This is a genomic window from Paracoccus sp. J39 (genome assembly GCF_000518925.1).
Classification (GTDB): domain Bacteria; phylum Pseudomonadota; class Alphaproteobacteria; order Rhodobacterales; family Rhodobacteraceae; genus Paracoccus.
Genome location: NZ_JAEN01000013.1, coordinates 1 through 114,566, shown reverse-complemented (window position 1 = coordinate 114,566; position 114,566 = coordinate 1). Strand labels below are relative to the sequence as shown.

The 114,566-nt window shown below is 67.7% G+C and carries 97 protein-coding genes and 3 pseudogenes (1 of these 100 running past the window's edge); 63 read left to right on the top strand and 37 right to left on the bottom strand.

Going from position 1 to position 114,566, the window contains the following annotated elements; genetic code table 11:
* Positions 1 to 321, top strand: the final stretch of a protein-coding gene (locus tag L632_RS0114090; protein WP_028713625.1) for a cation-transporting P-type ATPase. The gene continues 2,379 nt to the left of window position 1, outside the view; 321 of the gene's 2,700 nt are visible here — the last part of the coding sequence; the start codon falls outside the window, past its left edge; it ends in the stop codon at positions 319 to 321.
* A 53-nt stretch (positions 322 to 374) separates the two neighbouring features.
* On the opposite strand, the gene L632_RS0114085 is transcribed toward L632_RS0114090, so the two are convergent.
* From L632_RS0114085 to L632_RS0114075, 3 genes are all read right to left on the bottom strand, one after another.
* Complete coding sequence (locus tag L632_RS0114085) at positions 375 to 1,022, bottom strand: phosphoribosyltransferase (protein WP_036698346.1); 648 nt, start codon at positions 1,020 to 1,022, stop codon at positions 375 to 377.
* 455 nt (positions 1,023 to 1,477) lie between these two features.
* On the bottom strand, positions 1,478 to 2,449 hold the full coding sequence (locus L632_RS0114080; protein ID WP_028717016.1) for a ParB/RepB/Spo0J family partition protein: 972 nt from the start codon (positions 2,447 to 2,449) through the stop codon (positions 1,478 to 1,480).
* Positions 2,446 to 3,645 carry an AAA family ATPase gene (locus L632_RS0114075; RefSeq protein WP_028713622.1) on the bottom strand — a complete coding sequence of 400 codons (1,200 nt, stop codon included), beginning with the start codon at positions 3,643 to 3,645 and terminating at the stop codon, positions 2,446 to 2,448. The genes L632_RS0114080 and L632_RS0114075 overlap by 4 nt, the downstream gene beginning before the upstream one ends.
* A gap of 591 nt (positions 3,646 to 4,236) precedes the next feature.
* Here L632_RS0114075 and L632_RS0114070 point away from each other — a divergent pair.
* Entirely contained in the window at positions 4,237 to 5,259 is a 1,023-nt protein-coding gene (locus tag L632_RS0114070) for a replication initiation protein (RefSeq protein ID WP_028713621.1), read from the top strand.
* A 116-nt stretch (positions 5,260 to 5,375) separates the two neighbouring features.
* Here L632_RS0114070 and L632_RS0114065 read toward each other — a convergent pair whose 3' ends face one another.
* The gene (locus L632_RS0114065) at positions 5,376 to 5,831 is read right to left on the bottom strand and encodes a cupin domain-containing protein (protein WP_028717015.1); all 456 of its coding nucleotides are present in this window, start codon (positions 5,829 to 5,831) and stop codon (positions 5,376 to 5,378) included.
* Between the two features lie 73 nt (positions 5,832 to 5,904).
* Here L632_RS0114065 and L632_RS0114060 point away from each other — a divergent pair, with 73 nt between their 5' ends.
* Positions 5,905 to 6,513 (top strand): TetR/AcrR family transcriptional regulator, encoded by a 609-nt coding sequence (locus L632_RS0114060; RefSeq protein ID WP_028717014.1) that lies wholly within the window; start codon positions 5,905 to 5,907, stop codon positions 6,511 to 6,513.
* Between the two features lie 279 nt (positions 6,514 to 6,792).
* On the opposite strand, the gene L632_RS0114055 is transcribed toward L632_RS0114060, so the two are convergent.
* Positions 6,793 to 8,061, bottom strand: a complete 1,269-nt coding sequence (locus tag L632_RS0114055) for an MgtC/SapB family protein (RefSeq protein ID WP_028717013.1) — start codon at positions 8,059 to 8,061, stop codon at positions 6,793 to 6,795.
* 151 nt (positions 8,062 to 8,212) lie between these two features.
* On the opposite strand from L632_RS0114055, the gene L632_RS0114050 reads away from it, so the two are divergent.
* The gene (locus tag L632_RS0114050; RefSeq protein WP_028713617.1) at positions 8,213 to 9,709 is read left to right on the top strand and encodes a phosphomannomutase; all 1,497 of its coding nucleotides are present in this window, start codon (positions 8,213 to 8,215) and stop codon (positions 9,707 to 9,709) included.
* A gap of 207 nt (positions 9,710 to 9,916) precedes the next feature.
* Entirely contained in the window at positions 9,917 to 10,687 is a 771-nt protein-coding gene (locus tag L632_RS0114045; RefSeq protein WP_028717012.1) for a hydroxypyruvate isomerase family protein, read from the top strand.
* A 23-nt stretch (positions 10,688 to 10,710) separates the two neighbouring features.
* Here L632_RS0114045 and L632_RS0114040 read toward each other — a convergent pair whose 3' ends face one another.
* The 5 genes from L632_RS0114040 to napE are packed head-to-tail and all read right to left on the bottom strand — an operon-like array spanning position 10,711 to position 14,894.
* Positions 10,711 to 11,424: a cytochrome c3 family protein gene (locus tag L632_RS0114040; RefSeq protein WP_028713615.1), complete on the bottom strand. Its 714-nt coding sequence runs from the start codon at positions 11,422 to 11,424 to the stop codon at positions 10,711 to 10,713.
* A gap of 1 nt (position 11,425) precedes the next feature.
* A complete protein-coding gene (locus L632_RS0114035; protein WP_028713614.1) occupies positions 11,426 to 11,911 on the bottom strand; it encodes a nitrate reductase cytochrome c-type subunit in 486 nt (161 codons plus the stop codon).
* Positions 11,884 to 14,379 carry a periplasmic nitrate reductase subunit alpha gene (gene napA / locus L632_RS0114030; RefSeq protein WP_028717011.1) on the bottom strand — a complete coding sequence of 832 codons (2,496 nt, stop codon included), beginning with the start codon at positions 14,377 to 14,379 and terminating at the stop codon, positions 11,884 to 11,886. The genes L632_RS0114035 and napA overlap by 28 nt, the downstream gene beginning before the upstream one ends.
* Complete coding sequence (locus L632_RS0114025) at positions 14,376 to 14,705, bottom strand: chaperone NapD (RefSeq protein ID WP_028713612.1); 330 nt, start codon at positions 14,703 to 14,705, stop codon at positions 14,376 to 14,378. The genes napA and L632_RS0114025 overlap by 4 nt, the downstream gene beginning before the upstream one ends.
* Before the next feature lie 9 nt (positions 14,706 to 14,714).
* Complete coding sequence (gene napE, locus L632_RS0114020) at positions 14,715 to 14,894, bottom strand: periplasmic nitrate reductase, NapE protein (RefSeq protein ID WP_028713611.1); 180 nt, start codon at positions 14,892 to 14,894, stop codon at positions 14,715 to 14,717.
* Positions 14,895 to 16,014: 1,120 nt separating this feature from the next.
* Here napE and L632_RS0114015 point away from each other — a divergent pair.
* The 9 genes from L632_RS0114015 to L632_RS0113975 all read left to right on the top strand — a co-directional run bounded on the left by L632_RS0114015 (position 16,015) and on the right by L632_RS0113975 (position 33,138).
* A complete protein-coding gene (locus L632_RS0114015; RefSeq protein ID WP_156933665.1) occupies positions 16,015 to 17,673 on the top strand; it encodes a S8 family serine peptidase in 1,659 nt (552 codons plus the stop codon).
* A 10-nt stretch (positions 17,674 to 17,683) separates the two neighbouring features.
* Positions 17,684 to 19,558: a serine protease gene (locus L632_RS0114010; protein WP_028717009.1), complete on the top strand. Its 1,875-nt coding sequence runs from the start codon at positions 17,684 to 17,686 to the stop codon at positions 19,556 to 19,558.
* The gene (locus tag L632_RS0114005; RefSeq protein WP_028717008.1) at positions 19,558 to 22,809 is read left to right on the top strand and encodes an AAA family ATPase; all 3,252 of its coding nucleotides are present in this window, start codon (positions 19,558 to 19,560) and stop codon (positions 22,807 to 22,809) included. The genes L632_RS0114010 and L632_RS0114005 overlap by 1 nt, the downstream gene beginning before the upstream one ends.
* Positions 22,806 to 24,761 (top strand): trypsin-like peptidase domain-containing protein, encoded by a 1,956-nt coding sequence (locus L632_RS22735; RefSeq protein ID WP_051416278.1) that lies wholly within the window; start codon positions 22,806 to 22,808, stop codon positions 24,759 to 24,761. Before L632_RS0114005 ends, L632_RS22735 begins: the two co-directional genes overlap by 4 nt.
* Positions 24,762 to 24,937: 176 nt before the next feature.
* Positions 24,938 to 26,767 carry a sigma-54-dependent Fis family transcriptional regulator gene (locus L632_RS0113995; RefSeq protein WP_028717007.1) on the top strand — a complete coding sequence of 610 codons (1,830 nt, stop codon included), beginning with the start codon at positions 24,938 to 24,940 and terminating at the stop codon, positions 26,765 to 26,767.
* Positions 26,768 to 26,914: 147 nt separating this feature from the next.
* Positions 26,915 to 29,062 (top strand): hydantoinase/oxoprolinase family protein, encoded by a 2,148-nt coding sequence (locus L632_RS0113990; RefSeq protein ID WP_028713606.1) that lies wholly within the window; start codon positions 26,915 to 26,917, stop codon positions 29,060 to 29,062.
* Between the two features lie 20 nt (positions 29,063 to 29,082).
* Positions 29,083 to 31,398: a hydantoinase B/oxoprolinase family protein gene (locus L632_RS0113985; RefSeq protein WP_028713605.1), complete on the top strand. Its 2,316-nt coding sequence runs from the start codon at positions 29,083 to 29,085 to the stop codon at positions 31,396 to 31,398.
* A gap of 66 nt (positions 31,399 to 31,464) precedes the next feature.
* Complete coding sequence (locus L632_RS0113980; protein ID WP_028713604.1) at positions 31,465 to 31,965, top strand: acetone carboxylase subunit gamma; 501 nt, start codon at positions 31,465 to 31,467, stop codon at positions 31,963 to 31,965.
* Positions 31,966 to 32,100: 135 nt separating this feature from the next.
* Positions 32,101 to 33,138 carry a zinc-dependent alcohol dehydrogenase family protein gene (locus L632_RS0113975; RefSeq protein ID WP_028713603.1) on the top strand — a complete coding sequence of 346 codons (1,038 nt, stop codon included), beginning with the start codon at positions 32,101 to 32,103 and terminating at the stop codon, positions 33,136 to 33,138.
* A 106-nt stretch (positions 33,139 to 33,244) separates the two neighbouring features.
* On the opposite strand, the gene L632_RS0113970 is transcribed toward L632_RS0113975, so the two are convergent.
* From L632_RS0113970 to L632_RS0113950, 5 genes are all read right to left on the bottom strand, one after another.
* On the bottom strand, positions 33,245 to 34,384 hold the full coding sequence (locus L632_RS0113970) for an ABC transporter permease (RefSeq protein WP_028713602.1): 1,140 nt from the start codon (positions 34,382 to 34,384) through the stop codon (positions 33,245 to 33,247).
* The gene (locus tag L632_RS0113965) at positions 34,381 to 35,289 is read right to left on the bottom strand and encodes an ABC transporter ATP-binding protein (RefSeq protein WP_028717006.1); all 909 of its coding nucleotides are present in this window, start codon (positions 35,287 to 35,289) and stop codon (positions 34,381 to 34,383) included. Before L632_RS0113965 ends, L632_RS0113970 begins: the two co-directional genes overlap by 4 nt.
* A complete protein-coding gene (locus L632_RS0113960; RefSeq protein ID WP_028713600.1) occupies positions 35,286 to 36,227 on the bottom strand; it encodes an HlyD family secretion protein in 942 nt (313 codons plus the stop codon). The genes L632_RS0113965 and L632_RS0113960 overlap by 4 nt, the downstream gene beginning before the upstream one ends.
* Positions 36,220 to 36,870 (bottom strand): CerR family C-terminal domain-containing protein, encoded by a 651-nt coding sequence (locus tag L632_RS22730; protein WP_036698307.1) that lies wholly within the window; start codon positions 36,868 to 36,870, stop codon positions 36,220 to 36,222. Before L632_RS22730 ends, L632_RS0113960 begins: the two co-directional genes overlap by 8 nt.
* Positions 36,871 to 37,079: 209 nt before the next feature.
* A complete protein-coding gene (locus tag L632_RS0113950; RefSeq protein WP_028713599.1) occupies positions 37,080 to 37,958 on the bottom strand; it encodes a LysR family transcriptional regulator in 879 nt (292 codons plus the stop codon).
* 120 nt (positions 37,959 to 38,078) lie between these two features.
* Here L632_RS0113950 and L632_RS0113945 point away from each other — a divergent pair, with 120 nt between their 5' ends.
* Both L632_RS0113945 and L632_RS0113940 read left to right on the top strand, forming a co-directional pair.
* Entirely contained in the window at positions 38,079 to 39,317 is a 1,239-nt protein-coding gene (locus L632_RS0113945) for an aromatic ring-hydroxylating dioxygenase subunit alpha (protein WP_028717005.1), read from the top strand.
* Between the two features lie 241 nt (positions 39,318 to 39,558).
* The gene (locus L632_RS0113940) at positions 39,559 to 40,542 is read left to right on the top strand and encodes a LysR substrate-binding domain-containing protein (RefSeq protein WP_028713597.1); all 984 of its coding nucleotides are present in this window, start codon (positions 39,559 to 39,561) and stop codon (positions 40,540 to 40,542) included.
* A gap of 45 nt (positions 40,543 to 40,587) precedes the next feature.
* Here the strand turns inward: L632_RS0113940 and L632_RS0113935 are convergent, their stop codons facing one another.
* The 7 genes from L632_RS0113935 to L632_RS0113905 form a co-directional block, all read right to left on the bottom strand.
* Positions 40,588 to 41,844 carry a TRAP transporter large permease gene (locus tag L632_RS0113935; protein ID WP_028713596.1) on the bottom strand — a complete coding sequence of 419 codons (1,257 nt, stop codon included), beginning with the start codon at positions 41,842 to 41,844 and terminating at the stop codon, positions 40,588 to 40,590.
* Positions 41,845 to 41,856: 12 nt separating this feature from the next.
* On the bottom strand, positions 41,857 to 42,420 hold the full coding sequence (locus tag L632_RS0113930) for a TRAP transporter small permease (protein ID WP_028713595.1): 564 nt from the start codon (positions 42,418 to 42,420) through the stop codon (positions 41,857 to 41,859).
* Positions 42,417 to 43,385: a TRAP transporter substrate-binding protein gene (locus L632_RS0113925; protein ID WP_028713594.1), complete on the bottom strand. Its 969-nt coding sequence runs from the start codon at positions 43,383 to 43,385 to the stop codon at positions 42,417 to 42,419. Before L632_RS0113925 ends, L632_RS0113930 begins: the two co-directional genes overlap by 4 nt.
* A gap of 60 nt (positions 43,386 to 43,445) precedes the next feature.
* Entirely contained in the window at positions 43,446 to 44,198 is a 753-nt protein-coding gene (locus L632_RS0113920) for an SDR family NAD(P)-dependent oxidoreductase (protein WP_028713593.1), read from the bottom strand.
* A gap of 38 nt (positions 44,199 to 44,236) precedes the next feature.
* Complete coding sequence (locus L632_RS0113915; RefSeq protein ID WP_028713592.1) at positions 44,237 to 45,271, bottom strand: transketolase family protein; 1,035 nt, start codon at positions 45,269 to 45,271, stop codon at positions 44,237 to 44,239.
* Positions 45,268 to 46,122, bottom strand: coding sequence for a transketolase (locus L632_RS0113910; protein WP_028713591.1), 855 nt, complete (start codon positions 46,120 to 46,122; stop codon positions 45,268 to 45,270). Before L632_RS0113910 ends, L632_RS0113915 begins: the two co-directional genes overlap by 4 nt.
* Positions 46,123 to 46,313: 191 nt before the next feature.
* The gene (locus tag L632_RS0113905; protein ID WP_028713590.1) at positions 46,314 to 47,219 is read right to left on the bottom strand and encodes a LysR family transcriptional regulator; all 906 of its coding nucleotides are present in this window, start codon (positions 47,217 to 47,219) and stop codon (positions 46,314 to 46,316) included.
* A gap of 144 nt (positions 47,220 to 47,363) precedes the next feature.
* Between L632_RS0113905 and L632_RS0113900 the strand changes: the two genes are divergently transcribed.
* The 9 genes from L632_RS0113900 (at position 47,364) to L632_RS0113860 (ending at position 56,113) form a co-directional block, all read left to right on the top strand.
* Positions 47,364 to 48,398 carry an ABC transporter substrate-binding protein gene (locus L632_RS0113900; protein ID WP_028713589.1) on the top strand — a complete coding sequence of 345 codons (1,035 nt, stop codon included), beginning with the start codon at positions 47,364 to 47,366 and terminating at the stop codon, positions 48,396 to 48,398.
* A 17-nt stretch (positions 48,399 to 48,415) separates the two neighbouring features.
* Entirely contained in the window at positions 48,416 to 49,219 is an 804-nt protein-coding gene (locus L632_RS0113895) for an ABC transporter ATP-binding protein (RefSeq protein ID WP_028713588.1), read from the top strand.
* A complete protein-coding gene (locus tag L632_RS0113890; protein WP_028713587.1) occupies positions 49,219 to 50,022 on the top strand; it encodes an ABC transporter permease in 804 nt (267 codons plus the stop codon). Before L632_RS0113895 ends, L632_RS0113890 begins: the two co-directional genes overlap by 1 nt.
* Before the next feature lie 80 nt (positions 50,023 to 50,102).
* Entirely contained in the window at positions 50,103 to 51,467 is a 1,365-nt protein-coding gene (locus L632_RS0113885; RefSeq protein WP_028713586.1) for an FAD-dependent oxidoreductase, read from the top strand.
* Between the two features lie 14 nt (positions 51,468 to 51,481).
* Positions 51,482 to 52,651, top strand: coding sequence for a CaiB/BaiF CoA-transferase family protein (locus L632_RS0113880; protein WP_028713585.1), 1,170 nt, complete (start codon positions 51,482 to 51,484; stop codon positions 52,649 to 52,651).
* Positions 52,648 to 53,424, top strand: a complete 777-nt coding sequence (locus L632_RS0113875; protein ID WP_028713584.1) for an enoyl-CoA hydratase-related protein — start codon at positions 52,648 to 52,650, stop codon at positions 53,422 to 53,424. The genes L632_RS0113880 and L632_RS0113875 overlap by 4 nt, the downstream gene beginning before the upstream one ends.
* Before the next feature lie 5 nt (positions 53,425 to 53,429).
* Positions 53,430 to 53,771, top strand: coding sequence for a ferredoxin family protein (locus L632_RS0113870; protein WP_028713583.1), 342 nt, complete (start codon positions 53,430 to 53,432; stop codon positions 53,769 to 53,771).
* An 11-nt stretch (positions 53,772 to 53,782) separates the two neighbouring features.
* On the top strand, positions 53,783 to 54,649 hold the full coding sequence (locus L632_RS0113865; protein WP_036698303.1) for a dihydrodipicolinate synthase family protein: 867 nt from the start codon (positions 53,783 to 53,785) through the stop codon (positions 54,647 to 54,649).
* An 18-nt stretch (positions 54,650 to 54,667) separates the two neighbouring features.
* On the top strand, positions 54,668 to 56,113 hold the full coding sequence (locus tag L632_RS0113860) for an aldehyde dehydrogenase family protein (RefSeq protein WP_036698300.1): 1,446 nt from the start codon (positions 54,668 to 54,670) through the stop codon (positions 56,111 to 56,113).
* Between the two features lie 706 nt (positions 56,114 to 56,819).
* Here L632_RS0113860 and L632_RS0113855 read toward each other — a convergent pair.
* The 7 genes from L632_RS0113855 to L632_RS0113825 all read right to left on the bottom strand — a co-directional run bounded on the left by L632_RS0113855 (position 56,820) and on the right by L632_RS0113825 (position 66,915).
* On the bottom strand, positions 56,820 to 58,196 hold the full coding sequence (locus L632_RS0113855; protein WP_051476456.1) for an efflux transporter outer membrane subunit: 1,377 nt from the start codon (positions 58,194 to 58,196) through the stop codon (positions 56,820 to 56,822).
* Positions 58,193 to 61,297 (bottom strand): efflux RND transporter permease subunit, encoded by a 3,105-nt coding sequence (locus L632_RS0113850; protein ID WP_028713579.1) that lies wholly within the window; start codon positions 61,295 to 61,297, stop codon positions 58,193 to 58,195. Before L632_RS0113850 ends, L632_RS0113855 begins: the two co-directional genes overlap by 4 nt.
* Positions 61,298 to 61,301: 4 nt before the next feature.
* On the bottom strand, positions 61,302 to 62,459 hold the full coding sequence (locus L632_RS0113845) for an efflux RND transporter periplasmic adaptor subunit (protein WP_028717002.1): 1,158 nt from the start codon (positions 62,457 to 62,459) through the stop codon (positions 61,302 to 61,304).
* Positions 62,460 to 62,536: 77 nt separating this feature from the next.
* Positions 62,537 to 62,743, bottom strand: coding sequence for a hypothetical protein (locus L632_RS0113840; RefSeq protein ID WP_028713577.1), 207 nt, complete (start codon positions 62,741 to 62,743; stop codon positions 62,537 to 62,539).
* Positions 62,740 to 62,994, bottom strand: coding sequence for a hypothetical protein (locus L632_RS0113835; RefSeq protein ID WP_028713576.1), 255 nt, complete (start codon positions 62,992 to 62,994; stop codon positions 62,740 to 62,742). Before L632_RS0113835 ends, L632_RS0113840 begins: the two co-directional genes overlap by 4 nt.
* A 538-nt stretch (positions 62,995 to 63,532) precedes the next feature.
* On the bottom strand, positions 63,533 to 64,807 hold the full coding sequence (gene rhaI / locus L632_RS0113830) for an L-rhamnose catabolism isomerase (RefSeq protein ID WP_156933664.1): 1,275 nt from the start codon (positions 64,805 to 64,807) through the stop codon (positions 63,533 to 63,535).
* Positions 64,808 to 64,812: 5 nt separating this feature from the next.
* The gene (locus L632_RS0113825) at positions 64,813 to 66,915 is read right to left on the bottom strand and encodes a bifunctional rhamnulose-1-phosphate aldolase/short-chain dehydrogenase (RefSeq protein ID WP_028716999.1); all 2,103 of its coding nucleotides are present in this window, start codon (positions 66,913 to 66,915) and stop codon (positions 64,813 to 64,815) included.
* 186 nt (positions 66,916 to 67,101) lie between these two features.
* On the opposite strand from L632_RS0113825, the gene L632_RS0113820 reads away from it, so the two are divergent.
* The 7 genes from L632_RS0113820 to L632_RS0113790 all read left to right on the top strand — a co-directional run bounded on the left by L632_RS0113820 (position 67,102) and on the right by L632_RS0113790 (position 74,172).
* A complete protein-coding gene (locus tag L632_RS0113820) occupies positions 67,102 to 67,908 on the top strand; it encodes a DeoR/GlpR family DNA-binding transcription regulator (protein ID WP_028716998.1) in 807 nt (268 codons plus the stop codon).
* Between the two features lie 39 nt (positions 67,909 to 67,947).
* On the top strand, positions 67,948 to 68,934 hold the full coding sequence (gene rhaS, locus L632_RS0113815; RefSeq protein WP_371255992.1) for a rhamnose ABC transporter substrate-binding protein: 987 nt from the start codon (positions 67,948 to 67,950) through the stop codon (positions 68,932 to 68,934).
* Between the two features lie 61 nt (positions 68,935 to 68,995).
* Positions 68,996 to 70,549 carry a sugar ABC transporter ATP-binding protein gene (locus L632_RS22725; protein ID WP_051476455.1) on the top strand — a complete coding sequence of 518 codons (1,554 nt, stop codon included), beginning with the start codon at positions 68,996 to 68,998 and terminating at the stop codon, positions 70,547 to 70,549.
* On the top strand, positions 70,546 to 71,517 hold the full coding sequence (locus L632_RS0113805; protein ID WP_028716996.1) for an ABC transporter permease: 972 nt from the start codon (positions 70,546 to 70,548) through the stop codon (positions 71,515 to 71,517). Before L632_RS22725 ends, L632_RS0113805 begins: the two co-directional genes overlap by 4 nt.
* Positions 71,514 to 72,506 (top strand): ABC transporter permease, encoded by a 993-nt coding sequence (locus L632_RS0113800; protein WP_028716995.1) that lies wholly within the window; start codon positions 71,514 to 71,516, stop codon positions 72,504 to 72,506. The genes L632_RS0113805 and L632_RS0113800 overlap by 4 nt, the downstream gene beginning before the upstream one ends.
* Positions 72,506 to 72,820, top strand: a complete 315-nt coding sequence (gene rhaM, locus L632_RS0113795) for an L-rhamnose mutarotase (protein ID WP_028716994.1) — start codon at positions 72,506 to 72,508, stop codon at positions 72,818 to 72,820. Before L632_RS0113800 ends, rhaM begins: the two co-directional genes overlap by 1 nt.
* Entirely contained in the window at positions 72,817 to 74,172 is a 1,356-nt protein-coding gene (locus L632_RS0113790) for an FGGY-family carbohydrate kinase (RefSeq protein WP_028716993.1), read from the top strand. Before rhaM ends, L632_RS0113790 begins: the two co-directional genes overlap by 4 nt.
* A gap of 6 nt (positions 74,173 to 74,178) precedes the next feature.
* Here L632_RS0113790 and L632_RS22720 read toward each other — a convergent pair whose 3' ends face one another.
* Positions 74,179 to 74,565: an IclR family transcriptional regulator C-terminal domain-containing protein gene (locus L632_RS22720; protein ID WP_084648109.1), complete on the bottom strand. Its 387-nt coding sequence runs from the start codon at positions 74,563 to 74,565 to the stop codon at positions 74,179 to 74,181.
* Positions 74,566 to 75,025: 460 nt separating this feature from the next.
* On the opposite strand from L632_RS22720, the gene L632_RS0113775 reads away from it, so the two are divergent.
* From L632_RS0113775 to L632_RS0113765, 3 genes are read left to right on the top strand one after another with little or no spacing between them, the layout of a single operon-like run.
* Positions 75,026 to 76,039 (top strand): ABC transporter substrate-binding protein, encoded by a 1,014-nt coding sequence (locus tag L632_RS0113775; protein WP_084648106.1) that lies wholly within the window; start codon positions 75,026 to 75,028, stop codon positions 76,037 to 76,039.
* Positions 76,039 to 76,845, top strand: a complete 807-nt coding sequence (locus L632_RS0113770; RefSeq protein ID WP_028716991.1) for an ABC transporter ATP-binding protein — start codon at positions 76,039 to 76,041, stop codon at positions 76,843 to 76,845. Before L632_RS0113775 ends, L632_RS0113770 begins: the two co-directional genes overlap by 1 nt.
* A complete protein-coding gene (locus L632_RS0113765; RefSeq protein ID WP_028716990.1) occupies positions 76,842 to 77,609 on the top strand; it encodes an ABC transporter permease in 768 nt (255 codons plus the stop codon). The genes L632_RS0113770 and L632_RS0113765 overlap by 4 nt, the downstream gene beginning before the upstream one ends.
* A gap of 19 nt (positions 77,610 to 77,628) precedes the next feature.
* On the opposite strand, the gene L632_RS0113760 is transcribed toward L632_RS0113765, so the two are convergent.
* Positions 77,629 to 78,591: an IclR family transcriptional regulator gene (locus L632_RS0113760; protein ID WP_156933663.1), complete on the bottom strand. Its 963-nt coding sequence runs from the start codon at positions 78,589 to 78,591 to the stop codon at positions 77,629 to 77,631.
* A 187-nt stretch (positions 78,592 to 78,778) separates the two neighbouring features.
* Between L632_RS0113760 and L632_RS0113755 the strand changes: the two genes are divergently transcribed.
* The 16 genes from L632_RS0113755 (at position 78,779) to L632_RS0113680 (ending at position 93,492) form a co-directional block, all read left to right on the top strand.
* Complete coding sequence (locus L632_RS0113755) at positions 78,779 to 79,081, top strand: recombinase-like helix-turn-helix domain-containing protein (RefSeq protein WP_028716988.1); 303 nt, start codon at positions 78,779 to 78,781, stop codon at positions 79,079 to 79,081.
* Entirely contained in the window at positions 79,071 to 79,844 is a 774-nt protein-coding gene (locus L632_RS0113750) for an ABC transporter ATP-binding protein (RefSeq protein WP_036698299.1), read from the top strand. The genes L632_RS0113755 and L632_RS0113750 overlap by 11 nt, the downstream gene beginning before the upstream one ends.
* Positions 79,845 to 79,858: 14 nt before the next feature.
* Positions 79,859 to 80,833 (top strand): ABC transporter substrate-binding protein, encoded by a 975-nt coding sequence (locus tag L632_RS0113745; RefSeq protein ID WP_028716986.1) that lies wholly within the window; start codon positions 79,859 to 79,861, stop codon positions 80,831 to 80,833.
* A complete protein-coding gene (locus tag L632_RS0113740) occupies positions 80,830 to 81,669 on the top strand; it encodes an ABC transporter permease (RefSeq protein WP_084648105.1) in 840 nt (279 codons plus the stop codon). The genes L632_RS0113745 and L632_RS0113740 overlap by 4 nt, the downstream gene beginning before the upstream one ends.
* 45 nt (positions 81,670 to 81,714) lie before the next feature.
* The gene (locus L632_RS0113735; RefSeq protein WP_036698298.1) at positions 81,715 to 82,746 is read left to right on the top strand and encodes an aromatic ring-hydroxylating dioxygenase subunit alpha; all 1,032 of its coding nucleotides are present in this window, start codon (positions 81,715 to 81,717) and stop codon (positions 82,744 to 82,746) included.
* Positions 82,743 to 83,483: an SDR family oxidoreductase gene (locus L632_RS0113730; protein ID WP_198021833.1), complete on the top strand. Its 741-nt coding sequence runs from the start codon at positions 82,743 to 82,745 to the stop codon at positions 83,481 to 83,483. The genes L632_RS0113735 and L632_RS0113730 overlap by 4 nt, the downstream gene beginning before the upstream one ends.
* A gap of 11 nt (positions 83,484 to 83,494) precedes the next feature.
* Positions 83,495 to 84,337: an alpha/beta fold hydrolase gene (locus tag L632_RS0113725; RefSeq protein ID WP_198021832.1), complete on the top strand. Its 843-nt coding sequence runs from the start codon at positions 83,495 to 83,497 to the stop codon at positions 84,335 to 84,337.
* Positions 84,334 to 85,278: a VOC family protein gene (locus L632_RS0113720; RefSeq protein ID WP_028716981.1), complete on the top strand. Its 945-nt coding sequence runs from the start codon at positions 84,334 to 84,336 to the stop codon at positions 85,276 to 85,278. The genes L632_RS0113725 and L632_RS0113720 overlap by 4 nt, the downstream gene beginning before the upstream one ends.
* The gene (locus L632_RS0113715) at positions 85,275 to 86,066 is read left to right on the top strand and encodes an SDR family oxidoreductase (RefSeq protein WP_028716980.1); all 792 of its coding nucleotides are present in this window, start codon (positions 85,275 to 85,277) and stop codon (positions 86,064 to 86,066) included. Before L632_RS0113720 ends, L632_RS0113715 begins: the two co-directional genes overlap by 4 nt.
* A gap of 13 nt (positions 86,067 to 86,079) precedes the next feature.
* Positions 86,080 to 87,753: a thiamine pyrophosphate-binding protein gene (locus L632_RS0113710; RefSeq protein WP_028716979.1), complete on the top strand. Its 1,674-nt coding sequence runs from the start codon at positions 86,080 to 86,082 to the stop codon at positions 87,751 to 87,753.
* Between the two features lie 3 nt (positions 87,754 to 87,756).
* Complete coding sequence (locus L632_RS0113705; protein WP_028716978.1) at positions 87,757 to 88,569, top strand: aspartate dehydrogenase; 813 nt, start codon at positions 87,757 to 87,759, stop codon at positions 88,567 to 88,569.
* Positions 88,570 to 88,574: 5 nt separating this feature from the next.
* Positions 88,575 to 90,071 carry an aldehyde dehydrogenase gene (locus L632_RS0113700; protein ID WP_232220980.1) on the top strand — a complete coding sequence of 499 codons (1,497 nt, stop codon included), beginning with the start codon at positions 88,575 to 88,577 and terminating at the stop codon, positions 90,069 to 90,071.
* 1 nt (position 90,072) lies between these two features.
* Positions 90,073 to 91,299 carry an FAD-dependent oxidoreductase gene (locus L632_RS0113695; protein WP_028716976.1) on the top strand — a complete coding sequence of 409 codons (1,227 nt, stop codon included), beginning with the start codon at positions 90,073 to 90,075 and terminating at the stop codon, positions 91,297 to 91,299.
* Positions 91,299 to 91,763, top strand: a complete 465-nt coding sequence (locus L632_RS0113690; RefSeq protein ID WP_028716975.1) for a flavodoxin domain-containing protein — start codon at positions 91,299 to 91,301, stop codon at positions 91,761 to 91,763. The genes L632_RS0113695 and L632_RS0113690 overlap by 1 nt, the downstream gene beginning before the upstream one ends.
* The gene (locus L632_RS0113685; RefSeq protein WP_028716974.1) at positions 91,763 to 92,356 is read left to right on the top strand and encodes a pentapeptide repeat-containing protein; all 594 of its coding nucleotides are present in this window, start codon (positions 91,763 to 91,765) and stop codon (positions 92,354 to 92,356) included. The genes L632_RS0113690 and L632_RS0113685 overlap by 1 nt, the downstream gene beginning before the upstream one ends.
* Before the next feature lie 188 nt (positions 92,357 to 92,544).
* Positions 92,545 to 93,492, top strand: coding sequence for a cupin domain-containing protein (locus L632_RS0113680; protein ID WP_028716973.1), 948 nt, complete (start codon positions 92,545 to 92,547; stop codon positions 93,490 to 93,492).
* 39 nt (positions 93,493 to 93,531) lie between these two features.
* Here L632_RS0113680 and L632_RS22715 read toward each other — a convergent pair whose 3' ends face one another.
* On the bottom strand, positions 93,532 to 94,359 hold the full coding sequence (locus tag L632_RS22715) for an IclR family transcriptional regulator (protein ID WP_051476453.1): 828 nt from the start codon (positions 94,357 to 94,359) through the stop codon (positions 93,532 to 93,534).
* A gap of 531 nt (positions 94,360 to 94,890) precedes the next feature.
* On the opposite strand from L632_RS22715, the gene L632_RS0113665 reads away from it, so the two are divergent.
* Both L632_RS0113665 and L632_RS24685 read left to right on the top strand, forming a co-directional pair.
* Positions 94,891 to 96,369 carry a nucleobase:cation symporter-2 family protein gene (locus L632_RS0113665; protein WP_036698296.1) on the top strand — a complete coding sequence of 493 codons (1,479 nt, stop codon included), beginning with the start codon at positions 94,891 to 94,893 and terminating at the stop codon, positions 96,367 to 96,369.
* A gap of 329 nt (positions 96,370 to 96,698) precedes the next feature.
* Complete coding sequence (locus L632_RS24685; protein WP_198021831.1) at positions 96,699 to 96,968, top strand: hypothetical protein; 270 nt, start codon at positions 96,699 to 96,701, stop codon at positions 96,966 to 96,968.
* Positions 96,969 to 96,995: 27 nt separating this feature from the next.
* Here L632_RS24685 and L632_RS24930 read toward each other — a convergent pair.
* A pseudogene (locus L632_RS24930) lies at positions 96,996 to 97,241 on the bottom strand (IS481 family transposase); the annotation flags it as partial.
* A 289-nt stretch (positions 97,242 to 97,530) separates the two neighbouring features.
* Between L632_RS24930 and L632_RS24925 the strand changes: the two are divergent.
* The 8 genes and pseudogenes from L632_RS24925 (at position 97,531) to L632_RS22700 (ending at position 104,770) form a co-directional block, all read left to right on the top strand.
* Positions 97,531 to 97,770: a hypothetical protein gene (locus tag L632_RS24925; RefSeq protein ID WP_028716971.1), complete on the top strand. Its 240-nt coding sequence runs from the start codon at positions 97,531 to 97,533 to the stop codon at positions 97,768 to 97,770.
* Entirely contained in the window at positions 97,767 to 98,072 is a 306-nt protein-coding gene (locus L632_RS23555) for a hypothetical protein (protein WP_156933661.1), read from the top strand. The genes L632_RS24925 and L632_RS23555 overlap by 4 nt, the downstream gene beginning before the upstream one ends.
* A 354-nt stretch (positions 98,073 to 98,426) precedes the next feature.
* Positions 98,427 to 100,691: an FdhF/YdeP family oxidoreductase gene (locus L632_RS0113650; protein WP_028716969.1), complete on the top strand. Its 2,265-nt coding sequence runs from the start codon at positions 98,427 to 98,429 to the stop codon at positions 100,689 to 100,691.
* An 18-nt stretch (positions 100,692 to 100,709) separates the two neighbouring features.
* Positions 100,710 to 101,547 (top strand): annotated as a pseudogene (locus L632_RS22705) (cytochrome ubiquinol oxidase subunit I); the annotation flags it as partial.
* Between the two features lie 6 nt (positions 101,548 to 101,553).
* A pseudogene (locus L632_RS25170) lies at positions 101,554 to 101,938 on the top strand (Clp protease ClpC); the annotation flags it as partial.
* 88 nt (positions 101,939 to 102,026) lie between these two features.
* Positions 102,027 to 103,058, top strand: a complete 1,032-nt coding sequence (locus L632_RS0113635) for a Dyp-type peroxidase (RefSeq protein ID WP_028716967.1) — start codon at positions 102,027 to 102,029, stop codon at positions 103,056 to 103,058.
* Position 103,059: 1 nt separating this feature from the next.
* Positions 103,060 to 103,857, top strand: a complete 798-nt coding sequence (locus tag L632_RS0113630; protein WP_028716966.1) for a family 1 encapsulin nanocompartment shell protein — start codon at positions 103,060 to 103,062, stop codon at positions 103,855 to 103,857.
* 7 nt (positions 103,858 to 103,864) lie between these two features.
* Positions 103,865 to 104,770: a bestrophin family protein gene (locus L632_RS22700; protein WP_051476452.1), complete on the top strand. Its 906-nt coding sequence runs from the start codon at positions 103,865 to 103,867 to the stop codon at positions 104,768 to 104,770.
* 253 nt (positions 104,771 to 105,023) lie between these two features.
* Here the strand turns inward: L632_RS22700 and L632_RS0113620 are convergent, their stop codons facing one another.
* Positions 105,024 to 106,685 (bottom strand): OFA family MFS transporter, encoded by a 1,662-nt coding sequence (locus L632_RS0113620; RefSeq protein ID WP_028716965.1) that lies wholly within the window; start codon positions 106,683 to 106,685, stop codon positions 105,024 to 105,026.
* 319 nt (positions 106,686 to 107,004) lie between these two features.
* Between L632_RS0113620 and L632_RS0113615 the strand changes: the two genes are divergently transcribed.
* Positions 107,005 to 108,375: a sigma-54 dependent transcriptional regulator gene (locus tag L632_RS0113615; protein ID WP_028716964.1), complete on the top strand. Its 1,371-nt coding sequence runs from the start codon at positions 107,005 to 107,007 to the stop codon at positions 108,373 to 108,375.
* Entirely contained in the window at positions 108,368 to 110,338 is a 1,971-nt protein-coding gene (locus L632_RS0113610; protein WP_028716963.1) for an ATP-binding protein, read from the top strand. The genes L632_RS0113615 and L632_RS0113610 overlap by 8 nt, the downstream gene beginning before the upstream one ends.
* Positions 110,339 to 110,356: 18 nt before the next feature.
* Here L632_RS0113610 and L632_RS0113605 read toward each other — a convergent pair whose 3' ends face one another.
* The 3 genes from L632_RS0113605 to L632_RS0113595 form a co-directional block, all read right to left on the bottom strand.
* A complete protein-coding gene (locus tag L632_RS0113605; RefSeq protein ID WP_051476457.1) occupies positions 110,357 to 111,661 on the bottom strand; it encodes a sigma-54 dependent transcriptional regulator in 1,305 nt (434 codons plus the stop codon).
* Positions 111,662 to 111,850: 189 nt separating this feature from the next.
* On the bottom strand, positions 111,851 to 113,293 hold the full coding sequence (locus L632_RS0113600) for an NAD(P)(+) transhydrogenase (Re/Si-specific) subunit beta (protein ID WP_028711200.1): 1,443 nt from the start codon (positions 113,291 to 113,293) through the stop codon (positions 111,851 to 111,853).
* Between the two features lie 13 nt (positions 113,294 to 113,306).
* On the bottom strand, positions 113,307 to 114,566 hold a 1,260-nt coding region (locus L632_RS0113595; protein WP_028716961.1), incomplete at its 5' end, for a Re/Si-specific NAD(P)(+) transhydrogenase subunit alpha.

Sequence of the window (114,566 nt, the reverse complement as noted above, 5' to 3'; positions counted from 1 at the left end):
CGCGGCTATGGGATCGAAGGAGCCCGCGCCATGGTCGTCAACACGGTGGTGGTGATGGAGATCTTCTACCTGTTCAACGTGCGCTACCTGCACCGCAGCTCGTTCAGCCTGATCGGCGCCATGGGCACGCCGGCGGTTCTGGGGGCGATCGCGGTGGTGGTCGCGGCGCAGCTGCTGTTCACCTATGCGCCCTTCATGCACGAGCTGTTCGACAGCGCCCCGGTGGCGCCGGCCGACGGGCTGGTGATCCTGCTGATCGGCTTTGCCACGATGGTGATCCTGGAGGTCGAGAAGGCGCTGACGCGGCGGGCCATGCTCTGAGGGACCGGGCCGGCGGACCAAGACGCCGGCCGGCTCCGAGATTGCGGGCGCGCTCAGCCGTTGCCGGCATTGGCACGCGCCAGGATCCGCGTCACCTCGGCATCGCTGACCTGCTCGAAGTCGCGGTAATACAGCCCGACGGCGTGGAACGGCTCGGGGGTGCCAAGGCAGACCACCGCATCGGCCTCGGCCCGGATGTCCCGCAGCGCATCCGCCGGGGCCACCGGAACGGCCACGATCACCCGCGTGGCGCCGGATCGCGCCAGCGCCCGCAGCGCGACGCGCATCGTCGCCCCCGTGGCGACGCCGTCATCGACCACGATGACGGTGCGGCCGTTGATCTCGGGCGGCGGACGGTCGCCACGGTAAAGCTGCCGCCGCCGGGCGATTTCGCGGATCTGCCGGGCCTCCTCCGCCGCGACATGTTCAGGCGTCGCGCCGGTCGCGGCAACGAGCCGGTCGTTGAGCAGCAGCTGCGGGGGCGAGCCGTCCACCACCGCCCCGATGGCGAGCTCCGGCTGGCCCGGTGCGCCGATCTTGCGCACCAGGATCACATCCAGCGGGGCGCCAAGCGCCCGCGCGACCTCATAGCCGACGGGCACTCCGCCGCGCGGCAAGGCCAGGACCAGCAGCGGCTCGTCCCGTTGCCCGGCCAAGGCGGCGGCAAGCTGCCGGCCCGCATCAACGCGATCTGCGAACATCCCCGCCCCTTTCCCGGTGATCCGCAGCAGAAAACCCGCCATCCGCGGGAATGTTCCTTCGGCCGCCACAGGCTGGCCCGGCCAGAATGCGGCATGAGCGCACCCGGCTATGCCATCGCGGCTCCGCCGTGCCCGTCTAGTGGCCCGCTGGCGGCAGGCTTGCAGCCGCGGCCCTTCCGGTGTGGAGCAGGCTTTTCGCCTGAAATCGGCTGAAACGCGCCAATGCCAAGGTGCAAAGCTGTAAACCGCATTATGCAGGTATTATGCGGATTATACCTGGCTTATAGTTGTATTTCCTTTAAATTATCGACCAGCTGAAAATACCTTGAAAAGGGTGCTGAACGCCGGCCGGCAGCCGATGGCGGGTCAGCCAGAGAGGGGCGTGCCGGTCATTCGGCAAGCCTCGCTTACGGGTTTCTTGCATGCGCCCGCCGGGAAATTGCCAGTTGGCAATTTCAGCCGCCGAATTGGCGCTGCAGGAATTCGTGAAACGCCGCCTGCAGCTCCTCGTGGCCAATGTCCTGGCGGAACTCCAGCCGGATCTTGCGGCCGCGCCGGGTGACGGTCAGTCCGCCCTTGGGGCCGCCGGTTCCGATCACCTCGCCCTCGGCCTGCGGCTTCGGGCCGAGCGCCGCGGCCTTCAGCCGCGCCAGCACCTGCGGCACCGCAAGGAATGCCCCCTGCCCTGCCCGGGCGGCGGCCTGCTCGGCGCCGATGGCCGTCGCCTCGGCCAGCACCTTGTCCTCGGCATCCTGCAGCAGGGGCCGCAAGCTGCGCGCATGCAGCTCTTTCAGGTCGGTGATCTGCGGCCAAGCATCGACCACCACACGCGGCAAGCGCGCGAGATAGAGATAGCGCGAGAGCCACGCCTCCGAGACCTCAAGCCGGGCCGCCATCGCCTTCTGCTTGCCGCCGTAATAAAGTTCGAGCGCCTGCAGATAGTCCCGCGCCCGCTCGTAATCGCTCAGATCGGCGCGGTCGCGGTTCTCGATATCGGCCAGGCGAAAGGCCTCTTCATCGGTCAGGTCGCGGATCTCGATGAGATAGCGGAATTGCGGATAGTTGTTGGCGCGCAGCCAGCTGACGGCGAAATGCCGGCGGGCGCCGCAGATCACCTCGTATTCCGCCCCCTGCCCCGGCGGCAGCTTGCGCACGACGGCGGGAAATTCCTGCTGGCCCTGGGCCTTGAGGCTGTCGATCAGGTCCCGGCAGTTCTCCTCGGTCAGCAGCTCATAGGCGCGGTTGTGGCGCGCCCACATCACGCAGCTGTCCGGATCCACCCAGCGCAGCACCTTTTCCTCGCGCTCGCCGCTCTCCGACAGCGCATTCTGCCGTTTGAGGAACCGCGCGCCGCCGCGGTCGGGCGATTCCGGGACCGAGAGATCCTTCAGCACGTCGTCGAAGATCGCATCATGGCGCTTGCTCACAGCAGGCCCTCCTTGCGCAGTTGGCGGTGATGGCTGGGCCAGGTCTTGCGGATCAGCAGCTCGACCTCGCGCCCGACCGCGTCCAGATAGGCGCGGCAACGCTTGTGGGTCTCGGTCCGCGTCGCCGGGCCGGTCAGCTCATAGACGGTCATCAGGTTGGCGGTGGCATTGTCGATTTCTGCCGAATCCTTCAGCGAGGCGTTCAGCATGTCCTGCGGAAAGACGGCATCCATCATGCGCTTGATCGCCTGATGGGCCGATTTCTGGTCGTTCATCTTCGAGGTCAGGATCTTCACGAAGCTGTATTCCCTGGCCCCGCCGTGACGCGCCAGCTCGACCAGGGTGGATTCCATCATCTTCAGGAAATGCGCGGTCGAGGCGAAGTCGATATTGTTCGGCGGCGCCGGGATCAGCAGCGCATTGGCCGCCCGCAGCACCGATAGCGACAGCATGCCAAGCGCCGGCGGCGGATCCAGCAGGATGATGTCGAACTGATCGGCGATCGAGGCCACGCCTTCGCGCAGCCGGTCCAGAATGAAGGCCGGATCCCGCGCCATGCGGGCGGCAAACTCATATTCGGCGTCGTAAAGGCCCAGATTCGCCGGAATCAGCGCGATGCCGGGCCAATAGGTCGCCCGCAGCGCGTAATGCAGCGTCCGGGGGCCGCCATGCTGGAGGAACGGATAAAGCGTATCCTCGTCCTCATCGACATCCACATCGGGGTTGAGGCCGAAGACAGCCGTGGTCGAGGCCTGCGAGTCGCAATCGACGACACAGACCCGATAGCCCTTGAGCGCGAAATATTGCGCCAGATGCACCACAAGGGTGGATTTCCCGACCCCGCCCTTGAAGTTCTGCACCGCCATGACCAGCGGCGGGTCTTCGGGCGCGCGATGCGGCAGCGTGCCGAAGACCTCGCGCATCCGGTTCACTTCGGCCAGGGTATACCCGTTGCGGCGATTGGTGGTCGCATCCTTCACGGGTTCGGGCAGCCGGCCATCGGCTTCGGCGTCGCGGATCGCCTTTTCCGAGCGACCGACCATTTCGGCCGCGGTTCGGACATTGAACAGCAGCTCCAGCTGCTTGCGGGTGCCGGGCGCGAAGACGCGTTCGCGCAGGCGTTCGATGACGGTCGAGGCGCGGCGGCTAAGCACCGCGAGCTCTTCCAGGGTGACGGGAGGAAAGGCTGGGGTCATGGCTATCTTTTCTGCTCGTTTTCGTCACTATGTCCAAAACGGCGCCAACCGTAAAGTTCGGATTTATGGGCTTTGCAGGTGAAAAAGCGGAAGTTCGCGCGGTTGCGTCCAGGCACCGGAAATTCCTTTATCTCTGCCCGGGTGACGCTGCTTTTCAGGCTGCAATCATCCCGATTTGTAAGGGTTGCGCCGTTCGCTGGCAGATTGCTCCCATGAATCCTGTGGATAAACAACCATCCGCTTCATTCTGATTCTTGGATTCTAGATTCGGATGCGCCATCCACCTGAAAAAACGGCAAGAATTCCTCCAACGCTTACAGATCGGGATGATTCCCCCTACCTTACGGGATGGCTGGCCTTACGGATCGGGCAGCCTGTTCTTACATGCCGGGTGCGCTCCAAACCTTACGAATCGGGTGGAGTCGGCGGCAGGAAAAAACGCCCGGAATTTCCCAGCGAAAGCAAGGGGCTGCGAATCACCTTCTCGGACGGGTTCCCGCCGTTGCTTACATTTTGGGTGCAACCTTCGCTGCTCGCTTGAAAACTTACATTTCATCCGATACAAAAGTAAGAACGGCAGGGTAGGGGAACATGGCCGAGTCGGCGATTCGAACAGTAGAGGCGCGTCCGAATGCGGACAGTCTGATCAAGCCGGGAGAGCTTGTCGATCTGATCGAGGTCACGCCGCTGACCCTGAACGACCGGCGAATCTATAACCAGCTGCTGGAGAATGCCTGGGATGCCATCGACAAGCCGGTGACGCATGTCATCGCCAAGTCGACCTTGCGGGGCAGCCATAATTCCAATGATCGCGTGGGGGAAAGCCTGGAACGGCTCATGTCGGCCATCGTGAAGGTTGCCGTGATCTGGGACGGGGAACCGGCTATCGAGCGGGTGCAGCTGCTGGGCGGCAACCTGGAAAGCGGCCGGGCCGATGGGCTGCTGGAATACGAGATCCCCGCGCGTCTGCGCAAGATCATCCGCAACAGCCAGGTCTTTGCCCGGCTTCAACGCGAGGTGATGTTCGCCCTGTCGTCGAAATACGCGCTCACGCTTTACGAGATGGTGCAGAAGCGCGGCAACCTGCGCTGGAAGGCTTCGGAACGGTTCACCCTCGAGGCCTTGCGCGGGATCATGGGGGTCCCAAAAGGTAAGCTTTCGTCCTGGTCGAACCTGAAACTGCGCGCGATCGACCCTGCCGTGGCCGAGGTGAACGCGCTTTCGGACTACATGGTCGAGATCTCGCCGATCAAGACCGGCCGGGCCGTGACCCATGTCGAGATGCGCTGGTGGCGCAAGGATGGCGATGCCAGCGGCGCGGCCGACCGGGCGCTGCAGTTTTCCAAGGTCGGCCGGCGCGTAAAGGCCGAGGGCCGCACCGAGCAGGTGTCGGCGGGGCAGGCGCCCCGCCCGCGCCCCGCCTGGCTGCAATCGCGTGGCCCGGCGCTGCAGACCGCGACCTATGAGACGGCGCGCCTGCGCCATCCCGGCTACGACATCTATTTCGTGGAGGGGGAATGGAGGAGTTGGAGCGCGGGAAAGGAGCCGGCCAAGGACCCGGACCGCGCCTTCCTGGCCTTCTTCCGCAGCTATGCCGAGAAGAACCCGCTTTAGGAAATTGCCAATTGGCAATTTCCACGGCGCTCAGCGTGCGATGGCCCGGGTGTCGCGCCCAAGCCATGGCCGGTTCGTTCCATGCATCCGGCAGAAAGCCCGGTGAAGCGCGCCGATCAGTTCGGCGGCAGGATAGTCATTCCGGCCGCGGCGGCGCTCGCCAGTATGGCAGGCAGGTCGGGTTCTTTCGGAGCCGGCAGGCCGATGAAATCCTCGGGCAGTGCCTCACCGATACTGGTGAAGAATTGCTGATGCATGCGGCCCGGTGCGTTCAGGATCAGCAAGCGTGCCGGTGCGGCCCCAACCGCCTTGAAGGCGTGAACAGCGCCGTCCGGGATCGGCACGAAATCCCCGCTGCGGGCCAGGCGCTCTTTCCCGTCGATCAGGAATGCGACCTCTCCGTCGAGGATATAGAAAGCCTCGGTTTCGCCGGCGTGGTGGTTGGGCGGTGCTCCGGCCCCGACCGGGACGATACATTCCACCAGGCAATATTTGCCCTGCACCTCGTCGGGGAAAGCGTGAAACGACATGAGGATATTGAGAACATTGTATTTCCGCGCCGTGCTGGTCATGGCTGACAATCCTAGTTGAGCCGAGTCGGTATTGATGATACTAGAGTCTCATAATAAGACAACGGTATCGATAATGACCACCGCAAAGGGCCGCACGGCCCAGAAACAACGCACCCGCCGCGCCATCCTCGAGGGCGCGCGCCAGCTGATGCGCGAGGGGCGGCCGGTCACGGTGACGGCCGCCGCCGCTTTGCACGGCATTTCGAAGGCGACGGCCTACCGCTATTTCTCGGACCCGGCGATGCTGGCGGCCGAGGCGGGGCTGGACGTGGCGGTCGAACCCTATGAACAGATCGTGTCGGGCGCTGGCGATCTGCGGCAAAGGCTCAAGGCAATCAGCCTTTATATCTTCGACCTTTCGGTCAGCCACGAGGCCGGGTTTCGCCGCTTTGTCGGCATGACGCTGGCGGCCTGGACGCCCGAGGCGAAGGCGGGGTCGCCGCAGATGCGCGGCGCCCGCCGGGTGGCGCTGTATGAGCAGGCCTTGCAAGAGGACGGCGGCGGGCTGGCGCCGGCTCGGGCCCAGGCGCTGATCCGGGCGCTGTCGCTGGCGACCGGCACCGAGGCGATGATCGCGCTTTACGATATCGTCGGCGCCGATCCCGTCACGGCGCGGCGGACGGTCGGGGATGTCGCAGATGCCATCCTCGACCGCTATCTGGGGCCAAATCCGCCGGCCTAGGAGCGGCGGGGCATGGGAAGGGGGCGAGGCCGGCGCTTCGGCCTGTTCGTGACCCCGGCCGGGCAGGCCGTGCGCGACCGCGCCGACCTGATGCCCAACCGCGCGCTGGCGGCGATGTTCCGGCCGCTCTCGCCGGACAAGGTGCGGGCCTTTATCGCCACCATGGACAAGCGGGCCGCCCGGCTGGACAGTCCGGAATATGCGCAGCGCATCGCCGGGAGCTTCGACAACCACGATTTCGGCAGCGGTGACGAGGCAGCCCGATGCGGGGCAGGGGCCTCATGCCCCTTGCAGCGCCGCCTGAAGCCGGATCGCCGCCAGCCCGGCGGCGATGGCCAGCCCGCTGGCCACGATCACCACGGTGCCGATCCTCCGGCCGCCGACCAGCGCGGCCATCGTCGCCTTCGAGGCGGTGTTGACCCCGACCGCCACCAGGATCGCCTGTGCTGCCGTGGCGATGGCCAGATCGCCGCCGCCCAGCCGCGCCATCGAAATCGACACCGCATCCACATCGCCGATCCCCGAGATCGCGGCGACGATCAGCACCCCGACATCGCCGTATTGCCGGCGCAGGATCTCGGCGGCCAGAAGCACCGCGGCGATGAAGCCGGCGATCTTCAGCGCCGTCCCCACCGCCAGCGGATTGTTGATCGGCAGCGCCGGGCCGTGCTGCGCCCGGCTCTGCCGCAGCAGCAGCGCGGCGGCGCAGGCCATGACCAGCGCCGCCGCGGCCAGCGGCAGGGCCAGATGCGGCAGCAGCGCCCGGTTCAGCCCGACGGCCACCGCCCCGACGCGGAGCAGCATCACGATGCCGGAAATCAGCACCCCCGCGCCCAGCAGCCGGGCGGCGCCCGGCTCGGCCCTGCCCAGCCTAGCGAAGGCCAGCGTGGTCGCGGTGGATGAGGCCAGCCCTCCGGCCGCCGCCATCACCACGATTCCCAGCCGGTCGCCGAAGGCCCTGACCGCGACATAGCCGGAAAAGGAGATCCCCGCGATCAGGATGGCCAGCAGCCAGATCTCGCGCAGGTTCACCGCATCCCAGGGATCGATGCTGCGGTCGGGGATCACCGGCAGCAGCAGGAAGGACATCGCCGCCAGCGTCAGGATCGCCCGGATCTCGGCCCAGCTCAGCGCCGCGACCCAGCGGTGCAGGTGCTCGCGCGCCGCCAGCAGCAGCGTCATCGCCACGGCGGCGGCGATGGCGGGGATCAGCGGCCCGGTCACGGCCAGCGCCCCCAGCAGGAACACCAGCATCCCCGCCACCGCCGAGGTGGCGCTGACATCCTGGTCAAGCCGCGATTCCAGCCATTGGAAGGCGGCAAAGACCAGCGCGAAGCCGCAGAACACGATGCCGATGACCAGGCCGCCGAATTCCAGCGCCAGCACCCCGGTGGCGCCGCCGGTCAGTCCGGCCAGCGCAAAGGTCCGCAGGCCGGCGGCGCGCTGGTGGTCGCGCTCGGCCCGGGTGCGCCAGCCGCGCTCCAGTCCGACCAGCAGACCGATGGCCAGCGACACGGCAAGACGGCTAAGAACCTGATCCTGTTGCATCGCCGCATTCTGCCACCGCCTTCGGCGGCTGGCCAGCCGCGAAGGACCGGCATGATCGCCGCGGCGCGGCATGGGAATTTCGCCACGCCGGCACTGGACGAATGCCTTGCCGCGCCTGCATGATCACCTTTCCAAACAGCGAGCTTCGACCATGACCGAGACAGGACCCTTCACCGTCAGCGATCTCATCGAGGAAAGCGGCGTCGCCTTCGGCACCAGCGGCGCGCGCGGTCTGGTCACCGCCATGACGGACCGGGTGGCCTATGGCTATACGCAGGGCTTCCTGCGCTACCTGCGCGAGATCGGCGAATTCGCCCCCGGGACCGAGGTCGCGCTGGCGGGCGACCTGCGCCCCTCGACCCCGCGCATCCTGCGGGCCTGCGCCCAGGCCATCCGCGACGCGGGCGGGCAGGTGGCGTTCTGCGGGCATGTGCCGACCCCGGCGCTGGCGCATCATGCCTTCGCGCGGCACATGCCCTCGCTGATGGTCACCGGCAGCCATATCCCCGACGACCGCAACGGCATCAAGTTCCACCGCGCCCGGGCCGAGGTGCTGAAGCCCGACGAGGCCGGCATCGCCCGGCAGGCGCTGGTGCTGGACCCCGCCCGTTTCGGCCGCGACGGCGGTCTGGCGGATGCCGCGCCGCTGCCCGAGCCGCGCGACATCGAACAGGACTATCTGCGCCGCTATCTCGACTTCTTCGGTCCGGATGCGCTTTCGGGGCTGGTGCTGGGGCTCTATCAGCATTCCGCGGTCGGCCGCGACCTGCTGGCCCGCATCCTGCGCGCGCTTGGCGCCGAGGTGCTGCCGCTGGGCCGCTCGGACCGCTTCATCCCCGTCGATACCGAGGCGCTGCGGCCCGAGGATGTCGCACTGGCGCGGGGCTGGGCGGCCGAGCACCGGCTGGACGCCATCATCTCGACCGACGGCGATTCCGACCGGCCGCTTCTGGCCGATCACCGGGGCGAATGGCTGCGCGGCGATATCCTGGGCCTGCTTTGCGCCCGCGAGCTGGGCGCCGAATGCGTGGTCACGCCGGTCAGCAGCAACACCGCGCTGGAGCTGAGCGGCGCCTTCGCCCGCACCATCCGCACCCGCATCGGCTCGCCCTATGTCATCGCCGCCATGGAGGAGGCGGCGCGCGAGACCCTCGGTCCCGTCTGCGGCTACGAGGCGAATGGCGGCTTCCTGCTGGGCAGCGAGATCCGGCGCGAGGGGCGGCGGCTCGCCGCCCTGCCGACGCGCGATGCGGTGCTGCCGGTGGTCGCCGTGCTGGCCGCGGCCCGCACCCGGCCGCTGGCCGAGCTTTGCGCCGGGCTGCCGCAGCGGGCGACCTTCAGCGAGCGGCTGAAGGATTTCCCGACCAGCCGGTCCAGGGCGATCCTGGCCTGGCTGAGCTCGGGCGACGAGGCCGAGCGGAGCGCGCGGATCGAGGCGCAATTCCCCTTTGCCGGCCGGTTGCAGCGGATCGACCAGACCGACGGGCTGCGGATGGGATTCGCAAGCGGCGCGATCATCCACCTGCGCCCCTCGGGCAATGCGCCGGAACTGCGCTGCTATACCGAGGCCGAGACCGAGGACCGCGCCCGCGCCCTGAACGCCGAGGCGCTGGAGCGCATCCCCCGGATTCCCGTCCCCGCCGCCTGAATCCCGCGGGCAGAGGCTTGCCGGGCTTGCGCGCCGAAACCGAACGCTGCGACGATCCGGTCGTGCCGGGCCCCTGCCTGCCGGGGCAAGGCGCTCCCGCTGCGGCAGGGGCCGGGGCATGAAACGAGCCTGCCGGCGCGGGGCTGTTGACAGCCGCCGCGGCCGAGGGATTGCTGCGCCGGGCAGGCGTGGCGCAAGGAGAAATGGATGACACGGTTTTCGGCGAATCTGGGCCTTCTCTGGGCCGACCTGCCCTTGCCGCAGGCGATCCGTGCGGCGCATCGCGCCGGGTTCGACGCGGTCGAATGCCACTGGCCGCAGGAGGTGCCGCCCGCACAGGTCGCCGCGGCTTTGGCCGAGACCGGCCTGCCGATGCTGGGCCTGAACACCCGCCGCGGCCGCCCGGGCGAGAACGGCCTTGCCGCCCTGCCGGGCCGCGAGGCCGAGGCCCGGGCCGAGATCGAGCGCACGCTGGACTATGCCGCCGCCATCGGCTGCGGCGCGGTGCATGTCATGGCGGGCAATGCCGAGGGCGACGCGGCGCAGCAGGTTTTCCTGGCCAATCTCGACCATGCCTGCCGGCTGGCGCGGCGGCAGGGCATCACCGTCCTGATCGAGCCGCTGAACCGCCGCGACGCGCCCGGCTATTTCCTGACCGGCTCGGACCAGGCGGCGCGGATCATCGAGGCGGCCGGGCACGACAACCTGCGGCTGATGTTCGACTGCTACCACCTGCAGATCATGGAGGGCGACATCTCGCGCCGGCTGCGGGCGCATCGCGACATCCTGGGCCATGTGCAGATCGCTTCGGTCCCCGACCGTGGCCCTCCGGATCACGGCGAGCTTGACTACCGCCATGTCTGCGCGGTGTTGGAGGATCTGGGCTGGACGCGGCCCCTTGGCGCCGAATACCGGCCGGAAGGGCCGACCGAACCGACGCTGGCGTGGCTTCACCGGCGCCGGCTGGTCCGGCCATAGCGCCCGGCCCGGCGCGGGGCCGGCTAGCGGGTTTCGACGGTGGCGAGATAGCGCCGCACCGCCTCGCCGTCCTGGTGCAGCCAGGCTTGGTCGTCGTCGCGCAGGGCAGGGGGCTCCAGCCAGCCGGGCTCGATGCCGGTCATGTCGGGCAACTGGTGGGCGATGCCCTTGTGGCAGTCGATGCAGGTCTTTTCGCCCGGGATCAGATAGCGCTCGTGGATCTCGGCCGCGCGGCGGGTCTGCTTGGTGAAGTCCATCGCCACCGCCGCGTGGCAGTTGCGGCATTCCAGCGAGTCGTTGGCCTTGAGCCGCGCCCATTCGTGCTTCGCCAGCTCCAGCCGCTTTTCCAGGAATTTCTCGCGCGTGCTGATGGTGCCGAAGATCTTGCCCCAGACCTCTTTCGAGGCCTGCATCTTGCGGGCGATCTTGTCGGTCCATTCATGCGGGACATGGCAGTCGGGGCAGCTGGCCCTGACCCCCGAGCGGTTCGAGAAATGCACCGTCGGCATCAGCTCCTGATAGACGTTGTCGCGCATCTCGTGGCAGCTGGTGCAGAATTTCTCGGTATTGGTGATCTCCAGCGCGGTGTTGAAGCCGCCCCAGAAGACCACGCCGCAGATGAAGCCGCCCAGCGTCAGGAAGCCGATGCTGAGAAAGCTGCTGGGCCGGCTGATGACCCGCCAGAACCAGGTGACCCGGCCCCAGACCCAGCGGATGACCCTGCTGATCCAGCCCATGTCACGGGCCCCCGGCATTCTGGTAGCCGTCGCGGAACGCGTTCGGCACCAGCGGTTTCACGTCGGTCTGCTGGACATGGCAGGCGGTGCAGAAATAGCGCCGGGGCGTCACGTCGGTCAGGATCTGACCGTCGCGGTCCATGAAATGCGTGACGCTGATCATCGGCGCGCCCGAACCCTCGGTGAATTGCGGCTTGTGGCAGTCCATGCAGCGGTTGGTGTTCACCGTCAGCTGGTAGCCGTCGATGGAATGCGGGATTACCGGGGGCTGTTCGGGATAGTTGCGCATCCGGCGCACGTCGTCGGTGATCGGCCGGCCCAGCGGCGGGATCTGGCCTTCGGTCATCGGCTCGGCCCAGCCGGTCAGCGGCGGCACGATCTGCACCGCCGGCTCGGCCTGCGGCAGGGCGGCGCTGACCAGCGCGAACAGCACGAGGCCGGCCATGGCGGCGGGCCGGATCAGACGGAAAGGATCTTGACCGCGCATTTCTTGAAATCCGTCTGCTTGGAAATGGGATCGGTGGCGTCCAGCGTGACCTTGTTGATCAGCTGGCTGGCGTCGAACCACGGCACGAAGATCACGCCGCGCGGCATCCGGTTCCTGCCGCGTGTCTCGACGCGCGAGCGGATCTCGCCCCGGCGCGAGACGATGCGCACCTCGGCCCCCTGGTTGAAGCCCATGTCGCGGGCGTCTTCGGGATGCATGAAGCAGCGCGCGCCGGGAAAGGCCCGGTAAAGCTCGGGCACGCGCATGGTCATCGAGCCGGAATGCCAATGCTCCAGCACCCGGCCGGTCACCAGCCAGATGTTGTATTCCTCGTCGGGCGGCTCGGCCGGCGGCTCGTAGGGCACGGCGATGATCTTGGCCTTGCCGTCCGGGTTGCCATAGAACTGCACGCCCGCGCCCGGCTCGACATAGGGGTCCAGCCCCTCGCGATAGCGCCACAGCGTTTCCTTGCCATCCACCACCGGCCAGCGCAGGCCCCGCACCTCGTGGTAGGTGTCATAGGGGGCAAGGTCGTGACCATGGCCGCGGCCGAAGGCGGCATATTCCTCGAATAGGCCCTTCTGGACGTAGAAGCCGAAATGGTTGGCCTCCTGGTTGGCGTAATCGGGATTCAGCTCCGAGATGTCGAAGCGGTCCACGCTGCCGTTGCGGAACAGCACGTCGAACAGGCTTTGGCCGCGATAGTTCGGGTTGGCGGCCAGGATCTCCTCGGGCCAGACCTCGTCGGTGGTGAAGCGTTTCGAGAACTCCATCATCTGCCACAGGTCCGAGCGCGCCTCGCCCGGCGCGTCGACCAGCTGGTGCCAGACATGGGTGCGCCGCTCGGCATTGCCATAGGCGCCCTCCTTCTCGACCCACATGGCGGCGGGCAGGATCAGGTCGGCGGCCATGGCCGTCACCGTCGGATAGGCGTCCGAGACGACGATGAAGTTTTCCGGGTTGCGATAGCCCGGCCAGGTCTCGCCGCTGTTGTTGGGCGCAGCTTGCAGGTTGTTGTTCACCTGCACCCAGTAGAAGTTCAGCGTGCCGTCATGCAGCGCCCGGTCCTGGGCCACCGCATGCAGCCCGGGCTTGTCGGGGATCACGCCTTCGGGGATGCGCCAGATCTCCTCGGCATGCTTGCGGTGTTCGGGATTGGTCACCGTCATGTCGGCGGGCAGGCGATGGGCGAAGGTGCCCACCTCGCGCGCCGTGCCGCAGGCCGAGGGCTGGCCGGTCAGCGAGAACGGGCTGTTGCCCGGTTCCGAGATCTTTCCGGTCAGCAGGTGGAGGTTATAGACCATCTGGTTGGCCCAGACGCCCCGCACATGCTGGTTGAAGCCCATGGTCCACAAGGACATGACCTTGCGGTCGGGATCGGCGTAAAGCTCGGCCAGCTGCTCCAGGAAGCCCGGCTCGACCCCGGTCAGCTCGGACACCTTTTCCAGCGTGTATTCGCTGACCAGTTCGGCGAATTCCTCGAATGTCGAGGGGGTGGTCGCCGCCGGATCTTCCGCCGTGCGGGCGGCCATCTCGCGCGGGTCGTCGTCGCGCAGCCCGTAGCCGATGCCGGTCGCGCCGGCGACGAAGGTGGTGTGGCGATCCACGAAATCGCGGTTCACCCGGCCGGTCTGGATGATGTGATTGGCGATGTAGTTCAGGATCGCCAGGTCGGTGCCGGGCTTGAAGACGATGGGAATGTCCGCAAGGTCCGAGCTGCGATGCGTAAAGGTGGACAGCACCGCCACCTTCACATGCGGATGGCCCAGCCGCCGGTCCGCCACCCGCGTCCACAGGATCGGATGCATCTCGGCCATGTTCGAGCCCCAGAGGACAAAGGCATCCGCCGCCTCGAAATCGTCATAGCAGCCCATCGGCTCGTCCATGCCGAAGGTGCGCATGAAGGCATAGGCCGCCGAGGCCATGCAATGCCGCGCATTGGGGTCGAGGTTGTTCGACCGGAACCCCGCCCGCATCAGCTTGGTCGCGGCATAGCCCTCGAAGATGGTCCACTGGCCGGAACCGAACATGCCGACGGCGGTGGGTCCCTTGTCCTTCAGCACCCGCTTCGCCTGGGCGGCCATGGTGTCGAAGGCTTCCTCCCAGCTGACCGGGGTGAGCTCGCCGTCCTTGGCATAGACGCCGTCCTTCTTGCGCAGCAGCGGCTGGGTCAGGCGGTCCTGGCCATACATGATTTTGGACAGGAAATAGCCCTTGACGCAGTTCAGGCCCCGGTTCACCTCGGCCAGCAGGTCGCCATGGGTGGCGATCACCCGGCCGTCCTTGACGCCGACCATGACGCCGCAGCCGGTGCCGCAAAAGCGGCAGGGCGCCTTGGACCAGGTGATCTGCAGCGATTCGACGCCGCCGGGCACCGGCTGCGCATCGGCGGAAAGCGGGATATTGGCGGCCATCGCGGCGATCCCCGCCGCCTGCGCCTTGAGCAGGTCGCGTCTGGAAATGCTCATGCCAGCGCCTCCTTCTCATCGGCGGGCAGCACCTGTTCGAAAACCAGATTGGCCGAGAACACGTCCTCCATGACCGAGATCTCGGCCAGCCGGCCGCCGATCTCGCCCACCGAGCCGCCTTCAAGGACCAGGACGATCTTGGCGCCCTGGACCGCGTGCACCTCGGTCCCCGGCAGGGCGGCAAGGCGCCGGGCGACGTCAGGGGCCCGTTCCGGCCGCGTGGTGACGATGGCGCTGGAGATGTGAAGGAAGCGCGGCTCTGCCTGTTTCAGCTTTCCGGTCAGAATGTCGCGTCGCTGGATGGGGGTCCTGTCTGGCTCGCGCATGGGCTTTCCCTAATGTATGGGTCCGGGTGGTCCGAAGATGATCTGCCACATCCAGACCAGGAAGCCGTAGCCGCCGACGATCGCCACCGACAGGATCGGCCAGATCACCACGGCGAGGATCAGGAAGGCAAGGATTTCGTCCCGCTTGCGCTGCGGGGGATGACCGGCTTCTTTGGCGGAATCGATCATGGTCTGGCAACCTTCGCGTGCAGGCGCGTCGCTGGAAGCTTCGGTGGACGCCTTGGTTCATTCTTCCCACAAAACCGTGAAGAGTCAAAAAGGTTCCTGCCCGATTTACGGGCAGCCGGGCGTCCCGGCGAAACCCGGCCCGCCCTGTCGCTGCGATGCCACCGCCTGGCAGGGAGGGAAAGACCAGCAAAATCATGCGGCAAGACTGCCGCCCCGCGCGCCCGCCGCGTGACGGGGCGCGGGCCTGAAGGACGGCGCGGCGCCCGGCTTGCCGGCGCACCGCACCGCCGCGGGAGGCCGAATCGTTGACCGGCCGGGTCCGAGGAAATCTGCATCCGTGCGAGATCCGCCGCCGGATACATCCTTGGGTAGAGGAAGCGTCACAATCTTGCCGCAATCCGTCGCAATGCCGGCCGGGCGCGCCATCTCTTGCCCCAGTCCGGCAAGCCGGAATCGCTCGGGCCGGAGCCAGCGCCCCTTTGCCAGCGGATGGGCTTCCCGGGGTTTCTGACGACCACCTTTTGCGGCGGGCCGTTCATCCTGCCCGGCTCCGCCACAACCCCGCGAGACCGCGCCGGCCGGCATGGCGACCCCGAACGAATGGAATTTCGGATGCGCATTCATCGCGCAGCCCCGAATAAAACAAAAAGATTCGGAAAATCCCATTCCAAAAACTTTCGCAGCCTGGGGATTCCGGCAAGAAATGCACAGGCTCCGGGAAAACCCGATGCCGCAGAATCCCCGCCTCGCCGCATTGCATGCCGAATCGCTTTACCTGTGATTAAAATCTGCTAACTTTCAAGAAGATCAGAGTGACCCACCCGTTTATGAGCTCTGAGATGTGTGCATTACCGTTTCGCGATTGCCAGAATGTCCGGGTTTTTTCAGACAGCCCGACATGGACCGAAGTCCGGCCGGGATTGAAAATGCCCGGCCAAGGCCGCTGCATCGGCGGTATCCCGGATAATGCGCTGGTTTTTCGCGCCGCTTTCAACCGCGGCGGCAATTCGCAATCGGCCTTCCGCGCCGGGCGATCCGGCATTCGGGGCGCACGCCGCCGCCGCCGGACCGGCCCCGCGATTCCCGCGGCAGGCCGGGGCGGCGGCAGGAGGAGGTGGACATGGTGATGGCGTCTTTCATGGCCCTGCGTCAGGGCATTCCGGTCGAGGGGGTGGACCCGCTGACCGTCGAACTGGTTTATGCCGCCGAGCAGCCGGCAGAGGCGGTGCGGACCCGGGTGGCCGCCACCCTGCCGGATGCCGAACTGTCGGTCGAGCCGGTCTTCGACGCCGAGGCCGACCGCTATTTCTTCGTGGATTTCCCCCGGATCGACCCGCATGGGCAAGAGCGCGAGATCTTCGCCTTCGCCCGCGAGCTGCGCGCCGCCGTCGGCGCGGCCGAGGCCAATCCGGTCCTGCCCGACAGCCTTTACGGCTCGGCCCATCTGGGCGCCGAACAGGAAAGCCTGGCCGGGCTCTGCGCGACCAGGCCCGACAGCAGCCGCCCCTGGGGCTGGCATCACCCGCTGATCGACACCATCGGCGCCTGGCAGACGACGCGGGGGCAGGGGGCGACGGTGGCGGTCATCGATACCGGCTACAGCAGCCATAACGAGCTGGCCGATGTCCTGGACCTGCGGGCCGAGCGCAATTTCGTCGAGGGCGGCACCGATGCCCGCGACCGTTTCTCGACCGGGCCGCTGATGCAGCCGGGCCATGGCACGCTGGTCATGTCGGTGATCGCCTCGCGCGGCTCGGCCAATGCGGCGGGCGAGACGCAGAAGCCCGGCGGCATCACCGGCACCGCGCCCGAGGCCAGGATCATGCCGCTGCGCACCATCCGGTCGGTGGTGGATTTCAGCCAGCGCCAGATCGCCGCGGCCATCGACCATGCCGTCGCGCAGGGGGCGGACGTCATCGCCATGGCCCTGGGCGGCCCGACGCGCGTCGCCAGCACCGAGGCGGCCCTGCGCCGCGCCGTGGCGCAGGGCGTGGTCATCGTCTGCGCCGCGGGCAATTGCTGGCCTCTGGTGGTGTTCCCGGCCGCCTATGCGCCGCTGGGCATCTGCACCGCGGTGGCGGCGCTGCAACCCGACCTGCGGCCCTGGGCCAAGACCGGCAGGGGCCCGCAGGTGACCTTCTCGGCCTTCGGCGAGCATGTCTGGGGGGCGGCGAAGAACCGCGCCGGCGACAGCGATGCCGGCATCCGCGCCAGCCAGGGCACGACGCTGGCGACCTCGATCAGCGCCGGGGTGGCGGCGCTGTGGGTGGCAAGGCATGGCGGGCGGGCCAAGCTGCAGCAGGCGGCGCGGCAGCGCGGCACCACGGTGCAGGCGATGTGGGTGCATTGCGCGACGCAGGGCATGACGCCGCCGCCGGTCTGGAACGGTTCGCAGCGGCTGGGGGCGGGGGTCATCAACGCCGCCCGGGCGCTTGGCGCCGCGCTGCCGGCCGCGACCGAGGCACCGCCGGCGCCGCCGCCGGATGCGGCCCCGACGCTCGACATCCTGCAGATGCATCTTGCCGGCATCGACGAAGGCATCCTGGGCGAGGTCGACCCCGCCATGGCGGACCTGGCGCCCGAGCTGATCTGGCTGAGCTATCGCGCGGCGGCCCGGCAAAGGGCGCTGGAAACGCTGGCCGAGGCCGTGGCCGGGACCGAAGCCCCCGGTGTCCCCGCAGCCATGCCTCCGGCCGTGGCCGGCGCGGACCAGCCCACCGAGGCCCTGGCCCGGGTCCTGCGCGACGCCCCCGCCCTGCGCGCCGCGGTCGGCCTGTGACGGGGCGGCGATGGCGGTCACGGCCAACCGCATCCGCGCCGTGCTGGGCGCCCATGCCGCCACCGTGGAAGAGGCGCTGGCCTTCCTGTTCCCCGATCCCGACCGGCCGGTGAATCTGGACGGGCTGCGCGAGGCCGCCGAAGAGGGCGACGACCTGGCCGATGTCCTTGCCGCCGTGCTGAACGACAGCGGCACCAGCGGCAGCTTCATCGCCTTTCTGGGCGCGCGCGGCATCGAATTGCGCCCCCTGCAGCCCAATGCGCCGATCTGGGATGCGGTGCGGCGCCGGCGGGGCGCCGAAAGCGCGATCCCCGAACCGGAGCCAAACGATTTTCCCTTCGACCCGCTGGCGGCCTTTGCCACCCGGGCCCGGCAATTCCGCTGCCGCATCCTGCTGGACCGGCGGGTGATGGGGTCGGGCGCTTTCGTCTCGGCCCGGCTGGTGCTGACCGCGGCCCATGTGATCGAGGAGCTCATCTGCGCCCGGCAACCGCAGCCGGCCCTTCCCGGCGCCGATCCGGCAGCCGTGCCGGCGGCGGGCCCTCACCTGCATCAGATCCGCATCCTCGCCTCGGATGGCAGGCGCTATCCCGCCCGGCTGGTCTGGCATTCGCCGGTCCATGCCTGCGAGCACGACGGCGGCCTGCCGCCGCCTGCCGAGGCGGCCAGCCACCGCGACGTGGCGCTGCTGCGGGTGCTGCTGCCGCTGGGGCACAGCTACGGCCATATCGAGCTGCCCCCGCAGCCCGTCGAATGGACCGGCCCCAGGATGCTGGCGCTGGTGCATTATCCGCGCGGCAAGGCGCGGGGCTTCGTCTCGGGCCGGGTGCTGCGCCGCAAGGACGACATCCGCCTGCAGCACGACATCGCCACCGAGCCGGGTTCCTCCGGCGGCCCGGGCTTCGATACCGACCTGCGCTTCATCGGGCTGCATCAGGGCCGGACCGGGGGCCGGGGCCGGCTGGTGCCGCACAGCCAGTTCGCGGCCGAGCCGGCCTTTCTGGACGCGATCCGGCAGGATTGCCCGCCGCGCTATCTGTGGTCGCTGGACGGCAATCTGGACGGGCCGATCATCATCGGCCGCCAGCAGTTCTTCGCCGGGCTGGCGGCGATGGTCGAACAGCCGGATTCGCTGCTGCGCGGGCTGTGGATCCGCCGGCTCGACACCAGCCGGGCGACCGGGCTGGGCTTCAGCTTCGACATGCTGCGCGCCTTTCTGGCCAGCCAGCGGCCCGCCGCGCAGGCCATGGTGCGCGATGTGCTCTGGCGCGTCCCGACCGCGCTTTCGACCGAAAACCTGCTCGACGGGCTGGCGCGGATGGCGCTGGACCGCCCCGCCGCCGAGGCCCATGCCGGGGTGCGCGGCCATGAGACCAGCCGCGTCGCCGAACAGCGCGACCGCGCGCAGCGCCTGGCCCAGGAGCTGCAGCGCCGCGCCGAGGCCGAGGACCGCATCTTCTGGTTCTTCCTGGAAACGCCCCCCGGCGGCGAGCTGGCCGAGCCGGTGCTGGCCGAGTTCGAGCATCTGGTCGAATGGCTGGTCGCCCATCGCAACCTGCGCCTGATCCTGGCCGGATTCGAGCAATATGCCCTGGCCCCGCTGCGCTTCCAGAACGCCGAAGAGGCGCTGACCGCCCGGCGGCCGGGGCTGCTGGTCGATCCGCTGGGCCGCTTTACCGATGCCGACATCGCCGTGACGCTGGCCGCGATGCTGCGCGACCTGACGGGCGAGGAGGCGCTGGACCCGATGCTGGCCGAGGACATGGTGCGGCAGGTCACGCATGGCCTGCCGCAGCTGCATCCCGGCATCTATGATTTCGACCACATGCGGCGGGCGACCAGGCGCCTGCAGAGCTGCGTCAGGAAACGGATGGGGATGCGCTGATGGCGATGCCGGACCGATACCGCCAGCTGCGCGACAGATTGTTTCTCCGCGCTGCCCTGAGCGACAGCTTTTCCCCGCGCCTGCTGCTGCAAGAGGTGCTGCGGGGCGAGGAGCGCATCGACCTGCAGCTGCGCGGCCAGCTGATGTCGGCGCTACGCGAGGCCTGCACCGAGGAAGCCGGCGCCGCCCCGGAAAAGGGCGGCGCGCTGTGGCGGATGCGGCTCTTGCCGCGGCACAAGTCGCTCGAGGCCGCCGCCCCGGCCCGAGATCCGGCCGCAGACCTGTCGGGCGACCTGCCCGACACGCCCATCGTCCGGGCGTTGCAAGGCCGGGACGGTTTTGCGCCCGACCGGCTGCGCCGGCTGATCGACGGGCTGGAGCCGGTCGCCGCCGAGGAGCTGGCCGGGCTAGTGGCTGTTCTGGAACAGGCGGGGCCGGGGGCGCCGGGCCATCCGCTTCTGGCGGGCCTTGGCAGCCTGCTGGACCGGCTGCGCGGCGCCGCGCTGACCGATGCGCTGCTGGAACAGGGCATCCTGGGCCGGGCCGAGGAAATCGCCCGCATCCGCGCGGCGCTCGCCGCCCCGCAGCGGGCGCCTCCGCTGCGGACCGTCCATATCCAGGGGCTGCCGGGGCTGGGCAAGACCTTCCTGCTCGAACAGGTGATCCGCGAATGCCGCGACCTGCCGGACATGGTGCTGATCCGGCTGGATTTCGACCGCTCCTCGCTGCAGACCGGCGACACCGCGGCGGTCTTCGACGAAATCTCGCGCCAGATCGGCACCGCCATTCCCGAAGCCGCCGCCGCCTTGCAGGACCAGCGCCTGCGCGAGGCCGAGCGGCGCACCTCGATCGGCGCCAACACTGCCGAAACCGTGGCGCCCTTCGAGCATCTGCACCAGATGATCGAACTGGTCGCGGGCCGGGGCCGGCGGCTGCTGTTCCTGCTGGACACGCTGGAGGTGCTGCACGGCCATGGCGAAACCTTCGTCGGGCGGCTGCTCGAAGAGCTGGACCGCTTCGCCGCGCCGGGCAGCATCCCGATCAACCTCATCTCGGCCGGGCGCGGCAGCATCTTCGGCGAGGATCACCCGCGGCTCCGGGCGCTCATCCCGCTGGAGGGGCTGGAAAATCAGGTGATCCAGGCGATCCTGGAACGGCGCGGCGTGCAGCCGGGGCTGCGCCGCCGCATCGCCCGGCTGTCGCAGGGCAACCCCCTGCGCCTGCTGCTGGTCACGCGCGCGGTCCAGGAAAGCGGCGGTTCGCTGGGGGAAGAGCAGATCCGGCAATCCACCAACGGCTATCTGTATCGCGCCATCCTGTCGCGCGTGCCCGCCGACATCCGCCGCATCGCCTCGGAAGGGCTGATCCTGCCCTGCCTGGATGCCGAGGCCCTGACCGGCATCGTGGCGCCCGCGCTGGGGCAGGTGCTGAGCCCAGCCGAGGCCGAGGCGCTGCTGGAGACGCTGGCGGCGCAGTCCTGGCTGGTCCGGCGCGATCCGGCGGGCGGGCTGGTGCATCGCGACGAGCTGCGGGCCGAGTTTCTCGAGCTGACCTATGCCGAAAACCCGCAAGGCGCGGCCGAGATCAACCGCCGCGCCGCCGCCCATCACGACGGGCGCGATCCGGCCCTGAGGCTGTATCACCTGCTGCAGCTGACCCGGGCCGGGGAGCCCATGCCCGGGATCGATGCCGCGCTGGCGCTGCGCCTTACCGGCCGGCTGTTCGATGACCTGCCGCCCCCGGCGCGCGACGCGGTGGTGCGCGCGCGCGGCGAACGGGCGCGCGGGACCGCGCCGCCGCGCCGCCGCGCCGATCCGGCCCCGCGCCCGCCAGGCGCCGCCCGTCCCCGCCGCCGCCCCGACCGCGCCGGCATGGCCTGGCTGCAGGTCGCGCCCGGCAGCGCCCGGCTGATGCGCATCGACCCGCCGGCCGAGGGACAGCCCGAAAACGCCGGCGACCTGACCGACCTGCGCAACATGCTTGAAGCCGGGGCGCTGCGCGAGGCCTCCTTCCTGGTCCGGCAGCGGTTCCGCCGACCCTTTCCCGCTGACGGCCCGACCGGGCTGCTGCTGCTGGCGCATCAGTGGCGGACCGGGCAATGGGGGATCGTCCGCCGGCTTCAGCCCTGCCTCGACATGGCGGCGCTGGAAGGGGCGCTGCACGACGACGTGGGGCTGACCGGGCTGGTGCTGCTGGAAATCTGGGCCGAGTTCCGCTTTGACGAGCTTTGCGCGCGGCTGCGGCAGGACGATTTCCTGGCGCTGGCCGGCCGCGCGCTGGGGCAGATCGGGCGCGGCGGCCTGCGCGCGGCGGCGCTGGAATTCGCCATGCTCTGCGCGCGCGGCCCGGGGCTTTCCGGCGAGAACGAGGCCGCCGGCGCCGTCGCGCGCTGGCTGCCCGAGGCCCCGCCCCATGCCGCCCTGGCGCTGCATGCGCGGGCGCAGGCGCTGCGGGCCGGTTTCGGCCTGGAACTTGCCCCCGCCGGGCAGGACCCGCGCGAGATGGATGCCTGCGGCGCGGCGCTGGCGATGGCGCCGGTCAATCCCTACGGCCAGCCGATCCGCGCCCTGATCGACACGCTGGCCGATGCCGGCGCGGCGCGGGTTCCGCAGGCGGCCGAAAGCCTGGGCCCGCGTCTGGGCGAATTGTCGGCGCTGCTGATGCCGGGGCTGTCCGGGCTGGATACCGCGCAGGCGCGGCTGGCCTCGGGCGGGCGCGAGGCGCTGGCGCTGATCCAGGCCATGGGGCTGGTCGCGGAATTCGCCGGCGGGGTGTCGTCCCTGGTGCCGGCGCCCGACCTGCTGGTGCTGGCCCGCGCCGCGGCGCGCTGGCAGCAGGCGACGCTGGGCCTGTGGGGCTATGGCCGGAACCGGCCGGCCGGCTGGGCCTGCGAGGCGCGGATCGACCCGCTGGCGCAAGAGCGCGCGCTGCGGCTTCTGGCCCGGCCCGACGCCACGGAGGCGGCGCGGCGCGCCTTTCACATCTGGCAGGCGTCGCCCGACCGGCCGCCGCCGGCGGATTCGCCGCCGCTGCGCGCCGCGCTGGCCGGGATCGCGGCCGATCTGCCGCCCGGCGCCGGGCTGGACGAGCGGCTGGCGCTGGTGCAGCGCGCCGGGATTATTCCGGTCCAGCAAGCCCCGCTCGCGGTGCTGAGCCGGCGCGACGGCAGCGACGGCCACTGGCTGCCGGTCCTGGAACAGGGCGGCGGCATCATCACCCAGGCTTTACGATCAGGAGGGCAGGCAGGATGAACCATGAACAGGAAAGCCTGGGCCGGCTGGAACGGCTCTCGGGCAGCGGCGCCATCGACCGCGCCCGCGTCCTGGTGGACGACGATCCGCCGATCCTGCGCGAGCTGGGCCTGACCCCGGACCGCGCGCGCGAGCTGCTTTCGACGCAGCCGACGCAGCTTGAATCGGTCGGCTCGCAGCCCTCGCAGCTCGAGGCGATCGTCCGCGCGCTCGGCCGGCCGCCGCTGATGGTGGTGCAGGGCGCCGTCCAGGGCAAGCACAAGCTGGGCGCGGATTTCCCCGCCGATATCGACGGCCGGATCACCGCGGTCGAGCCGCTGCTGGGCTCGGTCGGCAGGGTCGAGTTCCTGAACCACGACCAGAGCTGGGGCGGCACCGCCTGGGTGGTGCAGAGGCGCGACGATCACCTTCTGGTCGTCACCAACCGCCATGTCGCCCGGCTGGTGGCGCGGCGCACCGCGCGCGGCGATGCCGTCTACATGTTCGCCCCGGGCAATGTCCAATACGGCGCCGCCGTGGATTTCGCCGAAGAGCTGGGCCTGGACCCCGATCCCCGGACGGTGCTGGCCATCGACCGCTTCGTCTATCTTGCCGACGACATCGCCGCCGATATCGCCATCGGCCGCATTGCCTGCCCGCCGGCCGGATCACCGCTGGCCCTACAGCCGCTGACGCTGGCCGAGGAGGACATCGCCAAGGACGAGCTGGTCGCCGTCGTCGGCTATCCGGCCCGCGATTCCCTGCGCAACGATCCGACGCTGATGGAGCGGTATTTTACCGGCATCTACGACGTGAAACGCTTTTCGCCGGGCTATCTGATGGCGGCCGAGGGCCCGCAGATCCTGCGCCACGACTGCACGACCCTGGGCGGGAATTCCGGCAGCCCGGTGATATCGCTCTGCAGCGGCAAGGTGGTCGGCCTGCATTTCGCCGGGCGCTTCGGCATCGGCAATTCCGCCGTGCGCGCCTCGACGATCCGGGCGGTGCTCGACAGCATCCCGCAGGGGACGAGCCGCACGTCCACCGTGGTCGTTTCGCCGCTCGATCCGCCGCCCGCCGCGGCCTCTCTGGCCGGGCGGCCGGGGTATGACCCGGATTTCCTGCAGACCCATCCGGTTCCTCTGCCGCTGGCGGTTCCCTCGGATGCCAGCGCCGAGCGCCCGCATGAGCTGAAATACCAGAATTTCGGCATCCTGTTCTCGGTGGCGCGCCGGCTGCCGCTGCTGGCGGCGGCGAATATCGATGCCCGCAAGCGGCGCCCGCAAAAGCGCCACCCGCAGGGCTGGCGCAGGGACGGCCGCATCGCCGCCGACCTGCAGGCCGGCGCCACGGACCAGGGCGATCCGGCGGTCGTCGCGGTTCCCCTGGTCCGGCCGGCGGCAATGGCCTGGGGCGATGACGAGGAAACCGCGGCCCTTGCCTTTGCCGACGGTTTCCATTGCCCCGTCGCCTGTCCCTGGCATCTGGGGCTGGGGCCGGACAACGCGCTTTGGACCGGGATCGAGGACCACGTCCTGACCAGCCCGCGCACGCATGGCTTCCGCTGCGTCCTGTTCCACGGCCCGATCCTGCACGAGGACGATCCCCGGCCCGAGGGGGCGGCCGCAGGCATTCCCATGCGCTACTTCAAGGTCGTCGTCATGCTGGCCGAGATCGAGGGCAGCGGCGGCGAGCTGGGCCTCAGCGCCAGCGCCTATCTGCTCAGCCAGGCCGATCTGATCCAGCGGCTGCTGCAAGAGCAGAAGGTGATCGAATCGGTCGAGGGCTTCGACTTCGCCAGCTACCGCACGTTCCAGCTGCGCCTGTGCGACCTCGAGCGCATCAGCGGCTTCGATTTCGGCGCGCTGAAGGCGGCCGACCCGTTGGCCGCGCTGGTGGAAAGGGGCGGCGCCCCCGGCCGGCCGCCGCGCAGCGTGATCGAACTGCAGAGCCTGGACGACATCGTGCTGTAAGCCCCCGCGCCACGCGCCCGACGGCGGCGGCCGGGCTTTGCCGCCGCTTCATCCTTCGCAGGGTTTCGGCGGATTGCGCCGGCGGCCCGCGCCGGCCGGGGCCGATCCGGCTTTTTCTTGACACCGGCTGGGGCCGGCCCCTTACTATCGCCCAGCCTCAACACAGGGCGCAGCATATGCCGGAAAGCATCCAGAAGGAGGACTGGGAGCGATTCCGCGCGCTGGGGAGCGTGCCCCCCAGCATTCGGGAGGTCGTGCTCAGATCCTGGGTCAGGTCCAGGGGGCGGAAAGAGATCGAGACCCTCAAGCGCGCGCCCAGCGTCGCCCAGGACGAATTGCGCGCCATCCGCAACCGCAACCAGCGCCTGCGCTCGGCGGCGCAGACCGCGATCCGCCGCGCCGGCTACATGCTGAACGATGCCGGGATGATGCTGCTGCTTTGCGACCGCGGCGGCGTGGTGATGGAGGCCGAGGGCGATGCCCGCATCCTGTCGCGCGGCCAGGAAAACCACCTGCATCCCGGCGGCCATTGGGACGAGGACGCCATCGGCACCAACGCCATCGGCACGGCGCTGCACCTGGCCAAGCCGGTCACCATCTCGGGCGTCGAGCATTTCTGCGAGGCGATCCAGCGCTGGTCCTGCGCCGCCGCGCCGATCCGCGACCCGTTCAACGGCGCGCTTCTGGGCGCCATCGACATCTCGGGGCCCTCGGGGCAGTCCTTCGGGCAGGTCGCGGCCTTCTCGGTCACGCTGGCCATGCAGATCGAGGAGGCGATCCGCAATGCCGGGCTGCAGGAACACCGCCGGCTGATCGAGCGGCTGCTGGCCGAACGCCGCGGCCAGCGCGGCGACGAGATCATGGTGCTGGACCGCTTCGGCCAGCCGGTCTGGTCCAGCGCCGATTTCCGCTCGGCCGCCGGCCGGGCCTGGGGCGACGAGGCCGGAGCGGCCCTGCCGCTGCCGCCCGACGCGCATCAGGGCGATCCGGGCAATCTGGCCGCGCGGCTGCGGCAGGTCCTGCCCCATGCCGATGTGGACGTGCTGGTCGAGCGCGGCGACATGCTGGGGGTGATGGTCACGCTGCAGCGCCCCGGTGCGCGGGGCCGGCCGGCCCCGGACCCGGCGGTGAGCCTGGCGCAGATCGCGCAAAGCGGCGCGGCCATGGCGCCGATCTGCGCCGCCGCGCGGAAATATCTGGAAAGCGGCGTGCCGCTGCTGATCGAGGGGCCGGTCGGCGCGGGCAAGGAGACTCTGGCCCGGGCGCTGCATCTGGCCGGGCCGCTGTCCGGCCAGCCGCTGGAGTTCCTCGATTGCAGCCTGCTGGACCCCGAGACGCTGCGCGGCGACCTGATCGATGCGCGGCTGGCGCGGCTGGCCGAGGCCGGCGGCACGCTGTGCCTGGACGAGCCGGCCCAGACGCCGCGCCAGGCGCAGCCGCTGCTGGTGCAGGCGCTGGCCCGGCTGGCCCGCGCCGCGCCGGTGCCGCCGCAGATCCTGTCGCTGTCCTCGGTCGGCCTTGCCGAGCGGATGGCGCAGGGCGATCTGCGCGGCGACCTGTATTTCCGGCTGGCCGCCGCCACCCTGCGCCTGCCGGGCCTGGCCGAGCGGCGCGACGACCTGCCCGGGCTGATCCGCCGCTTTGCCCAGGCCTATCCGCAGCGCCGCCGCGGCAAGGCGCTGCGCTTCACCCCGGCGGCGATGCGGCAACTGCAGGCGCATGACTGGCCCGGCAATCTGCGCGAATTGCGCAACCTCATGGAATCGCTGGGTGCGACCTCGCTCAGCGGGCTGGTCGATCGGTCCGATCTTCCCGCGCATCTGGCCCGGCCCGCCGGTCCCCGCCGCGAAGAGACGCTGCGCGACCGCGAGCGGGCCGAGATCGCCGCCGCCGTCGCCGAGGCGGGCGGCAACATGACCGAGGTGGCGCGGCGGCTGGGAATCGCGCGTTCGACGCTGTATCTGAAACTGGACCAATACGGCATCCCGCGCCCGCGCCGCGACTGAGCCGGCGCCGGTTTCGCGGACGCGGCAAGGCGTCCGCAGCATGTCCGACGGACCGTCCGAAAACCGGACAACACGGCCGCCCCCCGGCACGACATCCTGACCCTACGCCACGGGAGGGTGGCGCAATGGGAGGAGAAAACCGTGCCATTGGACAAATCCAACAATCGCAAGGTGCAGGTGCTGGGCATCGATGCCGGCGGCACCATGACCGACACGTTCTTCGTCGATGCCGAGGGCGACTTCGTCGTCGGCAAGGCGCAATCGACGCCGCAGAACGAGGCGCTCGGCCTGATCGCCAGTTCCAGGGAGGGGCTGGAACATTGGGGCCTGACGCTGGAGGAGGCGCTGTCCGAAATCCAGACCGGCGTCTATTCCGGCACCGCCATGCTGAACCGCGTGGTGCAGCGCAAGGGCTTGCGCTGCGGGCTGATCGTCAATGCGGGGATGGAGGATTTCCACCGCATGGGCCGCGCCATCCAGGCCTATCTGGGCTTCGCCTACGAGGACCGCATCCACCTGAACACGCATTACTACGACGAGCCGCTGGTGCCGCGCCACCTGACGCGCGGCGTGATGGAACGGGTGGACATGTCCGGCACCGTAGTGATCCCGCTGCGCGAGGACACCGCCCGCCAGGCCGCCCGCGACCTGATCGCCCAGGATGTCGAGGGCATCGTGATCTCGCTTCTGCACAGCTATCGCAATCCCGGCCATGAACGCCGGGTGCGCGACATCGTGCTGGAGGAGATCCAGAAATCCGGCAAGGCGATCCCGGTCTTCGCCTCGACCGACTATTACCCGGTGCGCAAGGAAACCCACCGCACCAACACCACGATCCTGGAAGCCTATGCCGCCGAGCCCTCGCGCCAGACGCTGAACAAGATCACCTCGGCCTTCAAGGAGAACGGCTCGAAATTCGACTTCCGGGTCATGGCGACGCATGGCGGCACCATCAGCTGGAAGGCCAAGGAACTGGCGCGCACCATCGTCTCGGGCCCCATCGGCGGGGTGATCGGGGCGAAATACCTGGGCGAGGTGCTGGGCTATTCCAACATCGCCTGTTCGGATATCGGCGGCACCTCCTTCGACGTGGCGCTGATCACCCAGAACGAGCTGACGATCCGCAACGACCCCGACATGGCGCGGCTGGTGCTGTCGCTGCCGCTGGTGGCGATGGATTCGGTCGGCGCGGGCGCCGGTTCGTTCATCCGGCTGGATCCCTATACCAAGGCGATCAAGCTGGGACCGGACAGTGCCGGCTATCGGGTCGGGGTCTGCTGGGCCGAGTCGGGGATCGAGACCGTGACCATCTCGGATTGCCACGTCATCCTGGGCTATCTGAACCCCGACAATTTCCTGGGCGGGCAGGTCAAGCTGGACCGCGAGCGCGCCTGGAACGCGATGAAAGAGCAGATCGCCGACCCACTGGGCCTGACGGTCGAGGATGCGGCGGCGGGCGTGATCGAGCTTCTGGACAGCGACCTGCGCGACTATCTGCGCTCGATGATCTCGGGCAAGGGCTCGACGCCGGGCAACTTCGTCTGCTTCAGCTATGGCGGCGCCGGTCCGGTCCATACCTACGGCTATACCGAGGGGCTGGGCTTCGAGGACGTGATCGTGCCGGCCTGGGCGGCGGGCTTTTCCGCCTTCGGCTGCGCGGCGGCGGATTTCGAATACCGCTATGACAAGTCGCTGGACATCAACATCGCCAGCGACGCAAGCGCCGATCTGAAGGCCAACCAGGCCAAGACCCTGCAAGCCGCCTGGGAGGAGCTGCGCGAGCGGGTGCTGGAAGAGTTCGAGATCAACGGCTACAGCCCCGACCGGGTCAAGCTGCAACCGGGCTTCCGCATGCAGTATCGCGGCCAGTTGAACGACCTGGAGATCGAAAGCCCGATCACCGAGGCGCATTCCGCCGAGGACTGGGACAAGCTGGTCGATGCCTTCAACGACACCTATGGCCGGGTGTATGCCGCCTCGGCGCGCTCGCCCGAGCTGGGCTATTCGGTGACCGGCGCGATCATGCGCGGCACGGTGCCGATCCCGAAGCCGAAGATCCCGAAAGAGCCCGAGGCCGGCCCGACCCCGCCCGAGGAGGCCAAGCTCGGCACGCGCAAGTTCTACCGGCACAAGAAATGGGTGGATGCCCAGCTTTACCGGATGGAGGCGCTGCAGCCCGGCAACCGCATCACCGGCCCCGCCGTGATCGAATCCGACGCGACGACCTTCGTGGTGCCGGGCGGGTTCGAGACCTGGCTGGACGGTCACCGCCTGTTCCACCTGAAAGAAGTCTGATTTCCCGGGGAGGAAACATCATGAACATGCAATCCAAAGTCGAGACGCGCGGCATCGTCCGCGGCGGCGAGACGCTGAAGCAGCACCGTGACCGGCTGATGGAGGCCACCAAGCGGACGAAACATTACGCCGGCCTCGACCGGCTGGAGCTGCGCGACAGCGACCCGATCAAGTACAATAAGCTGTTTTCCCGCCTGCGGGCCGGGGTGGTGGACGCGCGCGAGACCGCCAAGAAGATCGCCGCCTCGCCCATCGTCGAGCAGGAGGGCGAGCTTTGCTTCACCCTCTACAACGCGGCGGGCGACAGCATCCTGACCTCGACCGGCATCATCATCCATGTCGGCACCATGGGCGCGGCGATCAAATACATGATCGAGAACGGCTGGGAGCAGAACCCCGGCATCAAGGACAAGGACATCTTCTGCAACAACGACAGCCTGATCGGCAATGTCCATCCCTGCGACATCCACACCATCGTGCCGATCTTTCACGAGGGCGAGCTGATCGGCTGGGTCGGCGGCGTGACCCATGTGATCGACACCGGCTCGGTCGGCCCCGGCTCGATGTCCACGGGCCAGGTGCAGCGTTTCGGCGACGGCTATTCTATCACCTGCCGCAAGATCGGCGAGAACGACGAGCTGAAGCGCGACTGGCTGCATGAAAGCCAGCGCATGGTGCGCACCACCCGCTACTGGATGCTGGACGAGCGCACCCGCGTCGCCGGCTGCCACATGATCCGCGACCTGGTGCAGGAGGTGATCGCCGACGAGGGCATCGAGGCCTATTGGAAATTCGCCTATGAATCGGTCGAACACGGCCGCATCGGCCTGCAGGCCCGCATCAAGGCGATGACTATCCCCGGCAAATACCGGCAAGTGGGCTTCGTGGACGTGCCTTATGCGCATGAGGACGTGCGGGTGCCCTCCGACTTCGCCAAGGTCGACACGATCATGCATACCCCGTCGGAAATCACCATCCGCGGCGACGGCACCTGGCGGCTGGATTTCGAGGGATCAAGCCGCTGGGGCTGGCACACCTACAACGCCCATCAGGTCAGCTTCACCAGCGGCATCTGGGTGATGATGACGCAATCGCTGATCCCGACCGAGATGATCAATGACGGCGCCGCCTACGGGACCGAGTTCCGCCTGCCCAAGGGCACCTGGATGAACCCGGACGACCGGCGCGTCGCCTTCAGCTATTCCTGGCACTTCCTGGTCAGTTCCTGGACGGCGCTGTGGCGGGGTCTCAGCCGGGCCTATTTCGGCCGCGGCTACCTGGAAGAGGTGAACGCCGGCAACGCCAATACCTCGAACTGGCTGCAGGGCGGCGGCTTCAACCAGTATGACGAGATCCATGCCGTCAACTCGTTCGAATGTGCGGCGAACGGCGTCGGCGCCAGCGCGCATATGGACGGCATCAGCCATGCCGCCGCGGTCTGGAACCCCGAAGGCGACATGGGCGACATGGAGATCTGGGAGCTGGCCGAGCCGCTGGTCTATCTGGGCCGGCAGATCAAGGCCAGCTCCGGCGGCGCCGGCAAGTATCGCGGCGGCTGCGGGTTCGAAAGCCTGCGCATGGTCTGGAACGCCAAGGACTGGACGATGTTCTTCATGGGCAACGGTCATATCAGCTCGGACTGGGGGCTGATGGGCGGCTATCCGGCGGCCTCGGGCTATCGCTTCGAGGCGCATGACACCCGGCTTCAGGAGATCATCGCCGAGGGCGGCGCCATCCCGCATGGCGGCGACACCGACCCCGAGAACCCGACTTGGGAGGCGATGCTGCCCGATGCGCGGATCAAGCGCGACAAGCAGGCCATCACCACCGAGGCGATGTTCAAGGATTACGACCTCTATCTGAACTACATGCGCGGCGGGCCGGGCTTCGGCGATCCCTTGGACCGCGAGCCGCAGAAGGTGGCCGACGACGTGAACGGCGGCTATCTGCTGCCCCGCTTTGCTGACAGCGTCTATGGCGTGGTGCTGAAGGGCGCCGGCGACGGCATGAAGGGCGTGGACGCCGCCGCGACCGAGGCCCGGCGCCGCGCCATCCGCAAGCAGCGGCTGGAGGAATCGGTGCCGACGCAGGAATGGATGGCGGGTGAACGCCAGCGCATCCTGGCCAAGGAGGCCGGCGTGCATGTCCAGCAGATGTATGCCGCCTCCTTCAAGCTCGGCCCGCGCTTCGAACAGCAGTTCCGCAGCTTCTGGGACCTGCCGGTCGACTGGCGGCTGATGGAGGCCGACCTGCCGATCCCGTCCTACGGGCGCGAATACTCGATGGACATCTCGGAACTGCCGGACGTCCGGACCGTGCAATTCGTCGAGGAATGACGCCCGGGGCTGCGCCCGCCCCCTCGGGCGCAGCCGTTCTTTCAGGCCCATCCAATGGAGGAAAAGATGGCCTATACCAAAGCCAAGATTAAAGACCTGGTGGACGGCAAGATCGACCGCGACACGCTGCACACCATGCTGTCCACGCCCAAGGACCGCGAACGCTTCCAGATCTACCTGGAGATCCTGCAGGAACAGGTGGACTGGGACGACCCGATCATCCTGCCGCTGGGACCCAAGCTTTACATCGTGCAGCGCAAGTCGGACCGGAAATGGATGATCCGCAGCCAGGCCGGCCACGATTTCTGCGAATGGGACCAGAACTGGAAGCTGCACGCCCGCATCCGCGTGCGCGAGACCGCCGAAAAGATGGAGGAGCTTTATCCCCGCCTGATGGCGCCCTCGCCGGAATGGCAGGTGATCCGCGAATATTTCTGCCCGCTTTCCGGCGATCTGCTGGACGTCGAGGCGCCGACGCCCTGGTATCCGGTCATTCACGACTTCGAGCCGGATATCGAGACCTTCTACAAGGACTGGCTGGACCTGCCCGTCCCCGAGCGCGCCTGAGCGCGCCGCGCCTTGGGCGGCCGTCCCCGGCCGCCCTTGCCCATGCGCGGATTTGTCCGAAATTCGGACGGGCCTTGGCCGCCGCGGCAGGGTAGAGTCGGCAGGGACGCGCGGATGCCAATGGAGGAAAAGGCCATGAAGGCATTGGTCTATAACGGTCCGGGCCAGAAGGACTGGGTGGAAAAGAACCGGCCGGCGATCCGGAAGCCGACCGACGTGATCGTCAGGATCACCAGGACGACGATCTGCGGCACCGACCTGCACATCCTGAAGGGCGACGTGCCCACGGTGACGCCGGGGCGGACCCTGGGCCATGAGGGCGTCGGCGTGGTCGAGGAGGTCGGCGAGGCCGTGCGCAATTTCCGGCCCGGCGACGCGGTGCTGATCTCCTGCATCACCTCTTGCGGGGCCTGTCCGAACTGCAAGCGCCAGCTTTACGCACATTGCGCGGATGGCGGCTGGATTCTCGGCCATCTGATCGACGGCACCCAGGCGGAATATGTCCGCATCCCGCATGCCGACAATTCGCTTTATCCGATCCCCGCCGGCGCGGACGAAGAGGCGCTGGTGATGCTGTCGGACATCATGCCGACCGGGCTGGAGATCGGCGTGCAGGCCGGCCGGGTCAAGCCGGGCGATACCGTCGCCGTGGTGGGTGCCGGGCCGGTCGGCATGTCGGTGCTGCTGACGGCGCAATTCTACGCGCCGGGGCGGATCGTCATGCTGGACACCGATCCCGCGCGGCTGGAGCTTGCGCGCCGTTTCGGCGCCACCGACACCATCCAGGTCGGGGCCGAGGACGCCGTGGCCCGGATCATGGAGTTGACCGAAGGGCAGGGCGTCGACGTGGCGATCGAGGCGGTGGGCGTGCCCGCGACCTTCGACATCTGCCAGAAGATCGTCTCGGCCGGCGGCAACATCGCCAATGTCGGCGTGCATGGCCAGCCGGTCGAGCTGCATCTGGAAGAGCTCTGGATCAAGAACATCACCATCTCGACCGGGCTGGTCTGCACCAATACCACGCCGATGCTGCTTCGCACCCTGCAATCGGGCCGGGTCGATCCGGGGCAGCTGGTCTCGCATCGCTTCCGGCTGGACGAGATCCTGCAGGCCTATGAGGTCTTCGGCAATGCCGCGCGGGAAAAGGCGATGAAGGTGATCCTGGCCGCCTGAGCAGGCCTGCCGGTTCCGGCCGCCCGCCGCCGGGACCGCACGGGGTGGAAAGGGTCCTTGCGGCGGCCGCGGGATCGGGCGCCCCGGTTCTTGTGCCGGCGGGCGCTCAGTCCAGCGTCCGGCGGAACCGCAGCAGGGCCAGCAGCCCCAGCACCGCCACCATGGCCGCCAGCGCCGCGAATTGCGGCGCGACATCGGCGAAGCCCGCGCCCTTCAGCATGACGGCGCGCACCAGCCGCAGCAGATGCGTCACCGGCAGCACCTCGCCCAGGGCCTGCGCCCAGCCGGGCATGCCCCGGAACGGGAACATGAAGCCCGACAGCAGGACCGAGGGCAGGAAGACGAAGATCGCGACCTGCATCGCCTGCATCTGCGTGCGCGCCACGGTCGAGATCAGATAGCCCAGCAGCACCAGCGCCAGCACGAAGACCATCACCCCCGCCAGCAGCAGCCCCAGCGAGCCGACGAAAGGCACGTCGAAGACCGCCCAGGCCGCGCCCAGGATGACAAGGACCTGCACCGCGCCGACGGCCAGGAAGGGGGTGATCTTGCCCAGCATGATCTCGGCCGGGGTGGCGGGCATGGCCAGCAGGTTCTCCATGGTGCCGCGCTCGATCTCGCGGGTCAGCGCCATGGCGGTCATCATCACCATGGTCATCTGCAGGATCACCCCCAGCAGGCCGGGGACGATATTGTATTGCGTGACGCCCTCGGGGTTGTAGCGGCGATGCACGATGATCTCCGGCGCGCGAGGCGCGACGATTTCGGGCGTGCCCTGGACCGGTTCGGCCGGCCGGTCGCGGCGAAAGGCGCTGTCCGCAAGGCGCGGCAGCGCGGCGATGGCGCCGCTGGTCGCCGAAGGGTCCGAGCCGTCCGCCTCGACCAGGATCTGCGGCCGGTCGCCCTGCTGCATGCGCCGGCCGAAATCGGCGGGCACCGTCACGACAAAGGAAACCTCGCCCCGGGTGATCAGCCGCTCGGCTTCCCCGGCCGAGGCCGCGGGATGGGTGATGCGGTAATAGCCGCTGTTCTCCAGCGCTGCGGCGAAGCTGCGGCCGAAGCGGTCCTGCGCCGGGGCGACCAGCGCCGCGGGCATGTCCCGCGGGTCGCTGTTGATCGCATAGCCGAACAGCAAAAGCTGCATGATCGGCACGCCCAGCATCATGGCGAAGGTCACGCGGTCGCGGCGCATCTGGATGAACTCCTTGCGCAGAAGCGCCCGCAGCCGTGTCGGGGAAAAGCTCATCGCATGTTGTCCTCGGAGAGCTCCATCAGACGGATGAACACGTCCTCGAGGCTGGTCTCGGCCGGCCGGCCCGTCACGCCTTCGGCGGCCAGCGCGGCTTCAAGCTGCTTGCGGTCGGTGCCGGTCACATGCAGCGCGGTGCCGAAGGGCTCGATCTGCCCGACGCCCGGGGCCCGGCGCAGGCGCTCGGCCAGTTCGCCCGGCCGCGCCGATCGCACGGTCAGCGTCACCAGCCGCGCCCCCGCGATCACCTCGGCCACCGTGCCCGAGACCACCAGCCGGCCATAGGCGATGTAGTTGATGCGGTGGCAGCGTTCCGCCTCGTCCATGTAATGGGTCGAGACCAGCACCGTCATGCCCCCCAGCGCCCGGGCGTGGATCTCGTCCCAGAACTGGCGGCGGGCTTTGGGATCGACGCCGGCGGTCGGCTCGTCCAGCAGCAGAAGGCGCGGCTGGTGCATGATGCAGGCGGCCAGCGCCAGCCGCTGCTTCCAGCCGCCCGAGAGGCTGCCGGCCAGCTGCGTCCTGCGCGAGGTCAGGCCCAGATCCTCAAGCGTGTCGCGCACCGCCTGCCGCGGCAGGCCGTAGAGCCCGGCGACGAAGGCCAGGTTCTCCTGGATGGACAGGTCTTCGTAGAACGAGAATTTCTGCGTCATGTAGCCGACCTGCCGCCGGATCGCGCGCTGCTGGCGGCGCACGTCCAGGCCCAGCACGGTGCCGCTGCCCGCATCGGGCGTCAGCAGGCCGCAGATCATGCGGATGCAGGTGGTCTTGCCCGAGCCGTTCGGCCCCAGGAAGCCGGCGATCTCGCCCTCGGCCACCCGCAGCGCGACGTCGTCCACCACCCGCCTGCCGCCGAAGGATTTCGTCAGCCCGGTCACGTCGATGGCCGTCGCCCCGGTCATGGCGCCTTCCAGACATCGACGATCTGGCCGGGCTTCAGCGCGCTGCCGGGATCGGGGCGGGCCTCGACCAGATAGACCAGCTTCTGCCGGGCGTCGCGGGCATAGATGACCGGCGGGGTGAACTCGGCCTGGTCGGCGATGAAGGAAACCGTGGCGCTGCCGGACGTGCAGCCGTCGCAGCCGACCCGCAGCCGCGTGCCCGGCGACAGCGCGGCAAGATCGGCCTCGGCCACATAGAAGCGCAGGGTGACTGCGCCCTCGGGCAGGAAGGTCAGGACCGGGGCCGACGGCCCGGCAAGCTCGCCCCGATGCCGCAGGATGTCGGTGACGGTGCCGGAGGCGGGCGCGGTCAGGCGGCGCTGCTGCAGCTGCCATTCCATCGCCTGCCGGTCGGCCCGGGCCCGGGCCAGCGCGGCGCGGGCGGCGGCGATGGCATCGGGGCGGGCGGGCAGGCGGGCGACGGCCAGCCGCGCCTCGGCCTCGCGCACCGCCGCCTCGGCCATGTCGGCGGCAGCGCGGGCCTCGTCCCGCTGCGCGGGCGAGCTGACGCGCTGCGCCAGCAGCCGTTCCTGCCGCGCCGCCTCGCGCGCCGCGCGCTCGGCCTGGGCGCGGGCCGAGGCGAGCGTCGCCTCGACGGCGGCGATCTCGGGCTGGCGCCCGCCCTTTTCCAGATTGGCCAGCTCGCTGGCGGCGCGGGCCTCGGCGGCCCTTGCCGCGGCCAGCGCCAGCGCGGCGTCGCGGCTCTCCAGCATTGCCACGGCCTGCCCGGCCTGGACGCGGTCGCCGCGCTGCACGGCCAGCGTTTCGACCCGCGCCGTCGCCACCGGGGCGATCTGCACATACTCGCCCTCGACATAGCCGGTGCCGAGGGGCGGCGGCGGGCCGCATTGCGCAAACAGCGCCGCCAGAAAGGCAAGCGAGCAGATGAGATCAGCCATCCCCGCCCCCGGTCATCCGGTCCAGATTGGTCAGCATCCGCCGCGTGATCGCCCGCGCCTCGGGCCGCGCATAGTGCCGCCAGCCCATGCGGCGCTGGACGATGGGCGCGGCGACGCGGAAATAGACCGCCTGCCCGACAAGCGAGAACACGGCCAGCTTCACTTCTTCGGATTCTGCCGGCGCGCCGGTCGCGGCGGACCACAGCGCGCAAAGCGCCCGGTGCCGGGGCTCGACCAGCGTGGCATAAAGCCGGTCCAGCACCGGGCTGCCCGGCTCGGCCAGCTCGCGCAGGACGAAGGCCACGGCATCGCTGGCGCCGGGGCTGACGATCATGAAGGTGACGATGCGGCGCACCAGCCGCCGCAGGATCATCCGGGCCTGGCGGGGATCCGGCCGGTCCTGCAAGCCGGGCAGGGGCCGGGCGACCTGCGCCACCTGCTCGGCCACCGCGTCGGCGCAGGCGATGCGCAGCCCGTCCTTGCCGCCGAAGTGATAAGCGATCGACGAGATGTTCGTCCCGGCCTGCGCGGCGATGGCGCGCGTCGAGGCGGCCTCGAATCCGCCGCGCCCGAATTGCTGCAGGGCGGCCCGGATCAGCGACATGCGGGTGGGATGCGGGTCCATGCCGATCTCGCGCTGCATTCAATCAATCGCTTGATACAGGATTTTCCCCGCCGAGTCGAGCCCGCCGAGTCGAGCCCGGTGCGGGGGCTCCGGCGCGGCGCGGGTCTCGCGATGCGGGGCTGTAGGGCGGCGCGTCGCGCGGGGCCGGTCAGAGGCCCGGCGGCGGGGGAGTTGCGCCATGCCGGGGCGCGCGTCGCCTGCCACTTGTTGGCCTTGCCGCCCTTGCCTCAGGCGTTCCGCACCAGCCAGTCGGCGAACAGCCGGGCCTTGGCCGAGGCGCGGGGGCTGATGGCAAGGGAAAACCCTGCCGGCGCGGGCACGCTTTCCGGCACCAGTTCGACCAGCCGCCCCTCGGCCAGCAGCCTGGCCATCAGCCCCTCCCAGCCCAGCACCGCGCCGACATCGTCCTGGGCGGCCTGCAGGGCGATCATGTGGTTGTTGACGAACAGGCTGCGGCCGGACGGGGCCGGCTGGCCGAGTTCGGAAAACCATTCCGCCCAGCCGGGCCAGGCATTGTCGTCGTCGTTCAGGTGGATCAGCGGGGCGCGCAGCAGGTCGCCGATTCCGGCGATGCGGTGGTTTTCGGCAAAGCGCGGCGTGCCATAGGCGCGGATGCGGTCGCGGAAGATCTCGCGCCGCTCGCCGCCGTCCTGGCCCGGCCGGACATAGCCGATGCCGATGTCGTGCCGGCTGGCCGCCCGCGGCACGTCGCTGACGATCTGCGAGACGGTGATCGCGGGATAGGCCTTCCAGAACGCGGTGATCTTCGGGGTCAGCCACAGGGCGCTGACCGCGGTCGTGGCGCGGATGGTGACATCGACCGCATCGGGGCGGGCCCGCAACTGGCCGACCGTGTCCGAGATCGTCTCGAAGCCGCGCTGCAGGGCGACCAGCAGGAAGGCGCCCTTCTCGGTCAGCTCGACCCCGCGATGCCGGCGGAGGAACAGCGCGCAGCCCAGATCCTGCTCCAACGCCTTGATCTGGTGGCTGATGGCGGCGGGGGTCACGTTCATCTCGCGCGCCGCCGCCTTGAAACCGCCGTTGCGCGCCGCGGCCTCGAAGCAGATCAGCGCGGTCATCGAAGCGAAGTCGTAGGGCCGAGCCATGCGCCTCCTGCGTTTTTGGATTAGCTGAAATAACCCAAGGTGAATTTTAATGCCGTTGTCAAGGCGGCGCATCCGGGGGAACGTCAGGACAGATTCACCCTCATCCCCTGGAAGCCGAACATGTCCGCCACCAACACGAATCTGCATGACCTGCTTGCCCGCCGGATTCCCGGACACGCGCTGGAACAGCCCTTCTATACCTCGCCCGAGATCTATCAGCAGGATCTGGAGCATATCTTCTACCGCGAATGGCTCTATGCCATCCCGGCCTGCCAGCTGGTCAAGCCCGGCAGCTACGCGACGCTGCGGGTCGGCGCCTACAACATCGTCATCGTCAAGGGCCGCGACGGGGAAATCCGTGCCTTCCACAATTCCTGCCGGCATCGCGGCTCGATCGTCTGCAAGGCGCGCGAGGGTCAGGTGGCCAAGCTGGTCTGTCCCTATCACCAATGGACCTACGACCTGGACGGCAAGCTGATCTGGGCCAACAGCATGGGCCCCGATTTCGACCCGACCCAGCACGGGCTGCGCGGGGTGGCGCTGCGCAACCTCAAGGGGCTGATCTATATCTGCCTGGCCGACAACCCGCCGGATTTCGAGGCTTTCGCCCGCGCTGCCGAGCCCTATCTGGCGGTCCACGACCTGACCGACGCCAAGGTTGCCTACAGCTCCTCGATCATCGAGAAGGGCAACTGGAAGCTGGTCTGGGAAAACAACCGCGAATGCTATCATTGCAGCGGCAACCATCCGGCGCTGTGCCGGTCCTTTCCGCTGGACCCCGAGGTGGCGGGGGTTTCGGCCGACGGCTCGATCTCGGCCCGGCTGCAGGCGCATTTCGACGCCTGTGCCGCGGCCGGCGCCCCGGCGCAGTTCCTGCTGGGCGGCGGCGGCCAGTTCCGGCTGGCGCGGATGCCGCTGCAGGAAACCGCCGTCAGCTATACGATGGATGGCAAGGCGGCGGTGGCGCGCCAGCTGGGCCGCGTCGCCAAGTCTGACGCCGGCTCGCTGCTGGTCTTTCACTATCCCTCGACCTGGAACCATTTCCTGCCGGATCACTCGCTGACCTTCCGCGTCACCCCGATCAGCCCGACCGAGACCGAGGTGACGACGACCTGGCTCGTACACAAGGATGCGGTCGAGGGCGTGGATTACGACCTTCAGCGCCTGACCGAAGTCTGGATCGCCACCAATGACGAGGATCGCGAGATCGTCGAGACCAACCAGGAAGGCATCTTCTCGCCCGCCTATGTTCCCGGCCCCTATTCGCCCGACTGGGAAAGCGGCGTGATCCAGTTCATCGACTGGTATGCCGCATGGATGGAACGCAGCCTCGCCCCCAGCCGCATGGCGGCCGAGTGACCATGAACGCGCCGCTGGCCTTCTGAACGGGAAGGCGCCTCGCTCCTGCCGAGGCGCCGGATGGGACGGTCTTCTGCTTCCCTGGCCCCTCCGGCGCGCTTTTCAGCTACCGGTGCCGGGGGCTGCCTGAAAATCCGGGCCCGGGGCGTCCATGCGTCCGCTGGCCGCGCAAACCCCTTTGCTGCAGGCCGCAGATAAGCCAGACTTACCTGTCTGTGCATTCCACCTGAAGAGCAAAGCTGTGGCCCGCGACCTCAATCTTCTGTCCATGGCGCATTTCGAGGCCGTCGCCCGGCTGGGCGGGGTCATGCGCGCCGCCGAGGAATTGCAGGTCTCGGCCTCGGCGGTCAGCCAGCAGATCAAGCTGCTGGAGCAGAACCTGGGCGTGAAGCTGTTCCATCGCGAAAAGCGCCATTTGCGCCTGACCATCGACGGCGAGCGGCTGTTCCAGACCACCTCGCAGGCCTTCCAGTCCATCCGCGAGGTCCGCGCCGCCATCATCCGCCAGCGCGAAACGCATAATCTGTCGATCCGGGTCAGCCCGTCCTTCGGGGTGCGCTGGCTGGCGCCTCGACTTGCGGATTTCTGCCGCAGGCATCCGGAATGGGATGTCCGGGTCGATGCGACGCCCAATTTCACCGAATTCGACACCGAGGTCGTGGACATGGACCTGCGCTATGGCGAGGGCGACTGGGAGGGGCTGCATACCGATTGCGTCGTGCATGATTTCGTCTTTCCCATGTGCTCGCCCGCCTATCGCGAGGAGTTGCGCAGGATCTCGGACGACCCGCGCGAGCAGCTGCGCCATGCAAGGCTGATCGACAGCGTCAAGGCCTATTACCGCTGGGATTACTGGCTGCCCCGCAACGGCGTGCAGGGCACCTCGATGTCCTATCCCTGCCGCTTCGACCGGTCGAGCATGTCGGTGCAGATGGCGATGGACGGTGGCGGCGTGATCCTGGACAGCATGACGCTGGCCTTCGAGGAATTGCGGCGCGGCGATCTGGTGCCCTTCTCGACCGCGTTCGAGGTGATCGAGTTTCCGGGATACTGGATCGTCTGCCCGCATCGCCATGTGGGACGCCGGGCGGTGCGGCTGTTCTCGGACTGGGTCAAGGACAGGGGCCGGCAGCATATGCGCGAGGCGCGGGCCTGGCTGGAGGAACGCGGGCACCGGACCCGCTTCGAGCGCCGGGCGGCCTTCGTCACGTCCGAAGAGCGATGAAGGAATGCCGGGCGATGACGCCCGGCATTCCCGGTTTCCGGCCGCTCAGTAGATCGTCAGGGCCGGGATGAAGGTGAAGGCCAGCAGCAGTATCAGGGCCACCAGATAGAAGGGCAGCAGCGCCTTGGTGGTCTGGCCGATCCCCGTCCGCGCGATGGCCATCGAGATGAACAGCGTCGTCCCGACCGGCGGCGTGTAAAGCCCTATCGAGAGGTTGATCACCATCATCAGCCCCAGCTGCACCGGATCGAGCCCGATCGTGTTGCCGATGGTCACGAACAGCGGCGCCAGCAGCAGGACCGCGGCGGGCAGGTCCAGGAACATGCCGACGACCAGCATCACCAGGTTCAGCGCGATCAGCACCATCCACGGTTGCGTCAGGTGGGTCGAGACGAAGCCGGCCAGGTTCTGCGGCACCTGCTCGGCGGTCAGGATCCACTGGATCGTGCCCGAGGCCATGATGATCAGCATCACCGCGCCGGTCATCATGCCGGTATCGACCAGGGCATTCCAGATCAGCCGCGGCGTCACGTCGCGATAGAAGAAGATGCCGATCAGCAGCGCATAGGCGACGGCCAGCACGCTGACCTCGGTGGGCGTGGCGATGCCGAAGCGCAGGGTGCCGATGATGAAGATCGGCATCAAGAGCGCCGGCAGCGCGAAGACGATCTGGCTTCTGAAGGCGCGGAAGCCGCCGGGCAGCGGTGCGGCGGGCAGGCCGCGGCGCCTGGCGACGAACCAGACCGTGGTCATCAGGCCGGCCGCCAGCAGCAGGCCCGGCAGGATGCCGGCGACGAACAGGTCCACGATCGAGACATTCGCCACCAGCCCGTAGAGGATCAGCGGGATCGAGGGCGGGATCAGCACCGAGATGGTCGAGGACGAGGCGTTGATCGCCGCCGCGAAAGGCGCGGGATAGCCGTCGCGCACCTGCACCGGGATCAGCGCATTGCCCATGGCCGAGGCATCGGCCACCGCCGAGCCCGAGACGCCGCCGAACATCACCGAGCCGAGGATGCTGACCTGCCCCAGCCCGCCGCGATAGCGCCCGACGATCAGCCGCGCGATATTGACCAGGTATTCGCCGAACTTGCCGTGCATCATCAGCGAGCCGGCCAGGATGAAATAGGGGATCGCCAGCATTGGGAATGCCTGCGTCGGCGCATAGAGGCGCTGGGCGATCACCGCCAGCGGCTTGCCGTCCGCCAGCAGCGCCAGCGCGGTGCCGCCCAGCATGGCATGGGCCACCGGCACGGACAGCGCCATCAGGCCGAAGAATGCGATCACGAGAATCGGGGTCATTCCGGGTCCTCCTCAGCTCAGGCTCGAAGCGGTTTCGACATTGCGCAGCGTCCGGCCCATCAGCGCGGCGATCAGGTCGCAGGCGCAGATCACGGCGATGCCGCCGAAGCCGTAGACGAGGCTGGCATAGCCCCAAAGCTGGCTGATCCCGCCCAGGGCGCTGAGACGCTGGTATTGCGCCGCGCGGATGATCGGGAACGCGGACCAGACCACGAAGACCGAGATCAGCAGCGTCAGCACCGAGACGAGGATGAACAGCACCCTGCGGCCGCTGTCGGACAGCAGGTCCGGCAGGATGGTGATGGCGATGTTGCGGCTGTGGACGGTGGCGATCACCACCCCGCCGGCGATCATCCAGGGCAGCAGGATGGCATGGATCTCATAGGCCCAGTCCAGCCCCTGGCCATAGACATAGCGCAGGACGACATTGGCCATCAGCCCCACGAAAAGCACGATCAGGGTCGCGACGCAGACCAGCCGTCCCGACATGTCCAGCGCCGCGACGATGCCGCGCAGGACGGAGGGCGCCGGGCGCCCCTCCTTTCCGGCGGTGTCGGGATGAAGCGCGCCGGTCATTTTGCGGCCTCGGCGATGATCGCATCGACCAGTTCCGGGAAGCGGGCGCGATATTCGTCATAGACCCCCGCCGTCGCGTCGACGAAAGCCTGACGATCTTCGAGCTCGGTGACGATGGCGCCCTCGGCCTCCAGCTTCTGGCGGACCTCCACCTCCTGCTCTTCGGCAGTCTGCCTCTGGAACGCCGTCGCCTCGTCGGCGGAGGTCTGGACGCAGGCCTGATCCTCGGGCGACAGCGACGCCCACCAGGCCATGCTGGCCAGCAGCGGCGAGGTCTCGTATTTATGGCCGGTCAGCGAGATATGCTTGGTGATCTCGTGCAGCTTGGACGAATAGATGTTCGTCAGGGGGTTCTCCTGCGCCTCGAAGACCCCCGATTGCAGCGCGGTCGGCAGTTCCGCGAAGGTCAGCGGCGCCGGGTTGCCGCCAAGCGCCTTGAAGATCGCGATGGTCATGTCGTCGGGCGGCGTGCGGATCTTGACGCCCTTGAGGTCGGCCGGCGTGGTGATCGACCGGGACAGGTGGCTGACATGGCGGATGCCGTTGTCCCAGAAGCCCAGCAGCTTCAGCCCGGCATTCTGCGCCCTTTCGTCGATCTGCGCCTTGATCTCGCCGTCGATCGCCTTCCAGGCGCTCGGCGCATCCGCGAACAGGAAGGGCAGGCCGATCACGTTCAGTTCCGGGACGATCTGCGCCGTGGCGCCCTGGCTGTTGGCGGTGATCTGGATCACATTGGCCGAGGTCGAGGTCAGCGCCTCGACATCGTCGCCCATCGTCGCGGCGCCCGCCACGTTGACGGTGATGCGGCCCTGGGTGCAGGCCGACAGCTTTTCGGCGAAGAACTCGGCCGCCAGCGAGCGCGGATTGCCCGGCGGCTGCGCATGGGCCAGGATGATGGTATCGGCGGCGGCGGCACCGGCAAAGACGGTGCCGGACAGGATTGCCCCAAGGATGGTGCGGTTCATGGTGTTTCCTCCCAATGAGCAGATGATGGGGCCTGCCGCCTCCTCGCGGCAGGCCTTTTTTCAGTGAATGAGCGAGCCGCCGTTCACGTCGACCTCGGTTCCCGTGCAATAGGACGCCAGATCCGAGGCCAGGAACAGGCAGCAGCCGGCCACATCGCGCGCCTCGCCGGCGCGGCCCATCGGGATGCCGGCAAGAATGCCGTCCATCATCTCGGGCGTCAGCTTGCCGGCGGTGATGTCGGTGGCGATGAAGCCGGGGCAGACCGCGTTCACGCGGATGTTCTGCGGCGCCAGTTCGCGCGCCATGGCCTTGGTCAGGCCCAGCACGCCGGCCTTGGCCGCCGAATAATGCGGCCCGCCGAAGATTCCGCCCCCGCGCTGCGCCGAGACCGAGGACAGGTTGACGATGCTGCCCGCGTTTCGTTCGCGCATGGCGGGGATGACCGCCTGGCTCATGTAGAGCGTGCCGCGCAGGTTCACGTCCAGAACCGCGTCATAGTTTCCGGGCGCGATATCCATCACCTTCAGCGGTTGCGTGATGCCGGCATTGTTGACCAGCACGTCGATGCGGCCCCAGCGTTGCAGCAACGCGTCCGCCGCGCGTCTGCAGGCGTCCAGGTCGGTCACGTCGCAGGCCAGCCCGACATGGCCTTCGCCCAGATCCGCTGCAGCCGCCTTGGCCTGATCGGCGTCGAGGTCCAGAATGGCGACGGTGGCGCCATGTTCGGCAAAGAGTTGCGCCGTGGCCTTGCCCAGGCCGCGCGGCGAGGCCGCGCCGGTCACCACCGCGAATTTTCCGTCCAGCAGGCCCATGGCCTTCTCCTCCTGATTGTCTGAATTGGGGGGCCGGCTTACAGCCAGCCCTTGATGCGTTCGGTGATCTTGCCCACCGTCAGCCCATACATCTCGTGCAGGGTCGGCAGGGCTCCGGCCTCCAGGAACTGGTCCGGCAGGCCGATCATGCGGAATGTCGGCGTGACGCCATTGCGTAACAACGTGGTGGCGACGGCCTCGCCCAGGCCGCCGACGACGGTATGGTTCTCGGCCGTGACCACCAGCCGCCCGCCCTTGCGCGCCTCGGCCAGGATCGTCTCGGTATCCAGGGGCTTGATCGTCGGCACATGCAGCACCGCCGCATCGACCCCGTCCCGGGCCAGCGCCTCGGCGGCGTCCAGCGCACGCATGGTCATGAACCCGGTCGAGACGATCAGCACGTCCCGGCCCTCGCGGATCACCTGCGCCTTGCCCAGCTGGAACCTGTAATCCGGCTTGTGGCGGGTCAGCACCGATGGCACCTTGCCGCGCGGCAGGCGGCTGTAGACCGGGCCGTCATGGGCGGCGATCTGCGGCACCATGCCGATGATGTCGTCGGCGTCGCAGGGATCGATCACGGTCATGTTCGGCAGGCCGCGGAAGATCGCCAGATCCTCGGTCGCCTGATGGCTGGGGCCGTAGCCGGTGGTCAGGCCCGGCAGGGCGCAGACGATCTTGACCGGCAGGTTTTCCTCGGCGATGGCCATGGCGATGAAGTCATAGGCGCGGCGGCTGGCAAAGACCGCATAGGTCGTCGCGAACGGGTTGAAGCCCTCGCGCGCCAGCCCGGCGGCGGCGGACATCAGCAACTGCTCGGCCATGCCCATCTGGTAGAAACGGTCGGGCATCGCCTGCGCGAAGATGTGCAGGTCGGTGTATTTGGCCAGGTCAGCGGACAGGCCGACGATCCTGTCGTCCTTCTGCGCCGCCTCGACCAGCGCATGGCCGAAGGGTGCAGCCACGGTGTCATAGCCCTCGGCCGCCAGCGAGGCGATCATCGCCGTGGTCGCCACGCGCGGCCCCTCGGGCAGCTTGCGCGGTTCGTATTTGCGCTTCATCGATGCCAGCGTCATTGCGGTTTCCCCTCCTCCAGGACGGCCAGGGCCTTGGCCCATTCATCCGCCTCGACGCGGACGAAATGCGTGATTTCGCGTTTCTCCAGGAAATCGACGCCCTTGCACATGGTGGTGTCGAAGATGATGACGCGGGGACCGCGGTGGTCGGTTTCGCGTGCGGCGTCCAGCGCCGCGACGACGGCCGCAAGGTCGTTGCCGTCGACCCGTTGCGCGTGCCAGCCGAAGGCCTGCCATTTGGCACGCTCGTCGCCCTGGGCCAGCGCGGCGGTCGATTTGCCGTCGGCCTGCTGGTCGTTGAAATCGACAAGGCAGATCAGGTTGTCCAGCCGGTGCTGGACGCCGGACATCACGGCTTCCCAGGTCGATCCCTCGCCCAATTCGCCGTCCGACATCAGGTTGTAGACGAAGGCCGGGCTGTTCTTGCGCTTCAGCCCCATCGCCATGCCGACGGCGATGCCGAGGCCATGACCCAGCGAACCGCCGGTGATCTCCATCCCCGGAGTATAGGAGGCCATGCCCGACATCGGCATGCGGGAATCATCCATGCCGTAGGTCTCAAGCTCTTCCTCGGGCAGGATGCCGGCCTCCATCAGCACGGCGTAAAGCGCGATGGCGTAATGCCCGATCGACAGCAGGAAGCGGTCGCGGCCTTCCCATTCCGGGTTTCTGGGGTCGTAGTTCAGGGCGTGGAAATAGGATGCGGCCAGCACATCGGCCACGCCAAGCGCCTGGCCGATATAGCCCTGTCCCTGCACCTCGCCCATCAGCAGGGCCTTGCGGCGAATATTCCATGCCCGCAGCGCCAACGAAACGTTGGACGCCGCAGATACGCGGCTTTGATCTGTCATGAATTCCTCCCATCGGCTTGGGCCGTGAGAGCAAGCTTGCGCCGAATCAGGCCCGTAGTCTTGTATGTTTTCTTTACAGTTTGTGAAGGTGAGCTTCAGATACCCGCAAGCCGGCCTGCCCGCGCGGGATGAAGGACCCATGGCAGGACAGGAAGGCCGCCGCCTCCGGCCGTGCTTGCGCAGCAACCCCTTCAGGAATCCAGACGCATGCCTGCCATTTCCCTTGCGAGCGCGTTGCACATCAGGTGCTTGGCCGGGTCGATGGGGCTTGAGGTGGAGACGAAGATCCCCACCCGGATGTTGGCAAGCATCTCCTGGATCAACGGCACGAAGCGGAGCTGGCCGTCTTCGATGTCGTCGTAGAAGCCGATCTTGGTATAAAGCCCGATACCATGACCGCCCAGGATCATCTGCTTCGCAAGAAACAACGTGTTCGTGAAGATATGTGTCGACAGCGGCGTGACCAATGTCGTGATCGCCTGATCAATGATCGAGTTCCCGCCGCGGGCATCGATGGTGCGCACCAGCCTGTAGGCGGCAATGTCGTCGAGTGTGACGCTGGTCCGGCCGGCAAGCGGATGGTCGGGACGAACGATAACGCCAAAGGGCGCGGATTTTTCGGATAGCAGCCTGACGCCGGGATGATCCGAGAACGTGAAGGCGATGCCGATCTCGGCCGCGCCGCTGGCCACGGCCTGCACTGCGTCCTCGGGTTGGGCGGTCGTGACGGAGATCGAGATGTCGGGATAGATCTTTCCGAATTCGTTCATCGCCCGGGGCAGGCAGCCCATCGCAATCGAATCGATCGTGCAGATGTTGATATGCCCCGTGCGCAGATCGCGCATGTCGTCGATCAGGATCTTGGTGCGCTCGAAATCGTGAAGCACCGTACGGCAATGCTCCAGAAGGATCGCGCCCACGGCCGTCAGCTCCACGCCCTCCGGGGTGCGGTCGAAGATCGAGACGCCCAGCCGCTGCTCGACGTTGAGGATCTTGCGGTTCACCGAGGTGGACGAAACGTTGAGAAGCTGCGCCGCCTTGCGGATCGACCGCTGCCGGGCGACCTCGTCGAAATACTTCAGGAAGCTGGTATGCATGCTGCCTCGACGCCAGGGGGGTGATGCGTTTTCTGCACCGCTGTTGGTAAAACTTTCTTCTATCTGCACTGCATCCGCAACGCTAAAGTCAGTGCAACAAGGTCGAAACAAGGGCCGCCCCACCACCAACAGAGAGATGGAAAGATGCGACACAGAACAAAGCTCGACCGGCGCAGTCTGTTGCAGGGCATGACGGCCCTTGGGGCCGCCTTTGTCGGAACCCGGATCGGTATCGAACGGGCCTGGGCCGCTGATATCCATACGATCAAGCTGCAGCTCGGGTGGCTGGCGGGGAACGGCATCCTGGGGGAACTGGCCGCCGATGAGAACGGCTATTTCGCCGAGGAAGGGCTGGCGCTGGAAGTCGTCGCCGGAGGTCCGAACGTGGACGGTGTGGCCTCGGTCGCGTCGGGGCGGGCCGAGATCGGCTCGATCAGCTCCAGCCCGTCGCTGATGCTGGCGCGCTCGCAGGGGCTGCCGGTCAAGTGCATCGCGGCAGGGTATCAGCAGCATCCCTTCACCTATTTCTCGCTCGAAAAGAACCCGGTGCGCGAGCCGAAGGATCTGATCGGCAAGACCGTGGCCACCAACGGCACCGCGCGGATTCTGTTGCAGGCGCTGCTGGCCGCCAACGGCATCCCCGAGGATCAGGTCGAGGTGCGGGTGATGGGCGCGGACATGTCGCCGCTGCTGACCGGGCAGGCCGATGTGGTGACCGGCTGGAAAACCAATGTCAGCGCCTTGTCGGTGCTGGGGCCGGAGCGGGTCGACATGACCCTGTGGGATGCGGGCATCAGGCTTTACGCCAATCCCTATTACGTCACCGACAGGTCGCTGAACGAAAACCCCGAGCAGGTCCGCGGGATGCTGCGCGCGATCGCACGCGGCTGGGGCTGGGTGCATGACAATCCCGAAGCCGCCGTGGACATCCTCGTGTCGCGTTATCCCAACCTTGACCGGGATGCCGAACTCGCGGCGGTGGGTGCTGTCGTCGAATACAGCTTCGACGAGGCGACGCGCGAACGCGGCTGGGGCACGATGACGCGCGAAAACTGGCAGGCGCAGATCGACATCTACGACCGCCTCGGCCAGTTCGAAGGCGGGGCGCCTGCGGTCGACGACGTCATGACCCTTTCGGTGCTGGATGAAATCGCCGCGGTGCGGCCGGTATACGGTTGAACGACATGATGGAACCCATGGAAACCCTTGTGGGGCAGCCGGTTGACACGACGCGGGTGAAGGCTCCGGCGGCCACGCTGGACGCGGCAACGGTCCGCTTCGGATCCTATACCGCCATCGACAAGCTTGACCTCCGGATCGAGGCCGGCGCGTTCTACACCATCCTCGGCCCGTCGGGATGCGGCAAGTCCACGCTGCTGCGGCTGGTCTCGGACCTGATCCCCGCCGCGGGGGGCGATGTCTCGATCTTCGGCAAGACGACCGAAGAGGCACGGCTGGCGCGGGAATTCGCCTTCGTCTTTCAGGATGCCGCCCTGCTGCCGTGGCGGTCGGCCCTGAAGAATGTCGAGCTGCCGCTGGAAATCGGGCGCAAGCGCGGGGCCGTGATCCCGACCGGGCCGCGCAGCCCCCGCGAATTGCTGGAGCTGGTCGGCCTGAAGGGCCGCGAAAACGCCCTTCCGCATGAACTGTCGGGCGGGATGCGCCAACGGGTCGCCATTGCGCGCGCGCTGCTGTGCCAGCCCAAGCTGCTGCTGATGGACGAGCCCTTTGGCGCGCTGGACGAGATGACCCGCGACCGGCTGAACCTTCAGCTGCTGGACATCTGGCGGGAGACGGGGACGACGATCCTGTTCGTGACACACTCCATTTCCGAGGCGGTTTTCCTGGGGCAGAAGGTGATCATGCTGCGCGCCAATCCCGGACGCCTGCGCGAAATCGTCGATATCGACCTGCCCGAGCCGCGGCAGATGAAGCTGCGCGATACGCCCGAATTCAACCGCTATTGCAGCTATCTGCGCGAACTTCTGGAGACCTGCTGATGGCCGTCATCGAAAACCTTGGCATCGCCGATCCCCAGGCCCTTGCCCGAAGCGCGGCGCGCAGGGAAAGGCTGGTCTCGACCATCGTGCCCATCGGGACAGCCGTCGCGCTGGTCGGGTTGTGGCAGCTGGGGGTCAGGGCCCTGGGCGTCCCGACCTATATCGCCCCCGCGCCGTCGGACGTCGCCGTCACCCTAGTCGAGAAGTTTCCCCTGCTGATGCAGAACTTCTGGCCCACCTTCTTTGAAAGCGTGGCGGGCTTCGTGGTGGGCAATCTTGCCGCCATCCTGATCGCGGTGGCCTTCGTCCATTCCCGCAATGTCGAGCGGGCGTTCTTCCCCATCGCCGTCTTCGTCAACACCATCCCGATCCTGGCCATCGCGCCGATCCTTGTGCTGATCTTCGGGCCGGGCATGACGGCAAAGGTGGTGATCGCCGCGCTGATCTGCTTCTTCCCGACGCTGGTCAACATGGTGCGCGGCCTGCAGTCGGTCAGCCCGCAGACGCTGGAACTGGCGCGGATCCTGTCGGCGTCGAAGGCCGAGGTCTTCTGGAAGATGCGCTTGCCGTCGTCGCTGCCGTTCCTGTTCTCGGCGCTGAAGATCTCGGCCACCACCTCGGTCATCGGTGCCATCGTCGGCGAATGGGTCGGTGCGGATCTGGGCCTGGGTGCGCTCATCATCGACGCGACCTTCAATTTCAACTCGCCGCTGCTTTACGCCACGGTGCTCATGTCCTCGGGGCTGTCGGTGCTGATGTTCGCCCTGGTCACGCTGGCCGAACGCCGGATCGTGCGCTGGTAACCTGAGACCATTCGAAACAACCGGAAAATCGACGCCGCGGTCCTGACCCGCCCCGGCGTGACAGGAGGAGCTTGTCCAAAATGACCGATCGCATCAGGGATTTTCTCACCACCAGGGCCGAGCAGGTGCCGGTCGTCAGCAACACCGACGTGGTGGTGATCGGGGCGGGCCCGGCAGGTCTGTCCGCCGCCGTGTCGGCCGCCCGCAACGGGGCGCGGGTGACGCTGGTGGAACGCTATCACCACCTGGGCGGCATGGCGTCGGGCGGCATGGTCCTCGTGCTGGACGACATGGTGAACGAGGGAACCGAGATCGTCACCACCGGCATCGTCAGCGAATTCGTGGACCGGATGCAGCGCCAGGACGGCGCCGTCTTTCCCCCGCCCGAAGATTGCCAGACCAATTGGGAGATGTGGCGGAAATGGGCGCGCTGGGGCTGCATCGACTTTCACAAGCAGGGCATGCCGCAGCCGATCATCCACGCGGTCGCCTTCGACCCCGATGCCTGGAAGCGCGTCAGCCTGGATCTGGTCGCCGAGGCCGGGATCGAGCTGCGCACCCATAGCTGGTTTTCCGAAGCCATCGTCGAGAACGGCCGTGTCACCGGCGTGATCGTGCAGACCAAGCTGGGCCGGCAGGCGATCCGTGCGCGGATGGTGGTGGATGCCTCGGGCGACCTGGACGTGGCGGCCTCGGCGGGCGCGTCCTTCGCGACCGGGCAGTTCATCGTCACGACCGTCTTCCGCCTGATGGACGTGGACACCACCAGGGCGGAAGCGTTCGAATACGAAAACCCCGAAGCCTTCAAGGCCCTCGACCGCCAGGCCAGGCGCGTCATCGGCGGGGCCTGGGGGATGTGGTGGCTGAAGACGCCGCTGCCCGGCGTGGTCTGGTGCAACTGCCCGCACATGCCGGGCTATGACGGCCTGTCGCCCGAACACATGGTCGAGGCCGAATATGAAGGCCGCCGCCGGATGATGGCGCTGCTGGACTTCGCCCGCGCCAACCTGCCGGGCTTCGAGAATGCCAGGATGCTGGGAGCGGCGGAACAGATGGGCATCCGGCAGACGCGGCTGTTGCAGGGCGAATACATCGTCACCAAGGACGACGTGAAGAAGCGGCGCCATTTCGCGGACTCGGTCTGCCGGGGCAGGGACTACTATACCCCCTATCGGGCGCTGCTGCCCCGGGGGATCGACAACCTGATCGTCGCCGGCCGGCACTATTCGGTCGAAAGCGAGGCGCAGAAGCAATCGCGTGAAATCCCTCCCTGCATGGCCCAGGGCGAGGCTGCCGGCGTGGCCGTGGCCAAGGCGCTTCAGGCCAATTGCGCGCTGCGCGACGTCGATGTCAGGGCCATCCAGAAGCAGATGCGGGCGCAGGGCGCCGATCCGGGCGACGTGCCCTCGGCCAATGCGCTGATCGAACCAATCGCCGCCGCCTGAGAAAGGGAACCACCATGACGAAACAGCACCTTCCGCTGGAGGGCATCCGCGTCCTCGACTTTACCCAGGTGATGATGGGTCCCTGCGCCACGCAGATGCTGGCCGATTTCGGTGCGGACGTGATCAAGGTCGAACGCCCCGGCGAGGGCGACCTGTCGCGCAACTTCTTCGGAGAGCCGAGCGAGGAGGCGATGAACAACGCGGTCTTCGCCTCGCTCAACCGCAACAAGCGGTCGGTGGAGATCGACACCAAGTCCGAGGCCGGCCGCCGGATGATCTATGAGCTGGTCGCCCAGTCGGACGTGGTCGTGGACAATTTCCGCGCCGGGGTGATGCGGCGCCTGGGCTTCGATTATGACACGCTGTCGAAGCTCAACCCCGCCATCATCTGCGCCTCGGGCACCGGCTTCGGAGAGGTCGGCCCCTATGCCCACAAGGGCGGCCAGGACGTGCTGGCCCAGGCCATGACCGGGGTCATGGAAAAGACCCAGGACCCGGCGGTTCCGAAGTCGATCTATCCGACCACGCTTTGCGACTACACGGCCGGGATGCATCTTGTGCAGGGGATCCTTGCGGCGCTTCTGGCGCGGGCCAGGACCGGGCGCGGGCAGAAGGTCGGCGTCTCGCTTTATGACTCGATGATCGCCATGCAGATGCAAGAGGCCGCGCAATGGTCGAAGCACCGCGAGGTGCTGAACTGGGCCGCGATGCCGCTGACCGGCGTCTTCGACACGACTGACGGGGCGGTGGTGGTGGTCGGTGCCTTCAAGCCGCATCCGCTGCGCGACATCTGCGCGGCCTTGCAGATCGAGGATCTGTCGGCCGATTATCCGAACCTTGCGTCGCAGCGGGCCAACAAGCCCTATCTGCAGGGACGATTCCGCGACGCCTTTGCGACCAACACGACCGCCCACTGGATCAAGCGGCTTGAGGATCAGGACCTGCTCTGCGCCCCCGTCCGTTCCCTGGGCGAGGCGCTGGATGACGCCCAGACCGCGGTCAATGGCATGTTGCTGGACCTGGACCACCCGATCCTGGGAAAGATCACCCTGGTCGGGTCGCCCGTTCATCTCAGCGAGGCCCCTCTGGTGATCCGCCATGCGCCGCCGCGGCTGGGGGAGCATACCGACGAGATCATCCGCGAATTCAACCTGAACGCCGTCGCGCGGAAGGAGGCGGTATGACCGTCCGCTTCGAAGTCGTCGATCAGGTCGCGCGCGTCACCATCGACCGTCCCGACCGGATGAATGCCGTCGATGCTGCGACCGATGCCAGGCTTGACCGCATCTGGTCGGAAATCGAGACGCGCAGCGATATCCGCTGCGTGGTCCTGACCGGGGCGGGGGACCGGGCCTTCAGCGCGGGCGCGGACATGAAGGCCGCGAACGGGCTCAGCGGGCTGGAATACTGGGGCGCCGCCAATCCGAACGGCTTCGGCGGCATCGCCCTGCGGCAAAGCCTGACCGTGCCCGTCATCGCCCGGGTCAACGGCCTTGCCCTTGGCGGCGGGTTCGAGATGGTGCTGGGCGCCGATATCGTCATCGCCTCGACCGAGGCCCGGTTCGGGCTGCCAGAGGCACGGGTCGGCCGCCTGCCCCTGGACGGCGGCATGGTCGCCCTGCAACGCCTGATCCCCCGCAACATCGCGGCCGGGCTGATGATGACGGGCCGGATGCTGTCCGCGCAAGAGGCCGCGCGGTTCGGGCTGGTCAACGCGGTCGTGCCGCCCGACCGGCTGGATGCCGAAGTCGATGCCTGGGTCGCGGACATCCTGTCCTGCGCGCCCTTGTCGGTGGCCGCGATCAAGGACACGATCCGTTCGACGGCCCATCTGAATCCGCATGAAGCGCGCGACCTGCGCCGCCCGGCCCTGATCGCTGCCCTGAAATCCGAGGATTCGATCGAAGGCGTCGCCGCATTCCGCGAGAAGCGCGCGCCCGTCTGGCGCGGCCGGTAAATGCCATGGCGCTTGTCATCCAGGGCCGCTGCATCGACGTCAAGGACGGGATCTGCACCACCTCCTGTCCCGTCGATTGCATCTACGAGGGCGAGCGGATGTTCTACATCCACCCGACCGAATGCATCGAATGCGGCATGTGCGAAAGCATCTGCCCCGTCGATGCGATCCGATACGAGGACGAGCTGGACCCCGAAAATGCCATCTTCGCACGCATCAACCGCGAGGTCTTCGTCAACGAGGCCGGCGAGATGGAGGAACCCGGCGGCTGGTCCCGTGGCATGGCGCCCCGGCCGGATCATCCGGATCTGCCGGTCCGCCCCCGTCCCGTCATGCAGGCAATCTGAAGGAGAACAGGATGAAAGGGATCGTCGCTGCGGTGCCGACACCGATCGATGCACAGGGCCGCTTCCTCGGGGCCGCCTTTGTGGAACATGCGCGCTGGGCCCTGGCCAACGGCTGCGACGGATTGAACGTCCTGGGATCCACCGGCGAGGCGAATTCCCTCGACGCCGGGACGCGCCGCATGGTCATGACCCACGCCGCCGAGGCGCTGGACCGCCGCCGCCTGATGGTCGGGACCGGCACGCCGTCGATTGACGAAACCATCGGCCTGACCCGCCATGCCGACGACCTGGGCTATCCCGTGGCCCTGGTTCTGCCGCCCTATTACTATACGCCCCCGTCCGAGGAGGGGCTGATCGCCTGGTACCTGGCGCTTCACGCGGCGCTGGGCGACCGGCCGATCCGGGTCTGGTTCTACAATTTTCCGCAGATGACCGGCTTCGTGATCCCCGAGGCGGTGATCGCGCATCTGCACGCCGTGGCGCCGCAGCGGTTCGATGGCATCAAGGACAGTTCCGGCGACCTTTCCTATTGCCGCGGCCTGGTCTCCCGGCTCCCCGGCCTGAAGGTCTTTCCCAGTTCGGAAACCACGCTGGCCGAGGGACGAATGGACGGCTTCGCAGGCTGCATCTCGGCCACGGCGAACCACACAGCCCCGATCTGCGCGCGCCTCTGGCGGGGAGAGACGGGGCTGGCGCCCCGCTTGGCCGAGTTGCGGGCCGCCATATCGGCCTGCCCTCTGATCCCCGCGGTCAAGTATCTGGTGGCCCGCCGCACCGCCAACCCCGAATGGCAGAACGTGCTGCCGCCCTTCACGGCCCTTGGCGCGTCCGCCATCGCATCGCTGGATCGGCTGGCGTCCGAGCGCGTCGCAGCCTGAACCCAGCAGGAGAAGATCATGAAAGACAGGAACGAAATCCAGGGCAACCTGATCGGCGGCGAATGGCTGCCGGACGGCGACTGCCGCCCCGATGTGAACCCTTCCGATACCCGCGACATCATCGGGTTCTTTGCCTCTGCGGACCGCGCCGCGGTCGATCAGGCCGTCCACGCTGCCCGGTCGGCCTTTCCGGCTTGGGCGGCGGCCGGTCCGCAGGTCCGGCACGACCTGCTTGATGCCGTCGGCACCGAATTGCTGGCGCGCAAGGAAGAGATCGGGCACCTTCTTGCACGGGAAGAAGGCAAGACCCTGCCCGAGGCGATGGGCGAGACCGTCCGCGCGGGCCAGGTCTTCAAGTTCTTTGCCGGAGAGGCGCTGCGCGTTGCCGGCGATGCCCAGCAGTCGGTCCGCCCCGGCATCGACGTCGCCGTCACCAGAGAGCCTTTGGGCGTCATCGCCCTGATCACGCCCTGGAACTTTCCAATCGCCATCCCGGCCTGGAAGATCGCGCCCGCGCTTGCCTATGGCAATTGCGTGGTGCTGAAGCCCGCCGAACTGACGCCGGGCTGCGCCCATGTGATCGCGCAGCTTCTGCACAAGCATGGCTGCCCGGCCGGCGTCTTCAACCTGGTGATGGGGCAGGGATCGGTCTTGGGCGATGCCCTGGTGTCGCATCCGGGAATCGATGCGGTGTCCTTCACGGGTTCGGTGGCGACCGGCTCGCGCATCGCCGCGACATGCGGCACCCTGCGCCGGAAGGTCCAGCTTGAGATGGGCGGCAAGAATCCGATGGTCGTGATGGACGACGCCGATCTGCAGACCGCGGTTCAGGCCTGCCTGAATGGCGCCTTCTTCTCGACCGGGCAGCGTTGCACGGCGTCTTCGCGGCTGATCGTGCAGAAAGGCATCCACGATGCCTTTGTCGAGAGGCTTGGCCGCGAAATGCGGGCCCTGCGCGTCGGGGATGCCTTGCAGCCGGATACCCAGATCGGGCCGGTGGTCGATCAGCGCCAGCTTGATTCCAACCTTGCCTATGTGGACCTGGCCCGAAGCGAAGCCGCCGAGGTACTTGGCGGCGAGCGGCTGGAGCTGGACAAGCCCGGCTTCTACCAGGCCCCGGCCCTGTTCCTGAACACGACGAACGGCGCCCGCATCAACCGCGAGGAAATCTTCGGCCCCTGCGCTTCCGTCATCAAGGTCGAGGATTTCGACGAGGCCCTGGCCGCGGCCAACGACACGGAATTCGGCCTTTCGGCCGGCATCTGCACGGGCAGCCTGAAACACGCCTCGGAATTCCGCCGCAGGGTCGAGGCGGGGATGGTCATGGTGAATCTTCCGACCGCAGGCGTCGATTATCATGTGCCCTTCGGAGGGCGTAAGGGCTCGTCCTTCGGTCCGCGGGAACAGGGCCGCTATGCTGCCGAGTTCTACACGGTGGTGAAGACAGCTTATCAGCTGGCCTAGCAATCGTGCCGTCCGCATATCGACCGCTATCCCGGCGCACGGCACCGGTGGTTGTCGAGCCCGCGGCGCGTGGCGGTGTGGTCGACCACCGCAACCACGCGCTGCCCAGACCCGAGGCGGACGAGCATAGGGAGCTGCAACCGGCGCCTTCCTGCTGGTGGTGGCTCGGGGGCGCGTCCTCTCGACCGTCCCGGCCCGCTATTCCGGGCGCTGAACGAAACAGGCGGCGACCGGGCGCTCCGGTCGCCGGCCTTGCCAGCTTGCGCGCCTTGGCACCCTTCAGTGCGGGCCGCCGTCACGACATTGCCGACCTTGGGGCCTTCGCGGGTCTGTTCACTGCTGTCGGGGACGGCGGGCTGCCCCACCGCCTCGGTCTTGACCGCACAGCGCCGGTCGGCCTGCCCGCAGCGCCCGGCGGGTCCCGCCATGGCGGGGGTCGCGGCCAGGTTCAGCTGCGTCAGGACCATCAGAGGGCGGCTTGGGCCCGTCGCGCCGGGCATTTGCGGTCGTTCCGCCGGCATTCCGCCGGCGGGCCGTGGCCATCTGGCTGCTGTCCAGGGCCGTCACCGAACAGACTCCGGGCCCCAGGCGGTGGGTTCAGCAGACCTGCACCGTGCATCCCATCAGGCCATTTGCGCAGCGCAGTCCGGAAGACTCGCAAAGCGATGGCATCACGCGCAGATCAACTCACCATTCGGCGGCGGCGCTAGCGCCTGACCAGCACCACCTCGCCGGCACCGGCGCCCGTGGCGATCTGCAGCGCCGCCCATTCCTTGGCGGCCTGGTTGCGGGCCGAGGCGGCCGAGAGCCGGGCGCTGGCCGTCGAGCGGTCGGAATCGAGCAGGTCCAGAAGCGCCAGCCCGCCCTCGGCAAAGCTGGTCCGGGCCAGCCGATAGGCCCGGTCATAGGCCGCTGCCGCGCCTTCCAGCGCCGCGGCCTGCTGGCGATAGCGGCGCAGGTTCGATTGCGCGACCTGCACGTCCTCGACCGCCTGCGACACGCTGGCCCGCCAGGCGATCTCGGCCTCGCGCCCCTCGGCGATGCGCCGCGCGCGGGTGGCCTGCAGCGCGCCCTGGTTCAGCACCGGAAACGAGATCACCGGGCCGAAGCCCCAGGTCTTCGCCCCGCCGCTTTCGCTGACCGAACCCGTCAGCGTCAGCGAGGGCAGCAGGTCGGCCGTCGCCACCCCCACCGCCGCCAGCGCCGCGGCCAGGTCGTATTCGGCCGAGCGCACATCGGGCCGGTTGCGCAAGAGGTCTGCCGGCACGCCGGCGTGGGCGCTGCCGGGAATGCGGAGTTGGCCCGAGCCGCGCTGCATCTGCGCCTGAACCGAGCTGGCCGGTTCGTTGAGCAGCGTCGCGATGCTGAACACCTGCGCGTCGAACTGCGCCTGATAGCCGGGGATCTCGGCCCGCGCGGCAGCCAGCAGCGCCTCGGCCTGGGCCATGTCGAACTCGCTGACCACGCCGAATTCGCGCTGCTCGCGGGTGATGCGGACGGTTTCCTCGCGGCTCGAAACCGTCTGCCGCGTCAGCGCCAGGGCCTGCTGGTAATAGCGCGCGTCGCTATAGGCATCGATCAGCTCGGCGATCCAGGCCAGCCGGGCGGTGCCCAGATCCGCCTTGGCGGCCTCGAGGCTGGCCGCCGCGCCCTGCCTTTGGCGCCGGGCGCCGCCGAACAGGTCGAAGACGAAATTCGCGCCGAGGCTGGAGGTGGTAACGTTCTGCACCGCCGCGCCCGCCGTGGAGCCGCGTTCGCGCGACGCATCGGCCGAGCCGGATGTCTGCGCCGCCAGCACCCCGGTGCCGCGCAGGTCGGCGGCGGCGGCGCGGATGCGCTCGCGCGCGGCGGCCTCGTCCAGGTTCTGCTTCAGCCCGCGCGCGATCAGCTCGTTCAGCACCGGGTCGCGATATTCGGCCCAGAAGGCGCGGTTGGCGACCTTGCCGGCGGATGCGGTCGCGCCTTCGGCGAAGGTCGCGGGCACGGGGATTGCGGGTCGGTCGTTGGGATCGGGGCCGACGGCCGTGCAGCCCGCCGCCAGAAGCAGCAGCGCCGGGCCGAGGAATCGGGAAGGGGAAATCACGTCTTGGCTCTCTTGCTGGTGAAATGCTGCACGGTCCTGAGGACCGCGACGTAGAAGACGGCGACGAGGAAGATGCCTATCACCGCCGAGGCCGCGATCCCGCCCAGCACGCCGATGCCGATGGAGTGCTGCGCCGCCGCGCCCGCGCCGCTGGCCAGCGCCAGGGGCAGGACGCCCAGCATGAAGGCCAGCGTGGTCATCAGGATCGGACGCAGCCGCATGCGCGATGCCTCGACCGCGGCCTCCAGCAGCGGCTTGCCCTGCCGGTGCAGCATCTCGGCGAATTCCACGATCAGGATGGCGTTGCGCGCCGCAAGCCCGATGGTGGTCAGCAGGCCGACCTTGAAATAGACGTCGTTCGACTGGCCGAAGGCCAGCGCCGCCGCCATGGCGCCGACGATGCCGATGGGCACGGTCATCATCACTGAAAGCGGCACCGACCAGCTTTCGTAAAGCGCCGCCAGCGCAAGGAACACCACCAGGGCCGACAGCGCGAACAGCATGGGCGCCTGGTTGCCCGACAGCCGCTCCTGATAGGACAGCCCGGTCCAGGCGGTGCCGTAGCCGCCATCCATGCCGGCGACCAGTTCCTCCATCACCTCCATCGCGGTGCCCGAGGAGACGCCCTGCGCCGCGGCGCCGGAAATCTCCATCGAACGGGTGCCGCCATAGCGCGCCAGGCTCTGCGCCTGCTGGTCCCATTCCTGCGCGGTGAAGGCGGCGAAGGACACCATGTCGCCGTCGCTGTTCCTGACATACCATTTCTCGATGTCGTCGGACTGCATCCGCGCCCCCGCCGCGCCCTGGACGATCACCGGGCGCAGCTCGGCCCCCAGCGAGAAATCGTTGACGTTCGCACTGGCGAAGATCACCGACAGCGTGGTGTTCAGGTCCGAGATCGACAGGCCATAGGCCGCGGCCTTCTGCTGGTCGATGTCGATGCGACGCGAGGTCTCGAAGGGCGCGTCATTGCCCTGCAGGCTGGTGACGCGGCCGTCCTGCGTCGCCTGCCGGACCAGTTCGTCGGCGGCCGCGGCCAGCGCCTCCTGCCCGTTGCCCGCCTGGTCGATCAGTTGCATGGTGAAGCCGGCGGTATTGCCCATCCCCTGGATGGCCGGCGGCTGCATGAAGAACACCTGTCCGTTCTTGTTCGACATGAACTTCATGTTGCCCCGCGTCGCCATCGAGGCGGCGTCGAAACCCTCGCGCTGGTCGAAATCCCTGAGCTTGATGAAGATCATCGCGTTGCGCGCGCCCGAGCCGCCGAAGCCGAAGCCGAGCGCCGCGAAGACGCTTTCGGCGGTGTCGCTTTCCTCGCCCAGCACATATTGCTCGACCTCCTCGACCAGCGCCCTTGTGCGCTCGGCGGTCGAGCCCTCGGGGGTCTCGACCATGACCATCAGCACGCCCTGGTCCTCGGACGGCAGGAACGAGCCGGGCAGCTTCTGATAGAGCATGTATGCCCCGGCGCCGAAGGCCAGCAGCACGACCAGGAAGCGGAAGGGCCGGCGCACGAAGGCGCCCACCACCCCGGCATAGCCGTTCGTGGCGCGGTCCAGGCTGCGGTTGAACCAGCGCGCGGGCGCGATGCCGCCGCCATGGCCGCGCGGCTTCAGCAGCGTGGCGCACATGGCCGGGGTCAGGATCAGCGCGACGCCCAGCGACAGCACCATGGCCGAGATGATCGTGACCGAGAACTGCCGATAGATCACCCCGGTCGAGCCGGACATGAAGGCCATCGGCAGGAACACCGCCGACAGCACCAGCACGATGCCGATCAGCGCCGAGGAAATCTCGTCCATGCTCTTCTCGGTCGCCTCGACCGGGCCGATGCCTTCCTCCTCCATCACCCGCTCGACATTCTCGACCACGACGATGGCGTCGTCGACCAGAAGGCCGATGGCCAGCACCATGGCGAACATGGTCAGGGTGTTGATCGACATGCCGAAGAAGGACAGCACCCCGAAGGTGCCCAGCAGCACCACCGGGATCGCCAGCGTCGGGATCAGCGTCGCGCGCCAGCTTTGCAGGAAGACCAGGATCACCAGGAAGACCAGCACCACCGCCTCGATCAGCGTGTGATAGACTTGGTTGATGGATTCCTCGACGAAGGGCGAGGTGTCGTAGGGATAGACGATCTGCACCCCGGCCGGCAGCGAGGCTTGCAGCCCGTCCAGCACGTTGCGCACGGCGGCGGCCGTATCGACGGCGTTCGCGCCCGTGGCCAGGTTCACGCCGAACCCCGCCGCCGGCATGCCGTTGTAGCGCGAGGACGAGCCGTAATCCTCCTGCCCGATCTCGATATCGGCCACGTCGCCCAGGAACACCGTGGCGCCGTCGCTGTCGGTGCGCAGCAGGATGCGCTCGAACTCGCGCACCGAGGTCAGCTGCGACTGCGCCGAAAGCGGCACGTTCAGCTGCTGGCCCTTGATCGTCGGCTGGCTGCCGAGGCTGCCCACGGTGACGTTGGTGTTTTGTTCGCTGACCGCCGAGACCACGTCCGAGGGCGTGACCTGGTATTGCAGCATCCGGTCGGGATCGAGCCAGATCCGCATCGCATAGCCCGAGCCGAAGCTGTTGATCGAGCCGACGCCGGCGGTGCGCTTGACCGGGTCCTCGATGACCTGCGCGACCAGATCGCCCAGTTCCAGCGAGGTCATGCTGCCGTCGGTCGAGGTCAGCGCCCCCACCAGCAGGATCGACGAGGTCGAGCGCGTGACCGAGACCCCCCGGCTCTGCACGGCGTCGGGCAGTTGCGAGGTCACCAGCTGCAGCTTGTTCTGCACCTGCACCTGGGCGATGTCCGGGTCCACGCTGTCGTCGAAGGTCAGCTGGATCGAGCTCGACCCCTGCGACGAGGTCGAGGTCATGTAGGTCAAGCCGTCAAGGCCGGTCATGCCGTCCTCGATGATCGAGGTCACCGAGTTCTCGACGATGTCGGGCGAGGCGCCGGTATAGGTGGCGCTGATGCGCACGGTGGTCGGCGCGATGTCGGGATATTGCGCGATGGGCAGGCTGGACAGGCCATAGACGCCGGCCAGCATGGTGATGATGGCCAGAACCCAGGCAAAGACCGGCCGGTGGATGAAGAAACGGGCCATCGGATTACTCCGCCTGCGTCGCCGGCAGGTCGCGGACCACGCCGTTCTCGTCGATCTCGACCGGGGTGGCGGCGATCTCGGCGCCCTCGGCCAGGCCGGTGATGCCGTTCACGATCAGCGCGTCGCCGGCTTGCAGCCCGGCGGTGACGATCCAGCTGTTCTGATGCACGCCCTCCTCGGTCAGCACGCGCTTCGCGGCCTTGCCATCCTCGGCCACCCAGGCCGACAGCGTGCCGTCGCGGCTGCGCGTCGCGGCCATCTGCGGCACCAGAATCGCCTGGATCCGGCCGATCTCGATGGTCCCGCGCACGAACATGCCGGGCAGGATGCGGCGCTCGGGGTTGTCGAAGCGGAAGCGGAAGTCGATGGCCCCGGTCGAGGTCGAGACGGTATAGCCCGGCGCCACCATCTCGCCGGTGGCGGCATAGGTCGCGCCGTTCTCCAGCGTCAGCTGCGCCTTCAGCGTCTGGCTCATCTCGATCTGGCCCGACTCGATGCGGTCGCGGATGCGCTGCAGCCGGGCCGAGGGTTCGTACATGTCCACGTCGATCGGGTCGAGCTGTGTCACCGTCGCCAGCGCGTCGCTTTGCCCCGAGGTCACCAGGTCGCCCGGTGAGACCGCGGCGACCGAGGGCAGCCCGTCCAGCGGGCTGGCGATCGTGGTCCAGGACAGCTGCGTTTCGGCCAGCTTCAGCGCGGCCTCGGCCGCAGTGGCAGCGGCCTGCGCCTGCTCCATCGTGGCCTGGGCCTGTTCCAGCGCCGCCTGGGTCGAGCCCGAGCCCTGCAGCCTGCGCGCCCGTTCATAGGCGGCCTCGGCCTGCGGCACGGCCGCCTTGGCGGAAGCGAGATTGGCGCGCGCCTCCTCGACCGCGGCCTCGTAGGTGGTCGGGTCGATCCGGAACATCGGATCGCCCGCCTTGATCGGCTGGCCGGGATTGTAAAGCACCTCGGTCACGAAACCGTCCACCCGCGGGCGGATATCCACCGCGTCGCGCGCCACGGCCCGGCCGGGCAGGGTGCTGACCAGCGGCACGGATTCGGCCTTGACCGCGACGACGCCGACTTCCTTCGGGCCGGATGCCGGCGGCTGCTGGGCTTCGGCCTGCCCCGCAACGGAAAGGGCGGCCAGGACGAGGCCCAGAAGAAACGAGCGAAAGTTCATGCGGATAATCCCTGGTCGAAAACGGATTGGTTCGGTTCAGCCTGCCACAGGTTGCGCCGGGGCGGGAGGGGGCGGTTTCATCGCCGGTTCTCCGCGCTGTCCCAGAGCACCCAGAGCCAGAACAGCCCGTTCAGCAGCCCGCCGATGGCGGCGCCGCGCCCGGCATGGCCGAAGGCCCAGCCGACAAGGGCGCCGAGTTCGACGCTGAGCGCCAGCGTCATGGCGAACCAGATGAGCGCGCCGAACAGCCTTGTCGGCCAGTCGTGGTCGTGGCCCAGCGTCATCCGGCCCGCCCTTCCCGAGACGCGCCGGCCAGTGGAAGGCCGTCGCAAAGGGCGTCGGCGACGGCCGGATTCGGCACTAGGTCCAGCAGGCCGCCGCGAACATGGCCCAGCCGAAAGACCAGGCTTTCGCCGCCGAACCCGATCAGGCTGGACGACACCATCCGCGCCGCGCCGGCATCGGCCTGCGCGTCGCCGCGCGGCGCGCAAGGCGTCATGCGCCGCCGGGCTTCGGCTAGGGTCTTGCTGGCCATCTTCGCGTCCTGTCACCTGTCTTTGGGCGGCGTCCTGCCGCCACCCGAAACCATGATGCCCATCAATCGTCCGGACGCACGCAGAGTTTTGTAAGGAATTGTTTCTGAAAGGCGACGAGAAATGCTTCGTTACAAATTCGGTTTTTCCGGAAACACACGGATACAGGGAGGACGAATGGCGGAAACAGCCCGCGGCTATATGGAAACCGGGTCTCCGCCGCCGCGCGGAGCCGGATGATTCGCGCCAGAGTCGGGCGGGGGATGTCCGATCCGCAGGACCATACCAGTCGCGCTGATCCTCGGCGCCCTGCTGGTCGCCGGTGCGCCGGCGCAGAACGAGGCCGGAAGGTTCGCCAAAATCACCGGACCCTGCCACAGGGCGGCGACGGGCCCAGCTACCCGAATGTTTGGAGGAATAAGCAAGCATATACAGCTGCTTCGGTGAACAGATGTTCCGAATATCGGAATACTGGCAGTCTATTGGCTGAGCCTGGGGGGAGGTCTCGCGTTCGTCCTTTGTGGGCGGATCGAGGTGAAGTCAGACGATGCCTCCGCCCCCGGACACGGCCTTGGGTCTCTGGGCGGCGACGCGGGCGCGATAGCGCGAGGCGCGGAAGGTCGCGACCGGATCGATGGCCGCGCCGGCGCGCAGCCGTGCCATTTGCAGGATCGGCTCGACATCGGTGCGGAAGGCCGCGCGCAGCGTCGCCGCCGCCATCAGCGCATCGTTTTCCGCCCGGAAGCCCTCCAGCGCCGCGCGGTCGACCAGCGAAGCCTGCACGAAGGCGCGCTGGATCTCGCCGGCCGAGACGATCAGGCTTTCGATCGGATCGGTGACATTGTGGCTCTGGTCGATCATATGGGCCAGGTCGAGGCCGGGCGTGTCCTCCAGCTCGACCAGTTCGTTGAAGACCAGGAACAGGCGGAAGGGCTCGATGGTGCCGCTGTCCAGGTCGTCGTCGCCATATTTGCTGTCGTTGAAATGGAAGCCGCCCAGCTTGCCGGCCCGCACCAGCCGGGCCACGATCATCTCGATATTGACGTTCGGGGCGTGATGGCCCAGGTCCACCAGGCATTGCGCCTGCGGACCCAGCTCCTGCGCGGTCATCAGGCTGGTGCCCCAGTCCTGCACGACGGTCGAATAGAAGGCCGGCTCATAGATCTTGTGCTCGGAAAAGATCCGCCAGTCCTCGGGCAGCCCGGCATAGATCGCCTTCATCGAGTCGAGATAGCGGTCGAACTGCCGCGACAGCGAGGTCTGGCCGGGAAAGTTCGAGCCGTCGCCGATCCAGACGGTCAGTGCCCTGGATCCGATGGCCCGGCCGATCTCGATGCATTCCAGGTTGTGCTCGACCGCCTGCCGGCGCGTCTCCGGGTCGGTATGCGAGAGCGAGCCGAACTTGTAGCTGCGCGCCTGCCCGGGCTGGTCCTGGAAGGTGTTCGAGTTCATGGCGTCGAAGCCCAGCCCGACCTCCTCGGCCTTTTCGCGCAGCAGCGACGGGTCTTCCCTGTCCCAGGGGATATGCAGGCTGACCCGCGGCGTCGCGGCGGTGAGCTGGTGGATGGTGCCGCAATCGTCCAGCTTGTCCATGATGCCGCGCGGCTCGCCCTCGCCGGGAAACCGGGCGAAGCGGGTGCCGCCGGTGCCGGTCCCCCAGCTGGGGATGGCGACGCCGAAGGACATGGCGCGGGCGGTCAACGCCTCGATATCGACGCCCCGGCGCGCAAGACGAGCGCCAAGGGCCTGGTAATCGGCCTGCAGATCGGCCTCGCGGACGGCGTTTTCCGCCTCGATCACGGTTTTCTCGATCATGGTCGTCACCGGGTGAAAGCCTGGACGTTGCCGGCGTCCACGTTCAGGATATTGCCGGTCGATTTCGCGGAAAGATCGCTGGCAAGGAAATAGGCGGCCTCGGCAATGTCCTCGGGCAGGACCGAGCGTTTCAGCATCGACCGCTGGCGATACATCTCCTCGAGCCCCTCCTTGTCGGTGCCATAGGTCGAGGCGCGCTGGTCCAGCCACTCGCCCTCCCAGATGCGCGAGCCGCGCAGCACGGCGTCGGGGTTCACCACGTTGACGCGGATCCCCGCCTCGGCCCCTTCCAGGGCCAGACAGCGGGCCAGATGGATCTCGGCCGCCTTGGCGGTGCAATAGGCGCTGGCATTGGGGCTGGCCGCCAGACCGTTCTTGGAGGCGACGAAGATCACCGAGCCGCCGATCTTCTGGATGCGGAACAGGCGGAACGCCTCGCGTGAAACCAGGAAATAGCCGGTGGAGAGGATGTCCATGTTCTTGTTCCACAACGCCAGCGAGGTTTCCTCGACCGGGGCCGAAGAGGCGATGCCGGCATTCGACACCAGGATGTCGATGCCGCCGAACTCGACCGCCGTTTCGGCATAGGCGCTTGCGACTTGGTTCTCGTCGGTGACGTTCACGGAAACCGAGCGGATCGCGTCGGGGCCGAAGCTGCCGGCCAGCCCGTCATGCGCGCGCCTGAGGGCATCGGCATCGATATCGGCCAGCATCACGCAGGCGCCTTCGCGCAGGAAACGCTCGGCCGTGGCGGCGCCGATGCCGCCCGCGCCGCCGGTGACCAGCGCCACCCGGCCGGCAAGCGATTTCGGCTTTGGCATCCGCTGCAGCTTCGCCTCCTCCAGCAGCCAGTATTCGATGTCGAAGGCTTCCTGCTCGGGCAGGCCCTGATAGGTGGACACCGCGCTGGCCCCGCGCATGACGTTGATGGCGTTGACGTAGAACTCGGCCGAGATGCGCGCCGTGGCCTTGTCCAGCGCAAAGGTGATCATGCCGACGCCCGGCACCAGGTAGACCACGGCATTGGGGTCGCGCAGCGCGGGGCTGTCGGGGTGCTTGCAGCGGTCGTAATAGGCGGTGTAATCGGCGCGGTAATCGGCGACGGCCTTTTCAAGGCCGGCGATGGTCGCGTCCAGATCCGGGTTGGCGGGGTCGAAATCGACGACCAGCGGCCGGATCTTGGTGCGCAGGAAATGGTCCGGGCAGGAGGTGCCCAGGGGCGCCAGCCCCTCCAGCATGGTCGAGCCGACAAACTCCAGCACCGCGGGCTGATCGTCGAAATGGCCGACCTTGTGGCGGTCCTGGGAAATCAGGCCGCGGATCGCCGGCATCAGCCGAGCGGCGATCTCGCGTCGCTGCGCCGCGGGCAGGGTGGGGCGGCAGGCGCCGCCAAAGGCGGGCTTGCCTGCCGATTTCCGCTCCAGCCATTCGGCCGCGCGGTTGATCACCGACAGGGTGGTCAGATAGCATTCCCTGGCATCGTCGGCCCAGGTGAACAGGCCGTGGCTTTCCAGCACGCAGCCCTTGGCCTGCGGGTTCTCGGCGGCAAATCGCTCCAGCCACAGGCCCAGCTCGTAGCCCGGCTTCTTCCAGGGCAGCCAGCCGATCTCGTCGCCGAAGATCTCGGCCGTCAGGGCCCTGGAATCGACCGAGGCCGCGATGGCGATGATCGCGTCGGAATGCACGTGATCGACATGGCGGCGGGGCACATAGGCATGCAGCGGCGTGTCGATCGAGGCGGCGCGCGGGTTCAGCCCGAAGGTGCAATGGGGCAGGTAGCCGACCATCTCGTCCTCATGCGCGGGGCCGCGATACTTGCCCTTCAGCGCCTGCAGCCGGTCCATGTAGAGCGTGGCGAAACCATCCATCTTCATCGAGCCGATATCGCCGCCCGAGCCCTTGACCCAAAGCACCTCGACGGGTTCGCCGGTCAGCGGATCGGTCTCGATCACCTTGGCCGAGGTGTTGCCGCCGCCGTAATTGGTGACGCGCTTGTCCGAGCCGAGCAGGTTCGAGCGATAAAGCAGTTTTTCCGATTCGCTCATGGATGCCGCCCTGGCATCATCCCACAGGTTTTCCAAGCGGTTGGCGGTCATTGTCGTGGTCATGCGATCCTCCCCTTGCGGGCGGCGGCTTGCCGCGCGGTCAGGATGCACATAACCCTGCGGCGGCCTTGCCGTCAATCATTTTCAGTCATATTCGATCATAATCCCGCATCAATACCGGAGAATGCGATCAAAATTGATTGACAATGCGCGTAAATGATGGAAACTGAGTCGCCAAGGGAGTGAGATATGCTGGAATCCGAGCGCCACCGCATCATTCTGTCCGCCGTGCAGGAACGGCCGGTCGTGACCGTCGCCGATCTCTGTGCGCTGACCGGCGCTTCCGAGGCGACGGTGCGGCGCGACATTGCCCAGCTGCATGTCGGCAAGAAGCTGCGGCGGGTGCGCGGCGGGGCCGAGGCCATTGCGCCGCCGCAATTCGCCGGGATCAATGCGCGACCCTTCGCGGTCGATCAGACGATCAATATCGCTCAGAAACGCGCAATCGCCCAGGCGGCGGTCGAGCTGTGCCAGGATGGCGATGCCATCATCATCAACGGCGGCACCACCACCTTCCAGATGGTGCATCCGCTGTCTACCCGGCGGCTGCAGGTCTTTACCAACAGCTTTCCCATCGCCGAGCACCTGCTCAAGCATTCCAAGAACACCGTGCTGGTTCCGGCGGGCGCCATCTATCGCGAACAGAACATCATCCTGTCGCCCTTCGACGAGGACGGCAGCAACCATTTCTATGCCCGGCTGATGTTCATGGGTTGCCGCGGCCTGGGGCCGCTGGGGCTGATGGAGGGCGATCCGCTGCTGGTCCAAGCCGAGCAGAAGCTGATCGACCAGGCCGACGAGCTGGTGGTGCTGGCCGACAGCTCGAAGTTCCGCCAGCGTTCCAGCCTGCTGCTCTGCCCGCTGACGCGCATCCACACCGTCATCACCGATGACGGGATCGAGGACCGCGCCGCCAAGATGCTGGAGGCGGCCGAGATCCGCCTGATCGTGGTCGAGCCGGCGGCGTCGAACAGGAAGAAACGCGCCGAGGAGTAAGGCGCGACACCGCTCATAGGGGAGGAAGACATGAGCATTATGAGCAAGATCCTGACCACAGCCGCCATCGCCGGCGCGCTGATGACCGGCACCGCCCAAGCCGAGAATCTGCGCATCGCGCTGGTGGCCAAGGCGCTTGGCATCGGCTTTTTCGAGGCGGCCAACAAGGGTGCCCAGGAAGCCGCGACCGAGCTCGGCGATGTCGAGATCATCTATACCGGCCCGACCGACACCACGGCCGAGGGCCAGATCGAGGTCATCAACAGCCTGATCGCGCAAAGGGTCGACGCCATCGCCATCAGCGCCAATGACACCGATGCGCTGGTGCCCACGCTGAAAAAGGCCATGCAGCGCGGCATCACCGTCATCAGCTGGGATTCCGGCGTCGCGCCGGCGGGGCGCCAGATGCAGCTGAACCCGTCCTCCGCGCCGCTGATCGGCAACACGATCATCAAGCTGGCCGCCGATCACCTGCCGCCCGAGGGCGGCGAGGTCGCGGTGCTTTCGGCCACCACCACCTCGACCAACCAGAACACCTGGATCGCCGAGATGAACAAGGTCGCGGGCGACTACCCGAACGTCAAGGTGGTGGGGACGGTCTATGGCGACGACCTGGCCGACAAGTCCTATCGCGAGGCGCAGGGCCTGATGCAGACCTATCCGAACCTCAGGGCGATCATCGCCCCGACCTCGGTGGGCATCGTCGCCGCGGCGCAGGCCGTCACCGATGCAGGCAAGATCGGCGAGGTGAACGTCACCGGCCTGGGCCTGCCGTCGGAAATGGCGGGGCACGTCAAATCGGGAGCATCGAAGAGCTTCGCGATCTGGAACCCGATCGACCTGGGCTATTCGGCGACCATGGCCGCCTATCACCTGGCCAAGGGCGACGCCAAGGCCGAGCCGGGCGCCACCATCCCGATCGGCCGCATGGGCGAGATCACGCTGGACGAGAACACCGAGGCCGCCATGGCCGACCCCTTCGTCTACGATGCCGGCAACATCGACCAGTTCAGCTCGATCTTCTGACCGCCGGAATGCCCCCGGTGCGCAGGGCGTGCCGGGGAACCCCGCCTTAAAGGATGTGATCATGCAGGCTGAGTATCGGCCGCAGGACGGCGCGGCCCCGGTGCTGTCGCTGCGCGGCATCGTCAAGACATTTCCCGGCGTGCGCGCGCTCGACGGGGTGCGGCTCGATCTCTACCCCGGCCAGGTGACGGCGCTGATCGGCGAGAACGGCGCGGGCAAGTCCACCATCGTCAAGATCCTGACCGGCATCTACCAGCCCGACGAGGGCGAGATCCTGGTGGATGGCCAGCCCGTCGCCTTTCCCACCGCCCAGGCGGCGGGCGCGGCGGGGGTGACGGCGATCCATCAGGAAACCGTGCTGTTCGACGAGCTGACGGTGGCCGAGAACATCTTCATCGGCCATGCGCCCCGCAACCGCTGGGGCCTGATCGACCGGCGCGCCATGCGCGCCCGCGCCCGCGCCATCCTGGCCGGCATCGGCGCCGATTTGAACCCGGCGGCGCGGCTGCGCGACCTGGGCATCGCCAGCAAGCACCTGGTCGCCATCGCCCGCGCCCTTTCCATCGACGCCCGCGTCGTCATCATGGACGAGCCGACCGCCGCGCTGTCGCACAAGGAGATCGCCGAGCTTTACGAGCTGGTGGACAAGCTCAGGGCGCAGGGCAAGGCGATCCTGTTCATCAGCCACAAGTTCGACGAGATCTTCCGCATCGCCGACCGCTGGACCGTGTTCCGCGACGGCCAGTTCGTCGACCAGGGGCAGATGGAGGATGTGACCGAGGCCGATCTGGTGCGGATGATGGTCGGCCGCCCGGTCGATCAGATCTATCCCAAACGCCCGGCCCGGATCGGCGAGCCGGTGCTGACCGTGGCAGGCTACAGCCACCCGACCGAGTTCGCGGACATCACCTTCACCCTGCGCCGCGGCGAGATCCTGGGCCTTTACGGGCTGGTCGGCGCCGGACGTTCCGAGGTGATGCAGGCGCTGTTCGGCATCACCCGGCCCTCGAAAGGCGCCTGCCGGATCGAGGGCAAGGTGCGGGTCATCCGCTCGACCGCGCAGGCCGTCGAGGCCGGCATCGTCTATGTGCCCGAGGATCGCGGCCGGCAAGGCGCCGTGAAGGGCCTGCCGATCTTTCAGAACGTCACCCTGCCGTCGCTGGCGCGCACCAGCCGGGCGGGCTTCCTGCGGCTGGCCGAGGAATTCGCGCTGGCCCGCGAATACACCCAGCGGCTGGACCTGCGGGCGGCGAGCCTCGATCAGGACGTGGCGCTGCTGTCGGGCGGCAACCAGCAGAAGGTCGTCATCGCCAAATGGCTGGCCACGCGGCCGCGCGTCATCATCCTGGACGAGCCGACCAAGGGCATCGACATCGGCTCCAAGGCCGCCGTGCATGACTTCATGTCCGAACTGGCGGCGCAGGGCCTGTCGGTGATCATGGTCAGCAGCGAGATCCCCGAGGTGCTGGGCATGTCCGACCGCGTCATCGTCATGCGCGAGGGCCGCATCGCCGGCGAGTTCGCGGGCGAGCGCATGACGCCGGAAAACCTGGTGCGCGCCGCGGTCGGCTTGGACCGCGATGCCCCGCGCCCCGGCGAAGGAGAAGCCGCATGAGCATGCTGAAATCGCGCGAGACCATCCTGGCCCTGGCCATTCTGGCGCTGCTGGCCGCCATCGCCAGCCGCTTTCCCGGCTTCGTCGCGCCGCGCAACCTGGCGCGGGTGCTGACCGATACCTCGCCGCTGATCCTGCTGGCGCTGGGTCAGATGGCGGTGATCCTGACGAAATGCATCGACCTGTCGGTCGCGGCCAACCTGGCGCTGTGCGGCATGGTCGCGGCGCTGATGAACGGGGCCGGGGTGCCCTTGCCGGTGATCCTGCTGGCGGTGGTCCTGCTGGGCGCGGCGCTGGGGGCGGTGAACGGGCTGCTGGTCTGGCGGCTGGGCATTCCGTCCATCGTCGTCACGCTGGGCACGATGACGATCTATCGCGGCTCGATCTTCCTGATGACCGGCGGCGCCTGGATCAACGCCCATCAGATGAGCGATGCGTTCAAGACATTCCCCCGCACCGTCGTCCTGGGCCTGCCGGTCATGGCCTGGATCGGCCTTGCCGGCATCGCGGCCATGGCGCTGCTGCTGACGCGGACGCCGCTGGGCCGTGCCTTCTACGCGGTCGGCGGCAATCCCCATGCCGCGGTCTATACCGGCATCTCGGTCGGGCGCACGCAATGCGCGGCCTTCGTGCTTTCCGGCGCGCTGGCCGGGCTGACCGGCTATCTCTGGGTTGCGCGCTATGCCGTGGCCTATGTCGACATCGCCGCGGGGTTCGAGCTTGACGTGGTCGCGGCCTGCGTGATCGGGGGCATCGCCATCGCGGGCGGCGCGGGCTCGGTCGCCGGGGCGGTCATGGGCGCGCTGTTCCTGGGCATCATCAAGAACGCGCTGCCGGTCGTCGGCATCTCGCCCTTCTGGCAGATGGCGATCTCGGGAAGCGCGATCCTTCTGGCCATCGCCTTCAACGCGGCCAGCCGCCGCGATCCCGGCCGCATCATCCTGAAACAGGCGGAGCATCGGACATGACCACCGCGATCAACGGACGCCACATTCCCGACCGCCTGACCAGCCCCGCCGCGCGCGCGCTGAAAAGCTGGGAGGCGCTGCTGCTGGTCGTCGCCATCGCCATCTTCATCCTGAACACGCTGGCCTCGCCCTATTTCCTCGATCCGTGGAACCTGTCGGACGCCAGCTTCAACTTCACCGAAAAGGCGATGATCGCCTTCGCCATGGCCATGCTGATCGTCGCCGGCGAGATCGACCTTTCCGTGGGTGCAATCATCGCGCTGGCCTCGACGGTGATGGGCCTGGCGATGACGGCAGGCGCCTCGACCCCGGTGCTGGTCCTGCTTGGGCTGGGGACGGGTCTGCTTTGCGGGGCGTTCAACGGGCTTCTGGTCGCGGGCTTCGGCCTGCCCTCCATCGTCGTGACCATCGGCACGATGAGCCTGTTTCGCGGCGTCAGTTATATCGTGCTGGGCGACGGCGCCTTCACCGGCTATCCCGAGAGCTTCGCCTGGTTCGGGCAGGGCTATGTCTTCTGGGTCATCACGGTCGAGCTGGTGATCTTCGCCCTGGCCGCGCTGGTCTTCGGCATCCTGCTGCACCGCACCAGCTTCGGCCGCATGGTCTATGCCATCGGCAACAACGCCACCGCCGCGCGCTTCTCGGGCATCCGGGTCGAGCGCGTCCGCTTCGTCCTGTTCCTGCTCACCGGGCTGATGAGCGGCATCGCCGCGATCTGCCTGACCTCGCGGCTGGGCTCGACCCGGCCCTCGATCGCCGCCGGCTTCGAGCTCGAGGTGGTGACCATCGTCGTGCTGGGCGGGGTCAGCATCCTGGGCGGTTCGGGCAGCGTCCTGGGCGTGGTGCTGGCGGCGCTGGTGATGGGGCTGGTGACCTTCGGCCTGGGCCTGCTGAACGTTCCCGGCATCGTCATGTCCATCGTCACCGGCGCGCTGCTGATCGCGGTCATCGCCCTCCCGCGGCTATGGGCCATGGCGCGGAGGCGGTGATGCAGAAACATGCTTTCCGGATGATGCTGAAGCCCGGCATGGCCGAGGAATACCGCCGCCGCCATGACGCGATCTGGCCCGAACTCGTGGTCTTGCTGAAGCAGGCGGGGGTGCAGGACTATTCGATCCATCTCGACCCCGAAACCGATGCGCTGTTCGCGGTGCTCTGGCGCCCGGACGATCACGGCATGGACGATCTGCCGGCGCATCCGGTGATGCGGCGCTGGTGGGCGCATATGGCCGACATCATGGAAACCCGTCCCGACGACGAGCCGGTGGCAGTGCCCCTGATCCCGGTGTTCCACCTGCCATGACCCATGTCGCCGTCATCGACATCGGCAAGACCAATGCCAAGCTGGCGCTGGTCGATGGCGGGACGCTGGCCGAGATCGCCGTCGTCACTCGCCCGAACCGTTCCTTGCCCGGCCCGCCCTGGCCTCATGTCGATCTGGATGGGCATTGGCGGTTCTTCCTGACGCATCTGGCGGCCTTCCAGGCCGAGCATGGCGTGGATGCGATCTCGATCACCACCCATGGCGCTGCGGCCGTGCTGCTGGACCGGCAGGGCCGGGTGGCGGCGCCGATGCTGGATTACGAACATTCCGGGCCGGATGCGCTGGCAGCGCGCTATGACGCGATCCGGCCGGATTTCGCGCTGACCGGCTCGCCCCGGCTGCCGCTGGGGCTGAACCTCGGCGCGCAGCTTCACTGGCTGCTGGCCGCCCATCCCGAACTTGCCGGGCGCGTCGCGCATGTCGTGACCTATCCGCAATATTGGGGCTTGCGGCTGACCGGCGAACTGGCCTCGGACATGACCTCGCTCGGTTGCCACACCGATCTCTGGGATCCGTGGCAGGGCCGTTTCTCGCCGCTGGTCGAGCGGCTGGGGCTGGCCGGCCGCTTCGCGCCCGCGCGCCGCTCGAACGAGGTGCTGGGCGGGCTGTCGCCCGAGGTCGCGGGCTGGACCGGCATTCCCGCCGGCACCCCGGTCGCGGTCGGCATCCATGACAGCAACGCCTCGCTTTTCCCGCATGTGCTGGCGCGGCAGGCGCCCTTCGCGGTGGTCTCGACCGGCACCTGGGTGGTGGCCATGGCGGTGGGCGGCGCGGGTGAACGGCTGGACCCTGCGCGCGACGTCCTGGTCAATGTCAGCGCGCTTGGCCGACCCGTGCCCTCGGCCCGGTTCATGGGCGGGCGCGAATTCGAAATCATCCGCGCCGGCAGCACGGCCCAGCCTTGCGACGCGGATCGCGCCGCCGTGCTGGATGCCGGCCTGATGATCCTGCCGGCGGTCGAGCCGGGCTCGGGCCCGTTCCGGGGCCGCAAGATGGGATGGACCCGCCGGCCGGCGACCGAGGGGCAGCGCATGGTCGCCCTGTCCTGGTATCTGGCGCTGATGACGGCGACCTGCCTCGATCTGGTCGGGGCGCAGGGGCCCACGATCGTCGAGGGGCCCTTCGCGCGAAACGGCGACTTTCTCGACATGCTGTCGGCCTTGCGCGGCAAGGGCGTCGAAACCGCGGCCTCGGCCACCGGCACCTCGGTCGGCGCGGCGCTTCTGTGCCTGCCCGACGCGGCGGCCGCACGCAGCACGCCCCGGCCCCCACCCGCCAGCGCCGAGTCGCTGCGCGCCTATGCGCATCAATGGCGCGCAGCGGTGGGGTGAGGGATGTCAGCCATATCCAAAGGCCGTCGAAGCGGCGCGTCCCGCGGCGGTCAGCAGCCGGACATATTCCGACTTGCGCGTTTCGTCGAAGCGGATCAGCGGAAAGGCGATGCTGATTGCCGCGACCGACTTGCCGGCATGGTCCAGGACGGGCACCGCCATGCAACGTACGCCGGCCTCGCTTTCCTCGATTTCTTCGGCATAGCCTTGCGCGCGGGCCTGCATCAGTTGCGCAAACAGCTCGTCCGGGTCGGTGATGGTGCGAGGCGCGAGCTTCTTCATCTCCATCTTCGACAGCCTTTCGCGGATTTCGTCATCGTCGCGAAAGGCCAGCAGCGCCTTTCCCAGCGAGGTCGAATGCAGCGGGTTGCGCTTGCCCAGGGTGGATTGCATCGACAGGCTATCCGGCTCGATTATCCGCTCGATCCGGGGCAGACCCGTCGGAAGATGCCCGCGGTTGCGGCGTGCGGTTCGACGCGGAGGCGTGCCGGGCGGTGCCGCGGCGTCCTGCCGCGCCTCGACCTCGGCCACCGCTGACCGAATAAAGCGCGTGAATGGTTCGTGGCAGCTGGTCTATTGCTGGACCCATGTCCGGCGTGAACCCCGTCGACTATCTCGCCGAAGCCGTCCGCGCCATCCTTGACGGGAACCCCAGATCCCACATCGAAGACCTCATGCCCTTGGCGGCAACCACAGCGGCCAAGCCTGCTTCCACAGCCTCCATGATCATGTCATTGCAGGGGAGTGGTCCAAAGCCCTACCGCCTCGAGCGTTTTGCTGGTGAAACACGCGCTTTGCCCGTGGCATACTGTCGCACAGGCTCGGTTGCGCAGAACAGGTAGGACGCACGAACATGAACCCACTGACGATTGGCCGTCGCGATTTTCTTCGCGGTGCTGCCGCATCCGCCGCGACACTGGCGCTTGCCAGTCCGGCTGCGGCGGCTGGAACGGCATTCCGTTTTATCACTCCATTCTCATTCTCCCTGGCTTTCGCCCCCGTGCTCTATGCCGAAGCTGCGGGCTACTATGCGGAAAATGGTCTGGATGTGGCGATAGAAGCGGCGCAAGGGGCGGCGATGGCGGCGCAGATGGTCATCGCGGGACAGATGGATGCAGGCCGAACCGGGGGCACGAACTATCTCGTCTCGCGCGTCAACAACGATGCGCCGCTGATCTCGATTGCGACCATCGCCCAGATATCGCCGTTTTTCCTGATTTCCTCGACGCAAGAGCCGGTGCAGGCCGTGGCCGATCTGAAGGGACGGACGGTTGGCCTTGCCAGCCTTGGCGGCTCGATGGAGGGCACGCTGGATCTTTTGCTGATCGACAACGGCATCGATCCGAAGGAGGTTCGCAAGGTCAAGGTGGCGGACAACGCGGCCTCATTCGCGCTGATCGAGGCCGGGCGGGCCGGGGCCTTTGTCGGCAATACCTCGTCGATGATCCTGGCCAGTGCCGCGCGCAGCGACGTGCATGCCATTCCCATGGATGACGGTATGCCCGGACAGGTCTATGTCGCAAATCCTGCCGAGATCGAAGCGGCCCCCGAAAAATTCATCGCTTTCCTGAAGGCCACCCATCGATCCGCCCGCGAGATAGCTGCCGCCGAGGATCTGGGGCCGGTCCTTGAGAAGCTTGTCGGAAAATTCACCATTTCCGGGGCCGGTGATGCGGAACTGGCCAAGCGCGACCTGGAAACCAATGCCCGGAACTGGATGGCCAGGGGCCCGGAGAACCTGCTTCGCAACGTGCCCGAGATCTGGGCCCATGCGGTCGAGACCCTGCACCGCGCCGACATGCTGGACGCGGCACCGGATCCGACGACGCTTTACACCAACGCTCTGCTGGAAAGGGCGGTGGCGTGATGGCTTTCGACCAGTCGCCGCAAGGCCCCGACATCGTTGTTTCCGGACTGGACAAGGTATTTGGCCATGGGGAAACCGCGGTCCATGCCATCACCAACGCCAATCTCAGCCTCGAAAGGGGCGAGTTCCTGTCGCTTCTGGGCCCTTCGGGCTGCGGCAAGACCACGCTTCTGCGCATCATCGCGGGGCTCGAGGCACCAAGCGCGGGCAATGTGCAGATCCGCGACCGGCAGGTCTGGACGGCGGGCCGGCGCTCGGGCGAGTCGACACGACCGGTTTCGATGATGTTCCAGGAGGCGCGGCTGTTTCCCTGGTATACCGTCGCCGAGAATGTTGCCCTGCCGCTGCGCATCGCGGGCATCGGTCGGGCCGAGCGCATGGCGCGGGCGCGGCGGATCTGCGAGACCGTCGGCCTTGGCGCCTTCGTCGATCATCGGCCGGGCCAGCTGTCCGGCGGCATGCGGCAGCGCGCCTCGCTGGCCAGGGCGCTGGTGACCGAGCCGCAGGTGCTGCTGCTGGACGAGCCCTTCGGGGCGCTGGACGCGATGACCCGCGATACGCTGAACCTGGAACTGATGGAGGTTTGCGCCCGGGCCAAGGTGACGACGATTCTTGTCACCCATTCCATCACCGAGGCGGCTTTCCTGTCCGACCGGGTGGTGGTGCTGGCGCCCCGGCCGGCAAGGATCGTGGAAACCATCGAGATGCCGTTTCCCCGGCCCCGGGATCTGGACCTGCAGCGCACGTCCGGCTTCCAGAACATGGTGGGACGACTGAGGAAGGTGCTGACGGAGGGCGCGGCATGAAAGAGAAAACCCTGCGTATCGTGCTGCCCGTGATCGCGGTGCTGCTGTTTCTGATCGGCTGGTCGGCCTATGTCAGGACATCGGAGGTTTCGGCTTTCGTCCTGCCCGCGCCCGAGCAGATCCTGCTGGCCTTGTCCGACATGATCGCCGACCCGGATTTGTGGTATCACACCCGCGTCACGATGACCGAGGCGGTGGCCGGTTTCGGCATTGCTGTGGGGCTTGGCATCACGCTGGGCTTCGTGATGGCCCGGGTGCCGCCTGTGGAATGGGCGGCCAAGCCCTTCATCGTGCTGATGCAGCTGATCCCGAAAATTGCGCTGGCTCCGCTGTTCGTGCTGTGGTTCGGGTTCGGACTGGAATCCAAGATCGTGATTGCGGCCGCACTCGCCTTTTTCCCGGTGTTCTCGAACGCGCTGCAGGCGTTCAAGTCGGTCGATCCAGGAGACCGGGACGTGATGACCATGTTGCAGGCCAATCCCTGGCAGCGCTTCGTCATGCTCGACCTGCCCACGGCCTTGCCCGTGGTCCTGACCGGTACCGAGGTTGCCGTGGTGATGGCGATGATCGGTGCCATCGTGGGCGAATTCATCGGCGGCAGCGAAGGGCTGGGCTATCTGGCAGTCATGCATTTGCAGAATCTTGCTGTCCCACAGCTCTTTGCCGTCATCGTGGTGTTGACGCTTGTGGGATTGGCGCTTTACGCGGTGATCTCGCAGTTGCGGCGCTGGCTGACACCCTGGCACGTCTCGGTCATCGGCTGAGAAGGGGCTGCCCGGCGCGCTATACCTGCGCGCCGAGCAGCGAAGACAGGCGCTGCGCAGTCCTGTGCACGCCGTCTGCAATTGACTGGCGGCGGTCGCTGTTCGGCTCGAAGGCGCTTTGCCGGCCGGAGAGGCTGATCGCCGCGACGGGCCGGTTGGAATGGTCCAGGATCACTGCCGCGCAGGAGCCGATACCTTCCTCATAATTGGCGACCGACCAGGCCAGCCCTTCGGCCCTGTCGGCATCGAGCTGCCTTTCCAGTTGCTCAAAGGTCACCGCCGTCCGCGAGGTGATCGCCGCCAGCTTCCCGTCTGCCAGGAGATCGCGGACCTCGGCGCGCGGCATATGGGCAAGGATGATCCGGCCCATGACGGTGGCATGGGCGGGCAGGCGGCTGCCTTCGCGGATATTGCTGACCAGTTGCACTTCGGGCGTCTCGCGCACCAGAACGATGACATCGGTTCGCGACAGCACGCCCAGATGCGCCGAAAGTCCGGTCTCGGCCGCCAGCCGCGCCAGCAGCGGTCGGGCCAGACGCACCACATCGCGCGAGGACAGCATGCTTGCCGTCAGTTCCAGCAGCCCATAGGACAGGATGTAGCCGCCGCCGTCCTCGTCGCGCTCGATCATGCCTTCGCGTTCCAGCGTGTGCAGCAGACGCAGGAGCGTGGTGCGGTTCATCTCCAAAGCTGCCGCGGCCTTGGACATGTTCCGGCAGCGATTGCCGGCACTGATATGGCGCAACAGGCTGAAGGCGCGGCTGACGGGTGGAACCTCATAGCTGGGATTCGGATCGATGACCGATTCGGTCGCCGGTTTGGCGGTCGAGCGTGGAATGGGAGCCTCCCGGAAAATCCATGAACGATATTTTCTATAATGAACAATTCCTGTCTTGCCGCCAAGCCATGTTCTGCCGGTCGGCGGCCTGGATCGCCGCTGATGCGACAAATCCTTTGTAATCAATCCGATATCGTCAAGCACGCCGGTGTCGCCGCATCCCGCCCTCCTGGATCGGACGCCATGAGCGCAAGATGAACGCCGTCCAATGACGAGTTTTGTTGACAGCCAGGTCACGGCGTTACTATTATGAACATAACGTTCAATAATGAACTAAAACACCGGACTTGCCGCCAAGCGACTTCGGCCGGTGGAAAACAGGAGGTTAGAAATGGACGTCTTCAAGGATCGCCTCTCTCAGCGTGCGCTGGATACCAGCCGCCCCGCCCTTGCCCATCAATGTCAGGGCAGGCCGTTGAGCGACGCCGAGATCGCGCTGAAAGACGCGCTGATGGAAGTGTTCGCCGCCGGGACGCATGACTTTACCCGGGTTGCCGCCGAATTGGCCTCGCGCGGGGTTGCGGCTCCGGTCTCGGGCCGCACGGACTGGACCGAGGCGCTGCTGCTGCAAGAACTGTCCGCGATCAATGCCGATCTCGACGCTGCCTATCGGGATCATGGCTATGGCGCTTGAGTTCCGCCATGTGACCAAGCGTTTCCCGACCAAGACGGGCAAGGAAGTCACCGCAGTCCAGGACGTGACCTTTACCGTCAACCAGGGGGAGTTCGTTTCGGTGGTCGGGCCCTCGGGTTGCGGAAAATCGACCATCCTCAGCATGACCGCCGGCCTTTATGGACCGACCGAGGGCGAGGTTCTGGTTTCGGGCGAGCGGGTGAACGGGCCCAACCCCCATGTCGGCTTCATGCTGCAAAAGGACTTGCTTTTGCCTTGGCGCGACATCGTCTCGAACGTCGAATTCGGTCTGGAATCGCGCGGCGTCGACAAGCGTGCCCGCCGCACGCGCGCCATGCAGGAACTGGTGCATTGCCATCTGGAGGGCTTCGAGCACCATTACCCCTATCAGCTGTCGGGCGGCATGCGGCAGCGCGCGGCACTGGCGCGCACGCTGGCCATCGACCCCGAGATCATTCTTCTGGACGAGCCGTTCTCGGCCCTGGACGCTCAGACCAAGCTGCTGATCCAGAACAGCTTCGCCAAGGTCATCGCCGAGCAGCGCAAGACCACGCTGCTGATCACCCATGACCTGGCCGAGGCGGTGCTGATGTCGGATCGCATCCTGGTCCTGTCCGAGCGCCCCGGCAGCGTCCTCGCGGAAATCCCGGTCGACCTGCCGCATCGCGACGAGCCGCTGAAGCGCCGCACGCTGAAAGAGGTCGGCGACTATGCCGCGCAGATCTTCACGCTGCTGAAACTGGAAGAGAAAGCCGTCGCCTGATGAGGGGGAATGCCATGAAATCAGTCTTTTTCTCGGCAGCCTTTGCTGTCTCGACCCTGGTTTCCGCCGCTGCGCTTCAGGCGCAGCAGGCCGTGACCTATCTTTTTCCCGGCCCCGATTTCCTGCCGGCCTTCGCGCCCTTCCAGATTGCCAAGGGCAAGGGCTATTTCGAGGAGGCAGGGCTGGACGTGACTTTCCGCGTCGGCAAGGGCGGCGCGGATGTGGCCACGCAGGTCGCCGTTGGCAATGCCGATCTGGGCGGCGGCATCGGCGACACGCCGATCGTGGTGCGTCCCAACGGGCTGGACGTAAAGGGGGTGGCGCTGCTGGGCGGGCATGGCCTGACGCAGCTCGCCTGGCGCAAGGACAGCGGCATCGGCGGGCCCGAGGCGTTCAAGGGCAAGCGCATCGGGGTGCTGTCCTATCAGGATACCACCTATTATAACCTGCTGGGCGCGCTGGCTTCGGTCGGGCTGACCAAGGACGACGTGCAGATCCAGTCGGTGGGGCCGGGCGGGGTGATCCAGCTGACCATCGCCGGCGAGCTGGACGGCATGTCCGGCGTTCCGGAATGGATCGCTGCCGTCGAGGCTGCCGGCGTCGAGATGGAGCAGGTTCCCGTCGAGACGATCTTCCCCGCCATGGCGCAGGCCATCATCGCCTCGGATCGCACCATTGCCGAAAAGCCCGAGATGGTCGGCGGTTTCGTCAACGCCGTCCTGCGCGCGATCCGTGACATCGAGGCCGATCCCGCCAAGGCGGCCGCAGACTATGTCGGTTTCGTGCCGCAGCACGCCGGCAAGGAGGCGGAGGTCGAGGCGATCCTGCGCGAATACGCGACCAAGGTCTATCCGGCGCAGGAAGGCCTGCCGCTGGGCGGCTTCGACCCCGAACGCCTGACCGCCGTGCAGACGTTCTATGTCGATCACGGCATCGTCCAGACCGCCGTGCCTGTCGAGGATCTTTATACCAACGAGTTCGTCAGATGACCGATGCGACACATGACACCCGCCCCGCGGCGCGACTGGCCGGCCGCATCTCCCAGGCGACCTATGCCGTGATCGAAAAGCGGGTCCAGACCGCGGTGTCGCTGGCCATATTGGGGCTGGTTCTGCTGGCCTGGCAGTTCCTGCCTCCGGCGCTCGACATGCCGCGCTATATCATCCCCACCTTCTCGCAATGCCTGTCCGAACTGCTAAGGATGTACCAGTCCGAGGGGCTTGCAGGGCATACGATCTCTACCGCGATCTACACGGTGCTGGGTTTTGCCATCGGCTCGGCGCTCGGAGCGGCGATGGGCTATCTGCTGGGCATGTCGCGCTTTTGGGAAAAGGTGCTCTCGCCTTATATCCTGGCGCTGCAGATCGCGCCCAAGGTCGCCTTCGCGCCGCTCTTCATCATGTGGTTCGGCTACAATGCCATGCCCAAGCTGCTGGTGGCGGTGTTGATCGTGTTCTTCCCGGTGCTGGTCAACGTGCTGCAGGCGATGCGCACCGTGGACCGCGATCTTGTCAACCTGGCCCGCGCCTATTCGCTGAACCGCTGGCAGATCTTCCGCAAGATCGAGATGCCGTCGACCCTGCCGAACCTGATGGCGGGACTGCGCATCGCCTCGACCCTGGCCGTGATCGGCATCACCGTAGGCGAGCTGGTCGGCGGCAACAGCGGGCTTGGCTACCTGATCGCCTATGGTGGCGGACAGGCCAATGCGGCGATGGTCTTCAATGCGATCATCCTGCTGACCGTGATCGGTTTCGCGCTCTACTTGGTCTTGGAACGGATCGAGGCGCGGGTATTGCACTACATCCCCAGGGCTCAGGGCTGAGGCGGTCGCCGCCTCCCTCCATCTCACCTCCGAAGGATATTCAGCATGATCGACAAGAAGACACTGATCGAGGAACGGGTGAACTCCGGCCTTTTGGGCCAGTGGTATCCGGTCGCCAAATCCGTCGAGATCAAGAACACCGTGCCCTATGGCGCAATTGTGCTGGGCCGCAAGCTGGTGCTTTGGCGCGACGGCGCCGGACAGATCAAATGCATCGAGGACTTCTGCCCCCATCGCGGCGCGCCCCTGTCCTATGGCGAGATCCACGAGGGCAATATCGGCTGCCGCTATCATGGCGTGATCGTGGACGGCGAGGGCGTGGTGCAGCGGGTGCCCGCCATGCCGGAATGCGCGCTGGAAGGCCGCAAGGCGCTGGAAAGCTTCCACGCCACCGAGCACAGCGACTGTGTCTTCGTGTACATGCCCTCGGCCGAGCAGCCCGAACCGCCCGAACTGGTCATGCCGAAGGAGCTGGAATCCGACGAATGGACCGGTTTCCTGTGCACCTCGGTCTGGGATTGCAACTATCGCTATGCGCTCGACAATCTGGCCGACCCGATGCATGGCTGCTACCTGCACTCGGAAAGCTTCACCCTCGCCTTCGGTTCCAAGCAGGATCTGATGGAGTTGAACAAGACCGAGGAGGGTTTCCGCATCTCTCGCGTCGGGCAGGTCGGCGCGAACTTCGACTGGACCGAATTCGAGGTCCATCCCGGCAACATGTTCTGCTATCTCGACATTCCCTATCCGCCGGCGGCGGGGCCGGGCGGCAACATGCGCATCGTCGGCTTCGTGCTTCCGGTCGCCGAGCGTCGGTGCAAGGTGTTCTTCTGGCGGCTGCGCCAGGTTTCGGGGATCGAACGGGAAAGCTGGCGTTTCCTTTACCGGGCGCAGCTGGAACAGAACCACTGGCATGTGCTGGAACAGGATCGGGTGATGCTGGAGGGCATGCCCGACGATGCCCGCAAGCGCGAGATGCTCTATCAGCACGACCTGGGCGTCAGCCGGATCCGCCAGATCCTGACACGGGCGGCGAAAAGCCAGATCGAGGCCGAAACCAGGGTCGCGGCGGAATGATGCTGCGGGGGCGCCATATCCTGGTCACCGGCGCGGCGCGGGGCCTGGGCGAGAAGATCGCCGAGCGCCTTGCCGCCGAGGGCGCGCGGCTGATCCTGGCGGACCTGCTGGCCGAAGAGGGCCGGGCGGTTGCCGACCGGCTGGGGGCGGCGTTCGTGCCGGTCGATCTGGCCGACCCGGCCGCCATCGCCGCCATGGCCGAGGCCGCGGCGGCGCAGGCGGGCGGGTTGCTGCACGGCCTGGTCAATAACGGGGCCATCGCCACGGGTATCGGCGGCATCACCCATGACGAGATCGACATCGAGACCTGGGACAGGGTGATGGCGGTCAACATCCGCGGCACCTGGCTGGTCACCCGGGCGCTTGCCCCGCTGCTGAAGGCATCGGGTTCGGGCCGCGTGGTCAACGTGGCCTCGGATACCGCGCTGTGGGGCGCGCCGCGGCTGATGGCCTATACTGCCTCGAAGGGCGCGGTGATGGCGATGACCCGCTCCTACGCCCGCGAACTCGGCCCCGACCGGATCGGCGTCACCGCCGTTGCGCCGGGTATCCTGACCACCGAAAGCACCGATTACGTCCCCGAGGCGCGGCATCGCCTTTATGCCGAAGGCCGCGCCGTGCCCGGTCCGCAGGCCCCCGAGGAGATCACCGGCACCATCGCCTTCCTGCTGGGCGAGGACGCGCTGACCCTGACCGGGCAGACCCTGCCGGTCAATAACGGCTTCTGGTTCAACTGATGGGGTTTGCGGTGAAGATATCCGGCCCCGTCGCCTATCGCGAGCGTTCCGGTCGGGGGATGCCGCTGGTGGCGCTGCACGGCATCGGCTCGAACAGCGCGGGTTTTGCCGAACTGTTGCCGCATCTGCCCCAGTCGTGTCGCGTGATCGCCTGGGACGCGCCCGGCTATGGCGCATCGCAACCGTTGGCCGCCGCCTGGCCCGTCGCGGCGAACTACGCCGAGGCGCTGGCCGGTCTGCTGGACCGGCTGGGCATCGACCGGGCGATCCTGCTTGGCCATTCGCTGGGCACATTGATGGCCGCCGCTTTCGCCCGGCGCTGGCCGGACCGGGTGGAGGCGCTGGTGCTGGCCTCTTGCGCGCTTGGCCATGGCGTCAGCCCCGGCGCGGCGCTGTCCGAGGGCGCCAAGGCCCGCATCGACGAATTGCAGGCCCTTGGTCCCGCAGCCTTCGCGGCGAAGCGTGCGCCGCGCCTGGTTCGCGATCCCGATGGCCATCCCGAAGTGGTGGCACTGGTCGCCAGCAACATGGCGCAGGTGCGGATGCCCGGCTATGGGCAGGCGGCCCGGATGCTGGCCTCGGGCCGGCTGCTCGACGATCTGGCGACGCTGGCCGTGCCGGCCTCGGTCATCGTGGGCACCGGCGACATGGTGACGCCGCCGCAGGCGAACCGCCGTGCCCATGAGGCGATCCCCGGCCGCATCCGGGGCCCGCTGATCGAGCTGCCGGGAGCGGGCCATGCCATCTATCAGCAGGAACCGGCCGCCTTTGCGCGCGCCCTGGCGGCGTGTCTCGACCAAACCCTGCCTGTCGCCAACTCGGTGCAGGCCGCAAGCCAAGGAATGACAGGATGAGCGAGCGTATTCGCGTCGAAAGCCTGCGCGGCATCATGATGCGCGGTCCCGGCCTGCCGGCGACATTGCCCTTCTATCAGGACATGTGGGGCCTGACCCTGGCCCGGCAGGAGGACGGGGCCGCCTGGCTGAAGGGCACCGGACCCGAAGCCTATCTCTACGGGCTGAAGGACGGCCCGGTCTTCGGCATCGACCACATCCATTTCAATATGCCCGATGCGGCCGCCATCGACGCGCTGCACGCCCAGGTCACGGCCGAAGGCGCCGTGGTTCTGGGCGATCCGGCGACCTTCGACGACTGGATCGGCGGTTACGGGTTCGAGATCCTCGATCCCGACCTGCGGCGGCTGCGTTTCCGCGCCGGCGGCCTGCGCCATGACGAGGAGCCGCAATGGGCCATGCCCCGCAAGGTCTCGCATGTGGTTCTGAACACGCCCGACATGGAGGGCGTGCAGGAATGGTATGAACGGGTTCTGGGCTTCCGTGTCTCGGATTACTCGGCCGACCAGATGGTGTTCCTGCGCTGTTCGTCCGACCATCACTCGATCGCGCTGGTCCGGGGGCACTACGCCTCGGTGAACCATGTCGCCTTCGAGGTGCCGACACTGAACGAGTTCATGCGCGCCATCGGCCGGATGAAGCAGAAGGGCCATGTGCCGACCTGGGGGCCGGGCCGTCACGGGCCGGGCAACAACCCCTTTGCCTATTTCGTCTCGCCCTCGGGCTTCGTGATCGAGTTCACCTCGGAACTGCAGCAGATCGACGAGGCCACGCATGAGGCGCAGGTCTGGCCCCGCGACGACCCCGAGAAGATGGATCAGTGGATGACCGCAGGCCCGCCCACACCGGCGCAACGCGCCGTGATGCAGGGCCGCCCCGATCCAGGCTTTCCCGAATTGGTGCCGGGCCGCAACAGCAGGGACAAGGAGGCCACCGCATGAACCGTTACGATTACGAGGGACAGGTTGCCGTCGTGACCGGCGGCTCTTCGGGAATCGGGTTGGCCACGGTGCGGCTGCTGTTGGATTGCGGCGCGCGCGTGGCGCTTTGCGCCCGCAACGAGGGGCGGCTGGAGGATGTCGCCGCGGTTCTGCGCCGCGATCATGGCGAGGACCGGGTGCTGGCCAGCGCCCTGTCGGTGCTTGAAGCGGACGCCGTGACCGGCTTTGCGGCCGAGGTGCAGGACCGTTTCGGCCGTTGCGACCTGCTGGTCAACAATGCCGGGCAGGGCCGGCAATCGACCTTTGCCGATACCTCGGACGAGGAGTGGCGCGCCGAATACGAGCTGAAGATCTTCAGCCAGATCCTGCCGACGCGGGCTTTCCTGCCGATGCTGCGCGAGGCGCGGGGTGCCATCGTTGCGGTCAATTCGCTGCTGGCCTATCAGCCCGAGCCGCATATGGTCTGCACTTCTTCGGCGCGGGCCGGTGTGCAGAATCTGCTGAAAAGCCTGTCGGTCGAACTGGCCCCCGAGATACGTGTGAACTCCGTGCTGATGGGGCTGATCAGCTCGGGCCAGTGGACGCGCCGCTTTGCCGAGCGCGCGGACAAATCGGTCAGCCGCGAAGAATGGTATGGCTCGCTGGCCGAGCGCAAGGGCATCCCCCTCGGCCGGTTGGGCGATCCGGAAGAGGCGGCCCATGCCATCGCCTTCCTCGGCTCGCGGGGCGCCAGCTACATCACCGGTGCCCAGATCGATGTTTCGGGCGGCCTGTCCCGTTCTATCTGAAGGAACAATCACGATGAAAATGGACATCCGCCTTGAGGTGGAAACCGTCGGCGACCTGATCGCCCGCTATCTGGCCGATATCGGCGTCACCACGATCTTCGGGGTCATCTCGATCCATAACATGCCGATCCTCGATGCCGTGGCGCGTCAGGACCGCATCCGTTTCGTTCCCGCCCGGGGCGAGGCCGGAGCGATGAACATGGCCGATGCCTATGCCCGGGTCTCGGGCAGACTGGGGGTCTGCCTGACCTCGACCGGCACGGCGGCCGGCAATGCTGCCGGTGCGCAGGCCGAGGCGCTGACCGCAGGGACGCAACTGCTGCATATCACGACGCAGGTAGACCGCGAATTCGCCGACCGCGACCGCGCCGCGATCCATGACGTGCCGCGCCAGCCCAAGATGCTGGAGGGGGTGTCGAAATCGGTGTTTCGCATGTGGGATGCGCAGGGCGCCGTGGGCACGCTGACCGCGGCCTGCTCGGCGGCTTTGTCGGCGCCCTCGGGTCCGGTCAGCCTGGAGATCCCGGTCGATGTGCAGCGCAGCCCGGTCGAAGGGTCCGCGCGCGCCTATGCCCCGCTGGTGCAACTGCCCCGCGCCTGCGACGACGCCATTGCCGAGCTTGCCGAGCGCGTGCGCGCCGCCCGCCGGCCGATGCTGTGGCTGGGCGGCGGCGCGCGCGGCGCCGGCGCGGCCGCGACCGAGCTGGTGCGCCGCGGCTTCGGCGTCGTCACCTCGACCAATGGCCGCGCGGTGGTGGCCGAGGACGAGCCGGCCTCGCTGGGCGCCTTCAACATGACTCCCGAGGCGGTCGAGCTTTACCGCAGCTGCGACCTGATGATCGTGGTCGGCTCGCGCCTGCGCGGCAACGAGACGCAGAACAACCGCATGCCGCTGCCCCGGCCGCTGGTGCAAATCGATGCCGATGCCGCACAGGGCGGGCGCAACTATCCCGTCGACCAGTTCATCCACGGCGATGCCGCCGACGTGTTGGCCCGGCTGGTGGCGGCGCTTCCCGAAAGGCTGGATACCGACGAGGGCCTGAAATTCGACATCGCCCGTGTCCGGGCGCAGGCCGAAGGCAGGATGCGCGATGTGCTGGGCCCCTATCGCGTGGTTGCGGACGTGCTGAACGAACGGATCGCCGCCGGTCGCCATCCCTGGGTGCGGGACGTGACCATCTCCAACTCGACCTTCGGCAACCGTTATGTGCGTATCGCCGAGCCGCGCCTGGGCGTGCATGCGCTTGGCGGCGGCATCGGCCAGGGCGTGGCCATGGGCATCGGCGCGGCGCTGGCCTCGGACGGTCCCAAGGCGGTAACGCTGCTGGGCGACGGCGGCACCATGCTGGGCATCGCCGAGATGATCACCGCGGTCGAGGAGCGCGCGCCGCTGGTCTATGTGCTGATGAACGACCGCGCCTATGGCGTGATCCGCAACATCCAGGATGCGCAATACGGCTCGCGCCATCACTACAGCGCGCTGGCGACGCCGGATTTCCGCAGCTTCTGTGCCTCGATCGGCATGCCGCATCGCCGGGTGGACGATCTGGCGCAGTTCGAGGCCGCCTTCGACGCCGCGATCGCCGCCGACGGGCCGCAGGTGATCGAGATCGACATGTGCGCCATCGGCCCTTTCGCCGAGACCTTCGCCGGGCCGCCGGCGGGCGCGGCCGGCAAGACGGAGTAGCCCATGCATCTGGGATTGATCGGTTACGGCAGCATCGGCAACGAACTTCTTGGCCTGATCGAGGGCTTGCCGGTCGAACGCATCACCATCCTGGTGCGCGAGGGGCGCGAGAATGTCGCCCGGGACCGGCTGCTCTCGGCCCATCCGGGGCTAGAGGGCCGGGCGGCGATCCTCAGCGATGGCGACGCCTTTCTGGTCGCACGGCCCGATTTCGTGATCGAGGCGGCGGGACACGAAGCAGTCTGCGCAAATGCGGAAAAGGTGCTGGCGGCGGGGATCGATCTGGTCCTGGTCTCGGTGGGTGCGCTGGCGGACGAGGCGCTGCACCAGCGGCTGCGGGATACGGCGGCACGCAGCGGCGCGCGGCTGATCCTGCCCTCGGGGGCCATCGGCGGTATCGACCTCCTCGCCGCGCTGGCGCCGGCGGGCGATCTGAAGGTGCGCTATTTCGGCGCCAAGCCGCCGCAGGCCTGGGCCGGCACACCCGCTGCCCAGGCCACCGATCTGGAGGCGCTGGCCCATGCCGAGCAGATCTTTCACGGCACGGCCCGCGAAGCCGCGACCGCCTATCCCCGCAATGCCAATGTGGCGGCCACGCTGGCGCTGGCGGGCGCCGGCTTCGACGCGACAGAGGTCACGCTGACCGCCGACCCTGCCGCGCAGGGCAATTCGCATCGCTACGAGGTCGTCTCGCCGCTGGCGACGGTCTCGGTCGAAATCTCGAACCGCGCGGGCAGCAATGCCAGAACCTCGCTTGCGACGGTCTATTCCGTGCTGCGTGAACTGAAAAACCATCTGGGGCCCGTTTCGATATGAAGGACATGGCGATTGATATGCCCGATGGCCGACTGTTCGTCGGTGGTGAATGGGAAGCCGGCACGGGGCCCGAGATCACTTCGGTTTTTCCTGCCGACGGTTCTGTGAACCGGGTGTTGCGCGGGGCCTCGCGCCAGGATGGGTTGCGTGCCATTGCCCGCGCCAAGGCTGCCCAGGCCGATCCGGCCTGGCGAGGACTGAAGCCGCATGAACGCGCGCGATACCTTTACCGGATAGCTGACGGGATCGAAGCCAATGCCGAGCGCATCGCCCGCATCCAGACCCGCGACACCGGCAAGACGCTGCGCGAGACCCGGATGCTGGCCGCCTCGGCCGCCGGGACGTTCCGCTATTTCGGCGCGGTGCTGGAAAGCATGGATGATGCGCTGACCGCGCAGCGCGGCGATGCCCTGACCATGTCGGTCTGGGAGCCTCTGGGCTTGGTCGCGGCGATCACGCCCTGGAACTCGCCCATCGCCTCGGATGCGCAGAAAGTGGCGCCGGCCTTGGCTGCGGGCAATGCGGTGTTGCTGAAGCCCGCAAGCTGGTCGCCGCTGGTCGCGCTGGAACTGGCGCGGATCGTCGAGGCGGCCGGGCTGCCGAAGGGATTGTTCTCGGTCCTGCCCGGCTCGGGGCGCGAGATCGGCACCCTGCTGGTCGAGCATCCCGACATCGCCCGCGTCTCCTTCACCGGCGGCACCGGGACCGGCCGGCAGATCGCTCGGCAGGCCGCCGAGAAGCTGATGCCGGTTTCGCTGGAACTGGGGGGCAAGTCGCCGACCATTGTCTTCGCGGATGCCGACCCCGACCTGGCCATCGCGGGGATCCTGTTCGGCATCTTTTCCTCGACCGGGCAAAGCTGCATCGCCGGGGCGCGGCTTTTCGTGCAGCGCGCGATCCATGACGCATTCGTCGCCCGGCTGGTGCGCGCCACCGAAAGGCTGCGCGTCGGCCATCCGCACGACCCGGCGACGCAGGTCTCGTGCCTTGTCCATCCCGATCACCGTGACGCGGTCGAGGCGCATGTGGCCGCCGCACTGGCCGAGGGGGCCACGCTGCTGACCGGCGGGCGACGGCCGGAAGACCCGGCGCTGGCGGGCGGCGCCTATTACCTGCCCACGGTCCTGGCGGGCGTGCCCAACAGCGCCCGCATCTGCCGCGAGGAGATCTTCGGCCCGGTGCTGGTGGTGCTGCCCTTCGAGGACGAGTCCGAGGTGATCGCCCAGGCCAATGACAGCGATTACGGCCTTGCCTGCGGGATCTGGACCCGCGATTTCCCGAAAGCCTGGCGGGTCGGGCGTGCCATCACCACCGGCACGGTCTGGATCAATACCTACAAGCAATTCTCGATCTCGACCCCCTTCGGCGGCGAGAAGGACAGCGGCATGGCCCGCGAAAAGGGCCGCGAGGGCCTGCGCGCCTATCAGGCGCAGAAATCCGTCTATACCGATCTGACCGGCCGGCCCCATCCCTGGGCGGCGGATGTTCTGGAGGGGCTATGACATGCGCAAGGTTGCCATCATCGGATCGGGGCCTTCGGGCTGCTTCACGGCACAGGGCATCCTGAAGGCCCGGTCCGACTGGACGGTCGATGTCTATGACACGCTGCCCGTGCCCTATGGGCTGGTGCGCTATGGCGTGGCTGCCGATCACCAGGGCACCAAAGCCATCACCCGCCAGTTCGAGCGCGTCTTTGAACGCCAGGGCGCTCGGTTCTTCGGCAACGTCACCCTGGGCCGCGACGTCACGCTGGAGGCGCTGCGCGCCGCCTATGATGCCGTTGTCCTGGCCACCGGCCTGTCGGGCGACCGCGACCACGGGCTGGGGCGAGCCGAGGGGGTGATCGGCGCCGGAGAACTGACGCGCGCTCTCTACGATCACCCCGATTCCGGCCGGCTGCCGGACGTGAGGGGCGACGTGATCGTGCTGGGGAATGGCAACGTTGCCGTCGATGTCCTGCGCCTGCTGGCCAAGACCGAGGCGGAACTGCAGGACAGCGACCTTGGCGCCGAGGCCAGCGCCTGGCTGGCCGCACAACCCATCGACAGCCTGACCATCCTCGGCCGCTCGCCCGCGACGGCGGCGCGCTTCGATCCGGTGATGATCCGCGAGCTGGGCAAGTTGCGGGGCGTCAGGATCCGGGTGGCCGACCTGCCTGAGGCCGATGGCGACAGGCTGATCGAGGCGCTGGCCGGGCTGGACGGGCTGGCCACGGGTTCGCGCCCGGTCACCTTTCGCTTCGGTTGCCGGCCGGTGGAGATCGACACCGATGCGGCGGGCCGTATCCGGGCGCTGCGGGTCGAAGGACCGCAGGGATCCGAGGTTCTGGCTTGCGACACGCTGATCACCGCCATCGGTTTCTGCTGCGACGGCAGTCTCGGCCGCGACCATCTCATGGCCACGGCCGAGGATCCCGAGTCGGGCCGGATCGCGGCCGGGCTTTATGCCGTGGGCTGGTTCCGCCGCGGCCCGCGCGGCACCATCCCCGAGAACCGCGCCGAGAGCCTGGCCATCGCGCAACGCATCGTCGAGGACGTCGAGGCCGCCGCGCCCCGCGCAGGGGCCGGCGCGGGGATCCTGCCGGCGGGCCACCAGATCGTGGACTGGACCGGCTGGAAGCGGCTCGATGCACATGAGCTTGCCGCGGCGATCGCCGGACGTTGTCGCACCAAGATCACCACCCGGGCAGAAATGCTGACGCTCTGCCGCGAAAAAGAGGACGCACGCTGATGAATATCGTCATTCTCTACGGAACCGAAACCGGCAATGCCGAGATGCTGGCCGAGGATATCCAAGCCGATCTGCAGGCCGATCATGCGGTCGAGGTCGCCAACCTGTCCGATTTCGATCCTGGCGATTTCGATCCCGCGCGGCTGTATCTCATCGTCTCCTCGACCTATGGCGACGGCGAATTGCCGGCTTCGGCACAACCTTTCGGTGCGGCGATGCGGGCGCAGGCGCCCGACCTGTCCGGGGTCTCCTTCGGGCTGTTCGGCCTGGGCGATTCCGAATACGAGACCTTCAACCAGGGCTCGCGGCACCTGCAGGAGCTGATGGAGGGAGCAGGCGCCACGCTTCTGGGCGAAAGGGTGGTTCACGACGCCTCCGGCAGCGATCTTGCCGAGGATCTGGCCTTGCCCTGGGCACGCGAGATCGTGGCGCTGGCCGGGACCCGCCTGGGGGCGGCGGCCTGATGCGCGCCGCCGAGATCCGCACCCGGCTGGAACAGCCTTATGCCTTCGGCGATTGCGTCGATCTGCGCGGCATCATCTGCGAGGACAGGCTGGTTCTGGACGGCTCCGTGCTGACCGGGCTGGATTTCACCGGCGCCCGCTTTCCGCTGGGCATCTCGGCGCGAGGCGCGCAGTTCCGCGGCCTGAGCTGGTTTCGGAACATCGAGGCGGACAGTGCGGATTTCGCCGGTGCGGTGTTTCACGCCGATGCCCGCTTCGATGCCGCGCGCTTCCGGCGACGGCTGGCGATGCCAGGCGCAGAGTTTCGCGGCGTGCTGCAGTTCGACAACGCCGAGTTGTCTGGCGGGGTCGATCTGGCCGGAGCCGTAGGCTATGGCAATTGCTCTTTCGAACGTGCCAGGCTGGGCGGGATTTCGGATCTGCATCGCTCGGAATGGCTGGGCGGGCTCTGGTTGGAAAGCGCGCGCTTCGAGCAGATTCGCAGCGGCGAGATGCTGGTCCATGGTCGGCTGTGGACGCGACGGGCGCGGCTGGCCGATGGCGCGTTGCCGCCCGAGCACTTCGATATCAGCTTCGGCTATACCTACGCCTGAACCTGCCCGGGCGGTTCCCGTGGCGGTCTGACGGCCTTCGGGTGTCATCGGCCAAGTGGCTGGAAAGGTGCGATAATCCTCCTGCCTTATTTACCAGTAAAACGCACGGTATCCAATAAAACGTCCTGCACTATCCTTCCCTCCATTCGATACCGCGAACCCTTCCAATTTTTCGCAGAGGTAAGACCATGACCCTACAGGATACGAAGTTTCAGACGCTTGCCGACGAGCTTCGGGCCCATACCGGGCGTTTCACCGACAAGCAGTTCGACTGGAACGCTTTCCCTTCGAATGCCGGCTTCGATGAACTGGCGCGGGCGCAGATGCGCTATATCGGCGCCGGCGGCTCGCCCAAGGTTGGCGATGCCAGCACGCTCAAGCCAGACAATTTCACTCTCTCGCTGATCTACAAGGAACCCGGTCGCTATGCCGCTTGCCACAGCCACGAGATCGAGGAGAGCTTCCTGATCATCGACGGGGCGCTGGTCGTCGGCTGGGAAAAGGACGGCGAGGTGGTCGAGGTCAACCTGGGACCCAAGGACATGATCCTGAACGCCCGCGAGATCGGCCACGGCTTCCGGGTGGACGGCGTCGAGCCGGTGCTGATGTCGATCTCGGTCGATGTCGGCAAGCCCCTGCCGCCGGTTTATCACTATCATCCCAAGGAGCACGCCCCGGAACTGGCCCGTGCCTTCGGGGCCGCGCCCGGCAAGACGATGAAGTTCGATCCCAAGGGTGCGCATCCGCTGCAGCAATTGATGGCGAAATATGTCGTGCGCCATGCCGAGCTGAAGACGCATTGGGAAGAAGCCGGATTCACCCGCAAGATCTATTGCGGGCCGGGCGGCGTGGAAACCGACACCTGCCGCAAGGAAATGCTCGGAATCCCCTCGCGTGTCGGGATCAAGCCCTTTGTCCGCGATGTCGAGGACGCCTTCCTGGTGCTGGAAGGTTCGCTGACCGTGGGCTGGGAAGAGAACGGAGAACAGGTCGAGGTCGAGCTCGGGCCGCGCGATCTGGTCAAGACCCCCGCCGGCCGTCGGCACTGGTTCCGCAACAACGGCGCGGGTCACGCGACGGTCTGGTATATCGTCGGTTCAGCCTCGCCCGAGACGATCACCTTCCAGGCGGCCTGATCCGCTTGCACCGCAGGGGCGGGACGATCCCGCCCCTTCTTATTTCCATGCGTCGGCGCCGCATGATGAAGTCGGGTCCGGCGGATCCCATCCCAGCAGGCGCGATACCCGGCTGGCGGTTGCGACCAGCGCAGTCCTGACCTCCTCTATCTGCCCTTCCATGCCTTCCTCTCTCGGAGCGGTCACGTTTATGGCCGCAACCACCTGGCCGGACATGGTTCTGACCGGGGCGGCCACGGAAATGATTCCGGCCTCGAAATCCCCGATATGGGATACGACCTCTGCCGCGGCATCCGCCTTGGCCTGGCGCAGGATCTCGGTGACTTTCTGCACGCCGAGCCCGGTGGCCTGCGGCGCCGCCGTCGCGGCGGCCGGACGATAGCGATTCAGGATCTCCTGGGGATCAAGCCCGGCCAGCAGCACGCGGCCAAGCGTCGTTGCCCGCGCCGGCAACCGGCTTCCGACATGTATGATCGAGGATTCATGCCTGGGGCCGGGAATGCGGATCAGATACATGACCGATGTTCCGTCAAGCACCCCCAAATGCACGGACCAACCCGTCCTCTCGCGCAGACGGGCAAGTTCCGGTTGGGCGATCTCGACGACCTCGCGCGTGGCGAAATAGCCGTAGGTCAGCCGCATGACCCCCGGGCCTAGGGCATAGGACTGGCTGCGCTCGTCATAGAGCAGGCAGCCCTCATGCGTCAGCGTATAGACCGTGCGGAAGGCCGCCGAGCGGGTGATGCCAAGCGCCCTGGCGATCTGGCTCAGCGACAGCGATTGCGAGGCGGGGGTGAACAGTTTTAGCGTCGCGAGCCCGCGCAAGAGGCCGGGGACAAGATAGCGGTCGCGATCGTCTTCCATCATGCTGAATAAGGCTCCTGTCGAGATGGCTTCACGACAATGTAGCCATGGCGAGATGAGGTCTACAGGCTTCCTGGACTGAAAGGGCCATCCATCGGTCCGGTCAACTATTACCAGCCAGCAATGGAGGACGACATCGATTGTCGGGAAATCGTGAGACGCCGACCATTCATCAGAGCGAGCCCGATCATGTCGGCGGAAGGGGGCGCCACGGGGATATCCGGCTGCGCCGGCGCCAGCGCGATCATTACCGACGCGAACCGGGTCGAGGCGCCGCAATCAAGCAGCCCGGCCCGACATTCCTTCCGTCACCGCGTCGGCGGTGTGCGCGATATCTCGTAACGCCGAGCCGTCGATGCCGCCATCCGCGGAAATCCTGTCGCGGGCCCGGCCCGCAGCGCCCGCAGCCGCGCAGACTTTCTACCAGGTTTTAATTCAGCATATAGATTTCTGTAAAAGTTACCCCCGGCTTATCCCGATAAGTTCCGCCAATCTTTACAGGGAGAGTGTCTGCTTGCGGAGAAAGAGGGGGAGATGACTGTGCAAACGGCAAAGAATGCGGAAGCGGGGCCGATCCGGCCCGAGGATGAACGGCTGGGCCTTGCCGCCAACCTGGTCTATGGCATGCAGCACATCCTGACCATGTATGGCGGCATCGTGGCGGTGCCGCTGATCGTCGGCCAGGCCGCCGGCCTGTCGCCTGCTGACATCGGGTTGCTGATCACGGCATCCCTGTTCGCCGGCGGGGTCGCGACCATCCTGCAAACCCTCGGCCTGCCCTTCTTTGGCTGCCAGCTGCCGCTGGTGCAGGGCGTTTCCTTCGCCGGGGTCGCCACCATGATCGCCATCTCGGGCAACGGCGGCATACAGGCGATCTTCGGCGCGGTCATCGCCTCGTCGCTGCTGGGCCTTCTGATCACGCCGGTGTTTTCCCGGATAACCCGCTTCTTTCCGCCGCTGGTGGCGGGGATCGTGATCACCACCATCGGCCTGACGCTGATGCCGGTCGCCGGCACCTGGGCGATGGGCGGCGACCGCAACGCGGCCGATTTCGGCAGCCCGGCCAATATCCTGCTGGCAGGCGTGACGCTGGCCATCGTGCTGCTGCTCAGCAAAGTCGGCAATGCCGCGATCTCCCGGCTGTCGATCCTGCTGGCGCTGGCGATCGGCACGGCCATCGCCTATGCGACCGGCATGACCGATTTTTCCCAGGTCGGGCAGGGGCCGGTTTTCGCGCTGCCGCAGATCTTTCACTTCGGCTATCCGACCTTTGGGGTCGCGGCCACCATCTCGATGTTCATCGTCATCCTGGTGACGCTGGTCGAGACCTCGGCAGATATCTTCGCTGTGGGCGAGATCGTCGAGACCAAGGTGGACGGGCGGCGGCTGGGCGACGGGCTGCGCGCCGACATGCTGTCGAGCATGCTGGCGCCGGTCGTCGGCTCGTTCACGCAGAGCGCCTTTGCCCAGAATGTCGGTCTGGTGGCCGTGACCGGCGTCAAGAGCCGCTATGTCGTGGCGACGGGCGGGCTGATCCTGGTGGCGCTGGGGCTGTTTCCGGTGATGGGCCGGATCGTGGCGGCCATTCCCAGCCCGGTGCTGGGCGGGGCCGGCGTCGTCCTGTTCGGGACCGTCGCGGCCAGTGGCATCCGCACCCTGTCCAAGGTCGATTACGCCAACAACATGAACCTGATCATCGTCGCGACCTCGATCGGCTTCGGCACCATCCCGATCGTGCTGCCGGCCTTTTATCACCAGTTCCCGGCCTGGGTCGAGACGATCTTCCATTCGGGCATCAGCTCCTCGGCGCTGATGGCGATCACGCTCAACCTTCTGTTCAACCATTTCACGGCCGGCAATTCCGACCAGCCCTCGGTCTTCGGCGCTGCGGCGGAGCGAACCATCCGCTATACCGACATCGCCCAGCTCAAGGACGGGGATTATTTCATGGACGGCCGGCTTTACGACGCGAACGGCAATGAGGTGCCGCTGATCCGGCCGGCCAGCCATTGATCACGGAGCGGGCCGCCTTCCCGGCGGCCTGCGCCGTGCCGGGATATTTCAGGCTGCCCCTGGGTCCGTGCCACAACGCCATCGGCAGGCCGGCCAATCCCACGCACCCGCGCAACACGGCCGCTACCCAAAGCGCATGGCCCGCTCAGTCACGCTTCGTGCCTGCGCGCCTTGCCGTCTGGCCAGAGCGGATTGTTCAAGGCGGGATTGGATCGGGGCAAGGGGGGAAATGGCAGCTCGTAGGGGGCCATTCTTCTGTAAATTCAATGCCGTTGGCCTGTCCAACCCGCTCGGAAGGGGGCATTGAGATCATTCAAGATATTTCCGCGTTGTCCAACCTTGAGGATGCGCCGGAAACAGAAACCCCTGGTGCGCTGGCAGGCGCAACCGCGGGCAATGAGAAAGCGGCTAAGCTTCGCGGGAAAGATCATCCGGCCCGCCTGCGCGCCGCAAGCCCCGTGCCGCTGCCGGGCGCGTGGACCCGCGCCCGGTTCGGCTGGCTGCGAGCCATCCGCAAGAGCGGCCTTTCCCCCAATGCCAAGGTGCTGGCTTGCTGCCTTGTCCATGACGCCGCGGACCAGGCTCCGCAAGGAGACTGACCGATGCACAACTTGCCGGGGCCGAGCCGGCAGCAGCGTATGGCGCCGGAAAGCGACCACCGCCGCCTCCTCGGCCTCGGTCAGCACAGTCGAGCGCGGCTCTTTCGGGCCAGTCTTCAGATCCTCGACCGTCGCCCGCTTCCGCCACGTCGGCACCGTCTTGGGGTTGATGCCGAGTTCCCGGCTCAACGCCGCGAGCGCAGCTCCTGATCGATGTATTGCTGCTCGGACGGCGTGCGTGGTCGTGGCGCTTCCGTGACGAACTTGTCCCATAGGGTTTCCTTCCGTTCTATAGAAAGAATCGCACCATCAAGCCGTGGGATCAAACACCTAACCTCGGCCGATGTGATCGCCAACCTCGACCGGCAGCCGCACGACGGACGGATCACGCCGCTGTCGCGGAGCGGGCTGCGTTCCCGGGGACATCCCTTCGGCTATCCCGAATCCGCCGTTGACTTCGCCGTGGAGCCGTCCGCACGGCGCTGGCGTTGTTGCGCCGGATCCGGCAGGCGCTGCGCCGCGAGGCCCGGGCCGGGCTGCTCTGGCGGGCGGCGATGACAATGTGCGCCGCGACGGCCCGGCGCGCTGGGCGGCCTTGCCGCCGGCAGAGCGTGCCCGCCTGTTGCGCTGGCCGCGGGTATGGTGGGACGTGCACCGCTTTCGCATCGCACCGCAGGTCGAGCCGGTGCTGGACCGGCGCATCGCCGAGGGCAGGCTGGAGATGCTGGCCGGGCGGTTGCTCTCGGCGCGGCAGGTCGATGGCGCGGTCGCACGATCCGCCGCGAGGTGTTCGAAGCGGTGATCCTGACCACCGGCCCCGCGCATGGCGGCATCGTCGCGGGATCGCCGCCGCTGGGCTCGCTGGCCGAGGCCGGACTGATCCGCCCCGATCCGCTGCATCTGGGTGTGGATGTGACGGCGGGATGTCATGCGGCGGACAAGGACGGGCTGGCCCAGCCGGATCTGCTGGTTACCGGCCCGCTGACCCGCGGCCATGTCGGCGAGCTGACGGGTATCCCCGACTTGACGGCCGATGCCCGGCTGGTCGCCGAGCGGCTGGCGCAAATGCTTGCTGCGCAGGGGCCCGCCTCAGAGACCGCGTGACAGGCCGCGGCGCAACCTGCGCGGGGTTTCGTGCAGAGGCAGCGCGGCGGCGGCGGGGAAAAGCCGCTCTCCCTCGGGCTTGGCTGCGATCCCGTCGCTGCATCGGACCGGACGGCCTGCAATCCGAAAGAACCCGTCCGGCATGTTGAAAATGTCTCGCGGCCGGCATCCGTTCTGTCGGCATGACATCCTTCGTATCGCCTTGCGCTGGCGCCGGCATCGCGCCATCGCCACGGCCAGGAGTACCGGACTGATTGTCCGGAATGGACCGACAGGCTGTCCGTTGCAATCGCGGCGCCGGCCTGTTGCCATCGGGGGGCAGGGCCTGCCCGGCCCGACAGGAGAACCGCGCCGATGCCCGACCGCAAGCCCGTCTACAAGGCCTATCATCACCCCGCCGGAGGCTGGGGCGCGGCGGCGGCGACGGCCAAGGTGCTGATGGAGCAGAGCGTGCTGACCAAGGGGTCACGGGCGCTGCTGGCGATGAACCAGCCTGGCGGGTTCAAGTGCCCGAGCTGCGCCTTTCCCGATGCCGATTGCCGCAAGAAACTGGAATTCTGCGAGAACGGCGCCAAGGCGCTGGCGCATGAGGCGACGAAATCCCGCGTCACCCGCGACTTCTTCGCCCGCCACAGCGTCACCGAACTGATGAAGCAGTCGGACTATTGGCTGGAGATGCAGGGCCGGCTGACCGAGCCGATGCGCTACGATCCCGCGACCGACCACTACGTCCCGGTCGGTTGGGACGATGCCTTCGCGCTGATCGGGCGGCACCTGCGCGGCCTCGACAGCCCGCACCAGGCCGAATTCTATACCTCGGGCCGGACGCCGAACGAGGCGGCTTTCCTTTACGCAGTCTTCGTGCGCGAGTTCGGCACCAACAATTTCCCCGACTGTTCGAACATGTGCCACGAGCCGACCAGCCGCGGCCTGCCGCCCGCCATCGGCGTCGGCAAGGGCACCGTGGTCATGGCCGATTTCGAACATGCCGAGGCGATCTTCATCATCGGCCAGAACACCGGCACCAACAGCCCGCGCATGATGACGAACCTGGTCGAGGCGCGTAAACGCGGCGTGCCCATCGTCACCATCAACCCGATGCCCGAACGCGCCCTGATCCAGTTCACCGAGCCGCAGGACATGATCCAGATGGCGACCTTCGGCTCGACCAGGATCTCCAGCGAATTCGTGCAGGTGAGGATCGGCGGCGACCTGGCGATCCTGAAGGGCATGATGAAGGTGATCTTCGAGCGCGACGCCGCGGGCGAGGACGTCATCGACTGGCCCTTCGTCAACGCCCACACCGCCGGCCTGGACGGGGTCCGGGCCGAGGTCGAGGCGCTGGACTGGGCGGAACTGGAGCGCCATTCGGGCATCGACCAGGCGCAGATCCGGCGGCTGGCCGAGATCTATATCCGCTCGAACGCGACGATGATCTGCTACGGCATGGGGGTGACGCAGCACCAGCAGGGCTCGCGGCTGGTGCAGCAGGTGGTGAATCTGCTGCTCTTGCGCGGCAATTTCGGCAAGCCGGGCGCGGGGATCTCGCCGATCCGGGGGCATTCCAACGTGCAGGGCGACCGCACCGTCGGCATCGACGAAAAGCCGTCGCAGGACTATCTGGACCGGCTGGCCGCTGTCTTCGGCTTCGAACCGCCGCGCGAACATGGCCATCACGCCGTCGAGTCGGTCGAGGCCATGCTGCGTGGCGAGTCCAGGGTCTTCATCGGTCTCGGCGGCAATTTCGCCCGCGCCATGTCGGACACCGAGCGGACCTATGCAGCGATGCGCAAGCTGGACCTGACCGTCGGCATCGCGACCAAGCTGAACCGCGGCCATCTGGTCCATGGCCGGGACGCGCTGATCCTGCCCGTGGTGGCGCGTTCCGAGATCATCCGCACCGCCCGGGGCGAGCAGTTCGTCACCATCGAGGACAGCATGTCCAACGTCACCGCCTCGCGCGGGGTGCTGACGCCGGCCAGCCCCGACTGCCTGCCCGAGGTCGAGATCGTCTGCCGCATGGCCCTGGCGACGCTGCCGGACAGCCGCACGCCCTGGCAGGAATACATCGACGATTACGGCGCGATCCGCGACCGGATCGCCGATGTCTATCCGGCGATCTATGCGGATTTCAACAGTCGCATCAAGGCGCCGCACGGCTTTCATCTCGAGGTGCCGCCGCGCCGGCGCATCTGGGCGACGCCGAACGGCAAGGCGAATTTCCTGCTGCTGCCGGGGCTGGAGGTCAACGACCCCGTGGATGATCCGCAGATGCTGCGGCTGTCGACGATCCGGTCCCACGACCAGTTCAACACCACGATCTACAGCTCCAACGACCGCTATCGCGGCATCTACAACGACCGCATGGTGCTGTTCATGAACGGGGGCGACATCGCCGCGCGCGGGTTGCGCGACGGCCAGACGGTGGCGCTGGACACGATCAGCCGCGACGGGCGGCCGCGCCGAGTCGAGGGGCTGACGGTAGTGGAATACCCGATGCCGCGCGGGTCTGTCGCCGGATACTACCCCGAGCTGAATCCGCTTCTGCCGCTTGATTACATTGACCGGATCAGCGGCACGCCCGCCGCGAAATCCATTCCCGTTCGCATCGCCACCTGATCCCCCGGAGGGGCAGCAATGCTTGAACATCTGGACGCCGTCCTCCTGGCCCGCGTGCAATTCGCCTTCACGGTCTCGTTCCACTTCGTGTTTCCGGCCTTCTCGATCGGGCTGGCGAGCTATCTCATGGTGCTCGAGGCGCTTTGGCTGCGCACGGGCAGGGGCGTCTATGCCAACCTGTTCCGCTATTGGCTGAAGGTCTTTTCGGTGGTCTTCGGCATGGGCGTCTTGTCGGGCGTGGTGATGTCCTATCAGTTCGGCACCAACTGGTCGGTCTTTTCGGAAAAGGCCGGGCCGGTGATCGGCCCGCTGATGGCCTATGAGGTGATGACCGCGTTCTTCCTCGAGGCGGGGTTCCTGGGCGTGATGCTGTTCGGGATGAACAAGGTCGGCAAGGGGCTGCATTTCCTGGCCACCTGCATGGTCGTGCTGGGCACGCTGATCTCGGCCACCTGGATCCTGGCGGCGAACAGCTGGATGCAGACCCCGGCGGGCCATCTGCTCACCGAACAGGGGCAGTTCGTGCCGGGGCCGTCCTGGTGGGCCATCATCTTCACCGCAAGCTTCCCGTACCGGCTGGTGCATACGGTCATCGCCGCCTCTCTGACCACGGCGCTGGCGGTGGGTGCGGTCGGGGCCTGGCACCTGCTGCGCGGCCGCGCCAATCCCGGCGCGCGCAAGATGTTCTCGATGGCGATGGGGATGGCGGCCATCGTCGCGCCGATCCAGGTCCTGGTCGGCGGCGCGCATGGGCTGAACACGCTGGAGCACCCGCCCGCCAAGGTCCTGGCCATCGAGGGCCATTACGAGCCCAGCCCCGAGGGCGCCCCGCTGATCCTGTTCGGCCTGCCCGATCGCCGGCCTGAAGCGCAAGCAGGCCTATGCCGCCTCGCAAGAATTTCGACAAGGCCAAGGAATTCGAGGCCCGGATCGCCGAGACCGATGCCTGGCAGGCCCGGGTCGGCTCTTCCAGCGCCGAGGTCCAGGTCGGCGACATCGCCGATATCGTCTCGAAGCTGACCGGGATCCCGGTGAACGAGTTGACGCAGGAGGAAAAGGAAAAGTTGCTGCAGATGGAAAGCCGCCTGCACCAGCACGTCATCGGCCAGGACCGCGCCATCGAGGCGGTCTCGGACGCGGCGCGGCTGGCGCGGGCCGGATTGCGGCAAGGCAGCCGGCCCATCGCCACCTTCCTGTTCCTGGGCCCGACTGGCGTCGGCAAGGCCGAGTTCGCCAAAGCCTTGGCCGGGGTCACGTGCCTATCCGGACGATCTCGGTGCTTTCGCAAGCCGGCCGAATAAGCTTTTCTGATCCCATGCCAGCGAAGGAGAGCCAATGACAACGATTGCCAGCCAGCCCGTCGACGGATCCTTGACCGCCAACGCCGTCTTCCTGACGCTGTCGCTGGACGAGGGCGATGCGGCGGTGCAGACCTTCCGCGACCTTGCGGCCGATCTGCCCGGCCTGATCCGCGCGGTGGGCTTTCGCAACGCCGAGGCGGCGCTGTCCTGCATCATCGGCATCGGTGCCGGGCTTTGGGACCGGCTCGGCATGGGCGCGACGCCGGCCGGCCTGCACCCGTTCCGCGCCATCTCGGGCGTGCATCACGCGCCGGCGACGCCCGGCGACATCCTGCTGCATATCCGCGCCGCGAGGCCGGATTTCTGCTTCGAGCTCGCGCGCCAGATCATGCTGCGCCTCGGCCCGGCCACCACGCTCGAGGACGAGACCCAGGGCTTCAAGTTCTTCGACAACCGCGACCTGCTGGGCTTCGTCGACGGCACCGAGAACCCCGAAGGCGCGGCACGGTCCGAGGCCGTGCTGGTCGGCGACGAAGACCCCGCCTTCGCCGGTTCGAGCTATGTCATCGTGCAGAAATACCTGCACGACCTTGCGAAATGGGAGGCGATGGGCGTGGCCGCGCAGGAACGCGTCATCGGCCGGCACAAGCTTTCGGACATCGAATTCCCCGATGCCGAAAAGGCCAGCTCGGCCCATAACGTGCTGACCAACATCAACGACGCGCAGGGCAACCAGCTGCAGATCCTGCGCGACAACATGCCCTTCGGCAGCCCCGGCCGGGCCGAGGCCGGCACCTATTTCATCGGCTACGCCCGCGAGCCGGGCCGCATCGAGACCATGCTGGAAAACATGTTCATCGGCCTGCCGCCGGGGAATTACGACCGCATCCTCGATGTCTCGACGGCGGTGACGGGCGGGCTGTTCTTCGTGCCGACCGTCGATGTGCTGGAGCGCATCGGTGCCGGCCAGCCCATGGCGCCGGCCGCCGCGCCGGCCGCCGCGGCGCCGCCCGACGGCTCGCTGGGCCTCGGATCCTTGAAACGCCAGACTGGACAGGGGAACTGACATGGACAATCTCTACCGCGAACTGGCCCCGATCAGCAGCGCCGCCTGGGCGCAGATCGAGGAAGAGGCCGCGCGCACGCTGAAACGCTACCTCGGCGCGCGCCGCGTCGTCGACCTGCACGGGCCCGAGGGCTTCGCGCTGTCCGCCGTCGGCACCGGCCACCTGAAGCCCGCGCCGGCGCTGGCCGAGGGTGTCGCCTGCCATCAGCGCGAGGTGAACCCGCTGGTCGAGCTGCGCGTGCCCTTCACCCTGACCCGCGCCGCCGTGGACGACGTGGCGCGCGGCGCCAATGACAGCGACTGGCAGCCGCTGAAGGATGCCGCCCGCCAGCTTGCCCTGGCCGAGGACCGGCTGGTGTTCCATGGCTATCCCGAGGCCGGCATCAAGGGCATCCTGCCCGAAACCAGCAACCCGGCCGTGCCCCTGCCCGAGGATGTCGCCGACTACCCCGAGGCGGTGGCGCGCGCGGTCAGCGCCCTGCGGCTGGCCGGGGTGAACGGGCCCTATGCGCTCGTCCTGGGAACCGCCGGCTTCACAGCGGCGAGCGGCGGGGCCGAGGACGGCTATCCGGTGCTCAAGCACCTGGAAAAGCTGGTCGATGCGCCGGTGGCCTGGAGCCAGGCGCTGCAGGGCGGCGCGGTGGTGACGACGCGCGGCGGCGATTTCGATCTGTGGCTGGGCCAGGACATCGCCATCGGTTACCTGTCGCATGACGCGCAGACGGTGACGCTGTATCTGCAGGAAAGCCTGACCTTCCAGATGCAGACCGCCGAGGCGGTCGTGGTGCTGGAGGCCTGAGACGGCGATGATCCGGCGCTCGCAGCCCAGCCTGCGCGACATCCTGTTCACGGTCCATGGCTCGATCATCCCCTCGATCCTGGGCCGGCTGGCGGCGATCGGGGCGGTGTCGCTGGTGGCGGTGCTGGCAGCCGGGCTGCACCCGGGCATTTTCGCCACGATCAGCGCCTTTCCCTTCACCCTGATCGGCATCGCGCTGTCGGTATTCATGAGCTTTCGCAACGGCACCTGCTACGCCCGCTGGTGGGAGGGGCGGCAGCTCTGGGGCCAGGTGATCACCGGCTGCCGCGGCCTGGCGCGGGCCAGCGCCGGCCTGCCGCCCGACTTGCGCGGGCCGCTCTTGCACGCGCTTTGCGGCTTTGCCGCCGGGCTGGCGGCGCGGCTGCGCGGCCGGGACGAGCGGGCCGCCATCGCCCGCTGGCAGCCCGACCTGCCGCTGGCCGGCCGGGTCAACCCGACCGACGCGGTGCTGCGCGAGGCCGGGGCGCGGCGGGCGGCGGCGCTGGGACCGGGCGGGCTGGACCCGATCCGCTGGTCGGTGCTCGAGGGCCATCTGCAGGCGCTTTCGGCGGCCCAGGCCGGCTGCGAGCGCATCGCCACGACGCCGGTGCCCTTCGCCTATTCGCTGTTGCTGCATCGCACGGCGCTGGTGTTCTGCCTGCTCCTGCCCTTCGCGCTGGCGGGGTCTCTGGGCATCTGGACGCTGCTGCCGGTGCTGCTGGTGGCCTATACCTTCTTCGGCCTCGACGCGCTTGGCCACCAGCTCGAGGACCCGTTCGGCCAGACCCCCTATGCCCTGCCCCTCGACGCCCTCGCCCGCGCCGTCGAAAGGGAGATGATCGAGGCCGCATCAGAACCAGGCGGACCGTATCGTGACGGCCGTGCGGGCGCCGCTTGCCGATCTGCTGGCTGAAATGCGGCGCGGCGGCGGGTCCATCGTCATCACACCGCCGCGATCCCGAGGGCACGAGACATGCACCAGGAGGATCGCGGTGGCATTTCGGGTCATCAACGGCTGTGAATCCTGCCGACATGGCCCTTGGGCATCCGCATGAAAACCGAGGTTGATCCGGGATGCTTGGCCGTTCGCTTGCGACCTCTCGGCAAGACCGAGCGACGATCGGAAAGCCCTCCCCCGTTGCTGCGCCGGGGGAGGGCCCGCCTCGTCAGTGAAACAGCGCCGCGGTCTTCTGCGCCGTCATCCACACGCCCCAGGCCAGGGGGATGCCGACCGCCGCCCAGGCCAGCAGCGCCGGCAGGTCGAAGCGGCCGCGGTCGATGCCGAAGGAGCCGCTTCTGACCTCGGCCGTCTTGTGCTCGCGCGCCTGCAGGGCTGCCAGCTCCTCGGGCTTCATGAACCATTTCTCGTCCAGGGGTCGGACCAGCAGGTTGCAGACCAGCCCCAGCGCCAGGAAACCGGCAAGGATGTACATCGTGTAGTCATAGGCCTGCGCCCGCGGCACGCCGGCGGCGATCTGCGCCTCGCGCAGGTAGTTCACCACCACCGGCCCGACGATGCCCGCCGTGGCCCAGGCGGTCAGCAGCCGGCCGTGGATGGCGCCGACGAACTGCGTGCCGAACACATCCGCCAGATAGGCCGGAACCGTCGAAAACCCGCCGCCATACATCGAGATGATGACGCAGATCATCGCCACGAACAGCACCTGGTTGCCGGAATGCGCCACGCTGGGCGCCAGGGTGTAAAGCGCGATGCCCAGGATGAAGAAGATGCAATAGGTGTTCTTGCGCCCGAACCTGTCCGAGGCCGAGGCCCAGCCCACCCGTCCGCCGATGTTGAACAGCGACAAGAGCCCCGCGAAGCCGGCGGCGATGGCGGCGATGGCGGCCTTCTGCCCGGTGTCGAGCTGGGTGAAGTCCAGGTCCGGCCGTCCGATCAGATGGCCGGCGAAGATCTCCTGCAGCATGGGCGAGGCCATGCCGATGACCCCGATCCCGGCCGAGACGTTCAGGCACAGCACCAGCCAGATCAGCCAGAACTGGCGGGTCTTGTGGGCGTCGCGCAGGTGGACGTGGTGCGGGGTGATCATCGCGGCCTTTCTGGCCGAGACCTTGGGTTGCCAGCCCTCGGGCTTCCAGCCGGCCGGTGGCACGCGATAGGCGAAGGCCCCGGCCAGCATGAAGACCAGATAGATCGCCGCCATGGCGAAGAAGGTCTGCCAGACGCCGACGCCTTGCGCCGACTGGAAATAGTTCATCAGCCGGTCGGCCAGGGGCGCCCCGATCATCGCGCCGCCGCCGAAGCCCATGATCGCCATGCCGGTCGCCAGCCCGCGCCGGTCGGGGAACCACTTGATCAGCGTCGAGACCGGCGAGATATAGCCCAGGCCCAGCCCGATGCCGCCAATGAAGCCCGAGCCGAGCCACATCAGCCAAAGCTGGTGCGTCATCACCCCGATGCCCGAGACGACCATGCCGCCGCACCAGCAGCAGGCCGCGACCACGCCGGCCTTGCGCGGCCCCGCGGTTTCCAGCCAGCCGCCCCAGATCGCGGCCGAGGACCCCAGCAGCACGAAGAACAGCGTATAGATCCAGCCCAGATCGGCGATGCGCCAGTCGCAGCTGGTGGTGAACAGCGCCGAGACCAGGCTCATGCCCTCGCAGGTCACCGGGTCGCTGACGCCGATGGCGCGCGACAGCGGCAGCCAGAACACCGAGAAGCCATAGGCCATGCCGATGCATAGGTGAATCGCCAGCGCGGCGGGCGGCACCAGCCAGCGGTTGAAGCCGGGCTTCGCGATCGTGCGGTCTCGGGACAGCAGGCCGGCGGGAGCGCCGATCTCTGTCCAGCTTTCCTGAAGATCCGTCATGTGTTGTTCCTCCCTGGGCATGCGACCTGGGGCGCGATGCCGCCGGCTCCTCTTCCGGCGTGCGGTCGCAGTCGCGGATGCGCGTGGAAAGGGATGAGGCCAGATCATCGTATTGATATCAATTGACAATATGTCTGCCATGCTTGGACAACCTGTCCCGTGTGTGGCGCCGGGACGCATCGACGGACAGCCTGTCCGCCGCGCCCGGACGCTCTGTCCGTTGACCTGCGCCCCGCCCGGGTCCATCCGGCAAGAGCCGGACGCTTGCCAAGCCGAGCGGGGGAGTGCGACTGTGTTTCTCGGGAGGAAGGGGGGTGTGATGCAGGCAGAAACCGACCCAAGGCCCGGACCGCAAGGCGGGTTCGGCGAGGCGATTGCCCAGGCCGCGATTCTGGTCGTCGAGGACGAGCCGGGCATGCGGAATTTCATCGAGCGCATCCTGGCCCCGAAATGCCGGGCCGTGCATCTGGCCGCCAATGCCGCCGAGGCCAGCGCCCTGATCGCCCGGACCGATTTCGACCTGGTCATCCTGGACAACCTGATGGAGGGCCAGCGCGGCGTCGACTGGCTTTCCGAGCAGCGGCGGCTGGGCTTCTTTCCGCCCGCGATCCTGATGACCGCCTATGCCGACATGGAAACCGCCATCCAGGCGCTGCAGGCCGGTGCCTCGGATTTCCTGCTGAAACCCTTTCGCACGAACCAGCTGCTGAACGGCATCACCCGCTGTCTTGAGGGCGAGAGGCTGCGCCGGGAAAACCTGGTGCTGCGCCAGGAATTGCGCAACAGCGTCGACCAGGACCGGCTGCGCAGTGAGCTGGTCGGCGGTTCCCCGGCCATCGAGGCGGTGCGGCAGGTGATCGCCCGGGTCGCCGCCACACCTTCCTCGGTGCTGATCACCGGCGCCTCGGGCACCGGCAAGGAGGTGGCGGCGCGGATGATCCATGCGCTGTCGGACCGCGCCGGCCGCGCCTTCGTACCGGTCAATTGCGCCGCCATTCCCCAGGATATGCTGGAAACCGAACTCTTCGGCCATGTCCGCGGCGCCTTTCCCGGCGCCGAGCAGAACCGCGAGGGCCTGTTCATGTCGGCGCGCGGCGGCACGCTGTTCCTGGACGAGATCGCCGAGCTTTCCGTCGGGCTCCAGGCCAAGCTTTTGCGCGCTATCGAGGATCGTCGCGTCCGGCCGCTGGGGTCCGAGCGCGAGACCCCGGTGGATGTGCGGCTGATCTTTGCCGCCAATGCCGATTTGGACAAGGCGGTGGCCGAGGGGCGGCTGCGGGCCGATCTGCTCTATCGCATCAACGTGCTGCACATCGCCATGCCGACGCTGGTCGAGCGCGGGCCGGACCTGTTCGACCTTGTGCATCTGTTCATGGACATCCTGTCCCGGCAGCTTGGTATGCGGCCCGTGCCGATCACCGCCGAGGTGCGGGCCAACCTCGCCACCTATGACTGGCCCGGCAATGTGCGCGAGCTGCGCAATGCGGTCGAGCGCGCGCTGATCCTAGGCCACTTTCCGCCGCTGACCGCCCCGTTGGGCCGCCGCGATGGCCAGACCCTGGCCGAGATCGAGCGGCGGGCGATCCTCGGCACGCTGGCGGCGCTGGATGGCGACCGCGAGGCGGCGGCGGCGCGGCTGGGCATCTCGCGCAAGACCATCGACCGGCGCCTGGCCGACTGGAATGCCTGACGCGGCACGCCCCTGGCGCCATTCGGTGCGCTATCGCCTGCTTGCCATCGCGCTTTTGCCGGTGCTGGTGATCCTGCCGGTGTTTTTGGGCATCACCATGCATCAATGGTCGCTCAAGTTCGACCGGCTGCTGACCGCCAAGGTCAACAGCGACCTGACCATCGCCCAGCAATATCTGCAGAACATCCTGGAAAACGCCGGCGAGCGGATCGAGATGCTGGCGCGCTCCGAGGAATTCGCCCATAGCGCGGACCGGCCGGGGCTGCTGGACCTTTACCGGGTGCGGCTGGGGCTGGATTATCTCTACCTCGCCACGCCGGCGGGCGGGCTGGTCGCTGCCAGCCCGCAGGGCGCGCGTCCGATGAATGTGCCGGGTTCGGGCCCGGTGCGGGGCGCGCGCAACACCCTCGAGGTCTTCGATCAGGCCGCGCTTCGCGCCATCTCGCCCGGCCTTGCCGCCCGGGCCGAGATCGCGCTGGTCTCGGCCGCCCCCCAGCCGTCGCGGCAAAGGGAAACCCGCGGCATGGTCGCGCAATCGGTCGTCGCGGCCAGCGATCCCGAGACCGGCGCGCCGGCAATCCTGGTGGGCGGCATCCTGCTGAACCGCAACCTGTCCATCATCGACCGCATCAACGAGCTGATCTATCACCCCGACACCCTGCCGCCGGGCGCCCATGCCACGGTCTCGCTGTTTCTGGGCGACATGCGCATCTCGACCAATGTGACGGTGGCCGGCGGGGCGCGGGCGCTGGGGACCCGGGCCTCGGCCATCGTGCGCGACCGGGTGCTTGGCCAGGGCCAGGTCTGGCTGGCCCGGGCGCAGGTGCTGCAGGACCGCTATATCTCGGCCTATGCGCCGATCGAGGACAGCGCGCGCCAGCGCATCGGCATGATCTATGTCGGCATCCTCGACCGCCCCTTCGCCGAGGCCAAGCGCCGGACGGTGCTGCTGGTCCTGGCCGCCTTCCTGCTGGTGGCGCTGGTCACGGTGCCGGTGTTCCTGCGATGGGCAGGCAGCATCTTCCGCCCGCTCGAGAAGATCGCCGAGACCTTTGCCCGGCTGCGCGGCGGCGACCTTTCCGCCCGCACCGGCGTCACCCGCGGCGCGGACGAGATCGCCGGCCTTGCCATGCTGCTGGACAGGCTGCTGGCGCAGCTGCAGGATCGCGACCGGCAGCTTTGTGCCTGGAACGACGCGCTGAACCAGCGGGTCGAGGAACGCACCGCCGCCCTGCGCCAGGCGGTGCGCGAACTCGAGGCCGCCACGCATCAGCTGGTGCAATCGGAAAAGCTGGCTGCCCTGGGCGAGATCTCGGCCGGCATCGCGCATGAGATCAACAACCCGCTGGCGGTGATCCAGGGCAATCTGGACGTGCTGCGCGAGATCCTGGGCCCGGCCGCCCAACCGGCTGAAACCGAGCTGCGGCTGATCGACGAACAGATCCACCGCATCTCGCAGATCGTGACGCGGCTTCTGGATTTCGCCCGCATGGACGAGCCGGGCGAGGGCGACCCCGCAACCGATCCGGTGCAGGCGGTCGCGGAATGCGAGCCGCTGGTCCGGCACATGCTGGCGCGCGGCGCCGTCACCATGCGCCACGACCTGCGCTCGACGCGGATGGTGCGGATCGGCCGGGTCGCGTTGCAGCAGGTGCTGGTGAACCTGATCGCCAACGCCATCCACGCCATGCCCGAGGGCGGCGAGATCCGCGTTGCCAGCCGCGACGCGGCTTTCGACGGCGCGCGGGGCGTGTCGCTGGAGCTTTCCGACACCGGCACCGGCATCCCGCCCGAGATACTGGGGCAGATCTTCGAGCCCTTCGTCACCAGCCGCGGCCGCAAGGGCGGCACCGGGCTGGGCCTGTCGATCTGCCGGCGGCTGGTCGAGCGCCAGGGCGGCAGCATCACGGTCGAGAGCGACGCGACCGGCAGCCGATTCCGCATCTGGCTGCCTGCGGCGTGATCGCGCCGCGGGCGCCGTTCACAACCCCCAGCGCGCGCATTTCCGCTCGATGGTCTTGCGGGACACGCCAAGCCAGTCCGCGGCGCGCGAGCGGTTGCCGCCGGCCAGTTCCAGCGCCTGCAGGATATACCGGCGCTGCACCGCATCCAGCGGCTCGACGTCCTGGGGCGTGGCCGGCCCCAGCGTCTCCAGCGGAAAGCGGCCGAAGATCAGCGACCGTTCGATGAAGTTGCGAAGCTCGCGGATATTGCCGGGCCAGGGGTGGCGCAACAGCGCCGCGCGCACCTGGGTATCGATCGGCAAGGGCTCCAGCCCCAGTTCCGCGGCCAGCCCGGCCATGAAGAAGGCGGCCAGGTCGATGGTATCCGTGCCGCGCAGCCTCAACGGCGGCATCTCGATCTGCAGGACGTTCACCCGGAAGAACAGGTCCTCGCGGAACCGGCCGGCCTCGACCTCGGCCGCGAGCGTCTTTCCGGTGGCAAAGACGAAGCGCAGGTCCAGCGCGATCTCGCGCTCCGCGCCGACCGGGCGGATGGTCTGCTTGTCGAGCACCCGCAGCAGCGCCGCCTGCGCCGGCCTGGGCAGTTCGGCGATCTCGTCGAAGAAGACGGTGCCGCCCTCGGCTGACACGAACAGGCCCGTCCGTCCCTGGTCCGCGCCACGGGGAGCATGGCCGAACAGTTCCGTTTCCAGCATATCGGCGGGGATGGTCGCGCAATTGATCGCGACGAAGGGCCGGTCGGCGCGGCCCGAGAGCGCGTGCAGGAAGCGCGCCGCCTCTTCCTTGCCGGTGCCCGAGCCGCCCGAGATCAGCACCGGCGTCGGCAGCCCGGCCACGCGGCGCAGCCTTTCGCGCACCTCCTCGATGGCGGGCGAACTGCCCAGAAGCTGGCTGCGCTGGCTCAGCCGCGTCCGGTCGAGCTCATGGCGCAGCAGCAGGTTCTCGCGCCGCAGCGAGGCCAGTTCCATGCTGCGCCGCACCGCGTTCAGCACCTGGTTGGCGCGGCAGGGCTTGAGCAGGAAATCCGCCGCACCCGCCCGCATCGCCTCGATGGCGGTATCCAGGTCGGGAAAGGCGGTGATCATGATGGCCTCGAACCGCCAGCCCTGCTTGCGCTGCTGCACCAGCCAGTCGATGCCGCGCGGGCCGGGCATGCGGTTGTCCAGCAGCACGATGTCGAAGCGTTGCTGTTCCAGCATGGCGCCGGCGGTCTCGACATCCGCCGCCTCCAGCACCGCGCGGCAATGGGGCTGCAGCGTCTTGACCAGGAAATTGCGTATTCCCGGCTCATCATCGACCACCAGCACGCTTGCCTGGCGCATCAGCGGGTCGGATCTGTCGGCGGCGGGCGCCGTCGCCTGGGATTCCAATGCAACCTCCCGTTCCGTCCGTTCCCTCCGGACGCCTGCCTTTCGTGATACAGCAAGATGTCCCCCGAAACGAGCAAGACTCGCGATGCGCAATCGGACCGGTCTTTTCGGCCCGCCGCTGTTTTCCGCGCGGTTTCCCCCTCACTCGATCATGGGCAGGAGCTGGTCGATGGATTTCTTTGCGTCGCCGTAGAACATGCGGGTGTTTTCCTTGTAGAAGAGCGGGTTCTCGATGCCGGAATAGCCGGTGCCCTGGCCGCGCTTGCTGACGAAGACCTGCTTGGCCTTCCAGACCTCCAGCACCGGCATGCCGGCGATGGGGCTGTTGGGGTCCTCCTGCGCCGCCGGGTTCACGATGTCGTTCGAGCCGATCACGATCGCCACGTCGGTCGAGGGGAAATCCTCGTTGATCTCGTCCATCTCCAGCACGATGTCATAGGGCACCTTGGCCTCGGCCAGCAGCACGTTCATATGCCCCGGCAGGCGGCCCGCCACCGGGTGGATGGCGAAGCGCACGGTCTTGCCCTTGGCGCGCAGCTTGCGGGTCAGTTCCGACACCGATTGCTGCGCCTGCGCCACCGCCATGCCATAGCCCGGCACGATGATGATCTCGTCGGCATCGTTCAAGGCCGCCGCCACGCTGTCGGCGTCGATGGCCACCTGCTCGCCCTCGATCTCCATCGCCGGGCCCGCCTCGCCGCCGAAGCCGCCCAGGATCACGCTGACGAAATTGCGGTTCATCGCCTTGCACATGATGTAGCTCAGGATCGCACCCGAGGAGCCGACCAGCGCGCCCACCACGATCAGCAGGTCGTTGCCCAGCGTGAAGCCGATCGCCGCCGCCGCCCAGCCGGAATAGCTGTTCAGCATCGACACCACCACCGGCATGTCGGCGCCGCCGATGCCCATGATCAGGTGATAGCCGATGAAGAAGGCCAGCAGCGTGATCAGCAGCAGCCACGGCACCGCCGGCCCGATCCCGGCGCAATAGAGGACGCCCAGCAGCACCGACAGCGCCGCCGCGCCGGCGTTCAGCATATGCCCGCCCGGCAGCTTGCGGGGCTTGCCGTCGATCTTGCCCGCCAGCTTGCCGAAGGCCACCACCGAGCCGGTGAAGGTCACCGCGCCGATGAAGATGCCCAGGAAGACCTCGACCTTCAGCATGGCGATCTCGGCCGGGGTCTTGTGCGCCAGCACCGCGGCGAAGCCCTCGAAATGCGCGGCGGCATCCGTGGCGCGGGCGCGGATCACCCGCGCCAGCTCGAACTGGGCGTTGAAGCCGATCAGCACCGCGGCCAGGCCGACCAGGCTGTGCATGGCCGCGACCAGCTGCGGCATCTCGGTCATCTGCACCCGCTTGGCGACATACCAGCCGACGCCGCCGCCGATGGCCAGCATGACCAGCGTCAGCCCCCAATTGCCATAGCCCGGCCCGATCAGCGTCGCGACCACCGCCAGCGCCATGGCCGCGATGCCGTACCAGACCGCGCGCTTGGCGCTTTCCTGGCCCGAGAGCCCGCCCAGGGACAGGATGAACAGCACGGCCGCGACCACATAGGCGGCGGTGGTGAATCCGTATTCCATGCGCCCTCTCCCCTTACGACTTCTGGAACATGGCGAGCATCCGGCGCGTGACCAGGAAGCCGCCGAAGATGTTGACGCCCGCCATCAGCACCGACAGCGCCGCCAGAAGCACCACCAGCCAGCCGCCCGAGCCGATCTGCAGCAGCGCGCCGACGATGATGATCGAGGAGATGGCGTTGGTGATCGCCATCAAGGGCGTGTGCAGCGAATGGCTGACGTTCCAGATCACCTGGAAGCCGACGAAGACCGCCAGCACGAAGACGATGAAATGCGACAGGAAGCTTGCGGGCGCGAACAGCCCCACCAGCAGCATCAGCACCGCGCCGGCGCCGAGCAGCGTCACCTGGCTGCGGGTCTGGGCGCGGAAGGCGGCGATTTCCTGCGCGCGCCGTTCCTCGGGGGTCAGTTCCTTGGGCTTTTCCTTGGGCTTCGCGGCGGCGATGGCCGCGACCTTGGGCGGCGGCGGCGGCCAGGTCACGTCGCCGTCATGGGTGACGGTCGAGCCGCGGATCACGTCGTCCTCCATGTTCTGGACGATGACGCCGTCCTTGCCCGGCGTCAGGTCCGAGAGCATGTGGCGGATGTTGTTGCCATAAAGTTCAGAGGCTTGCGCCCCCATCCTCGACGGGAAATCGGTATAGCCGATCACCACCACGCCGTTTTCGGTGACGATGCGCTCATCCGGGACGGTCAGCTCGCAATTGCCGCCGCGCTCGGCCGCCAGGTCGACGATGACCGAGCCGGTCTTCATCGCCGCGACCATGTCGGCGGTCCAGAGCTTCGGCGCGTCGCGGCCGGGGATCAGCGCCGTGGTGATGACGATGTCCATCTCGGGCGCCAGTTCGCGGAACTTCTCGAGCTGCTTTTCGCGGAACTCGGGCGAGGAGGGCGCGGCATAGCCGCCGGTGGCGGCCCCGTCCTGCACCTGGTCCTGGAAGTCCAGATAGACGAATTCCGCGCCCATCGATTCGATCTGCTCGGCCACCTCGGGGCGCACGTCGAAGGCATGGACCTGCGCGCCCAGGCTGACCGCGGCGCCGATCGCCGCAAGCCCGGCGACGCCGGCGCCCACCACCAGCACCTTGGCCGGCGGCACCTTGCCCGCCGCCGTCACCTGGCCGGTGAAGAAGCGCCCGAAATTGTTCGCCGCCTCGATCACCGCCCGGTAGCCGGCGATATTGGCCATCGAGCTCAGCGCATCCATCTTCTGCGCGCGCGAGATGCGCGGCACCATGTCCATGGCGATGGCGGTGACGCCCTGCTCGCGCGCCAG

Excerpts from the sequence above, each read along its gene's own strand:
- L632_RS0114085 (WP_036698346.1), bottom strand. The coding sequence starts at position 1,022 with ATGTTCGCAGATCGCGTTGATGCGGGCCGGCAGCTTGCCGCCGCCTTG.
- L632_RS0114075 (WP_028713622.1), bottom strand. The coding sequence starts at position 3,645 with ATGACCCCAGCCTTTCCTCCCGTCACCCTGGAAGAGCTCGCGGTGCTT.
- L632_RS0114070 (WP_028713621.1), top strand. The coding sequence starts at position 4,237 with ATGGCCGAGTCGGCGATTCGAACAGTAGAGGCGCGTCCGAATGCGGAC.
- L632_RS0114065 (WP_028717015.1), bottom strand. The coding sequence starts at position 5,831 with ATGACCAGCACGGCGCGGAAATACAATGTTCTCAATATCCTCATGTCG.
- L632_RS0114060 (WP_028717014.1), top strand. The coding sequence starts at position 5,905 with ATGACCACCGCAAAGGGCCGCACGGCCCAGAAACAACGCACCCGCCGC.
- L632_RS0114055 (WP_028717013.1), bottom strand. The coding sequence starts at position 8,061 with ATGCAACAGGATCAGGTTCTTAGCCGTCTTGCCGTGTCGCTGGCCATC.
- L632_RS0114050 (WP_028713617.1), top strand. The coding sequence starts at position 8,213 with ATGACCGAGACAGGACCCTTCACCGTCAGCGATCTCATCGAGGAAAGC.
- L632_RS0114045 (WP_028717012.1), top strand. The coding sequence starts at position 9,917 with ATGACACGGTTTTCGGCGAATCTGGGCCTTCTCTGGGCCGACCTGCCC.
- L632_RS0114040 (WP_028713615.1), bottom strand. The coding sequence starts at position 11,424 with ATGGGCTGGATCAGCAGGGTCATCCGCTGGGTCTGGGGCCGGGTCACC.
- L632_RS0114035 (WP_028713614.1), bottom strand. The coding sequence starts at position 11,911 with ATGCGCGGTCAAGATCCTTTCCGTCTGATCCGGCCCGCCGCCATGGCC.
- napA (WP_028717011.1), bottom strand. The coding sequence starts at position 14,379 with ATGAGCATTTCCAGACGCGACCTGCTCAAGGCGCAGGCGGCGGGGATC.
- L632_RS0114025 (WP_028713612.1), bottom strand. The coding sequence starts at position 14,705 with ATGCGCGAGCCAGACAGGACCCCCATCCAGCGACGCGACATTCTGACC.
- napE (WP_028713611.1), bottom strand. The coding sequence starts at position 14,894 with ATGATCGATTCCGCCAAAGAAGCCGGTCATCCCCCGCAGCGCAAGCGG.
- L632_RS0114015 (WP_156933665.1), top strand. The coding sequence starts at position 16,015 with ATGGTGATGGCGTCTTTCATGGCCCTGCGTCAGGGCATTCCGGTCGAG.
- L632_RS0114010 (WP_028717009.1), top strand. The coding sequence starts at position 17,684 with ATGGCGGTCACGGCCAACCGCATCCGCGCCGTGCTGGGCGCCCATGCC.
- L632_RS0114005 (WP_028717008.1), top strand. The coding sequence starts at position 19,558 with ATGGCGATGCCGGACCGATACCGCCAGCTGCGCGACAGATTGTTTCTC.
- L632_RS22735 (WP_051416278.1), top strand. The coding sequence starts at position 22,806 with ATGAACCATGAACAGGAAAGCCTGGGCCGGCTGGAACGGCTCTCGGGC.
- L632_RS0113995 (WP_028717007.1), top strand. The coding sequence starts at position 24,938 with ATGCCGGAAAGCATCCAGAAGGAGGACTGGGAGCGATTCCGCGCGCTG.
- L632_RS0113985 (WP_028713605.1), top strand. The coding sequence starts at position 29,083 with ATGAACATGCAATCCAAAGTCGAGACGCGCGGCATCGTCCGCGGCGGC.
- L632_RS0113980 (WP_028713604.1), top strand. The coding sequence starts at position 31,465 with ATGGCCTATACCAAAGCCAAGATTAAAGACCTGGTGGACGGCAAGATC.
- L632_RS0113975 (WP_028713603.1), top strand. The coding sequence starts at position 32,101 with ATGAAGGCATTGGTCTATAACGGTCCGGGCCAGAAGGACTGGGTGGAA.
- L632_RS0113970 (WP_028713602.1), bottom strand. The coding sequence starts at position 34,384 with ATGAGCTTTTCCCCGACACGGCTGCGGGCGCTTCTGCGCAAGGAGTTC.
- L632_RS0113965 (WP_028717006.1), bottom strand. The coding sequence starts at position 35,289 with ATGACCGGGGCGACGGCCATCGACGTGACCGGGCTGACGAAATCCTTC.
- L632_RS0113960 (WP_028713600.1), bottom strand. The coding sequence starts at position 36,227 with ATGGCTGATCTCATCTGCTCGCTTGCCTTTCTGGCGGCGCTGTTTGCG.
- L632_RS22730 (WP_036698307.1), bottom strand. The coding sequence starts at position 36,870 with ATGCAGCGCGAGATCGGCATGGACCCGCATCCCACCCGCATGTCGCTG.
- L632_RS0113950 (WP_028713599.1), bottom strand. The coding sequence starts at position 37,958 with ATGGCTCGGCCCTACGACTTCGCTTCGATGACCGCGCTGATCTGCTTC.
- L632_RS0113945 (WP_028717005.1), top strand. The coding sequence starts at position 38,079 with ATGTCCGCCACCAACACGAATCTGCATGACCTGCTTGCCCGCCGGATT.
- L632_RS0113935 (WP_028713596.1), bottom strand. The coding sequence starts at position 41,844 with ATGACCCCGATTCTCGTGATCGCATTCTTCGGCCTGATGGCGCTGTCC.
- L632_RS0113930 (WP_028713595.1), bottom strand. The coding sequence starts at position 42,420 with ATGACCGGCGCGCTTCATCCCGACACCGCCGGAAAGGAGGGGCGCCCG.
- L632_RS0113925 (WP_028713594.1), bottom strand. The coding sequence starts at position 43,385 with ATGAACCGCACCATCCTTGGGGCAATCCTGTCCGGCACCGTCTTTGCC.
- L632_RS0113920 (WP_028713593.1), bottom strand. The coding sequence starts at position 44,198 with ATGGGCCTGCTGGACGGAAAATTCGCGGTGGTGACCGGCGCGGCCTCG.
- L632_RS0113915 (WP_028713592.1), bottom strand. The coding sequence starts at position 45,271 with ATGACGCTGGCATCGATGAAGCGCAAATACGAACCGCGCAAGCTGCCC.
- L632_RS0113910 (WP_028713591.1), bottom strand. The coding sequence starts at position 46,122 with ATGACAGATCAAAGCCGCGTATCTGCGGCGTCCAACGTTTCGTTGGCG.
- L632_RS0113905 (WP_028713590.1), bottom strand. The coding sequence starts at position 47,219 with ATGCATACCAGCTTCCTGAAGTATTTCGACGAGGTCGCCCGGCAGCGG.
- L632_RS0113900 (WP_028713589.1), top strand. The coding sequence starts at position 47,364 with ATGCGACACAGAACAAAGCTCGACCGGCGCAGTCTGTTGCAGGGCATG.
- L632_RS0113895 (WP_028713588.1), top strand. The coding sequence starts at position 48,416 with ATGGAAACCCTTGTGGGGCAGCCGGTTGACACGACGCGGGTGAAGGCT.
- L632_RS0113890 (WP_028713587.1), top strand. The coding sequence starts at position 49,219 with ATGGCCGTCATCGAAAACCTTGGCATCGCCGATCCCCAGGCCCTTGCC.
- L632_RS0113885 (WP_028713586.1), top strand. The coding sequence starts at position 50,103 with ATGACCGATCGCATCAGGGATTTTCTCACCACCAGGGCCGAGCAGGTG.
- L632_RS0113880 (WP_028713585.1), top strand. The coding sequence starts at position 51,482 with ATGACGAAACAGCACCTTCCGCTGGAGGGCATCCGCGTCCTCGACTTT.
- L632_RS0113875 (WP_028713584.1), top strand. The coding sequence starts at position 52,648 with ATGACCGTCCGCTTCGAAGTCGTCGATCAGGTCGCGCGCGTCACCATC.
- L632_RS0113870 (WP_028713583.1), top strand. The coding sequence starts at position 53,430 with ATGGCGCTTGTCATCCAGGGCCGCTGCATCGACGTCAAGGACGGGATC.
- L632_RS0113865 (WP_036698303.1), top strand. The coding sequence starts at position 53,783 with ATGAAAGGGATCGTCGCTGCGGTGCCGACACCGATCGATGCACAGGGC.
- L632_RS0113860 (WP_036698300.1), top strand. The coding sequence starts at position 54,668 with ATGAAAGACAGGAACGAAATCCAGGGCAACCTGATCGGCGGCGAATGG.
- L632_RS0113850 (WP_028713579.1), bottom strand. The coding sequence starts at position 61,297 with ATGGCCCGTTTCTTCATCCACCGGCCGGTCTTTGCCTGGGTTCTGGCC.
- L632_RS0113845 (WP_028717002.1), bottom strand. The coding sequence starts at position 62,459 with ATGAACTTTCGCTCGTTTCTTCTGGGCCTCGTCCTGGCCGCCCTTTCC.
- L632_RS0113840 (WP_028713577.1), bottom strand. The coding sequence starts at position 62,743 with ATGACGCTGGGCCACGACCACGACTGGCCGACAAGGCTGTTCGGCGCG.
- L632_RS0113835 (WP_028713576.1), bottom strand. The coding sequence starts at position 62,994 with ATGGCCAGCAAGACCCTAGCCGAAGCCCGGCGGCGCATGACGCCTTGC.
- rhaI (WP_156933664.1), bottom strand. The coding sequence starts at position 64,807 with ATGATCGAGAAAACCGTGATCGAGGCGGAAAACGCCGTCCGCGAGGCC.
- L632_RS0113825 (WP_028716999.1), bottom strand. The coding sequence starts at position 66,915 with ATGACCACGACAATGACCGCCAACCGCTTGGAAAACCTGTGGGATGAT.
- L632_RS0113820 (WP_028716998.1), top strand. The coding sequence starts at position 67,102 with ATGCTGGAATCCGAGCGCCACCGCATCATTCTGTCCGCCGTGCAGGAA.
- rhaS (WP_371255992.1), top strand. The coding sequence starts at position 67,948 with ATGAGCAAGATCCTGACCACAGCCGCCATCGCCGGCGCGCTGATGACC.
- L632_RS22725 (WP_051476455.1), top strand. The coding sequence starts at position 68,996 with ATGCAGGCTGAGTATCGGCCGCAGGACGGCGCGGCCCCGGTGCTGTCG.
- L632_RS0113805 (WP_028716996.1), top strand. The coding sequence starts at position 70,546 with ATGAGCATGCTGAAATCGCGCGAGACCATCCTGGCCCTGGCCATTCTG.
- L632_RS0113800 (WP_028716995.1), top strand. The coding sequence starts at position 71,514 with ATGACCACCGCGATCAACGGACGCCACATTCCCGACCGCCTGACCAGC.
- rhaM (WP_028716994.1), top strand. The coding sequence starts at position 72,506 with ATGCAGAAACATGCTTTCCGGATGATGCTGAAGCCCGGCATGGCCGAG.
- L632_RS0113790 (WP_028716993.1), top strand. The coding sequence starts at position 72,817 with ATGACCCATGTCGCCGTCATCGACATCGGCAAGACCAATGCCAAGCTG.
- L632_RS22720 (WP_084648109.1), bottom strand. The coding sequence starts at position 74,565 with ATGCAATCCACCCTGGGCAAGCGCAACCCGCTGCATTCGACCTCGCTG.
- L632_RS0113775 (WP_084648106.1), top strand. The coding sequence starts at position 75,026 with ATGAACCCACTGACGATTGGCCGTCGCGATTTTCTTCGCGGTGCTGCC.
- L632_RS0113770 (WP_028716991.1), top strand. The coding sequence starts at position 76,039 with ATGGCTTTCGACCAGTCGCCGCAAGGCCCCGACATCGTTGTTTCCGGA.
- L632_RS0113765 (WP_028716990.1), top strand. The coding sequence starts at position 76,842 with ATGAAAGAGAAAACCCTGCGTATCGTGCTGCCCGTGATCGCGGTGCTG.
- L632_RS0113755 (WP_028716988.1), top strand. The coding sequence starts at position 78,779 with ATGGACGTCTTCAAGGATCGCCTCTCTCAGCGTGCGCTGGATACCAGC.
- L632_RS0113750 (WP_036698299.1), top strand. The coding sequence starts at position 79,071 with ATGGCGCTTGAGTTCCGCCATGTGACCAAGCGTTTCCCGACCAAGACG.
- L632_RS0113745 (WP_028716986.1), top strand. The coding sequence starts at position 79,859 with ATGAAATCAGTCTTTTTCTCGGCAGCCTTTGCTGTCTCGACCCTGGTT.
- L632_RS0113740 (WP_084648105.1), top strand. The coding sequence starts at position 80,830 with ATGACCGATGCGACACATGACACCCGCCCCGCGGCGCGACTGGCCGGC.
- L632_RS0113735 (WP_036698298.1), top strand. The coding sequence starts at position 81,715 with ATGATCGACAAGAAGACACTGATCGAGGAACGGGTGAACTCCGGCCTT.
- L632_RS0113730 (WP_198021833.1), top strand. The coding sequence starts at position 82,743 with ATGATGCTGCGGGGGCGCCATATCCTGGTCACCGGCGCGGCGCGGGGC.
- L632_RS0113720 (WP_028716981.1), top strand. The coding sequence starts at position 84,334 with ATGAGCGAGCGTATTCGCGTCGAAAGCCTGCGCGGCATCATGATGCGC.
- L632_RS0113715 (WP_028716980.1), top strand. The coding sequence starts at position 85,275 with ATGAACCGTTACGATTACGAGGGACAGGTTGCCGTCGTGACCGGCGGC.
- L632_RS0113710 (WP_028716979.1), top strand. The coding sequence starts at position 86,080 with ATGAAAATGGACATCCGCCTTGAGGTGGAAACCGTCGGCGACCTGATC.
- L632_RS0113705 (WP_028716978.1), top strand. The coding sequence starts at position 87,757 with ATGCATCTGGGATTGATCGGTTACGGCAGCATCGGCAACGAACTTCTT.
- L632_RS0113700 (WP_232220980.1), top strand. The coding sequence starts at position 88,575 with ATGGCGATTGATATGCCCGATGGCCGACTGTTCGTCGGTGGTGAATGG.
- L632_RS0113695 (WP_028716976.1), top strand. The coding sequence starts at position 90,073 with ATGCGCAAGGTTGCCATCATCGGATCGGGGCCTTCGGGCTGCTTCACG.
- L632_RS0113690 (WP_028716975.1), top strand. The coding sequence starts at position 91,299 with ATGAATATCGTCATTCTCTACGGAACCGAAACCGGCAATGCCGAGATG.
- L632_RS0113685 (WP_028716974.1), top strand. The coding sequence starts at position 91,763 with ATGCGCGCCGCCGAGATCCGCACCCGGCTGGAACAGCCTTATGCCTTC.
- L632_RS0113680 (WP_028716973.1), top strand. The coding sequence starts at position 92,545 with ATGACCCTACAGGATACGAAGTTTCAGACGCTTGCCGACGAGCTTCGG.
- L632_RS22715 (WP_051476453.1), bottom strand. The coding sequence starts at position 94,359 with ATGATGGAAGACGATCGCGACCGCTATCTTGTCCCCGGCCTCTTGCGC.
- L632_RS0113665 (WP_036698296.1), top strand. The coding sequence starts at position 94,891 with ATGACTGTGCAAACGGCAAAGAATGCGGAAGCGGGGCCGATCCGGCCC.
- L632_RS0113650 (WP_028716969.1), top strand. The coding sequence starts at position 98,427 with ATGCCCGACCGCAAGCCCGTCTACAAGGCCTATCATCACCCCGCCGGA.
- L632_RS0113635 (WP_028716967.1), top strand. The coding sequence starts at position 102,027 with ATGACAACGATTGCCAGCCAGCCCGTCGACGGATCCTTGACCGCCAAC.
- L632_RS0113630 (WP_028716966.1), top strand. The coding sequence starts at position 103,060 with ATGGACAATCTCTACCGCGAACTGGCCCCGATCAGCAGCGCCGCCTGG.
- L632_RS22700 (WP_051476452.1), top strand. The coding sequence starts at position 103,865 with ATGATCCGGCGCTCGCAGCCCAGCCTGCGCGACATCCTGTTCACGGTC.
- L632_RS0113620 (WP_028716965.1), bottom strand. The coding sequence starts at position 106,685 with ATGACGGATCTTCAGGAAAGCTGGACAGAGATCGGCGCTCCCGCCGGC.
- L632_RS0113615 (WP_028716964.1), top strand. The coding sequence starts at position 107,005 with ATGCAGGCAGAAACCGACCCAAGGCCCGGACCGCAAGGCGGGTTCGGC.
- L632_RS0113610 (WP_028716963.1), top strand. The coding sequence starts at position 108,368 with ATGCCTGACGCGGCACGCCCCTGGCGCCATTCGGTGCGCTATCGCCTG.
- L632_RS0113605 (WP_051476457.1), bottom strand. The coding sequence starts at position 111,661 with ATGCGCCAGGCAAGCGTGCTGGTGGTCGATGATGAGCCGGGAATACGC.
- L632_RS0113600 (WP_028711200.1), bottom strand. The coding sequence starts at position 113,293 with ATGGAATACGGATTCACCACCGCCGCCTATGTGGTCGCGGCCGTGCTG.